Genomic DNA, 115,343 nt, shown 5'->3' with positions numbered 1-115,343 from the left:
GTACCCGGAAACGAATGAAAAAGTCTTTTCAGAACTGATGGCAAATGAGATGGCAGGAGAATGGATCTTAGAAGCAAATTTGAAAAGCAAGAAGGTAAGGATTGATGGAGTGGTTCGAGTCAGCAAAAAATTCTACAAAAGAACGATAACTACAGACTTTGTGGAAGTAGAAGACTCGGAGATACCATTCTAAGAGTTTTGAAAAAGTTTGCTACCGCTACTTTGCTATCGACTTCAAAGGTAGTGTGGTAGTGGTAGCGATAACTTTCAAACTTCTATAAAACAAAAATTAGGCAGAATGAGAGTTATCCGTCTTGGCTACGGATGCCCCTATTCTTCTGTGATAGTCATAAGGGAGTAGAGTTCATTTTAATAAAAAGAGTATGTTCAGAGAGATAGCAAGCATATACTTTTTGACCACAGTCCAAAAAGTAGGCTTGTAAGCTGGGAATTCAGCTTAACCAATTTTAGGGAGAACCCTAAGACCCCGAAGAAGAAAGGAGTAATGAAAAATGTCAAAGGTAGTTAATCGTAAAAACAACTGTACCGTTCACTTTATGGTGAACGAAGAAGAGATGAAGGAACTCAATCGAAGATTTGCATTGACCAATTTCAAGAGTAAAAGAGAGTTTTATAGAGACAGTATTTTCAAGAATAGAATCATCAGCATTGATTTATCCGGTGAGTTTCGAAAAGAACTGAGAGAGCTTTCCACCCTTATCAGTCGTAATTCGGCGAATCTAAATCAGATAGCCAAAGCGGTAAACAGCACAGGAATTATCTGCAAAGATGATATTGAAAGCATCAAGAAAGCCTTGCAAGGTGAACTTCTTTTCTTGTCCGATCTTCGAGAAAAAGTTTCGGATTATATCATCAATGAGGTGATCAGCTGATGGCGGTTACGAAGATACATCCAATCAAGACCACGCTGAAAAAAGCGATAGACTACATCTGTAATGGCGATAAAACCGATGATGAAATCTATGTTACCACACATCTTTGCAGCAGAGAAAATGCTCATAAAGAGTTTGAACTTACAAAGAAACAATTTGGCTCAAGAACCAAGACTTTAGCTCATCATCTGATCCAATCCTTCGTGCCGGAAGAAGTGAGCTCCCACGAAGCTCATCAAGTGGGAATTGAACTTTGCGAAAAGGTTTTAGGCAGGAAATATGAATATGTCTTAGTAACGCATATCGACAAAGACCATATCCACAATCACATCATTTTTAATTCGATCGATGTAGATGAAGGTAAGGTTTATCGTTCCTATTACGGCTCCTATATGAATATACGAAATCAAAGTGACAAGCTGTGTAAAGAGCATAATTTATCTGTTATCGACCAAGAAACACAAAGGGAAATCAACGAAATTAAGCGAAGAAAATTTGTAAGTTGGCATGATTGGAATGAGGATAAAAAAGGCAGTAGCTATAAATCAAGACTTCAGTTTGACATTGATAGAACTATAAAGCAGTCAATCAACTGGCAGGATTTTTTATCTAAAATGGAAGGCTGCGGTTATGAAATTAAGATTGGCAAGCATATAGCTTTCAGGACTAAAAATCAGCAGAGATTTACCAGAGCAAAGACTATTGGAGCTAACTATACTGAGGAAAGAATTAAGGAGCGAATCCTGAATAAAGACAAAGAACTTGGCAATATCATCGACATCAAGAACAATGAAAAAGTGAAGTCAAGCAAAGGATATGAGCGTTTGGCTACGAAACATAATATGACGACCGCAGCAGGTACGATGATAGCAATTCGAGATAAGGGATTTCATTCGATGACGGAGTTGGAGTCTGAGATTAAGAGATTATCATCCCAAGCAAATCAGATCAGAAAAGAGTTTAGAGATAAGGAGTTTGAACAGAAACGAATCAAGGAAATTACAAAGTATCTGCAAACCTGCATCAATAAAAAAGCTCATTACGATGGATACAGAAAAAATCCAAATGACAAAATCTATATGATGATGAATCGAAAAGATGTGGAAGCCTATCAGGAAGCTTTTTCGGAAGTAGAGATTTTTATAAAACAGTTTCCACATCTAAAGAAAGAGATATTGGAAGGCTTAAAACGAGGTGATGGAAAGTAGATCTTTAAAAAACTTAATCAACATTCTAAGAACTTATACGACATACAGAAAGAACTTGCAGAAGAACACGATAAGTTACAGGAGAAGCGTAGCGAACTTGGGAAGCTTAAAGCAAACATCGATCAGTATCTTGGACGAAAGGAGGAGCCTAAAAAAAGTATTCTTCAGCAGATAAAAAGAGAATCGGATAAATCTCAGGAAATAAAATCAAATTCTCGAACAAAGGATATGGAACGATAAGAGTGTTGCACATGGTGAATGAAAATTTGTCATGTGCATTCTTTTTTGAGGAATTTCAGTTCAATATTTTTGATTTTAATAGAGTTATCGCTATGTTTTGGTTTGAAATTATGTTATAATGTAAAAGGTTTTTATATATTCGTGTAAGGTAGGTTCATCATGAAAGCTAATTATAAAAAATTATGGCATATTCTGCTCGACAGGAATATGAAGAAGAAGGAATTGGCAGAACTTGCTGGGGTCAGTACATACACGATTAATAAGCTCAATAAAAATGAGAATGTTACTGTGGAAGTCCTGGGGAAGATTTGCAAGTCATTGGATTGTAGCTTAGATGATATTATGGAATTTGAAGAGGAAGTCAAATAAAGCAAGGAAATAGCTATAGAGAGGATAAGCAAGCGGAAATGAAAGTGATTGATAATCTTAATGAAATAGTACGTGATGATATGATATCTACCATCGGCAAAGGTAGTAAAATGTCGATTGCAGCAGCATGCTTTTCTATGTATGCCTATAAGGAACTGAAGCAACAGTTGGAACAGGTCGATGAGTGCCGTTTTATATTCACATCACCTACTTTCATTACAGAAAAAGCAGAAAAACAGAAAAGAGAATTTTATATACCAAGGCTCAGCCGAGAAAACAGTCTATATGGTACAGAGTTTGAATTAAAGCTTAGGAATGAAATGACACAAAAAGCCATTGCCAAAGAATGTGCGGAATGGATAAGAAGAAAGGCTACTTTCAAATCGAATACTACTGGTGAAAATATGGGAGGCTTTATTACTGTGTCAGATAAAGATAAGCAGGTTGCCTATATGCCAATGAACGGCTTCACAACCGTTGATATTGGATGTGAACGTGGTAACAACAGCTATAACATGGTAAATCGACTGGAAGCTCCTTTTTCTGATTCTTATATCCAGTTATTTGAAATTCTATGGAATGACAAAAGAAAGTTGCAAGACGTAACAGATGTTGTTATTGAAAACATTACAACTGCATACAATGAAAACTCGCCGGAGTTCATTTATTTTATGACACTATATCATGTGTTTAGTGAATTTCTTGAGGACATCTCAGAAGATGAGCTTCCCAATGAGGCAACCGGCTTTAAACAGAGTAAAATCTGGAGTATTCTATACGATTTTCAGCGAGATGCGGTGCTTGCCATCATCAATAAGCTGGAAAGATACAATGGCTGTATTCTAGCAGATAGTGTGGGTCTGGGTAAGACCTTCACAGCCCTTGCTGTTATGAAGTACTACGAAAACAGAAATAAGAGTGTTCTTGTTCTTTGTCCCAAGAAACTAGCTGAAAACTGGAATACGTATAAAGATAATTATGTTAATAATCCTATCGCAGACGATCGTCTCAATTATGATGTTTTATTTCACACCGATTTATCCAGAAACCATGGTTATTTTAATGGATTAGATTTGGATCGATTGAACTGGGGGAACTACGATCTTGTAGTGATAGATGAATCTCATAACTTCCGTAATGGAACAGGCACGCATGCTAATACGAAGGAAAATCGATATATGAAGCTAATGGATAAGATTATTAGAGCCGGGGTTAAAACAAAGGTTCTGATGCTATCAGCTACACCGGTAAATAATCGATTTGTAGATTTGAAAAATCAGCTTGCTATTGCTTATGAAGGGGATTCTGAAACAATCAATAAAAAACTGGATACAAATAAGACCATTGAGGAAATCTTTAGACAGGCGCAGAAAGCATTTAATGCTTGGAGCAAGTTGGAAATAGAAAGCAGAACAACAAATGCACTACTTCGTACACTGGACTTTGATTTCTTTGAATTACTCGACAGCGTTACAATTGCGCGATCCAGAAAGCACATTGAAAAATACTACGACACAGCAGAAATTGGTAAGTTCCCAGAAAGAAGAAAGCCGATTTCTCTTAGACCTCAGCTCACAGATTTGAATTCAGCCATTAACTATAATCAGATTTATGAACAGTTAATGATGCTGTCTCTTTGTATTTACACTCCTTCAAACTATATCTTCCCAAGCAAGTTGCAGAAGTATATGGACCTTACTCATAACAAGGGTGATAACCTTACCCAGACCGGTCGTGAAGAAGGAATCAAGAGACTGATGAGCATTAATCTTTTGAAAAGACTGGAAAGCTCGGTCAATTCATTTCGTCTTACACTCCATCGGATGAAGACTCTTATAGATAGTACAATTGAGGCTATAAATCGTTTTGAAAAGTATGGCAAAGCTGATATTGACATGTATGAGGCATCCGATTCTGAATGGGACATGGATGATAGCAATACGGAGTATTTTACTGTCGGCAAGAAAGTAAAGATTGAGCTTGCTGACATGGACTATAAAACTTGGCGTACCGAACTTATGGCTGATGCTGAGACACTTGAACTATTGACACTTATGGTATCGGATATTACACCGGAGCATGATAGTAAGCTACAGGAACTCTTGAAACTGATATCCGAGAAAATTGAAAATCCTATCAATCCGAGTAATCAAAAAGTGCTTGTTTTCTCAGCTTTCTCTGATACCGCTGAGTACTTGTATGAGCATGTGAGCGACTTTATTAAAAAGAAGTATGGGCTTGATACCGCGGTTATTACCGGTACCATTGATGGAAGAACAACGATTAAGGGTTTTAGAGCAACTCTGAACAATGTACTCACTTGTTTTTCGCCGATTTCAAAGGACAGAGATGTTTTGATGCCGGGGAGTAAAACTGAAATCGATGTTTTGATTGCAACAGATTGTATTTCAGAAGGTCAGAACCTTCAGGATTGCGATTATCTGGTTAATTATGATATTCACTGGAATCCAGTGCGTATCATTCAGCGTTTTGGTCGAATTGATCGTATCGGTAGTAAAAATGAATACATCCAGTTGGTAAACTTTTGGCCGGATCTGGATTTGGATGAGTATATCAATCTCAAGGCTCGCGTCGAGACAAGGATGAAAATTTCCATCATGACCTCTACGGGCGATGATGATCTTATCAATCCGGAGGAGAAGGGAGATCTCGAATATCGTAAACAGCAGTTGAAACGCCTGCAGGAAGAGGTGGTTGATATTGAAGATATGTCCACAGGAATTTCCATCATGGACTTAGGGCTTAACGAATTCAGACTTGACCTACTGGAGTATGTGAAGAACAACGGGGATATGGACAAAAAGCCGAAGGGAATGCATGCTGTGGTACCTGCTACAGAAGAGCTTCCAGAAGGTGTTGTATTCGTGCTCAAAAATATAAATAACAGTGTAAACATAGACAACCAAAACAGAATCCATCCGTTCTACATGGTTTATATCGGAAATGATGGAGATGTGATTTGTGACTATCTGAATCCGAAAGAAATGTTGGATGATATCAGACTTCTTTGTAGGGGAAAGAAAGAACCTATAAAAGAACTTTGCAAATGCTTTAATGAGGAAACGGACGATGGGAAAAATATGATCGGGATGTCAGAACTTCTCGGTGAAGCCATCAACTCCATTATTGATTCCAAAGAAGAAAGCGATATCGACAGCCTGTTCACAGCAGGAGGGACTTCTGCACTAATGTCTGCAGTATCGGGATTAGATGACTTCGAGTTAATTTGTTTCTTAGTTGTAAAATAAGTTGCGGTGGTAAAACGATGATAGGATTGCCAAAAACTACAGAATTTAATAAGAGAATTCCAAAACAGAAATTCTATGAGAATCTGGACATCTCACCGGCATTGAAAAAGATATTTGTCGAGCAGGTAAATACAATATACTGGAAAAATAAGATTGCAATATCCACAACAAATCTTGCCGCCGGAACCGATGTAACGGAACTGGAGGTGTTTGAGGTTCGATTAAGCAGTCCGGTACTCGATGATAGTCTTTTAAGACAGATTGATAAGGAAATTCCATATCATATTCTGTTTTTGCTAGAATATAAAGGTAAGTATCAAGCGTGGATTGGATACAAAGAGGCTGTAGCATCTGGCAATAAGGCTTTTAAAGTAAACGGATATTACCACACAGAATGGTTAGCTGAGGACGAGCTTCCATTAAAGTTGGAAGGCTTGAATGTTGATGCAGTTTATGAAAACTTCGTGCGTCAGATTGCCGGTGATAAGTTAAAAACAGAAACTGCCGGTGAAAGCCTGAAAGCGTCTGTTGCTCGTGATGAGCTGGAGCAGCAATTGCAGAAGCGAATAGAAGCACTTCAAGCGAAAATCCGTAAGGAAAAGCAGCTTAATAAACAGATGCAAATGAATACTGAGCTAAAGAAGCTAAAGAAGGAATTGGAGGTTCTTTAAATGGACAAAATGAGAATGGAATCAGTTGATGTATCAGCTCGAAATATTGAAAAAATTGAAAAGATATTTCCTGAGTGTATAACAGAAACTGTTGATGAAAACGGGAAACTTAAGAAAGCAATTAATTTTGAATTGCTTAGACAGACTTTATTAGGAGAAGCGATTGAGGGCGAAGAGGCTTACGAACTTAGCTGGGTTGGCAAGAAGAGTGCTATTATTGATGCCAATAGTCCTATTAGAAAGACCTTGCGTCCATATCCTAATGAAAGTGTTGATTGGTATACTACAGAAAATCTGTATATTGAAGGTGACAATCTAGAGGTGCTAAAGCTTTTGCAAGAGAGTTACCTTGGTAAAATCAAACTTGTGTACATTGACCCTCCATATAATACTGGAAATAATATTCTTTATAAAAATGATTACAGTGTATCTCAGGATGAATATGACGAAGAAATTGGAATGGATGAAGATGGAAATTATCTGTTTACTAACACAGAAAGCAATGGACGTTTTCATTCAGATTGGCTTAGTATGATGTATTCCCGTATTAAGGTAGCTAAAAATTTAATGGCGGATGACGGATTTTTTGCAATAGCGATTGACCATAATGAACTTTTCAATCTTGGTGAAATATGCGACGAAATATTTGGTTTTTCAAATAGAATAGGCATTATTTCTGTTGTTCATAAGCCTGAAGGAAGAAATCAAGCAAAATATATCGGGCCTAGCAATGAATTTATGCTTCTATACATAAAAGACGACAGAAAGGCCAGAATTCGTAAGGTGGCACTTGATGATGAGCAAGTTGCGCTGTTTGATATGCGCGATGAAAATGGAGCTTATCGTTTGAAAAATTTCATTCGACTTGCGGATGGTAAATATGCAACAAGAGAAGCTAAACCGGATTTTTGGTATCCGATTTGGGCAGCAAAGGATTTAAGTAAGGTCAGTGTTGATGAGTTAGCCGATGCAGTTCCAGTATATCCTATTACAGAAACCGGTGTTGAGAGAACTTGGAAAACAACAAAAGAGACTTGCGCTGACAGAATTGCAGCAGGCGATATCTTAGCACAGAAAGAATCCAGCAAAATATATATCTATGAAAAATTGAGAGAAGACCAAGTAATCAAAACTCATTGGATAAATAAAAAGTACCACGGATTTCACTTTGGAACAAAGATATTGGATGATTTGTTAGGAGTTAAAACATTTGATTTCCCAAAATCTTTATATTTGATGCACGATATTATAAAGTTGTTTACTGAAAAAGATGATATTATTTTAGACTTCTTTTCTGGTTCTGCAACATCGGCCCACGCTATTATGCAGTTGAATTCTGAGGACATGGGAGAAAGAAAGTTTATTCTTGCACAGATTCCTGCTTCTTGCGACTCTAAATCTGCAGCATATAAAGCAGGGTATCATAATATTTGTGAAATTGGTAAGGAGAGAATAAGACGCGCCGGAAGAAAAATTAAAGACGAAAATCCGTTGACAACACAGGATTTGGATACAGGATTCAGAGTGTTTAAAGTAGCTGATAGTAACATGAACGATGTTTACTACAGCCCGGCAGAATACAGTCAGGACTTGCTTTCAATGCTTGAATCCAATGTTAAATCCGACCGTAATGACCTTGACCTGTTGTTTGGCTGCCTTCTTGAGTGGGGACTTCCTTTATCACTGCCTTATAGCTTAGAACTGATAGAGGGATGCACAGTTCATAATTATAACGATGGAGACCTTATTGCATGCTTCGATGAGAACGTTCCTGATAGCGTAATCAAGGAAATCGCCAAGAAACAGCCCCTTCGGGCGGTGTTCCGTGATAGTAGTTTTGCGGACAGTCCTTCGAAAATCAATGTAGGAGAAATGTTTAAACTTTTAGCACCGGATACAAGAGTAAAAGTCATTTAAGGAGGGCGGTTATGAAACTACAATTTAAACATCAGAAATTCCAAGCGGATGCTGCCAAAGCTGTAGTTGATGTTTTTGCTGGACAGCCTTATTTAACACCTTCCTATATGATGGATAAGGGTTCTGGAGTATATCAGCAAACCATTTCAGAAGAAGAGGATTTTACCGGCTGGAGCAATCAGAAAATCATTCCGGAACTGAATGATCATATTATTTTGGATCATATACAAAAATTACAGAGAGTGCATCAAATTGAGCCTTCTCATAAACTGGAAGGTAGATATAATCTGACGATTGAAATGGAGACCGGTGTCGGAAAAACCTATACTTATATCAAGACAATGTATGAGCTGAACAAGCACTACGGATGGAGTAAGTTTATCGTTGTCGTACCAAGCATCGCTATCCGTGAAGGGGTGTATAAATCCTTTCAGATTACGCAGGAGCATTTTGCCGAGGAGTATGGAAAGAAGATACGTTTCTTTATCTATAACTCCTCCCAGCTTACAGAAATCGACAGATTTGCATCCGATAGCTCCATCAATGTAATGATCATCAATTCTCAGGCTTTCAATGCCAAGGGTAAGGATGCGAGACGTATTTATATGAATTTGGATGAGTTTCGTTCCCGTCGTCCAATTGATATTATCGCAAAGACAAATCCAATTTTGATTATTGATGAGCCACAGTCTGTAGAAGGTAAGCAGACAAAGGAAAACTTAAAGCAGTTTAATCCTTTAATGACCCTTCGTTATTCTGCGACCCACAAGAGCGATAGCATATATAATATGATTTATCGCCTAGATGCGATGGAGGCTTACAATAAACGCCTTGTTAAGAAAATCGCTGTGAAGGGGATCACGGAATCCGGCAGCACAGCGACTGAAAGCTATATTTATTTAGAAAGCATCAATCTTTCTAAAGCTGCACCTACAGCGACAATTCAGTTTGATACGAAGGGTTCAACCGGAATCAGAAAGATTACTCGTACTGTTTCAGAAGGGTATAACCTTTATGATAATTCCGGTCAGATGGAAGAGTATAAGCAAGGATTCGTTGTATCCAGAATTGATGGACGTGACGACTCTGTAGAATTTATCAATGGTATTAAACTTTATGCAGGTGATGTAATTGGAAAAGTAAGCGAAGACCAGCTTCGCCGCATCCAGATTAGAGAAACTATTCTTTCTCATATTCAGAGAGAAAGAGAATTGTTCTATAAAGGCATTAAAGTTCTTTCGCTGTTCTTTATTGATGAAGTTGCCAAGTACAAGCAGTACGACGCAGCTGGTCAGCCAATGAATGGTAGTTATGCCGAGATGTTCGAGGAAGAATATAAGGATGTCATTGGTAATCTTCAAATTGGTATGGGCGAAGACGACTACATGAAGTACCTTTCTGCTATCTCTGCAGATAAGACACATGCAGGCTATTTCTCTATCGATAAAAAAGGAAAGATGATTGATAGTAAGGTTGCACGTAAAGAAACAACGACCGATGACGTTGATGCATACGACCTTATTATGAAAAATAAAGAGCTTCTTCTTGATAGAAATCCGAAGAAGTCTCCAGTACGTTTTATCTTCTCACACTCTGCGCTTCGTGAAGGATGGGACAACCCTAACGTATTCCAGATTTGTACTTTAAAGCAGAGTAGCAGTGATGTGCGTAAAAGGCAGGAAGTGGGTAGAGGGCTTCGTCTTTGTGTAAATCAAGATGGTGAGCGTATGGATACTAATGTCCTTGGAGGTGATGTCCACAATGTGAATGTACTGACGGTCATTGCGAGCGAAAGTTATGACAGTTTTGCGAAAGGTCTTCAGAGCGAACTTGCTGAGGCTGTTGCGGATAGACCCAAGGCTGTTACTGCAGAACTTTTTATCGGGAAAGTCATTAAGGACGATAAGGGGAATGAGCAGGTTGTTGATGGAGATACAGGCAGAGCAATTCACTTTGATTTAATCGTGAATGGCTATATCGATAAAAAAGGTGTTCTCACAGATAAATATTATGAAGACAAAGCAAATGGGGATATAAAAATTGCGGATGAAGTAGCTGATTCGGCTCCGTCCGTCATTGCAATTATTGATTCTATCTATGACAGTAGAGCTATGCAGCCGGAAGATGCGCGTAAAAATAATGTTGAGCTTTCTGTAGATGAGGATAAACTCGCTATGCCAGAGTTCAAGGCGCTGTGGTCTCAAATCAATTCCAAGTCTGTCTATGTGGTTGACTTCGACACGGATGAACTCGTTCAGAAGGCGATCGCATCCTTGGATAAGAAGCTGAATGTTTCCAAGATATACTTTAAAGTCGAAACAGGTGCAATGGAGCAAATTCGTTCAAAAGAGGAGCTGATGAGCGGGGCTGCTTTTGTCAAAGAAGAAATCGAGAATTATAAACATACAATATCTGCAAGCTCCAATATCAAATATGATTTGATAGGGAAATTAGTAGATGAGACTGGACTTACGAGAAAAGCAATTATTCAGATACTTCAAGGAATAGACGCTTATGTATTTGATCAGTTTAAGCTTAATCCGGAAGAGTTTATTATAAAAGCAGCAGGGCTTATCAATGATGAAAAGGCGACGGCTATTATTGAGCATATTACCTATGATGTAATGGACGAGAAGTATGATACTACTGTGTTTACAGATCTGACCATTAAAGGACGTCTTGGGCATAATGCGATGAAGGCAAAGAAGCATCTCTATGACCATCTCGTTTATGATTCAACGAATGAGCAGTCCTTTGCGACTGAACTTGACACGAATAAGGATGTTGCAGTCTATGTGAAACTTCCTGATGGTTTTTATATTAGTACTCCAGTTGGAAAGTATAATCCAGACTGGGCAATAGCATTTTACGAGGGCAATATCAAACATATTTACTTCATTGCAGAAACGAAAGGTTCTATGAACTCAATGCAGCTTCGTCTTATTGAAGAATCCAAAATCCACTGCGCAAGAGAACACTTTAAGGCAATCAGCAATGGGAATGTGGTCTATGATGTTGTAGATAGCTATAAATCTTTGCTTGAAAAGGTAATGAAATGATGTGATGAAAGTGGAAGGTATTTTTTGAATTTTTGGTTGGATGATATTTAATGATATCACCTAAGGATTAGAAAATAGGAGGATTTATGGCAAAAATAGGGTTTTTATTTGGTGCAGGAGCAGAGATTTGTTATGGTCTACCCACAGGTGGAAAGTTTGCTTTAGATATTTTTAGACAAGATGTATCTATTAGTAAAAAAGAATTTATTGAAATGAGGGATTCCATAGATAATACAACTAAGTATGCAGGAAATTGGTTGCCAGAGGATTATGAAACAAGAAGCGTAAGTACATATGGAAAATCTGTAATTGAGAATATAGTAAAAGATACTCTTGAACACAAACGTGAATATATCATTAGCAATTTGAACGCTTTTGACTCTTATGCTGAAAAAGGAAAAAACCATATAGGGAACATAGATGAAATAATATATAATATCTTGAAAAGAAAGGTAAGCGATTGTCAATTAAATAATAGTGTATCATTTAATCCAGCCTTGAATGAAGGAAATAAGATCTTTAAGAGTCATTATTTTTCTGCGCTCTTATTAATTTATAAAGGGAAAGAACTGCGCAGCAATCTGCAATCAGAACTTAAAAAAATTATTGTTTCAATTTTACAACTGCAAATTGGTGCATTAGGGTCCAGTTTGGTTAAAAATATTAATGACAATCTTTTTAAGAAAAAAGACGAGGAAATTGATTTATTTGATGATATAGGAGAGGTCCTAAGGTTAAATTATCAATCAGCAGGAGTGATTGGGGTAGAGTATTTATATGATAATTTTAAAAGTGCAAATATGGAGTCTTTAGATGATCAGTCAAAAATAGTATATTTTGCGAAGTATATACTAGAAGATATTTTTTCATCGGTATTAGATTATAAATCTTTAATTGATTCTAATTGGCATTATTTGTATTGTCCTAAAAATGAGTGGGCAAAGTTTTGTAAGATATCTATATTTTTGTTGACTGTCAAAAATTATATAGAGCAGAATCTTCTGTTGAATATAACTAATATAGGATACTATGATGATTTGAAGGATAGCATTGAAAAATCGAGGATAGAAGTCGCTAAGATTGCGACAACAAATTATAATAAGATAATTATAGAAAAACTTAAGGAAGACATTACCTATTTAAACGGTTCTGTGGCTCAGTGGTATGATCCATATTTAAATAAAATAGATACAAAAGAGAATTTGGGTGGCAGATTTATTGTTCCGTTACTGTTTACTCAAAGTGGAACAAAACCTATGACTTCTATTTTCAAATCTTGTGAATATGTAGATTTATATAGAGATTGGAAAGAAGCTGACTATATTGTTATAGTAGGCTTCGGATTTAATAAAGATGATGAGCACATTAACGGCATCATTAGAACATTGGTTAATGATGATGACAAAAAAGTAATAATAGTAGGTAGGAATACCTCAGAAGAAGAAATCGTAGAACGGCTTATAATCGAAAAAACAGATAATATAACAGTTTGCAATGTAGATGGTCAGAGGACTATTGAGAACAAACTATGGATTGAGTATATACTTGATAAGATAAACAGAATAGAATAATCAAAGATATTTCATTTGCAGTATCATGAAGTACTTTTGAAGTATTTTGATAAAAAAACACATATAAAAACTGCAAAATTATAGAATGGGTGCAAATGAAAGTCCCGTAAATGCTTATTTTGTAATTGGTAGCAGGCTTTATATGAAGAGTGGGAATAACAGATACAAAAAAGTTTCTGTTATAGAACCATTGAAAACGCAGGGTTCTATAGACTTGAAAGCGTGAAAACTGCCTTGGTGATACTATTTTGATACTAAAAAGCTGAAATAATAGGTTCAACAGGGAGTTGTTGAATTTAGGTGAATTCTTTAAAGCCTTCCATCGTTTGGATGGAAGGCTTTTGTGGAAGCAGAGAGTGACAAATTAGAATTTATAGAGGTAAATTAAAATGAAAAATGTTGTTATATATGTTCATGGTAAGGATGGTACCGCAGAAGAATAAAATCGCTATAGGGAATTTTTGGATGACAGTTTTGAAATAATTGGATTTGATTATAAATCAGAAAAGCCTTGGGATACAATAATAGAGTTTAGTAATTATTTTAATTCAATCATTCCTAAATATAATAAAGTTTATTTAATTGCTAATAGCATAGGAGCATATTTTTCATTGGTATCTTTATCAGATTCTCTTTAAATTCATGGAATTTCTTGCTCAATTTATTGAGAAGAGCAAATAATTTTATTGAAAAAATGTGGAATTTATTGTAATAAAGGAAATTATGTAGTATTATGTAGTATAATATAATATGTTTTTATTAAAAGTTTAGGTTTCATTTCTATAAAATTTATAATATTTATGCGATATGACAATATGAGTTGTTAAAACTGTGAAATATAGCTGTTATTTCAATTATTAAAACTTTGTTTTATCTTTTAATAATGTTTATAAATGAAAGGAGTGATCTTTATGTTGCGAGGTATTATCGAACAAAAGGAAATTTCTAAAGAAAGATTTGAAGCAAGACAGGATCAAATTCAGGAGCAGGCTTTGAAACGTTTCGTTGAAAACGATTCCAAAAGGAATTCTAATCTTGAAAAAATTGATATTAAAGATAATACTCTGAAATCAAGAAGAAAGTTGCTTAATGATTATGATTCGATTGCTATGGAGCGTATCATGGGGAAAAGTGATCTCTTCCCGATTTCATACTTACAGATGGGAACCAATTCAGGAAATTCTATTTGTCGCATTCAGATTCGTGATGATAAGGGAAGTTTTATTGGCTCCGGAACAGGATTTTTGGTTTCGGAAAATGTACTGATGACAAATAATCATGTTATTGATAGTATGAGGACTGCTCTAAATTCTATTGCCGAGTTTAATTATCAAGATGATGTAAACTTCATGCCTTGTCCTACATATACTTTTCGTCTAAATCCTGAACAGTTTTTTGTTACGGATGAGGAGCTTGATTTTACTCTGGTTGCACTTAAAGATAATCCTTCAAGCGATAAACAGCCTAAAGATTTTGGACATCTTCATCTCGTTGCTGAAGAGGGAAAAATTCTTGAAGGAGAATATGTTTCTATCATTCAACATCCAAACGGAGGACCAAAGGCAGTCACTATTAGGGAAAATAAAGTAAGCTCTATTTTAGATGACTTCATCCACTACCTAACAGATACTGAGCCTGGCTCTTCAGGTTCACCGGTATTCAATGATCAATGGATTGTTGTAGCTCTTCATCACTCAGGAGTGCCTAACCCTAATAAAAAGAACGCATGGATTGCAAATGAGGGAATTCGCATCAGTTCCATTTCAAATTATTTTGCAAAGAAATACAATAATTTCACGGCAGAAGAAAAGATGTTCATTGGGGAAATTTTTCCAAACTTGGATATTTGTGGTGAGCCTAATCCTTCTAATCCCATTCCTTCCAAAATAGATGTGGGATATGACAGTACTTTTCTTGGCTCAGAGTATAAAGTTGACCTTCCGAGGCTTTCTGATGAGATGAAGAAAGATGTCTCTTGCATGGATAATGGTAGCTATGTTTTGGATTATACGCATTTTTCAATTGTGATGTGTCGTTCACGTTGCCTTGCTTATTTTACAGCTGTAAATATAGATGGAAATCAAGCTAAAAATATAAAAAGGAGTGGAGATAGTTGGAACTTTGATCCAAGGATTCCTACAGATGCCCAGTATGGAGATGAGCTATACGCCAAAAATGATTTAGATCGTGGTCACTTGGTAAGGAGATTGGATCCTGTTTGGGGAGATAAGGCTATTCAGGCAAATAATGATACTTTTCATTTTACAAACAGCTCACCTCAGCACAAAAACTTAAATCAAAAGATTTGGCTCGATTTAGAAAATTATATTTTAAAAAATGCACAAAATCACAATCTGAAGGTTTCTGTTTTCACCGGTCCTGTATTTAGAAGTGATGACATGATTTACCGTGGGAAATTCAAGATACCGGCAGAATTTTGGAAAGTTGCAGTCATGATTAAGGACGATGGAAAAATGTCTGCTACTGCTTACCTTCAAACTCAGAAAAATATGATTGAAAACCTCGAATTTGCATATGGAGAATACAAAACATATCAAGTTCCGGTTGCTCGCATAGAAGAAATTACAGGCTTGGACTTTGGTGAACTATCACAATATGATCCGATTGCAAACATTGAATCAGCAGGCATGGTAATTGGAGCACCAGAACATATCAAGTTGTAAAAAGGAGGGTATCATATGATTAAGGTATTTTATAGACAAAGAAGGTTTATGAAGGGAGATAAAGCTGGCGAACCGCTTACAACAGGCTGGTTACCTCCTCTTCCTGATATGAGAGACTATTCAAATGAACATCCTGTTATATCTGAGATTTCTATGAAACTTGGCATCAAAGGATCGGACAAAACAAAAATCGAAAACAAACTTCCAAGTCGTGTAGATCTTAGAAAATGGTGTTCACATGTGGAAGACCAGCTTAGTTTGGGTTCTTGTACAGCAAATGCTGTTGTTGGAATGGTGGAATATTTTCAAAAAAGAGCATATGGAAGACATATTGAAGGTTCAAGATTATTTGTGTATAAAGCAACAAGGAAACTAATGCTTTCAACTGGAGATTCAGGAGCTTGGCTTCGTTCGGCGATGGGCGCTCTCGTATTGTTTGGAGTACCTGATGAAAAATATTTTCCGTACACATTTGATGGAGAAACTGTAAATCCGGATTGGGACAGTGAACCAGATGCTTTCCTGTACTCTCTTGCAAATCACTACTCTGCTATTAACTATTTCTGTCATGATCCGCTTGGTAAAAAAACATCGAAAAAAGATGTTTTAAGAAACGTAAAGACATATTTAGCAGCAGGAATTCCGTCTGCATTTGGTTTCTTCGGATTCCCATCTTTTGAGAGTTCAGATGCTCCTGGTTCGATTCCTTACCCTTGTAAAAATGAACAGGCAGAATGGGGACATGCCGTTATGGCAGTGGGTTATGATGACAATAAAGTTATTATTAATACAAGCAGTAATGAGAAAACAAAAGGAGCCATCATGATACGAAATTCATGGGGAAGCACTTGGGGGCAAGATGGTTATGGATGGATTCCATATGACTATGTATTGGATGGTCTTGCAGAAGATTTTTGGTCTATTCTTTCGATGGAATGGATAGATACAGAACAATTTGGATTATTACGTTAAGTACGAGCAACTATTTATATAGCTTTATTTTAGGTTAAAATATAAGTGCAACACTTAATAAAAAATAATGACTGGTATATTGTCTTAATTAAATATTATAAAATTAAGTATATACTATTAAACGAAATTAAATCTGCTGGCTTATATGTAGTCGGCAGATTTTTTTGTTAAGGAGATTGCTAACTATATTTTATATAAAAGTGCTACTAATAAAACATATTCAATTTAGCATTTTTATTATCTATATATTTAATTAGGTATTAGTATAAATAAAATACAGCTGAATTTTGATGCCGGTGGATACATTAAGATAGACAGTAATATACTTGACAAATGACACGGTGTCACTTATAATATGTCATATGATGACATGGTGTCATAAGGAGGGAAAATGCCAAAAGAAGTTTTTTTTAATCTAAGTGATGAGAAGAGGGAGAAAATAATTTTTGTACTTAAAGAGGAGTTCAAAGCCAAACCATTTCAAAAGGTAAATGTCAAAGAAATAGTTGAGAAAGCAGAGATAGCAAGAGGTAGTTTTTATCAGTATTTTGAAAATTTGGAAGATGCTTATTTTACTATTCTTGAAAAGGAAACCGTTGATATCCATGGCTTATTCATGAAGATATTTTTACTAAAAGATAAAAATCTGACAGAAGCTTTAGTTGAATATGGTAAAGAAATAGCAGATATAATATTTGACGAAAACGCCTATATGATTTATAAGAACAGATATTTATATTGGAATGAGGATTTAAACAGAAGTTGGGAGTCATCTCATAAACATCAGGAAGAATTGTTTCAGGATATGAGTATGGATTTAGAGAAAATACATTTTATAAAATCTATTGTTCATAGTCTTATAGAGAGATTATTTAGAGAAAGTTGGAATAAGGAGCAGTTTATAGAAAAATATATTAAACATTTGAATTGGATTGAGAAAGGAGTAATTTATGGCAATTGTTGAAAGTATATTTGATATTACATATTTAAGCATAGTTTTATCATTGGGTGTGAGACTGTTTTTGGAGAAATCTAAGGAAGCTAAGCTTTTTGGAGTTATGGCTATAATTTTGGGTTTAGGAGATTCGTTTCACTTACTACCAAGAGTTATATCGCATTTGAGCTATGGAGGTTTTGAGGCTAACGTATTCGCACTTTCATGGGGAAAATTCATAACAAGTATAACGATGACAATTTTTTATGTTTTGTTCTACTACTATTATAGAAGTCAGAGTAAGGATTATAGTGCATCTAAAAGAAATATAATATATGCTTTGGCATTGATAAGAATTATTTTAACTCTTCTTCCTCAAAATAACTGGGGCACTGCTAATGAAAATTATATGTTTGGGATATATAGAAACATTCCTTTTGCACTGATTGGAGGTTTGTTGATTTATTGGTCTTACAAGGAAAAGGAAAAATCGGGGCTGAAAAATATGAGCTTATATATTTTGCTGAGCTTTGCATTTTATATTCCTGTTGTACTTTGGGCGGATAAATATCCTATAGTAGGTGCTTTTATGATGCCAAAAACTATGGCATATTTAATGATAGTTGTTTTGGGATATAGACATTTTATTAGTAGATTTGAAAAGGAAAACATATTAGGCTTATCCTATACATTCTTAGTTATGGGATTAATAGGTGGCGTTTTTTACAGAGAATTCACAAAATTCTATGACTATCAAGCAAAAAATCATCTTTTAAAACTTCATGTGCATATTTTAATCCTTGGATTTTTATTAATGATGATTATTTATATAGTATCTAAAGAATATGATGTTAAGAGAATATTATCTCTTAAGAAGCCTATATATGTGTTTATATCTGGATTTACATTTACCATGGTGAATATGACTCTATTTGGAATTTATGATGTAGTTAGTGAAGGAAAAGATATAGTAATTAAAGCTGCTCTTGAAGGACTTTCAGGTATTGGACATATTGTTTTGTCAATAGGGATTGTTTGGATGGCTGTAAAGATTTTTCAAAATGAATCAATTAACAGTTTTAAAAGTGTTGAAGAATAATTTTAATAAATAATTTGATAAGAATTAAAATAAAAATATGAAAAAAGTCTGTAAATACTAAAATGAAAATAACCTTCTATGATTAAATGAATTTGGTCATGGAAGGTTATTTTACTTAATATTAGATGGGTTGAATTTTTTAAGGTGTTGTGTCATAATAATAAAAGTTAAAATACAAAGAACAGTGAGTCGTAAATAATTAATATACATATTAATAATTACAGTGATGATTCTATATTGCTATTAAAATTAAATATTTAGTAAAAAAAAGCTTGATAGCTTGAAATTATGATTGTTAAACCTTGATATTTCTAAGAGAACAATAGTTTTCTATAGTGGACAAATGGAGCAGGTAAAAGTGTAACAATAAAATTACTGTTAGATAAATTTTAAAGTATAGTTATACTTACTATATAGAAAAAAATTGGAGGGAATTTAATGAAAACTGTATTTGATGACCGCAAGATAACATTTGAAGACAAGAAACATACTTTGATAGTGGAGAAAGAGGGATTTGCCTTAATAAGTTCAGATGGAAAAACATCGATAAACTTAAAATTTTCTGATATTGGCTCAATACTGCCGATAGGATATTGCAATTCAAATAAGAGTTATAATTTGATTTTTAGAAATTTTGATGGACAAAACATATGTGAACTAACAACGGATGAAACAGGAGGAAATACAGGACACAATATTGCTGAAACAAAAACAATTCTTGTTGCTTTTGCGGCAAGTAAGCTGACTAAAGATTTTCCAAATAACTTGTATAATCTTGATACACTGATAGCACATAGTCTGAAAGAAAAAGAGATTCGTATTTCACAGGGAAAAATCTTAGGTAAAAAACATACAATTGATATTAATTCAATACGTAGAGTGAAATGCGTGACAAATGGGACAATCAGTAATCTGGCTATTTATATAAAAGATAAGGGTGGTTTTTTTGATATGCCGGATATGACGATACCCGTAAATGAAGTTACTCTGCCACTACTCGAGGCTATTGCAACAAAAAATACCGGAAAAGGAATTGACTTTAGTCGTGGAGATGGATTTCAACAGAAAACATCAGAGTTCATGATAATACGATATATGGATCCTGATTTTTTCATCGATGAAGATGGTCTTATAAAGGAGGAATGGCAGCAAACTGCTTATGAGAGGGTACACAAATATGGATACTTTGTAGATACTTTTACAGAACTTTAAGAATAAGTGTTAACAGGCAGTTTCGTAATTATTCACGCCAATAAAGCTTATTGCCTTTAGCAAATAAGTTGATTACACAATCCTATAAACATGATTGATTTCACATTAATAATGACACTATCAATTATTTTAAAACACTTCAACTAATTGCTTATCGAAAAATAGGTTAATAGCATATATGGTTTTTTTAATTGATTGAACTTATTAAACAACATCCATATTTATTTTGCGAATAGGATTTTTCGCAATTTTATAATACTCTTAATCATATTATCTCAAATTACTATATTTATATAAATTTTGGACAGAATTTTTATACTATTATTCAATTAAATATCAGTAGTTAAAAAACATTTAAAAACTATCTTATTTTAATTGAATAATAGTACTTGGAGTTTTGTTATTAATTCTTACCTGTTGAGCCGAAACCTCCACGATTTTTATTGCCTAAATGTTCAACTATTTCTATTTCTATATCTTTCATTTTTTCCATTATTCTAAACTGGCATATTCTGTCGCCTTTATTTATCTTAGTATCCCTTATTGCGAGAACAGGTAATCTCCAATAATCTTCATCTCCACAGTATGAGTTGTCGATTATACCCATAGAGTTGGTTTGTATTATACCAAAGTTTTTAAATGTAGAGCTTCTTGGAAGTACATATGCTTCATATCCGATTGGAAGTTCCAATGCAAAACCTAAATTTATAAGTTTGTGTTCAAAGGCTTTTAGTTCAACATCTTCTGCCGATTTTAAATCTATCCAATCTGATTTTCCATCTACAAATTCAAAATCTTGACAAATTTCTTTTTCAAATTTAACTTTTAACTTCATGATAACTCCTATTTTTTATACTTTTACTACTATCCTATAGTTTAATGTATTAGATTTGTTTGATAACATTACAAAAATAAATTAAAATTCTTGTGTTATAAAATTTTTATATCTTCCATATTCTTCTTCTTCCAAGCTGACTTTTAATCTCGTTCCGTTTTCTTCGTAGATTTCTTCAAAATTATATTTATCGTGAAGTTTGTTTATTATATCTGAGTTTGAATATGGTATGAGCAGTTCTACTTTTTTCTTAGATTTTGACAGCATCTGCTCTATCATTTCGTAAAGCTTGTCGATATTATATCTTTTTGTTGCCGATATCATAATAAAAGGCTCATTTACGCTGATATTTGCTTCATAATTTACTTTGTCGGCTTTGTTGAATACATATAAAACTTTTTTGTTGTCAACTCCTATTTCTGATAGAACTTTGTTTGTTGTATCCATTTGTAATTTATATTTGTCATTTGACAAATCTACTACGTGTAGGAGCAAATCAGCATACTTTACTTCTTCTAATGTAGCTTTGAACGCTTCTATCAAATCGTGAGGTATTTGTGAGACAAAACCTACAGTATCTGTTATAAGATAGTCTGAATTTGAGGGTAAAGTTGCTTTTCTAAGCTGAACATCAAGTGTGGCAAACAACATATCTTGAACATAGACTTCTTTTTCTTTGTCATAATCTTTATGTGTTTTTATTATTTCATTTAAAATTGTAGATTTTCCTGAATTTGTATAACCTACCAAAGCTACAAGAGGTAAATTTGATTTTGCTCTGCTACTTCTTTGTGTTTGTCTGTTTTTTGATATTTCTTTTAATTCTTTTTGTATATCTATTATTCTTTGTTTTATGTGACGCTTATCTATTTCTAATTTTTTTTCGCCAGGGCCTCTTGTACCTATACCTCCACCGAGTCTTGAAAGTTGTGAGCCTAATCCGATAAGTCTTGCTGAACGATATTTTTGTTGAGCAAGCTCGACTTGTAATTTACCTTCTTTTGATAAGGCTCTTGATGCAAATATATCAAGTATTAATGTCGTTCTGTCTATTACTTTTGCTTTTGTTATTTCCTCAAGATTTTTGATTTGTACTCCTGACAGTTCTTCATTAAATATTATTGTATCGGCTTCCATATTTTCGGCAAGCTCAGCAAGCTCTTCTGCTTTGCCTTTGCCTATATAATATGCAGCATCATAAGTTTCTTTGTTTTGTACGGTAGTTCCCAATATTTTTGTACCGGCTGCTTGAGCGAGTTCTTCCAATTCTTTCATAGAATCATATATATCTATATCAGTTTGTTTTTTTATATTGGTAGTTATATTAAGTCCTACCAATATCACTTTTTCAATATTTTTTGTATCAGACATGGTGATACCTCCAACTATTTATTGCATTTGATTGATATTAGATATTATATCATATTTTCTTAAAGATTAGATAATATTTTTAGAGTATATATGAGAACTATAACGCACTTATTCATATTTTGGGAGTTTTTCAAATACTTATCAGCAAAGTAATTTTTTTGTGGCAAATATTTGATTTTATTTATCTGGGATTAATGTTATTTTTATTTTTTAAATATATATTAAAAATATTATGCTTAACTATAAAAAATTTATGCACTAAAAAATTATTTTATGATATAATACTTAGAGTAAAGTAAAATAAAAGGAGAGAAGATATGTTTGATTTTAACAAGATTACTATTGATCAGCTATCTAAGACAGATTTGTTAGCTATATTACAAGCTCTTGATTACACATATGAACATACTAAAATAGAGCAATTCCTGTCACTTAAGGACTCTATAGTAACAGATATGTGCAAGATTGCAGATATAAAATCACAAGAAGATTTGATTGAAGTGCTTATGAAGTAGACATATAAATGACGATAAAATACTGACATAGATATGACTCTATAAATACTTGCAAAATATTGATCGTAGAATTACCGGATATTGTAATGGATAAAATAAAAGCAACCACTTTAAATGATTGCCTTTAATTTATCCATTATTTATTATATAGAATCAGAAAAATCTCCTATTTCATCTATATCTTCATCTTCTTCATCAAAAAAGCTGTCTTTTTTAGACTTATTTTTATTAACTAAATCTTTTCCTGATGTTACTAACTGTTCTCTTAACTCATTTCCGCTTTTTGGTGCAAACATCAAGCCAAACGCTACGCCTATTATTGCTCCTATTGCAGTGGCACCTACAATGGCAAATAAGTTTGTTTCACAATTTGTTCTTCTCATCTTAAATCCCCCTATAAGTTATCATATTTCGTATTAATTAAAAAATTAATTTTAAAATAATAGATTATATAAATTTCGCTCTAAAATATATAAAAATAAACTTTATATGATGATTTTTTGTATAATGTATTATCTACTTAAATCTATTTAAATAAAATTTAAAAAAGGAAATTATCCATCTTAAAAAAATAAGATTAGTATTAAATATATTATATAGATAATAATTAAATACTCTATAATTAATAAAATAAATTTTAAATATACATTTTTAGAACAAATTTATAAACTGAGATGTGAAAACATTTGTTTTGAATATTATAACATTAATTTTCTATTCAATCAAATCTTTTTTATCAGGACTTCTTTTATCAATAAATTCTTCCCAAAGCAAGAATAAACTTTTGAATAACGGTACTGCAAGCAACATACCAAGAGCACCTGCAAAACCTCCACCAACTAAGATAGAAAATATTATAAAAAGTGGAGATGCACCTACTGTGTTGCCGAGTATTTTCGGTCCTAAATACCAACCATCAAATTGTTGTAAAAATAATATAAATAATGCTACCCATAACGCTTGAATAGGACTGTATATAAGAGTCAATAATATTGCAGGTACAGCTCCCATAAAAGGTCCGAAATACGGAATCATATTAAACATACCTACAATTATACTCAGCAGTAAAGAGTATTTTATTTTAAGCAGTGAAAGTCCTATATAGCAAAGTATACCTATAATTGTAGAGTCTATTAGCTTTCCAATTAAAAAATTATAAAAATAGAAATTCACTTTTGAAAAATAATTTAATATGGAAAAAGCTGTATCTTTAGGAAATAATGCACGTATAACTTTTTTGTTATAATTTATGAGATTTTCCTTGTCATATAGCAGATATATAGAAACAAAAATTCCAAGTACAAAATTGAATAAACCGGATGTTATATTAAAAGCCTGTGTCAATATTGAATTAAATGTCAAGTTTGAAAATTGGAAAAGCCATTGCAAAATGCTTGAGCTGTTATTTTCAATTAAGTTCATTATTCCAAGATTTTTCAGCAAATATTCGCTATTAGGCAACTTTTCTATATATGAATATAAAATGTTTGGATAATATGAGGATTTGCTGTACAATTCTTTTATATTTTCAGCTATGACAGGTATAATAAATATTGAAAAAAGAGCAATTATGCCGAAAAATATAAGATATACAATGGCAAGAGTAAAAACTCTCTTAGGAATTTTAAACTTGCTTTCAAACAAACACATAAGCGGGTTTAATATATAAGCAAAAGCAATTCCCCAGAAAAAAGGCGATAATATAGACAAAAATCTACCTATTTCAGAAAAGAAAAAAACATAATTATCAACGATTTTATATGCAATCAAGCAAAACAAAACAAATAAAACTTTTTTGAACAAATTGTTTTTGAACAAATCATACCCTCCTAATAAAAAACTGAATATTAAGGATTATTTCCCGATATAAACATTTATAAACACCAAGAAATTATTATTTTTTATATTTGATATTACATATGTTGTGAAATAAATTATATAATCCTTATATTAATTTTTTATTAAATTTGAATTTAAAAATCGCAACTTCTTATTTTTTATTTTATTAATGCTTAATTTTTGATATAATTATTAAATATACTACAGAAATTAAATGCAAAATATAATGATATGGAGATTAATTTATGCAAAAAAAAGTAATGATACTTACTGCCTCAACAGGAGGAGGACACAATAAAGCTTCAAATGCAATAAAAAAAGAACTTGACATATTGAATATAGAAAACGAAATTGTAGATTCACTCAAAGACATAGGCAGAATGGGGAAGCTGTTAAACATAATGATATCAGGCGGATATGAAAAATCAGCTCAATATATACCAAAAGTCTATGGTACAGCATATAACGCATCTGACGGTAAATTTATCAGAAAAACATTTGACTGGAATTTTATAATATCTTATATGGAAAAAAATATATTAAAAAAAATAGAAAGCGACAATATAACACATATAATAACTACTCATGCTTTTCCGGGAATAGCTGTATCAAATCTGAAGGAAAAGGAAAAAATAAATATTCCTCTATACTCTCTTATTACCGATTATACAGTTCACGTAGCTCATGTTGCCAAAGATATAGATAAATATATAGTAGCACATGAAGATACAGGAGTACTTTTAAAATCTTTTAAAGTAGAACAGGAAAAGATATATCCTTTGGGAATACCTATAGATATGAAAGATTACGATATTTCAGATACAAGAAGATGGAAAACAGAAAAAGATATAGACGATAAATTTACTGTACTCATTATGGGCGGAAGTTTTGGAGCGGGAGACATAATATCGGTTTATAAACAGATTGAAAATTTGCAAGAAGATATAAATATAATAGTAATATGCGGAAGAAATGAACATCTTAAAGAAAGATTGGAAAGAAGAATATATAGAAAAAAACCTAAAAATAAAACTGTAGTTGTAGGATTTACTGACGAAATAGAAAGATATTATCAAATATCAGATGTGATTATAACAAAACCGGGAGGTCTTACCATTACAGAATGTATTCACGAAGAATTGCCTATGATAATACCTTTTTTCATACCAGGTCAAGAAGAAGGCAACAGAGATTTTTTGGTAAATAATCAAATGGCACTTTATACAAGCAGATATTTTTCATTGGATATGCTTATAAAATGTGTAATAGAAAATCCTGAAAAATTGGAAATAATAAAAAGTTCTATGAGGAGAAATAAAAAAGTAGATACCGCAAAAAAAATAGCGGAGTTGTTTTTGTAATCAATGTAGAGCCTTATAAAATGTAGTTGTTTTATATTAAAGCTCAATATAACTATAGAAAAATAGTATTTTATAAATTTAATAAAAATATAAAGCTATGTATAGACTTTTTAATATAAATTAAAAAAGCCTATTCTAATGATAAAATTATATATAATACCATTATTTAATTAAATATAGAAATGCTCAAATATATTTTGCTTTGGAAACTTTTTTATAAATATATGTGTATATTTATAAAATCATAGGTAAATCAAATAGCAAAACAATTTGAGCATATTTTAATTTAAATAGGGTTTATTATAATTTGTTTTATTTAACAAGGGGGATTAAATCTTTATATCCCTCTTTTTCCATATCTTCAAGAGGTATAAATTTTAAAGAGGCACTGTTTATACAGTATCTTATCCCTCCTAATTCTTTTGGACCGTCATCGAATACATGTCCCAAATGAGCGTCACCTGACTTACTTCTAACCTCTGTTCTGTTCATACCATGGCTTGTGTCGTTTTTGTACTCTATTAAATCTTTGCTGATAGGTTTTGAAAAACTTGGCCAGCCACAGCCTGATTCAAACTTGTCTGTTGAAGAAAATAACGGTTCACCTGTAGTTATATCTACATATATACCTTTTTTTGTATTATCCCAATATTCGTTGGAAAAAGGTCTTTCTGTGGCACTTTCCTGAGTTACCTTATACTGAATATCTGTTAAACTTTTTTTCAATTCATCTTTTGAGGGTTTTTTATATGTTCTTTGATTTTCATACAAGGGTTTTTCGACATCGAAAAGATTTATATGGCAGTATCCTGAAGGATTTTTTTCCAAATAATCTTGATGGTAGTCTTCAGCTTTTATAAAATGTTTTAGAGGTAATACTTCTATAACAATTTTATTTTTATATTTTTTCTGTTCTTCTTTTAATACTTCTTCTATAATTTTTTTATCATCTTCATCCGTGTAATATATTCCCGTTCTATATTGGGTGCCTACATCATTTCCCTGTTTGTTAAGACTTGTAGGGTCAACCACTCGTAGATAATATTGCAATATGTCGTTTAATGATACTCTTGAAGGATCATATGAAACTTCAACTGTTTCAGCGTGTCCTGTAGATTTTAAGTTTTCATAAACGGTATCTTCAGTTTTACCGTTAGCATAACCGCTTATTGTATCCGCTACACCGTAAACTCTTGCCATATAAGCATCCAATCCCCAAAAGCAACCGCCTGCTAAATATATTTTTTTTAGATCGACCTTGGAATAGTCAACATTTACATTTGGATTATTAGGTAAATTTGAACTGCTTGATATAGATTTAGTTTGCATATTATACACCTCGATTTTATTATATGAAAAGAAAAACACACATATTACAGACAAAACTAATGTAATTAAAAAATACTTCATTTTATCATCTCCATACTTAAGAATTTATACTAATAACCAATTTAATAGTAGAGATAATTCATTCTCTATGAATAACACTTTTTACAGTATCTTTTGTTAATAAATTTATGGTGTCATATAATCTATCTACTAAATAATTCAATGTTTTTATTGGTTTTAGTATTAGTTTATTTTACAAAATTATACTATAAAAGTATATTTTTGTAAAGTTTTGATAAAAAAATATCATAAAACAAAAAAATAAATTTTAAATTGTATACTTGGACAAATTTAAAATTTATTTTGTGTTTATAGTTATATTGTATTATTATATTATAAAAATTTATTTGTTATGGTGTTTCACTTACATTGTAAACATAAAATTAAGTTTTTTGAGTTATTTTAAAAAAGTGTTGCATTTAACTTGACAAATTATCATTAATAAAGCTTTTTAAATATCTTCTATTTGTTTTATAAGGTTTTCTGATGATTTTGATTGTAAAAGTTTTATAAGTTTTTCCAAATAATATATATTTGTGTGATTTTCTAAGTTTTTTCTAATATTTGCTGATAGCTGCATCTCTTTTTCCGATTGAAGTAATTCGTCTTTTCTTGTTCCGGATTTTTCTATATCTATAGCGGGGAATATTCTTTTTTGTGAAATTTTTCGATCAAGTGTGAGTTCCATATTTCCTGTGCCTTTAAATTCCTCAAAAATTACATCATCCATTCGTGAACCTGTATCTATAAGCGCTGTTGATAATATTGTCAGTGAACCGCCTTCTTTAAGATTTCTTGCTGCACCGAAAAATTGTTTAGGTCCGTATAGTGAGCTTGGATCCAAACCGCCTGATAGAGTTTTTCCGCTCGATTGTATGGTTATGTTATATGCTCTTGCGAGCCTTGTTATACTGTCTAATAATATTACGACATCTTTTTTAAATTCTACGAGTCCTTTTGCTCTGTTAAGTACCATTTCTGCAACTTTTATATGATGCGCGGGAAGCTCATCAAATGTTGAATATATAACATCGGCATCTTTTACGGACTCTTTTATGTCTGTGACTTCTTCTGGACGTTCATCGATTAATAATATTATCAGCTCAACTTCAGGATTATGAGTTTTTATAGAGTTGGCAAGAGCTTTTATGAGCATAGTTTTTCCGGCTTTTGGAGGTGCAACTATAAGACCTCTTTGTCCTTTTCCAATAGGTGCTATTATATCTACTATTCTTGATGATACGTCATCGCTGTTGTTAAGATTGAACTTTTCTCTTGGGTATATTGGTGTTAAATTGTCAAAAGACATACGTTTTATAGATTTTTCGGGATGTTCGCCATTTATCTTATGTACAAATAATAAAGCGCTGAATTTTTCTCCTGTCTTTGGAGGTCTTACTACACCTTCTATGTAATCACCTGTTTTCATTCTGAAACGTCTTATTTGTGTAGGAGACATATATACGTCATTTTCTGTGGATAAATAATTATCTCCACGCAAAAATCCGTATCCATCAGGCAATATTTCCAAAACACCACTTGCTATAGAATTGTTTTCAGCTATGAAAAGCTCTCCTACTTTTTTTTCTTTGGAATTATGCTCATCATCTATATCTTTTATATAGACATCTTCTTGTATATCTATTTGTTTTGTATCATCGTTGCCAATAGATGACAATGCCTGTATAAGTTCATTTTTTTTCATTTTTGAATAATTTGATATGTTTTTTTCTTTTGCTAATTCTTTTAACTCCGTAATTTTTAGATGGTCATAATCAATCATAAATTGCCTCCGAATACTTGAAATTTAAATATATAACATAAATCAGAAATATCATTCATATAATACATAAAATGGGTAATTAACAGGTTAATTATAAAATAGATTTATATGAAAAAATATAATCATTATTATGGTGAAATTTTTGTATTGATTTGAGAGTATAATACTTTTGAATTTACAAGTTAAGTTTTAATTAAAAATGTCTATTTAATGAAAGATTTTGTAAAATATACATAGTTGAATATTATTTAAATTTATTTAAAAAATATCACTTTTTATTTTATAACATTTTTGGAATAATTTCAATAAGAAATATTATATATATTTATTTGATATATAATTCTAAATAGGTATATAAATTTATAAAAAATAAAATAAAAAATATTCAGTTTATAAATTTGTAAAAAATATGTATTCTATAATAATATTAAGGTAAATTTTTGAGTTTATAAAATGAATATTAAATTATTTTTTTTTGTATTTTTCAGATAAAAAGGATATAATATAAACATAAATAATTTTAATTCATATTATTATATTTAGTATTAAAAGAGTATATAAATAATGTAAGTTTTTATAACAAATTTATAAAAAATAAGGAGTATGTTATGAGCAGAATGATAGGTACTGTTGTTAGAGGGCTTAGAGCTCCAATTATCAAACAAAATGATGATATGGTAAAGATAGTATGTGATACCGTTATTGAAGCATCAAAAGAAGGTGGATATACTATAAATGATAGAGATATTGTAACTATTACAGAATCTGTGGTTGCAAGAGCGCAAGGTAACTATGCGAATGTAAATAATATAGCATCTGATGTAAAAGACAAGCTAAATTCAGATACTGTAGGAATAATTTTTCCAATACTAAGCAGAAACAGATTTTCACTTATACTTAAAGGCATAGCACTCGGTGTAAAAAAAGTTATAATAATGTTGAGCTATCCGTCAGACGAAGTAGGGAATCATTTCATAACTTATGACGAACTTGATAAAAATAACATAAATCCTTGGAAAGATGAATTTGATGAAAAAAGATTTAGAGAGTTGTTCAAAAACCCTGTACATGAGTTTACAGGCGTAGATTACATCAAATTTTACAAAGATATAGTAAAAGAAGCCGGTGCAGATTGCGAGATAGTATTTGCGAATGATCCGAAATCCATATTAAAATACACTAAAAATGTTATAAATTGTGATATACACACAAGAAAAAGAACAAAGAGAATACTTTTAGAAAATGGAGGAGAAAAAATATTTTCTCTTGATGATATATTGACATCATCTGTTGATGGAAGCGGATATAGTGAGTATGGTCTTCTTGGTTCAAATAAAGCTACTGAAGATACATTGAAGTTATTTCCAAGAAATAGTCAGGATTTGGTAGAAAAAATTCAAGCTAAGTTGAAGGAATTAACAGGAAAAAATCTTGAAGTAATGGTTTATGGAGATGGAGCGTTTAAAGATCCTGTAGGTAAGATATGGGAGCTTGCGGATCCGGTCGTATCACCTGGATATACAAGCGGATTAAAAGGTACTCCTTCAGAAATTAAGCTCAAATATATAGCAGACAATGATTTCGCAGATTTAAGAGGAGATGAACTTAAAAATGCGGTGGTGGATTATATAAAAAATAAAGAATCTGATTTGGTAGGTAAAATGGCATCAGAAGGAACTACCCCAAGACAACTTACAGATTTATTGGGTTCATTATCAGATTTGACATCAGGAAGTGGAGATAAAGGAACACCGATAATTTACATTCAAGGATATTTTGATAATTATACGAATTAATAAAAGAAAACAGTATCTATGAATAAAAAACGTAGATACTGTTTTTTTGTAAAAGTTAATGTTATATAGTCAAAAATAGACTTTAATTAATACTATTTTCTAATAAAATTATAGATAATTTGTATAATTATGTAATATTAATATAAATAGTTTACCGAAAAATTAATTATTATGTTTTTCTATTATTCTGTAAGATTTTAGTATAAAAGTATTTTTGATTATACTTTTATACTAAAATTATAATTTTTTTATATGTTCTTAATTATTTGGCTTAATTCTAATAGAGTTTGGTATAATGACTTTTATCCAATTTAAAATTTATATTTTTTAATATAAAATATCAATCAAATTGTTCCAATGTAGTTGTTCTGAACTCTGACGGAGTTAGAGAAATCAACTTAGTGAAATTTCTTGTAAAACTCTTTGTAGAGTTGAAACCAACCATAAAAGCTATATCAGTTATACTGTAATTCGTATTTAGCAGTAGGGAGCATGCCTTGTTTATGCGAACGGTGTTCAAAAAATTGCTGAAATTTTGTTCAACATAATATGTCAGTATCTGATTTAATATTTTGGGCTGTATGTTAAACAGTTTTGAAATATCAGTTATATCAATATCTTCGTCATAGTGTTCATATATATATTCTATGATTTTGGCATTTCTTTTATCTAAACGTATGTCGGCGAGTGCCTCAGCATTTTTATAAGCATCTCTGAATTTTTTTGTACCTATGCCGTAATTTGAAGAAAATATTTTACTGAGCTGAGATGAATCCGAAAACTTGAGCAATGCGGATATATCTTCAAGTGTCAGGTTAGTGTACAATAACAAAAATTGAGCCTTGGAGAGTTTCATCTCATTTATAAGATCATAAAATCCCAACCCTGTCATATTTTTGATATATTTTGATATGGAGCTTTCACTCATGTAAAATATATTTGACAACTGTGTAAGGCTTAAATCATTGGACAGATGTAAATACATATATTTGAAAATTTCTTCGCTTATAATAGGGGAACTGTCTTCGTCTATATCGGTATTTATAAATCTCATATAATATACAAGTAGCTCTGAAAGTCTTGAAATTAAATAAATGCCTGAAAATTTTTGTGGCGACAGATCTATTTGTATGGAGCGTATGCCGATTTCATCCCTTATATCTTCGAAAAGTCTTAATATTTTATCTCTGTGAGATGTCGGTATAATTATAGAATTGTGAGAATACAACATTTCAATCATATTAAAATGCTCATTATTTATGTTCAAATGCTGTTTTATTATATTATTTATAAAATCGAACTTATATATGAGAAGATAATATGATACCGGCTCTGTAACTTCTATTATTTCCGATACTTGCCAAGGCAATAATGTAATTAGAATGCCTTTTTTCATTTCATGTACTTTGCCTTGTATTTTTATTTTTGCCATACCGGAAATTATATATAAAAAACGACTTTCTTTGTGAAGAAGTGCTTTTGTAGGAGCAAAGTCGGTTTGGACATCAAATATGGCTATATCACTATAATTTAGAATATCTTTAGCTGAATGCTGTATAGTAAGTTTGTTGGCACTATTCATCTGAAAATAACCTCATACTTATAATTATATAATGTGAATTTTAAAACACACTTATATTAATATTTGCATATTTATTTACAAAAAATTTATACTTTTATAATATATTATATCATATAAATTGAGTTGTAAATAAAAATCTTTTTATAAAATACTATATTAATTAGAAGGAAATATTAGTATTTACAATACTTATATGAGGTTTATGAATTATTATATGATTTATTAGAATGAAAAAAATTATAAACTAAATACAAAAATATTCTCTAAATTTGTCCTACATAAATTTTTAACATATGATATTATTATAACAGACAAACGTTAATAATTATTAAAAAAACGTTATCTATAATTTTAATGTATTTAAAAAGGAGAGGTAATTATGGCAAAAAATTTCAGAGGTAAAAATTTCTTAAAATTGATTGATTTTTCATCACAGGATATAAGATATTTAATTGAACTTTCAAAGAATTTTAAATCTATGAAAAGAGCGGGAGTTCCTCATAGATATTTGGAAGGAAAAAATATAGTTTTATTATTTGAAAAAACTTCAACAAGAACAAGATGCTCATTTGAAGTTGCAGGTCATGACTTAGGAATGGGAGTTACATATCTTGATCCAGCCGGTTCACAAATGGGACATAAGGAGTCAATAGCAGATACTGCAAGAGTTCTTGGAAGAATGTACGATGGAATAGAATACAGAGGATTTTCACAAGAAATAGTTGAAGAACTTGCTAAATATGCAGGTGTACCTGTATGGAACGGACTTACTGATGAATGGCATCCTACTCAAATGCTTGCAGATATGCTTACAATAGAAGAACATTTCGGGCATCTTAAAGGATTAAAATTTGTTTATATGGGAGATGCAAGAAACAATGTAGCAAACTCTTTAATGATAGCTTGCGCTAAACTTGGACTTGATTATGTTGCTTGCGCACCTAAAGAATTATTCCCTGATCCTAAATTGGTTGAAATGGCAAAAGAAATAGCAAAAGATAATTTCTGCACAGTTACACTTACTGACAATGTAGAAGAAGGAACAAAAAATGCAGATGTTCTATATACAGATATATGGGTATCTATGGGCGAACCTGCTGAAATATGGGAAAAGAGAATATCTTTATTAAAAGATTATCAAATAAATGCAAAGGCTATGGCTAATGCAAATAAAGAAGCCATATTCCTACATTGCTTACCTTCATTCCATGATACAAAGACAAAAGTAGGAAAAGAGATAGCAGAAAAATTCGGCATAACTGAAATGGAAGTAACTGATGAAGTATTTGAATCAAAACAATCTTATGTATTTGATCAAGCTGAAAACAGAATGCATACAATAAAAGCTGTTGTATATGCTACACTTTGCTAATGTTTAAAAGCTGTTAAGTTTAAAGATTAATGCTGAAATTTGTTTTAAAGTTCGTGTAAAAATAACAGTTGTCTATAAAGACAATACATTTCAAAAAATTAATATGTCTTTTCTATTTAGATATATTAATTTTTTGAAAAGGCAGTATGGAAATATGAGCAGTGAATTACACTGCTCTAAAAGCTTATAAATTGTAAAATTAATGAGTGTAGGCATATTTTGTATTATGTTTAGAGATTATTATTTTAAAATAATTTGAAACGGCTTTGCTTTGTAATAATTATAAATTTTAAAATTTGAAATTATGATATAAAATGGAATTATAATCGGAATTAATTTACATATAATAATTTAATACATTATTTTAATTAAAAATAATTGTATAATCTATCTTTGTTAATATTTTAACTTACATATATATGTAAAAAGCTCTTTTTAATTGACAGTATGATAATTTTGAGTTTTGCAGTTTATATATAAAAGTATAGATTTTTAATCATTTTAAATTTTTAAACTTAATATTTGCATCTATTTTGCACAAAATATATTTATATCTCAGTCTAATATACAGATTTTTATAATTTTTAAGTGGATACCTATAATTAAGGAGGAAATAAAATGCAAGCAATATTAGACATAATAGATAAAATAACCGGATTTATGTGGGGTTGGCCTATATTGATAGCATTATTAGGCGGAGGAATCATTATAACAATAAGAACAGGATTTGTTCAAATAAGATATTTACCTTTTATTTTAAAACAAACTTTTGGAAAGATGTTTGCTTCAAATGTAGGCGGGGAAGGTTCTGTAAGTCCGTTCCAGGCAGCATCAGCAGCACTTGCATCTTCAATAGGTGCAGCCAATATAGTTGTTGCACCTGCTATAATATTTACAGCAGGACCGGGAGCTGTTTTTTGGATGTGGATGGCTGGACTTATCGGTCAAGCTACAAAATTTGCTGAAATAATACTTGGTATAAAATACCGTGAAAAAAATGCTGATGGAGAATTTGTCGGCGGACCTTCATATACATTTAAAAAAGGTATAGGAGGAACAGCAGGTAAAATAATGGGATTCTTGGTATCATTCTTCTTTATGATAGAGATACTTCCATCTATAACATTACAAACTATATCAGCAGCAGGTCCTCTTGAAAAACTTGGTCTTTCAAGAATAATATCAGCGGTGATAATAACAGTGCTTGTTGTACTTGTTGCTTATGGTGGAATAAAAAGAATAGGTCAAGTTACTGAAAAGTTAGTTCCTTTTATGGCAGCTTTGTATTTATTGTTCGGTTTAATAATAATAATTATGCATATAGATAAATTACCGGGAGCTTTTGCGATGATATTCCAAAGTGCATTTAATCCACAAGCAGTTGTAGGCGGAGCAGCAGGAACATCTCTTGCCGCTATGATAAAAGCTGGAGCTGCAAGAGGTTGTTATTCAAATGAAGCCGGTATGGGTTCAGCACCTTATGCGCATGCTACAGCTATAACTGACCACCCTGTACGTCAAGGTATGTGGGGAATATTTGAAGTAATTGCAGATACAATACTTGTTTGCAGTATGTCAGCGTTGGTAGTTTTAGTTACAGGTAATTATACTGATCCGGAGCTTAAAGGTGTTGCAGTTGAAAGAGCGTTTAATTCAGCTTTCGGACAATTAGGAACAGCAGTAATAGCTATAAGTTTATTCCTATTTGTGCTTTCTACAATTATAGTTATAGTATTCTATTGTGAAAAACAAGGAGAGTATTTGTTCGGTACAGCAGTTGGTAAAGTTATGAGATTTGCAGCTTGCGGAATGGTATTGCTTGGTGGTTTTGTATCATTTGACAATGCCGGAACATTCTTGGATTTTACATTAGGTCTTGTAGTGTTTACTAATATGATAGGTATGATAATTATGAGTGGAGAACTCAAAGAATTAACAGAAGATTTCTTCAAAAATCCTAAATTCTATCCGGGAAATAAATAAAAATTGAATAATAAATAAAATTATTTTAGTTTTCTAAAAATTAATTTAAAATATATATTAATACTAATCTTAAATTAAATTTGCTTATTGTTGATTATTAAACATATTTACAATGTTCAAATATTTTTATAACCATAATTGCTTGTTTTAAATTGAGGTTAGTATTAATTTTATGACTGATAAATAAAAAACATAATTCGGTGTGAAAATTTAGAACATAATTTTAAATTGGAAAGGGTTAAAGTATTTATGGAAAGGGTTAATGAACAAGTAGAAAGTGAAAGCACTAAAATTGACCTGAAAAAAGAGATAGGAATAGAATCCATAATTTTTATGGTATGTTTTTTCGTCTTTTTTATTTGGGTAGGCAGTATAATGGGCGGAACAAATATGATAAAAACTATGATGGCAACTGCATTTGATCTATTGATAAATGTTTGCTTATATCTTATGGCGGTTGCAGTAATAGCAGGAGGTATTTCAGGAGTTTTTTCAGAATTCGGTGTTGTGGCACTTATAAATAAAGTGCTTTCTTTTATAATGAAACCGCTATATGATTTACCGGGAGCAAGCTCTCTTGGAATGTTAAATTGTTTTATGTCTGACAATCCGGCTATATTAACACTTGCTCATGATGATAATTTCAGACAATATTTCAAAAAATATCAATTGCCTGCACTTACAAATTTGGGAACAGCATTCGGTATGGGACTTATAATTAGTACAACTATGATGAGCTTTCCTGTTGAGGGTGCTATAAAAGCTGCTCTTATTGGAGTTTTAGGAGCAACTGTAGGTAGCGTTATATCTGTAAGACTTATGATAAGAAAGACAAAAAAATATTATGGCACTACTGAAATGGTAAAAACCAATCATGTAGATAAAATACCTAAAGGAATGAGAAGAGTAAGAGAAGGCTCAGCAGGCTCAAGATTTATATTGGCACTTCTGGATGGCGGTAAAATAGGCGTAGATATGGGAATGTCAATAATTCCAGGTGTTTTGCTTATATGTACAATGGTTATAATTCTTACAAACGGAACAGGGGCTTCAGGAGTATATGACGGTACAGCCAATCAAGGAATAGGGGTATTGCCACTATTAGGTGAAAAATTACAATTTATACTGACACCTCTTTTCGGCTTTAAATCTCCTGATGCAATAGCGGTACCTATAACAGCACTTGGCAGTAGCGGTGCGGCAATAGGAATGATAGCAAAAATGGTGCAAAACAATAAAGTTTCCGGAAATGATATAGCTGTATTTACTGCAATTTGTATGTGTTGGAGCGGATATTTATCCACTCATATAGCTATGATGGACGCACTGGAAACCAAAGAAATGACAGGAAATGCAATTTTATCACATACAATTGGCGGTTTAGGTGCAGGAATTGCAGCCCATCTGATATGGATGATAGTGGGATAATATAGAAGATGATATTTTCTCGATAATACATCCGGAAAAAATTTGATATGAATGATAAAAAAATAAGGAGTTTTTAGATATGGATGTATCCAAATATTCTCAAGCAGTTATTGATACTATAAAAGAGGCACATAAAATTGCAATAAAAAATGAAAATTTAGAAGTGACTGAATTACATATCATGTACTGTATTTTGAAAAATTCAGATAATGAAGTGATAAGAGCTATAACAAATATGGGAATAGTAGTAAAATCGCTTACAGATGATATAAAAAACGCCATATCTAAATTAAAATCACCTAAGGGTGTAACAAATCTATATGTGAGTCGTGCATATCAAAAAGTTTTGATAGTATCACAAGAAATAGCAAGAAGTATGTATGACAGTTTGGTAAGTCAAAAACATATATTTCTTGCTATATTAAAAGAAGATTATACACAAGGTGCACAAATTGCACAAAGACATAATTTGAATTATGAGATTTTGGAAAAAGAATTTGACAAAATAAACAGCGAAAATATTGCAAGAGGGATAACGGACGAAACTTTAAAAGAATTGTCAAAATACGGAAGAAATCTTACAAAAGAGGCTATAGACGGAAAGCTTGATCCTATAATAGGTAGAGATGAAGAGACAAAAGGCGTGATAAGAATATTATCTCGTAGAATAAAGAATAATCCTGTGCTTATAGGAGAAGCTGGAGTAGGTAAGACAGCGATAGTTGAGGGACTTGTTCAACGTATAGTAAAACAAGATGTTCCCGACATATTAAAAGATAAGATAGTATTTGCACTTGATATGACATCGCTTATAGCAGGTGCAAAATATAGAGGAGATTTTGAAGACAGGTTGAAAAAACTGTTGGAGATAATAAAAGACTCAAACGGCAAGATAATTATGTTCATAGATGAACTGCATAACATAATAGGTGCAGGAAATACATCAGGTACAATGGATACATCAAACATATTGAAACCTATGCTTGCGAGAGGGGAGATACTTGTAGTCGGAGCTACAACTTTGGATGAATATAAAAAATATATCGAAAAAGATGGAGCACTTGAGAGAAGATTCCAAAAAATTTTGGTAGAAGAGCCAACTCAAGAAGATACTATATCAATACTTAGAGGTATAAAGTCAAAATATGAAAGACACCATAAAGTGCAAATAACAGATCTTGCTATAATAGATGCAGTCAAACTTTCACAAAGATATCTCAGCAGTAGAAAATTGCCTGATATAGCAATAGATATAATAGATGAGGCATCATCGCTTGTCAGAATGTATACAGACGAAAGACCGCTCGAATTGGAAGATTTAAACAGAAAAATCTTGCAGTTGGAGACAGAGAAGGTATTGCTAAAAAGAGAAGTGGATGAAGTATCCAAACATAGACTTGCAGAGCTTGAAAAGACAATAGAAAAAGAAAAAAATATACTTCTTGAAAAAGAAGATGCATATATAAAAGAAAAGCAAAGGCAGGAAGAAATATCCAACCTTCAAACTGATTTAGAGTTGATTAGTTTGCAAATAGAAGATGCAAAAGAAAAACACTCATTTGACAAATTGGGCGACCTGATGAAACTTAAAGAGGAAACTGATAATAATTTAAATAAAGTAAAATCTATAACACCATATTATCCGTTAAGAATACAAGTAACCCAAAAAGAAGTCAAAGAAATTGTTGCAAAATTGGCAGGAATGCCGGAAAAAAATCTCGAAACGGATGAACTTGCGCTTATATCAAACCTCAAAGAAAATTTAAAATATGAATTTATAGGCTCTGAAAATATGATTGACAGAATTGTAGATGCATATATACGTTCAAGAGGCGATTTGGTAGAAAAAAACAGACCTATAGGAGCATATTTACTTGCAGGAAGTAGTGGAGTAGGTAAGAGTTATATAGCTAAATTGCTTGCAAATTATATATATGACGGAGAAAAAAGTCTTGTAGCTTTAGATATGAGTGAATTTACGGATAAATCATCTATAACCAAGTTGATAGGTGCACCTCCTGGATATATAGGTTTTGAAACAGGAGGGGCATTTACAGAAACAATAAGGACAAGACCGTACAGCGTTATACTGTTTGATAATATAGATATGGCACAATTGGAAGTTGCAGCTATAATATCTCAAATAATAAAAAACGGTAAAATAAGCGACAGTAAAGGCAGGAATATAGATTTTAAAAATACAGTAATAATATGCACGGTTAATATAGATTCTGATAAAAACAAATATTTAGATTTATTAAAAACAAAATTACAATTCAGTTTCTTATCATCATTTGATGAAATATTTTTTATAGAAAAATTTGATAAAAAAAGTATTAAAAAAGTTGCAAAATTGAGTTTACAAAAACTTTCGCAAGAGCTGAGTACAAACCAAATAAATCTTGTTTGGGATGAAGAAGTTGAAGATGAACTTATAACTTATTTTGATTATGAAAATATGGGAGCAATAGCAATAAGCAATGCTATAGAGCAGTATATACTTACTCCTATATCTATGAAAAATCTTCAAGGAAAACTGAAAAAATTTTCTACAGTAAGACTTGTATTGGATGAAGAGAATAATATAATTTTGCAGGATTAATATTTTATTTCTATAAAGATTGACTTATGCCTGAGTAAAATTTAGTTTTTTATAAAATTATTTTATCAAAACAGTATTGACAAAATAATAATATATAATATGATATATTTTTCAAGTTAAATAGATTTAATTTCAAAAATACAATAATTAATTTAAAGGAGAAGAGATATGGAATTCAAATTACCGGAATTTAAATTTCCTGATTTTTCTGACGCACAATATGCCAATTTACCTGAAATTAGCATAGGAGAAGTAGAAAAAGACGGAGTTGCACCAGATGAGTTTTACCTTACATCACATATGCCTACATTTTACAAATATAATGGAAAGTGGATACTGCCTGAGCATAATTCACTAAATTGTGTAGCAGTATTAGATGGCGATAAAATTGTAATAACAGAACTTAGAGAATTGAAAAAAGGCAATAAGGTAGTATTAGGAGATAAAATAGACGGCACACAAGGAATACTTGTATATAAAGACGGTTTTCCTCAGTCAATATATTGTCCAAGAGGAAAAGCTGTTGAAACATCTTTTTCACAAGATTATGACAGATTATTCGAGCTTATGCAATATGAAAAAGAAAATGGTGGACATATAGTTTGGGTATTAGGACCAAGCGTTGTATTTGACTATGATACAAGAAATTCATTGAATAAATTGGCTGAAAACGGATATATAAATTGCCTTTTAGGTGGAAATGCAATGTGTACACATGACCTTGAAGGAGGATTTTTGCAAACTGCACTTGGACAAAACATATATACACAAGAAAATGTTCCTATGGGCCACTACAACCATTTGGATTTGTTAAACGAAGTTAGAACAATAGGTTCAATCAAAGAGTTTATAAAAGCGGGTAATGTAAAAGACGGAATAATAAAAACACTTAACGATTTGGATGTTCCTTTCGTATTATCAGGTTCAATAAGAGATGACGGTCCTCTTCCGGAAGTAATAGGAGATACAGATAGAGCACTTACAGAAACAAAAAAACAACTTGATAAAGCAACACTTATAATCGGTATAGCTACAATGCTTCACTCACTTTCTGTTGCCAATATGGCATCAAGCTATAGAATAACACAAGACGGAAAAGTAAGACCTGTCTATATGTATACAGTTGATATAACAGAAAATGTTGTAAATAAAGTTGCTGCTGCGAGAGAATTTATGGCATTTACACCGATGATTACAAATGTTCAGGATTTTGTTGTAAACTGCGAAAGAGCACTTGTAAAACCTGCAGATAAAGCTCTTATGGGTGATATGGAAATAAAACAAACAGAAACGGTAGGAATAAATAAAAAAGAAGATGAAATAAAAGGAGCGAGATTATAATGAAATTTGAAATGCCTAAATATCATCATCCTAATTTTGACCAGGATTTTTTGGTAAATGCACCTAATGTTACACTTGAAGAAGTGCAAGTAGACGGTATAAGTCCAAGAAATTATCATGCATTGTCAGTTTTTCCTGAATACTTTAAAATAAACGGCAAATGGGTATTGGCTACTCAATCAAGGATGGATACGGTTTGTGTTGCTATAGACAAAGAAGGGGAAGAAAGCGTAAATATAGTAGAGTTTAGAAATTTGAAAAAAGGCGATAAAGTTGTAATAGGAAGAACAGAAGACGCATCAGAAGGAATATATGTTTGGACACAAGGATTTTTAGAAGATTCTGCAGATTCAGATACATTCGCATTCAGATCAGGACGTTCAAGAGAAACGGCGTTCTCAGTAGATTATGATACATTATATGATGTGCTTAGATATGAAAAAGCAAACAACGGGTATGTTACTCTTATAGTAGGTTCAGCTATATCATTGGATAGAGATTCAAGAAATGCGCTTGAAAGACTTGTAAGACAAGGTTATGTTCAAGCAATATTCTGCGGAACTGAAACAGCGGCTTTTGATTTGGAAAAAGGTATTTATGATACTACTTGGGGACAAAAAACTTTTGAAAAAGAGCAAAATACAACAAAAAACTTATTTGCAACAATAAATCTTGCAAGAAAATATGGTTCGACAAAAGCATTGGTTGAATCAGGCATGGTAAAAGACGGTTTTATGAAAGCATGCGTAGAAATGAATGTACCGGTAGTAATAGCAGGAACAATTCGTGACAGATTTGCATTACCTGAAACTATAAACAATGTATATGAAGCGCAAAATGCTATGAGAAGCCACGCAAGAAAAACATCTACAATAATAATGATGAGTGCGATATTATACACAATAGCAACAGGTAATATGACACCTTCATACAACGAATTTGACGGAACAGTTAGACCTGTTTATATGTATACTATAGATATACAAGAATTTGCGGTAAACAAATTGGCTGACAGAGGTACTTTAACAGCAGTGTCAATAGTTACAAATGCACAAGATTTCATAAGAAATGTGGATAGAGCGTTAAACGGCTAAAAAAGTATATATTGTGGTTAAAAAAATTTAAATAAAATAATATAAATCTATCTTTTATATAATTCTGTATTAAAATACACTAAAATTACAGTAAATTATAGAAAAAGATAAATATATTATCAATAAAAATTTATTGATAAATAAATTTAGATAGTGGGGGAGAATTATATTGAAAAAAATAGTTTTAGCATTGGGCGGAAATGCACTTGGAAACACACCTGAAGAACAAAAAGAAGCAGTTAAAAACACTGCAAAATCAATAGTAGACCTTGTAGAGCAAGGAAATAAAGTAATAATATCACATGGTAACGGACCACAAGTAGGTATGATAAATTTAGCAATGGACGCTGCATCAAAATCAGATGCAAAAACTCCACAAATGCCATTTCCTGAATGTGGAGCAATGAGCCAAGGATATATAGGATATCACCTTCAAAATTCTATAGAAAATGAACTAAAAAGAAGAAATATGGATGTTATGACAGCAACTATAGTAACACAAGTGTTAGTTGACAAAGAAGATAAAGCATTTGACAATCCTACTAAGCCTGTTGGGGCATTTTATACAAAAGAGCAAGCAGAAGAAATGGAGAAAAAAGGCTTCAAATTCAAAGAAGATGCAGGTAGAGGATATAGAAGAGTAGTACCTTCTCCAAAGCCGATAGATATAGTAGAAAAACAAGCAGTAGAAACATTATATAATGCTAATTGCATAGTTATAGCTGCAGGTGGTGGCGGAATACCTGTAATAAAAGAAAATGATGATCTTGTGGGTGTACCGGCAGTTATAGATAAAGACTTTACAACTGCAAAATTGGCAGAGTTGGTAGATGCAGATACACTTATAATATTAACAGCAGTAGAAAAAGTAGCTATAAGATTTGGAAAACCTGATGAGAAATGGTTGGATAAGTTAACAGTTGAAGAAGCACTTATTCATATAGAAAACAAAGAATTTGCAGAAGGCTCTATGAAACCTAAAGTAGAGGCTGCAATAAACTTTGCAAAATCTAAAGCAGGAAGAACAACTTTAATAACATCGTTGGAAAAAGCTGCAGAAGGCTTGGAAGGAAAAACAGGCACATTAATAAGTTTATAATAAAAGATAATTTTACTATACAAAAAAAATCGACCACATATAAATGGTCGATTTTTTGTAATATCTAATTGATTATGGATTTTAATACTATTTTCTAATAAAATTATAGATAACTTATATAATTATATAACGTAGTGTAAATACTTTTGTGTATAGCCTTTCTTATAGTAAAACTATATCGCCGAGAACCTTTCCTATGCTGTCATTTATTACTATATCGGCATTGCCGTCTTGTGATGTGGATGATTTATTTATTAAAACGAGTTTTGAGCCTCTGAAGTAATTTACAAGACTTGCAGCCGGATATACAATAAGTGATGTACCACCTATTATAAGTACATCTGCATTTGATATATAATGTAGTGATTCTGATAATACATTGCTGTCAAGACTTTCTTCATACAAGACCACATCAGGGCGAACAGTTCCACCACACACATCGCAATGAGGTATATTTTCAGATTTTATTATGTAATCCAAATCAAAATTTTTGTTACATTTCATACAGTAATTTTTGTGTATAGTTCCATGTAATTCCAATACATTTTTTGAGCCTGCCATTTGATGAAGCCCGTCAATATTTTGTGTGATTATGGCTTTTAATTTTCCGATTTGTTCTAATTTTGCAAGTGCCTTGTGTGCATTATTTGGCTTTGCATTTTCATATATCATCTTATCTTTGTAGAATTGATAAAAAAATTCAGGGTTTCTCATAAAAAAGCTGTGACTTACAACAGTTTCAGGAGAATAAGTGATATTTTTTTGTGCATTGAATATACCATTTGATGAACGAAAATCCGGTATATCACTTTCTGTTGATACACCTGCACCTCCGAAAAATACGATATTATCACTGTTATCTATAACTTTTTTTAATTCTTCATACATTTCAATACCTCCTCAACTATAAATTAATACTATTTTCTAATAAAATTATGGATAAGTTGTATAATTATATAAAATTAATATACATAGTCTATCAGAAAAATTAATTGTTATGATTTTCCATTATTATATAAGATTTTAATATTATTTTAAAAATAGGTATAATCGCTTTTCTGATAGATGTTAAAAGATGGATAGATTATTTATAAATATTTGTATTGCTATAAAAAATATATAAAAGTAAAAAATTCAAATCTTATTATATATTTTAACAAAATTATATGATTATTTCCACAGCAAATATATGTGATTAATTTTTTATCAGTGATAATTAATCAAATTTAATGTAGAATTAAGTTGCTTAATATATCATATAAATATATAATTATTATATAATCTAAAAAATATAAGGAGAAGTTTATGGAAAATAATTTAAAATCGAATAAAAAACAACTTCTGTTTAATATAATTACAGGAGCTTTAGCAGGGGTCTTAGTATTTGTATCATTAACTGTATTTTTCACAAAAACATATGGACTTACCTTGCAAGAATATAAAGATATAAGTGCATTTAAAGAATTTACTCAAAAATATTATTATGAGAATACGGATAATGTAGATTTTAAAACAGGCATAAGAAAAGGAATAATAGACTCATTAAATGATCCATATTCCAAATATTTGACCAAAGAAGAATTTGATAAAACCATGGAAGATACTACAGGAGAATTTGTAGGGATAGGTGTGTATATAGCACCTACAGAAAATAACACAATAGCGGTTGTATCTCCTATAAAAGGTTCACCGGCTGAAAAGGTAGGCATAAAATCAGGAGATATAATAGAGAGTATAAACGGCAAAAAATATGATGGAAAGCATATGGAAGATGCTGTAAAACAGATGAGGGGAAAAGCTGGAGAAAAAGTAGTAATAGGTATATTGGATAAAAATGGTAAGCGTAAAGAATATACTGTGATAAAATCTCCTATACATCCTCAAACAGTAGGTTCAAAGGTTATAGATAGCAACATAGGATATATACAAATAATTTCATTTGAAGGAAAGACAGCAGAGGAATTTAGAAAAAATTATGAAGATTTGAAGAAGAAAAATGTAAAAGGATTGATAATAGATTTGCGTTCAAATCCGGGAGGTCTTGTAGACCAAGTTATTGATATAGCAGATCAAATACTGCCAAGAGCCAGTATAGTATATACAAACAATAAAAATGATGAAAAGGAATATTTCAACTCTGATGAAAAAGAAAGTATAACATTGCCTATGGTAGTTCTTGTAAACGAAGGTTCAGCCTCTGCATCTGAAATACTTTCAGGAGCATTGCAAGACAATAAGGCGGCTACAATAGTTGGACAGCAGACATATGGTAAAGGTGTTATTCAATCTGTTTTGCAAATGGGAGATGATGGTGGACTTATTTTAACAACAGCACAATATTTTACGCCTAACGGACATATAGTGCATGGTAAGGGCATAACACCTGATGTAAAGGTGGAATCAAGCCAAAATACAAAAAATAAAGATGTACAGCTTGAAAAGGCAATAGAAGTTATGAAAGGTAAGATAAAATAGAAATATACTAAAAAAATTATTTTATTTTAAATCAAAATTAATACTAAAGAGTATTTTTGCTTATGATTTTAATCACTATGAATTAGGAGAATTAAATTGAAAATCTTAAAAAAAGGTGATATAGTAGTAATAGTTATTATAATTGTTCTATCGCTTATTCCTATGGTATTTTTTAAAAACGAATTTAATAGTGATAATGCTAAGATAATAGTATCTCAAGATTCAAAAATAATAGGAACATATGAATTAAATACGGGAAGTAATTCTCAATATATAGAATTTGATTTTGAAATGGACGGTAAAAAATACAAAGCTACATTGGAGACAAAAAATTCTCAAGTAAGACTACTTAGATTGCCAAAGGAAGTTGTTCCAAAATCAATTCATGCAGATATGTCATGGATTGGAGATGACAGTAAAATAATAGTAGCATTACCTGCAAAATTAGTAATATCTATAGAAAATTCAAAAAACGATAGTGAGATAGATTCTATCGCAACATAAAAAAACAAGGGATATAATCCCTTGTTCTTCACTCTGACCACCAGCTATGCTGGTGGATATTTTTTATATAAAGATTTTAATTTTATTCTTCATTTAAAATACCATATAGTTTAGATTTTATATGATGTTTTTTATGTGACGATTTATTTCATATCATATATGGCTTTTTAAAAGATTTTCAGTGTTATACGGCTATATTTAATTATTCATTGACTTGTTCTATAATTGGGTTTATTTTAAGCTTAACTTTTTGTATTCTGTTATCAGATGCCAATTCTACTTTAAATGTAAGATTATCTATATCAATGCTCGGTTTTTCACCTTTATTCGGAATATATCCCAATTTTTCTATAACCAAGGCCGATATTGTGTCATAGTTTTCATTTTCGAGTTCCAAGTCAAGCTCTTTGTTTATTTCTCTTATTTCTGTTGTACCGCTTATCAAATATTCACTGTCGGATAATTTGACTATTCCTTGTTCTTCATCATCGAATTCATCATTTATATCACCCATAATCTGTTCAATCAGGTCTTCTATTGTAACTATACCTGAAAAACCTCCATATTCGTCTACAAGTATAGCCATATGATTCCTAAGACGTTGCATTTCCTTGAATAGTTCATCTATATTTTTCATCTCCGGTACAAAATACGGTTTTTGAAGTAGAGATTCAATATTGATATTTTCAAATCCGACTTTTCTTGCTTGTACAAGAAGGTCTTTTGTATTTAATATTCCGATTATATCGTCTATATTTTCTTTATATACCGGTATTCTTGAATAATACGTTTCTATAATTTCATCTAAATGCTCTGATATAGGCTCTGTTATATCTATTTTATAGGTGTCTTTTCTTGATACCATTATATCTTTAGCTGTTATATTGTCAAAAGAAAATATAGAGTTAATTATTTCCTTTTCTATATCATTAAATACGCCTTTTTCGCTTGCAGTTTCAACGAGTGCTTTTATTTCTTCAGCAGAAACTTTTTCATCAAAATCTTTTTTGTCTTTGTGAAAGATTTTAAGCATTGTATTAATTAAAAAATCAAGCGGTTTTATTATTATAAATGTCAGCAGATATATAATATTTATAATGCTTAAACTTATTGCTTTTGGAGGTGTATCACTGAATAAAGCAATTTTTTTCGGAATTATATCTCCAAACGCTATCAGCAGGCAAGACATAATAAGCGATATGATTAAAATAACAACAATAATACTATGGTCAGTGAATGAAGTATCTTTGAAAAAAGTATATATATAATTAACAGTAAAATATATATTTGTACAAAGTGTGATAAAAAATTTTAAAAATCTTATGGACATTATATATATTTCAGAATTTGCAGATATTTTTTCTGTTAGATAATTATTTTCGTACTCATTTTCTTGAGATACAGCTGATTTTAATTTCCCGATAGATACTTCAAATGCAGATAAAAAAGCATTTATTAATATGATTAATATTATAAAAAGTATGTTAAAGATTGTGACGGGTACAATCGTGTCAGTTTCCATTTAAAAATCCTTTCATTTATGTATTTTACCGATAGTTTCTATTAAGAAGTATAAAAAAATCATAAATTTTATTTTTGGATATCGTTTAATGTAGATTTAAAAAAAATTCATTGTTTATAAAAATAAATTATTTGATTTTTCAATCAAACAACAGTATTAATAGATATATCGGATAAGTGTAATAGAATAATTTGCTTAATATTAAACGAAAGCCTATGAATATAAAATCATAGGCTGTTTTTATAGTATTTACAGTTTTATAGTGCTGTTTGTGCGTCCATAAAAGAAAGTCTTAAGTGATTTAAGGTCAAATTGTTGTGGAGATATTATTTGCTCTGTAGAACCGACAAATAAAACACCATCAGGCTTTAAAGAATTTGAAAACTTTTGATATATTTCGTTTTTAGCATCATCTGTAAAATATATCATAACATTTCTGCATACTATTAAATCACATTTGTCTATATATGGATCTTTTAAAAGGTTGTGTTTTTTAAATTGAACACGACTTTTTATTTCATTACTTATTTCAAATTTTCCATCATCGTTTTTCTTGAAATATTTGTTTTTCAGTTCTGTAGGTACATTTTTTAAACTTGATGCTATATATACTCCGGCTTTTGCTTTAGCCATAGCACCATCGTCTATATCTGTTGCATATACAGTTATTTTGTTTAGTGGAAGTAGTGTAGATAATATCATAGTTATTGTGTAGGGTTCTTCACCTGTAGAGCAAGCGGCACTCCATACTTTTATATCCTTGCTCTTTGATAAAAAAGCCGGAAATAATTTGGTTTCTACTATTTTCCACTGTTCAGGATTTCTGAAAAATTCCGATACATTTATGGTCATAAAGTTTATAAATTCATTAAACTTCTCTTTGTCATTATCTATGAATTTAAAATATTCTAAAAGGTCATTAAAACCATTCCTTGATGCTAAAGATGAAATTCTTCTTTTCATTTGAGCTTCTTTGTATAAAGTTAAATTTATACCTGTTTTTCTCAAAATTTTCTCTTTAAATTGCTCATAAGAATCAGCCATTAATAACTTCTCTCCTATACTAAAATTTAATAAATTTTATTTTTAAGCTTCTGTTTCGTTTTGTTCTGGTTGTACTTCAGGTTCTTCCTGTTTTTTGTCTTCGAGTAACATGCTGAGTTCTATTTTCTTTTCTTCAGGGTTTATACCAATTATCTTTACTTTTACTTTGTCGCCTGTTTTTAATATTTCTGAAGGATTTTTAACGAAGTCTTCAGATAGATTGGATATGTGAACAAATCCGTCAACTATTGGATATAAGCTGATAAATGCACCATAATCCTTAATATTTTTAACTTCTCCGTCTACTATATCTCCTTCTTTATGAGATTTTACATACTCATCCCATGGATTAGGTTCTAAAGATTTTATAGATAAAGATAATCTCTTTTCTTCAGGAGTATAACTTAAAACTTGAACTTCCACTTCTTGTTCCAATTCAAAAGAATCTTTTATCTTTTTATTGCGAGCCCATGATATTTCGCTTACATGTACTAATCCGACAATTCCTCCGATATCTACGAATATACCGTAGTCTTTTATGTCTTTTACTACACCTTTAAATACTTTTCCTTCTTGAATTGTTTCAGATAATTCTTTTAATTTTTCGTCTTGAACTTTTTGAAGTATAGATTTTCTTGAAAGAATCAATCTTCTCTTTTTAGGATCTATATCCAATATTTCAGCTTCGAATTCTTTGCCTATATAAGATTTAGCGATATCTTCATTTATATATTTAAGCTCTATATGGCTTAAAGGTAAGAATCCTTTTATATTTCCTTTGTATGCCACTATTAATCCTTTTGAATTAACTTCTTGACCTTTAACAGTTATTATATCGCCTTTTTGTATATCTTCCCATGCGCTTATTTCATCAACTCTTTTTTTGGATAAAATGATTTCGCCGTTATTTTTATCTATTTTTATTACTAAAAGTTTTAGCCTGTCGCCGACATGGACTTCTTCATCATCGAACATCTCTGATTTTGGTAGAATTCCGTCTGTTTTATATTGTAAATCCACATAATAAGCATCACTTTTCTCCACCAAAACAGTACCTTCAATTACAGTACCTCTGTATATTTCATGATAGTTATTCTCTTGCTCCAATAATAATTGTTCCATTGTGTCGCTCATAGTTTCCAACTCCTTAAAAAATATTTGTACAATAATTATTTTATAAAATTTAGGAACAGGTTTCATAATTTTTATAAAATAACAATTACATTATCTCAATTTTATACTAATTTGTCCACACTTATTTTAAATAAAATTAAAAAAATTAATATAATTTAATATAAAAAATTGATTTTAATCACAAAAATACATTGAAAAATAGCTATTATATATAAGTGTGAGAAAATTATAAAACAAAAATATTATTTTTTTTGTAAATAGTATATTTGTTCAAAAACTGTTTAAAAACATAAAAACAATACATTATTATATAAACAATGTTTAAGTTTTTATAATTTGAGTAAAACCACAATATAAATGTGTGGTTTTACTTCATTTTATAATTTTATATATTTTACCAATATATTGAAATATTACTTATTTCTTGAATTGTATGCTTTAAGACCTTTATCTAATATATTAAACGCTTTTTTTAATTTTTCGCAGTCGAGTACATATGCTATTCTGACTTCGTCTTTTCCTTCTTCAGGGTTAACATAAAAACCGTTGGCAGGAGCCATCATAAGCGTTTCTCCATCTACATCAAAGTTTTCGAGAAGCCATATACAAAAGTCTTCTGAATTTTCTACAGGAAGCTTTGCAATCATATAAAATGCACCAAGAGGCTTTTTACAAAAAACTCCATCTATCTTTTGCAAACTCTCATAACAAATATCACGTCTTTTTTTATACTCAAGATTTACTTCTTTTAAATATGATATAGGCGTGTTATAGAGTTGTGCAGCACCTATTTGTCCCATAGTAGGAGCAGCAAGTCTTAATTGGCAAAGTTTCATAATCATTTGAGCAATTTCTTTGTTTTTTGTGGCTAATATTCCTATTCTTGCGCCACAAGCACTGAATCTTTTTGATATGGAATCTATTATAATCACATTTTCTCTGACATCTTGCATAGTTCCAAGCGATATGTGTTTTACTTCGTCATCATAAATAAACTCTCTATATACTTCGTCTGCCAATATATAAAGTGAATGTTTTTTTGCAAGTTCACATATTGAACGAAGTGCTTCATGTGAATAAACGGCACCTGTAGGATTATTTGGATTAGTGATTAAGAATGCTTTTGTTTTTGGTGTTATGGATTTTTCTATTTCTTCATATGAAGGCAACAAAAATCCGTCGCTTGAGTGCGTTTTTATAGGGACAATTTGAATTTCCGCCACTTTTGCTATAGAGTTGTAATTTGTATAAAATGGCTCAGGGACTAAAAGTTCATCTCCGCTATTCATAGTTGCGAAAAAAGCGTACATAAGTGCTTCACTACCGCCATTTGTAATGAATACATCATCATATTCCAAAGAGACACCTATGTTTGAGTAATATTTTATAACAGAATCTATTAGAGATTTTTCACCTCTGGAATCAGCATATTCCAAAGTTTCTTCTTTATAATTTTTCATAGCGTCATAGAATATATCAGGAGTTTTTATATCGGGTTGTCCTATATTAAGGTGATATACTTTTTTACCTTCTTTAATTGCGTTTTTTTCATAAGGAACCAATTTTCTTACCGATGAATATGGCATAGAATAGGTTCTTTTTGATATTTCCATATTGTATTTCATTTCCCTTCATTTATTGTTATAATTAATATTCTATTTTAAAACTAATACTCACAAATGTAAAGTAAAATTTTATAGAAATTTAGCTATATCTATGATTACCAATACTATCATCTAAAGTAAATATAGATATTTTTTTATAGTGCTTAAATTATTTTGGAACTGAGATTGCCAACACCTTTATAAATATATGATTTGTAGATGTTTATAGAAAATTGTATATTTGTTATTACGATTTAGTTTATAAAAATTGTATAGGTCAAAATATATTTGAGCATATTCTAATTTATACTAAAACTTAATAGGAATATAAAAAATAGTGTTGTGTAAATTTAATAAAAATATAACACTATTTATAGATTTTTCATATAAATTATCTATTATTCTATGAGGTGTTAGTGTTAAATGATATTTAATATAAAAAATATTGTTTAATAAAAAAGATAGTAGGACAGAACCTACTATCTATATAATTATTCTTGTATATCTTTTCCACAACATTTTTTGTATTTTTTACCGCTTCCACATGGACAAGGATCATTTCTTCCTATTTTTTCAGGTTTTACTATTATTTTACTACGTTTGTAATCTTTTGTGATTTCTTCTCTTCTTTCTTTAGTAAGTATATTATCCCAGCCTTCCAAATTGTACAACCATTCTGCTGTGGCATCAAGCATATTAAAATAAAGTTTTTCAAAATCTATATCAAAGGATACATTTGTATCTTCTTCCATATCTTCCATATTATATTCTGATTTCAAGCTTGAATTTATACCATCTATAAAACCTATCATTGTGAGCGGTTCTACATTAAATTTTTGAGCAAGCTCTTTTACACTGCCACTATACACAGTGTCCTTATTTTTTAAAAGCTCGTCATATATATCTTTTTCTATCGGTAAATACCAATTCCAAAATTCATCATATTCAGCTTGAGTAGTTATTTCATAAGCTTTTTTACACCATTGTTTATACATACTTGCCATATTTTTACAAATCTCCTTTAGCTTTTGTAGTAACTTGTTATTAATTAAGAAAAATTAATATTATTTTATAATTTTTTATTTGAGTTTATTTTATGATAGTTATATTTCAAATAACTTCTTAAAATCATTTTTAGCAATACTAAAATATTGTACAACAATATTGCTTTTTTTTCAAATATTTTTTTATATGAAAAATAATTATAATTTTAAAAAAATTTATTCAATACTTACTAAATATTGATATATAGGCTGTCCGCCGTAATAAAATTCTATTTCAAGATCAGAAAATTCATATTGAAGTTCTTCTTTAAATAAATCCGCTTTATCCTGTTTTATATCTTCTCCATAAAATATTGATATTATTTCAGAGTTTTCGTCTATCATAGATTTTATTAAGTTGATTGTAGCGGTATTGGCATCTTTTTCGCAAGATAGTATCTTTTTTTCACTAAGACCTATGAAATCATCTTTTTTTATGTCAAAGCCGTTTGAAACAGTATCTCTTACAGCGAATGTTACTTGCCCGCTTTTTACATTTGGTATTGCTTCGCTCATAAGAGTTTCATTTTCATCAAATGACATAAATGTATTCATAGATATGAGTGCTTGTATACATTGAGGTATATTTTTTGTAGGTATTACTTTTATATTTTTTTCACTCAGTTCTTTTGCCTGATTAGCAGCCATTATTATATTTGAGTTGTTTGGGAATATAAATATATCATTTTGATGGATTTTTTCTATGGCGTTTAAAAAATCATTTGTACTTGGATTCATTGTTTGACCGCCTTCAATTATATAGTCAACTCCGAAATCCTTCATTATATCGTTTAAGCCTTTTCCGACAGAAACAGATATTATTGAAAATGATTTTTGGCTTTTGCCTATTTCTTCAAAATTGTCTGAATGTTTTCTTGCCTCTTTATTTTGTTCAAGTCTTTCTTTGAATTCCAAGCGCATATTTTCTATTTTTATTCTATCTAATTCTCCGAATTCTCCTGCTATCTCAAGTACTTTTCCGGGATTGTTTGAATGTATATGGACTTTTATTATATTGTCGCTTCCGACTACTATTAAAGAATCTCCCATATGCTCAATTTTCTCTTTTAAATCATTTGGCTCCAACTTTTCAGTGTTGAGCATGAATTCTGTGCAGTAACCGAATTCTGGGTTTTCGTCAAGTATATGAATGTCTTCTTCAAAAAGTTTTTCTGATGATTTGGAATTATCATCGTGTATTTTCAATTCTTCGCCTTTGAAAGTTTTTACCATACCCTCTATAAAAAATATCAAACCTTGTCCACCTGAATCGACAACGCCTGCATTTTTTAATTCTTTTAATAATTCAGGTGTCTTTTGTAAGACTTCATTAGCTTTTTTGAGTAAATCGTCAAAGAAAACTGAAAAATTATCATAGTTGGTATAGACATCTCTTGCATAGTCGGCTGTTTCTCTTATAACTGTGAGTATAGTTCCTTCTACCGGTTTTATTACAGCTTTATATGCCACTTTTTTTGCACTGTCCAAAGATAGTGCAAAATCACGTATATCAAGTTCTTCTTTGTTTTCTATGGCTTTTGAAAAACCTCTCAATATTTGTGACAATATAACGCCGGAATTACCTCTTGCTCCCATAAGAGAGCCTTTTGTAATAGAATCTCCAAGCTCTTTTAGAGTTGAACATGTATTTTTATTTATCTCGTCTACAGCTGATTTTAAAGTCAATGACATGTTTGTACCTGTATCTCCGTCAGGTACGGGAAAGACATTGAGTTTATCAACATATGCTTTATTATTTATAAGGTTATTAGCTCCACCTAAAAACATGTCTTTGAGTAAAGCTGAATTAATTTTTTGCATTATAAAATTGCTCCTTTAAATATATTTATTTTGATACCCTTACTCCTTGAATATTTACAGATATCTTTTTTACTTTAAGTCCTGTCTGCATTTCTACATCATATTTTACCTTTTCTATAAGATTATTAGCTACTACTGATATTTTTGTACCGTATTGTACTATTACAAACAGCTCGATGTATACTAAATCATCCTCTATTTGTACGTTTACACCTCTACTTGAATCAAACAGGCTAAGTAGTTCCACTATGCCGGTAGCTTTGTTTTTAGATGCCATACCGACAAGACCATAGCATTCTTTGGCTCCATAGCCGGCAATTTTTTTGATAACTTCTTTATCTATTATTACTTTACCATCATTGTTATTGTAAGTTACAGACATTTTAGAAATCTCCCTTTTGTAAAATTTTTAAATTTAATATGAGTATACTTTATATATACCAAAAATTCAAGAAAAAAATTCATAAGCTGATTAATTTGTATGATATATTAAGTATAAAGTTATATTTTATATGATTAAATTTATCACTAATAACGATTTTATAAAATATAGTTGAGTAATAATAAATTTAATCTATTATTTATATAAAGTTAGATTTTGTTATTAATATATTATAAAAAGTATATCATTTTTTATATAAATACTCAAGTTATACATCATGGCTATATGATAAGTCTGTAAATAGTATGGGATTAATTGGTATAAAAAAAAGGGGCTATTGCCTATATTTTGCAACAGTCCCTTTGAGATATATTTTATTTTTGATTATATTTTACTACCATTTCAACTATATTTTTTTTATTTCTCATACCCCATATTTATTATACATCCTTTTTTTATACTGAAATCTTATAGAATAATAGAAATTTATAATAATTAATTTTTAAAATAAAGCATTTACGTTAATGTTGTATAATGGATATTATTTATCCATAATTTTATTATATAGTAGTATTAATGTGAATATCCGTTTGATTAATGGATACATTTATATAATTTATTTATTTTAGATATATCTAATTTTACTCAGCTAATAAATTCTTAAAAATAGAAATATAAATTATTCTATTAATTTTTAGTATAAAGGCTTTATTGGTATCAATCAATATCATATGTAAAGCCGTTACCCTCTATCTCAGATACTTTAGATAAAAATAAAAATGCTCTGTCATCAATTTTTTTGACAAAGTTATGCAGTTTTATATATTCTTTTCTATCCATTACTGAATTGAGTATTTTTCTTGGTTCACTTGAATATCCGCCCTGTGCAATATATATAGTAGAACCTCTGCCCAAGTCTTTTATTATAAAATTATTTATAATATCTATTTTTTCAGAAATTATTGTTATGCTGTATTTTGAATTAAAACCTTCTATAAACCAGTCAATCATAAAAGAGTTCATTATTACACCGAGCAGAGCGTACATACCGAGTTTAGGACCATAAATAAAGCAGGCGCCGAGCGTTATAAGTCCGTCACATATAATGAGTCCGTTTCCAAAAGAAAACTTTGTATATTTTTCAATAATTTTTGCAAGAATATCAGTTCCGCCTGTAGAACCTCCACTATTTAAAACAACGGACATACCTATACTTGATATTAATATACCGAACATAAGATTGATAAATAAATCATCAGTTATAGGAATATTCATAGGGGAGATTGTCTCCATAATTCTCAAAAAAACAGACATAATAATATTTACATATATAGTCATTGCACTAAAATGCATTCCCATTGTTATAAATCCGAGTATCAGGAGTATAGAATTCAATACAAACAATATGATAGATATTGGAATATCTATCACGGATGTCAACAATATTGCAAATCCTGATGCACCACCGGCAGCAAGATTGGATGGGACTAAAAAATAATGTATAGAAACAGCTACTATGAGTGTACCTATATTTATTGATAAGAATTTTTTTAGATTAACAGCACTAAATAATTTTTTAAAATCCATAATCTCTCCTTAAATTCTCAGTGTAAATATCAAATAAATACTACTAATATCTAATTAAATTATAGATATTTTTTAATGTAATATTAAAATATATTTTGCAATTAATTATATCATTATTATAAATATTTTGCCATTATAATATTTAATAACACTCAAATTGTAATAGCATATGTTGTTTATACAAAAAATTCTAATTATGATATACAAATCTTTTAAAAAATTATAGAAAAATAAATCATTTTTTGACTAAAAAATATAAAATAAGGTATAAATGGAAAGAGTTTATTTATATTTTTGTCACGTAATACTTTTATTAGGGTAAAATACCTAAAATTAATTTAGTTTAAAGTTGCAAGTTTTAAAACTTTAAATTTACTTCAAAAAAGATGAGACAATAAAAAAATAGATTGCATTTTGAACAAAAAACTACTACAATATAGAGTGGTTTTTATTTATTTTTTATGGGGAGGGTTTATGCAAATCGATAAGGAACAATTCAAAAAAGATTTAGCAGAACAAATTCAAAAAGATTATTCACAGTCTATAGACACAGTTTCAACAGGAGAAATATATCAATCTCTTGCTAAAACCATAAGATATTATATATCTGGGGATTGGATAAAATGTAAAGATAAAGTGAGAGATAATCTTGAAAAACAAGTGTATTATTTTTCAATGGAGTTTATGATAGGTCGTCTTTTGAAAGAAACACTTTTAAAAACTGGAATGCTTGAAGATGTAACAGATGTATTAAAAGATTTTGGATTTAAACTTGAAGATATATTAGAGTCTGAAAGAGAACCTGGACTTGGAAATGGAGGTCTTGGTCGTCTTGCAGCGTGTTTTATGGATTCTTGTGCCTGTCTTGGAATACCTGGTAATGGAAATGGTATAAGATATAATTACGGTATGTTTGAGCAGAGATTTAGCGACGGCAATCAAGTAGAGTGGCCTGATGATTGGCTTAGAAACAAAAATCCGTGGGAAATAAGAAAAGAAAATAGAAAAGAAGTAGTTAAATTTGGCGGAACTGTCAGAATGGATGCCAATTTAAAACCTATACACGAAGGATATGAAATAATTCATGCAGTACCGTATGATATGCCTATAATAGGAAACGATGATAAGACTATAAATACTCTTAGGCTTTGGTCAGCAGAGTTAATCTTGGAAGATAGTGAATTAAATTCAGTAGAATATTCAAAATTGGAAGCGAAAAAAATAGAGATACAAAAGATAACTAATGTTCTTTATCCTGATGATTCTACAGATGAAGGTAAACTGTTGAGATTAAAACAGGAATATTTCTTTGTATCAGCAGGATTACAAAGTATAATGAAAGATTTTAAAAAATTAAAGCTTTCTATATCTGAATTTCCAAACAAAGTTGCAGTTCATATAAATGATACTCATCCTGCACTTTGTATACCTGAGCTTATAAGAATATTGCTTGATGAAGAGCATCTTGAATGGGAAGAAGCAATAGAGATTACAAGAGCTACTATGAGTTATACAAATCATACAATAATGCAAGAAGCGCTTGAAAAATGGCCGGCGCATTTCTTGAAAAATCTGCTTCCAAGAATATATATGATATTGGAAGAACTGGATAGAAGATTTAATGATAAATATTCAAGCAGTTTGACAGAAGAGCAATTAAGAAATACTTCAATAATAAGAGACGGTTATGTAAGAATGGCGAACCTATCAGTAATAATGTCACATTCTACAAATGGGGTTGCAAAGCTTCATACAGACTTGTTAAAAACAGAAGTTATGAAGGATCTAAATTTCTTATTCCCTGACAGGTTTAACAATAAGACTAACGGTATATCATACAGAAGATGGATAGAATCTTGCAATCCTACATTGAGCAGTTTGATAGATGAAACAATAGGCAAAGAATGGAGAAAAAATCCTCTTGAATTAGCAAAACTCAATGATTATAAAGACGATTCTACAATGCTTGACAAAATAGAGAGAGTAAAAAATATAAATAAAGAAAATTTCTCTAATTATATGAAACAAAGATATGATTTTGATATAGATCCTAAATCTATTTATGATGTTCAAATAAAAAGATTTCATGAGTATAAGAGACAGTTTTTAAATGCACTTCACATATTATATCTTTATCATAAAATATTAAGAGAACCTGATTATAAAATGCAACCTGTTACTTTTATATTCGGAGGTAAAGCCGCATCTTCATATTACAGGGCAAAGAAAGTTATTAAATTTATAAATTCTTTGGCATATCATATAAATACGGATCCGAGAGTAAAAGGCAGAATAAAAATATATTTGATACCGAATTATAATGTATCTTTGGCAGAACGTATAATACCTGCTACAAATATAAGTGAACAAATATCTACAGCAACAAAAGAAGCATCAGGTACATCAAATATGAAATTTATGCTTAACGGAGCGATAACATTGGCTACACTTGACGGTGCAAATATTGAGATAAAAGATCAGGTAGGCGATGATAATATTATGATATTCGGTCTTAATAAAGAAGAAGTGCTTGATTATCAATCAAATCATAATTATAATGCGTCTGATATATATCAAAATGATCAAGATATAAAAATGGTAGTAGATTCTCTTGTAAACGGATTTTTACCTAAGCTCGGTTATGACGGCATAGATTTATATGATTCACTGTTGAAAGAAAATGACAGATATTATGTATTGAAAGATTTCCATTCATATAAAGAAGCATCTGCGAAACTTAGATGTATGTACAAAGACAGGAAAAAATGGAATAAAATGTCTATAATAAATACAGCAAATGCAGGAATATTCTCATCAGATGAAACTATTAAGAGATACGCAAAAGAAATATGGAATGTTAACGGAGATTTTTAATAAATTCTATTTTTAAAAAATTCTTAAATTTTTTATTTGGTAAGAAAAAAATTATATTATATTAAATGCAAATAAGTGGCAGATTTTCAAATTAAGCAGGTATAAATTCAAAGCACCCTAAATTATCGGGTGCTTGATTTTTTTATGATTTATGTATAAAATATAACCTGTATAAATTTTTTTAGAATAGGAGAAGTGTATGTATTATAATAGCCTTGATGAACAATACAAATGTCCTGTAGGCGCAGTAAAGTTAGGTGAAAAAATAGAGTTTTTCATAGAATCTCCGGATACTTTGGAGGCGTATTTAGTTATAAAAAGAGATGATATGCCATATGTATCCATTCCTATGCAAAAAGCTGAAAAGAATGGAAAATTCGGTTTTAAAACTGAATTTGTTCCGAATGAAGCTATGCTTTATTTTTACCATTTTCAAATAAATGAACCAAGAGAAACAAGAATTATACAAAAAAATTATGATATAGACTATCAATTAACTGTATATGAAGATTTTACAGTACCAAAGTGGTATAAAAACGCAATAATATATCAGATATTTCCTGACAGATTTTACAATCCTTTCAAGACGCCGATAGCATATAAGCCTAACAGCTTCATATATGCTACTTGGAAAGACAAACCGATGAATATTATAAATGAAAAAAAAGAGCTTGTAAGGCAAGATTTTTATGGTGGAAATTTATATGGAGTTATTGAAAAATTGGATTATTTAAAATTATTGGGGATAGATGTAATATATTTTAATCCGATATTTGAATCAAACTCCAACCATAAATATAATACAAAAGATTATCACAAGATAGATTCTATGCTTGGAGATGAAGAAACCTTTAAAAAACTTATAGCAGAAGCTAAAAAAAGAGATATAGAAATAATATTGGATGGAGTTTTCAACCATACGGGAGATGACAGCGAATATTTTATATCTGCCAAAAAAGATAAGAGTTCACCGTATTATAGCTGGTATTATTTTAAAGAGTATCCGAATGTATATGAAAGTTGGTGGGGTTTTAATACACTACCAAAGGTAAATTGTATGGACGAATCTTATCAAAATTTCATTATGGGCGAGGGAAATTCCGTTTTAAATCATTGGACATCTCTTGGAGTAAAAGGTTGGAGATTAGATGTGGTAGATGAGCTTGACGGTTCATTTGTAGAAAAATTTAAAGCCAATATGAGAAAAGTGGATCAAGAATCCGTACTTATTGGCGAAGTATGGGAGGATGCGTCAAATAAGACTGCATATTCACAGCGTAAGAAATATTTTATGGGACATCAATTAGATTCAGTTATGGGATATCCTTTTAAAGAAAATGTGCAAAATTTCCTAAACGGTAATATAAACGGTTATCAAATAGCTGAGAATTTTAAAACTCTTTGGGAAAATTATCCGAGAGAGGCGTTTTATTCCAATATGAATCTCATATCTACTCATGATACGCCAAGGTGCATAAATGTGCTGAACTTTGATAAAATTAATTTTAAATCAGCAGTAACAGTTCAAATGACATTTGCAGGAGTACCACATATATATTATGCGGATGAAGTTGGTGAAACAGGACAGATGTGTCCTGATAACAGGCGAGGTTTTCCTTGGGGAGAAGAAAACGAAGAAATACTCAATTTTTACAAACAATTAATAAGTTTAAGAAAAAATAATAATATTTTGGTAGACGGAGAGATTGAGTTTTTCTACTTGAATGATGATGTATTTTCATATAAAAGATATTTCAAAGACGATCCTGAAAAAGTAGTATATGTAATGATTATGAGAAAAAACACATTATTGTCATTAGAATTAAAACCGATGACTGTTTTTGAATATTTTTCAGGTGAAACTATCAAATGTGGTTACGGTACATTGAACCACAATTTTGATAAAGGCTGTTATATAGTATCAACATATCCGCTAAATTAAAAGGAACACAGTTTGTTTTCAAATAAATCATTTTTATTATAGCAAAGTTTAATTATGCAGTTTACCGAACTTGTCACCTTGGTAGACTGTATGATTCCATATATGAAATTTATAAACATTATACGAGGTCTATTGTAAAAAATGCCATAATATTACAATACAAAAAGGTATTGTAAGAAATACATAGACAAGGGAGTTAAAAATATGTATGTTATATATGTTTTGATTGCATCAATTACTATGTCTTTTATATATGAGTATTCAGGGCTCAACGGCATAGGAGCAAAAAATATGTTGCTTTCGTTTTTACTGTTTTTATTTATCAATATTCTTGTATCAAATCCAAATAAAAAGTATAAAAGAAATATAGTAATATTTTCATTTATACCTGTATTACTTGCTATATGTAATGTAACTAAAGTCAGATTTCAGCTTGCGGAGATAAGTTTTTTTGATGTTAAGCTCGCTAAAGCCGCAGGAGATATAGCGGGACTGTTTTTAGATAAAATACCTTATACCAAAATAGCTTTAATTTTGGTTGTTTATGTAATATTTGTCATATTAAGCAAGAAATATGTTGATATAATAGATTTTTTTAAGATGAAATACACTTTGGAAGAGCAAAATGATATTGATGATAAATTATTTGACATTGATAGACTATTCCGTTTGAAATATATAAAAATTTTTCCTCTTATTTTTATAATTTCTTTTTTTACATTTACAAGTGAAATTTCTTCAGCATTATCCACTTCAAGTTTCGGTAATTTACTGATATCAGGCAAGATATTGACACAGACGTATTTAAGAAAATATGAAAATGAAGAACAGGCTATAAAAAGAATTATAAAAACGGCAAAAAAAGAAGAGTTGGCTAAAATTGACATAAATGACAGATTATTGAAAGATTATCCGTTTAATAAGCAAAATAATATGGACGTTGTAATAATTCAATCCGAAACTTTTTTTGATTTACCTAAATATCAGGATAAACTTGAAAAAAACGGTATTGTTGTTCATGACGAGCATATAAGTGATAATTTGCATTATTATCAAAATAACGGCATATCCGGAATAATGCACACACCGACAGTCGGTGGCGGTACTGTAAATACAGAATATGAAGTGATGACAGGATATGGGGCAAGATATTTTGCAAGAGGAAGTATAGTGTTCACATCAATATTGGAAAAACAGACTAATTCTTTGGCATATTTTTTAAAAGATTATGTAGGAAATATGAAAACCATAGGTATACACAATCATAATGCCGACTATTGGGACAGAGATAGAGTGTACCCTCTTTTAGGAATAGATAAATTTATAGACATAACTATGTTTACTAAAGAAGAACAAGATGATTTGGTAGGAGCGTGGATGTCAGATAAAACAATATTTGATATGACAAGAAGACAGCTTGAAGAAAATCCTAATACAAATAATTTCATCTTATCTGTAACAGTGCAAAATCACGGACCGTTTTTGGGTAAAAAAGGTGAAGATATTGAAGTAGATAATTTAAGTGAACATGATGGCTGGGAAATAAGAAATTTTGTATCTAATTTAAAATATTCAGATGAACAGTTGAAAATATTTATGGATTATATAGATAGCAGACAAAAGCCTACAATAGTTATTTTTTATGGAGATCACAAACCCGATCCTAACTATGATATATTTAAAAATTCAAAATATTATACTGAAAATGACAGACAAAATATGTTCAACACGGATTATTTTATATATTTCAACAATGCGGTGCAAGATGAAAAACTGACTTCGCTCAAAGGTATACATCAGGATATATCGGCAGCGGCACTCAACAGATATATACAGATATTGCTTGGTGATACATCGCCTGTATCAATGTATATGTACAACTATACAAAAGATCCTGTAAATTACTTCAATAAAGACGTTATTACAGGCATAAAAGACAACACATATAGAGATATAACAACTAATTTTGTTAATGCTTTTATAGATTATAAAGATTTTGATTAATATTGATACTAACACCTAATAGAATAATGAAAAATCATAACAATTATTTTTTTAAATAAACTATGTATATTAATGTTATATAATTATACAATTTATTCATAATTTTATTAGAAAATGTAATAAATGTCCTTACAAAAAAGGGGCTGTTGCAAAATATAGGCAATAGAAAAAGCACGTAAGAAATAGCGTGCTTTTTTATGGTATAATGTAATTATGAGAAAACAAATACCACTTACAGAGTATATCATAGCACCAAATATAATGCAACTAAGATTAAACCTAAATATAGAACAATACATACAAGATGATGGAAAAGTACAGATAGTCCAAAACATAGTAGAAAGGATGAATATACAAGAAATATTGGTTCTTTGTCAATATAGGAGACTGTAAAAAATTTTGTGTATGGATATTCCTAAACATAGAGAAATTTTGTATAAAAATAGAGACTGTTGCTATGATTTTCATCATTATGCAACAGCCCCTTTAAACAGAATTTATTAGAAAAATACAATATATTATATTTTTTATTTCATAGTTTTATTATATAAGATAACATGTTTTTGTTTTGTTAGATTATATATTAAACTCTTGACTGATAAATATTATAATCCCATTGAACATATAGGTATAACTATGAACAACGCAAGTATAGGTATCAGTATTTGAGTTACGAATATATCCAAATAACCTTCTTTATGTGTTAAGTGGCATAGGTTAAGCAATGTTATTTGTGCGCCTTGGTGAGGAAGGGTATCAAGTGTACCGGCTGCTATAACACCAATTCTATGAACATATTCAAGGTTAACGTGCATAACTTTGAAAGTGTCGGAAAGAGCTTGGAAAGCTATAGTAAGACCGCCTGATGCTGAGCCAACAGCTCCTGCACATATTGCAACAGCTATAGCCACGAAAATAAGCGGAGGCATATTCCAGCTAAGAACATTTTCTACAAGGCTTTTAAAACCGGAAGTTTCTTTTACAACTCCACCAAAACCTACAACCAATGCAGTATTCATTATTGCATTTACACCATTTAATCCGCCTTTGTTAAGAGGATTAATTAATCTTTCAAGGCCTACTCCCGGTAAATATTTTCCGAATAATATAAGTGCTAAAATTGTTCCTAAAAGAACGGAAGTTTCTACTTGGAATATATCAGGCCATATATTAAATGTTAAAACTATAACTAATATAGGTAATAATGATAGTATAAAGTTTGGTAACTTATCTGTGCTCATATCAACATCTTCTGATTCAGGAAGAGGTGTTAGAGTCGGATCATTAAAAAATTGACCTTTTTTCTTTGTGTAAGCTGTTCTGTATTCTAACCAGATTATTATTGCTGCCAATTCAAAAATAGTTGCAACGATACCTGGAATTAAAGCTGCAGACATAGGTGTACCCAAAACTCTTGAAGAAATTACGTTTTGTATAGATGGTGAAGCAGGAGCAATCATAGAGAATGTCCAACATCCTGCTGAAATAGCACCTGGAAGTATTTTTCTTGAAATGTTGTTTTCTTGGAACAAGTGTAAAGCTATAGGATATATTACAAAGAATACAACGAATCCGCTTATACCACCAAAAGTTAAAAGACCTGTTATTATTGTAATTATAGAAGCTGTAAACTTACCTCTACTCATTTTTACAATACCTAATGCTACTGATTTGGCAGCGCCTGTACTTTCATATATGGCACCAAATAATGCGCCTAAGAAAAATACAAAGAAAAAGCTCTTAACATAAGCGCTTGATGCTTCCATAAACGGACCGAGCATAGTTTGATAAACAGGTAGACCTGCTAACACAGCGACGATTATACTAACTAAGGGACCCATTATTAGAGCGCTTATACCTTTGAATGCCAAAACAGTAAATAGAACTATAGCTAATACAAGAACAAGTATATCCATAAAGATATCTCCCTTCATTTATTAGAATAAAAACATTACTGAAAATATTTTTTATATAAAATTTTTATTTTGATAAACGGTCTATTTTTAGAGATAAAAAATCCGTATTTAAATCATACCGTGCAATACATAAAAATCTTTAAAATCTATATTATGTAAAATTAATCGAATAGCAAAAATTAAAAAAATATTTTATGTATATAGCAAAATAAAAATTTTCTTTTATAAAAAATAGCTGTCTAATTGTGATATTTTACAAATAGACAGCCGAATACTTGATTATCTGAATATACCACCACTTATAATTAGTTGTTGTATTTCGTTAGTTCCTTCATATATTTGAGTTATTTTTGCATCTCTCATCATACGCTCTACATGATAACCTTTCATATAACCGTTTCCGCCCATAAATTGTACACATTCTGTAGTTACATGCATAGCAGCGTTTGTGCACAAGTATTTAGCCATAGCAGCAGATTCTCCATAAGGAGCGCCTGTATCTTTATCGGTAGCAGCTTTGTATAACATTAATTTTGCAGCTTCTATTTTCATTTTTAATTCAGCCATTTTGAAAGCTAAATATTGGTTTTTAAATATAGGTTTTCCAAATTGTTCTCTTGTTTTCATGTATTCTACTGCAGTATCAAAAGCACCTTCTGCTATACCAAGCCCTTGAGCAGCAACTCCTATACGTCCGCCATCCAATGCTTTCATAGCTAATTTGAAGCCTTGTCCTGTAGGAGCTATCATTGCCGATTCAGGTACACGGCAATTATCGAATATAAGTTCTGATACTTGCGCTTGACGAATACCCATTTTATCTTCTATGCGTCCTACGCTGAAACCTGGGGTTCCTTTTTTTACTACAAAGCAAGCTAAACCTTTTGCTTTCAATTCAGGCTCAGTAAGAGCAAAAACAGCAGAATAATCGGCTAAAGGACCGTTTGTATTGAAACATTTAAGTCCATTTAAAACATATCCGTCGCCATCTTTTGTAGCAGTAGTTACACAACCTCCTGCATCACTTCCTGCATTCGGTTCAGTAAGACCGAATGAACCCCATGCTTTTCCTTGTAATACATCAGGTAAAAATTCTTTCTTTTGAGCATCAGTTGCATTGGAGTTCATAACAGATCCGCCATATAAAGATGTGGAAACGGAATATGATATTCCAAGAGACGCATCAACTTTTGAAATTTCTTCTACAGCTATTGCATATGACAGATAATCTTCTCCTTGACCACCAAATTCTTTAGGATATGGTAGACCTATAAGTCCCATAGCTCCCATTTCTTTGTAAAGTTCAGTAGGATACTCGCCTTTGTTATCTCTTTCAACTACTGTCGGAAGCAGTCTTTCTTGAGCAAATTTTCTTACTTTAGCTTGAAGTTCAAGTTGTTTTTCATTTAAACGAAAATCCATTATAAATCTCCTTTCAAAAATAAAAATTATAGCTTAATAAAAAATAAAATGACATATTTTATACAGATGTACAGTCATTAAAAACTGTATATTAAGTGAAGTGGTATAATAATAATTATAAAAGCATCCGACAAAAATGAAAAATTGTAAATTGTTCACATCATATGTAATGAAAAAAATATGAACCTTATTTACTGTAATAAAATAATAATACTTTTTTTTGTTTATGTCAATCTATTTTTGGTTATATTTTAAAAAACCAAAAATAGATTGAAATATTAATGGATATATCAATTTTCATTAAAAGTTGTATGGATAACTTATGAGTATATTAGTATTAAATTTATAATATATATTCTTTTATATCAAATTTAAATTTAATATTGGTATTATTTTAAAATGAATTTAATTATTTGTGAAATTGCATAACATTAAAATTGATATAAAAAAAGGTTATTTTATAACGTTTCTGTTATAAAATAACCTTTGATAAACTATGGTATTATAAAAACTACGGGATTAATTTTTATCTTCTATAGTATTATTTAAAAATCAGTTAAATTAGCTTTTCTTTTTTCTAAGAATGCAGTCATTCCTTCTTTTTTGTCATTAGTAGCAAATGTTAAACCGAAACCTGTAGCTTCAAGTACAAGTGCTGAATCTAAATCAGTATCTGCGCCTCTTTCTATCAATTGTTTAGCGATAGATACGGCAAGACTTCCGTTTTTGATTATTCTTTGTGCCATTTTTTTGCAGTAGTCTAATAACTCGGCTTGAGGAACAACTTTGTTTGCAAGACCTATTCTATATGCTTCTTGAGCATCTATTTTATCGCAAGTAAATACAAGTTCTTTAGCTCTACCTTTTCCAACAAGTCTTGTTAATCTTTGAGTTCCACCGAAACCGGGGATTATTCCCAAACTTGTTTCCGGTTGTCCGAATATTGCATTTTCAGAAGCAACTCTTATATCGCAAGCCATTGATATTTCGCAACCACCACCTAGAGCATATCCGTTTACAGCTGCTATTACAACTTGAGGGATTTGTTCCAATCTTGAAAATGCTTCTTTAGCCAATAAGCTGAAAGTTCTTCCTTGTGCGGCATCGCCATTTACCATTTCGGATATATCGGCACCGGCTACAAATGATTTTTCTCCGGAACCTGTCAATATAACTACTTTTATATCTTTTCTTTTTCCTATTTCAGCAAATAACTCATTTATTTCACTTAAAGTTTCTGTGTTAAGTGCATTGAGTGCTTTAGGTCTGTTAATTGTAACAACAGCTATTTCATCTTCTACTTGCATTAATAGATTGTTCATAATATATTATCCTCCTAAATAGTAAAGTATTAAAAAAATGTTAATCGATTGCCTATTATTTTTACACCACTTTCACTATATTTAATATTAAAACTAAAATAGGCAAAAGTCAAGAAGTTTTATTATCTATTTTTAAAAATATGCTAAAATACTTATATTTCATATGAATAATAGAGTTGTATAAGTAAAAAATATATGAAAAATATATAATTTTGAGTAAGTTTTTATAAAAAGCATTTTATAATATGATAAAATATTGATAATGATTTTAAAATATGATATATTGATTGATAGTCAATATATTTTGGTATATAATATTTTAATGTAAGATAAAAAACGTATAAATTTATATATAATTTGTGAGAGATAAGTATCTATAATATGTATATATAAATAATTTTATTTAAAATAAAAATGGAGTCGAATAATATAATGAAAAATATCAGATTGGCTAAAATGGAAAAACTGATTTTAGAAAGAAGAATAATGAGCTTGAAGGAATTGCAAGAAGAATTTGGAATATCAATGAATACTATAAGGAGAGATATAAACGAGCTCATTGAAAACGGTAATATAAAAAAGGTTTATGGCGGAGTTGAATATTGTGAATCTGAAGTTGAGTTTTCAGATTTTCTGGAAAGATGCGTAAGAGATAAAGATTTTAAAGAATTAATTGGAAGAAAAGCATCCAGATTTGTAGAAGATAATGACATAATATTTGTAGATTCCGGAACTACAGCTATGAACATAATATACTATCTATGTGACAAGAAAAATGTAACTATAATAACGAATAATCTTAGTGTTGTTATAGAGGCAAGTCGAAAAGAAAATATAAATCTGATAGCTTTAGGAGGAGAAGTAAACAAAAGAACTTTTTCTTTTGCCGGTAAAGATTCTTTAAATTTTTTGAAAGATATAAATATAACGAAAGCCTTTATGGCTGCTACAGGTATAAGTGTAAAAAACGGTGCAACAAACTCAGTATATGAGGAAAGAGATATAAAATCAAAGGTTGTTGATAAGGCTGAAAAAGTGTTTATGCTTGTAGATCATACAAAGTTTGACAAACATTCGCTTTTTACTTATTGTGAATTAGATGATATAGATTGTATAATAACTGATAAGGCACCTGAAAAATACAAAAAATTTGCTAAAGAACATAATATAAAGTTAGTTGAGTGCGTATAATTATGATAAAATTGGGAAATTTGAAGTAGTTATCAATATGTTTGTTGTTTTATAAATTGTCCATTTTGATATAAATTGAAAAATATAGATGAGTCTGATTATATTAAAGAGGTGAGATATGAGCGTATTGGAACTCATGACGGATTATAATACTGATAGAAATTATATATTATTCGAAGAAGATGAAGGAAAAAAGGAAATAATAAGAATATTTAAAGGTTTATTTGAAAAAGCTGAAAGTGTTAAAAATAGTGAAATGCTTGAAAATGCAGATATAATTGTAGCTTTTGGAAGGGGATATCATCCTGAAAAAGGCATAGAAGATATAAAAGATATTGCGGATAAACTTGGAGCTCAATACGCAGGTACAAGACCTGTACAAGATATGAATATAATTAGTTCTGATAGAGTTTTGGGTAAAACGGCTTTATCTGCGAATCCTAAAATATATATAGGTTTCGGTGTATCTGGTGCTGTACAACATTTGGGGAGTGTTAAGGCACAAGAAATAATAGCTATAAATAACAATAAAAATTCTGCGATATTCAGACATGCTAAATATGCTATATTGGGAGATGCAAGAGAAGTGGCAAAGTTTATAAACAACATTTAGATTTTTTTACGTGGTATTTTTTGTGTTATTTATTACAAAACTAACGATTTTTTAGTCTTTTAGAAAAATCTAAACGATATACAGTATACAGTTTTTTATAATAAAAAAATAATATTACAAAAAGATACTTTCTTTAATAGATTATTAACTATTACTTAAATCTTCATGAAACTATTTTAAGTTTTAGTAATTTTAGATAAAATATGTTATAATTATGAACTATGCGATTATAAAAATAGATAAAGGTGATTACAGGTGGCAAAAAAAGTTATCTTAGGAATGAGCGGAGGAGTTGATTCTTCTGTAAGTGCGGTCATATTGAAAGAGCAAGGATATGACGTTACCGGAATATTTATGAAAAATTGGGATGAAAAAGATGATGAGGGAATATGTACTGCCAAGGAAGATTATGATGATGTCAGAAAAGTAGCTGACAGTATAGGAATAGATTATTATACAGTTAATTTTGAAAAACAATATTGGGATCAAGTTTTTACTTATTTTTTGGATGAGTATAAAAAAGGCAGGACCCCTAATCCTGATGTTATGTGTAATCAAGAAATAAAGTTTAAGGCGTTTTTGGACTATGCTCTTAAATTAGATGCGGATTATATAGCTATGGGGCATTATGCAAGAGTTGAGGAAAAAAATAATGATTTTTATTTGAAACGTGGTGTTGATAACTCTAAAGATCAAACATATTTTTTATCAAGAATAGGTCAAAAAGCGTTATCAAAAACTATATTTCCTATTGGAGATATCGAAAAATCAAAAGTTAGAGAAATAGCTAAAGAGCATAATCTTGCTACTGCTCTAAAAAAAGATTCTACTGGTGTTTGTTTTATTGGAGAAAGAAATTTTGATAAGTTTTTAGATAAATATCTGCTTTCAAAAAAAGGAGATATAATAGATATAGATTCAAACAAGAAAATAGGCACACATAACGGTATCATACATTACACACTTGGACAGAGAAAAGGTCTTGGAATAGGTGGAGTTGGAAATGGTAAACCTTGGTTTGTGGCGGGCAAAAATCTAAAAGAAAATATAGTTTATGTAGCTCAGGGAGAAGAGCATGAAGCGTTGTTTACAAAATCCATGATAGGTGAAAATCCGTTTTGGATACTTGAAAAGGAGCCGATATTTCCTCTTAAATGCACTGCTAAATTCAGATATAGACAATCTGATATACCTGTAAGTGTATATAAGCTTGATAATGGGAATTTAAAGGTTGAATATGATTTTAAAGTTAAGGCGGTTACTCCTGGTCAAGTTGCTGTGTTTTATGATGAAGAATACTGTTTAGGTTCTTGTATAATAAAAGATTTAGAGCCGTTAAATGACAAATATAGATATTTAAATATGTAGTAATTTATATTGTTTAAGGAAGTGGATTATTATGAATTCAACATTAAAAAGTCAATTAGAGCATAGAACAATAAGGAAATTTACAGACGAAAAAATAGATAAAGAGATAATGGATAGTTTGTTTGCTGTAGCTGTTAGATCGGCGAGTGGTAACGGGTTATACAGTTATTCTATGATACATGTAAAAGATGATGATAAGAAATCAAAAATAGCTGAAATATGCAATCAACCTTATGTTAAAAATAATAGCGACCTTATAATATTTGTGGTTGATATGTACAGGAATTCTAAAATTGCAAAAGAAAACGGCTTAGATGATGTTGGAAATGACATGGATAGTTTTATTCAAGGTGTAAGCGATGCTCTTATAGCAGCTCAAAGTATGGTTGTTGCGGCAGAATCACTTGGTATAGGAACGGTATATTTTGGGAGTATACTAAAAGATATAAAAGGTGTAAGCGAAATACTTAATTTGCCGAAGCTAACATTTCCTATAATAGGTTTAGGGCTTGGTTATAAAAATCATGAACCTGCATTAAAACCGAGACTTCCAAGACATATGCAGGTATTTGAAGATGAATATAAAAAATTTGATAATTATACAGCGACTATAAAGACTTTTGATGAAGAGATGAATGAGTATATAGATCTTAGGGATACCACAAAAACCGTTGGAAAATTTACTACACAGGTTGTTAATAAATTAAAAAATTCGCTTGGAAGAAATAGAAATATGATAGATGAAATAAAAACAAGGGGATTCGACATGGATATTGTTTAAATTATTAATTTGCTAACATACTTAAAAATTGATAACAAGCTATTAAATGTCATTATCTGTTTGAGGTTGTAAATGATATATTAACGGCTTGCTATTATTTTAAAGAAATTTATAAAGGATGATAAAAATAGAAACATTTACTCAATTTAGTAGAAGATTGTTGAATTTAGCTGCTCAAGAGGCGAGCAAATTAGGTCATAATACAGTTGACAGTGAGCATATTTTGATAGCTATAAGCAGACAAGAAAAATCTCTTGTAGGTAGAATATTATCAGAACATAATTTATATACGGACGATATAGTGCAAAAAGTATTGGAAAAAAATGAAAAAGGTGTTGTTCCGAGTAATGTTTTAATATATGCAAGCGATATAAAAGATATATTTGAAGAATCAATTTCCATTGCAAATTCTCTATCATTTGATTTTGTGGGTTTAGAACATGTACTTATAGCTATACTTGGGAAAAAAAGTATTGCAACAGATATATTGAACAATAATGGTATATATCAAGATGAATTGATAGATGAGATAATAATAGCTAAAAAAGAATTTGATAATATAAAACAAAAAGTAAAAGACATATCTGAGTATAATGAGGTTCAAGAAGATTATGGAAGAAACATATATAAAAAACCTCCTAAAATAGGTAGAGTTTTGAACAGATATGCGACAGATATAACCAATAATGCTGAAAATGGAGAATTGAACATAGTTGTAGAAAGAGAAGAAGATATAGAAAGAATAACTCACATATTGGCAAGAAGAAACAAGAATAATCCTGTTTTGGTAGGCGAAGCGGGAGTTGGAAAGACATCTGTAATATATGCAATAGCACAAAATATAGTTTCAAAAAAGGCTCCAAATATTTTAAGAAATAAGCGTATATTTCAACTAAATATGCCTCTTGTTGTATCAGGAAGTAAGTATAAAGGTGAGTTAGAAGAAAGAATCAGAAATATAATTGAAGAAGTAAGTAGCAGTGAAGATATTATTTTGTTTATAGATAATTTTCACAGTATTGCGATTTTAAGTAATCAAGAGAACACATCAGAAGCAGGCAATATGATTAAAAATGCTCTTGCAGAAGGTAAGTTGCAAATAATAGGGGTTACAAGTACAGCGGAGTATAAAAGATATATAGAAAAAGATGATGTTATAAAAAGAAGAATACAAGTAGTTCAAATAAAAGAGCCGTCAGAAGAAAAAGCTATAAAGATGTTAATGGCTGTGAAACAAAATTATGAGAGCTATCATGATGTGAGGATAGAACAAGATGCTATAGAATTGGCTGTAAAATTGTCTAAAAGATATATTTCTTCTATGTATCTTCCTGATAAGGCTATAGATATAATAGATGAGGCATCTGCGAAATTAAAATTGGCAAGAAATGAAGACTATTATGAAATAGATGAAGTCTTAAAAAATATAAAAGATGCAAAATTCAGGATAGCCAAAGAAGTTAGAGAAAATAACATACAAAATGTTTCTGTTATAAGAGATGAAATATTAGAATTAGATAGTATTATGTCATCTATATCTGATGAAAGACTTAAAGTATATAATGAAAAGAAAAATTTGACCAAAAGAGACATAGAGAGCGTTGTGAGCTCTATAACAGGAATACCTCTTGAAAAACTTACAAAAACGCAAGAAGATAAGCTGCTCGATATGAGAAAAAATATATCAAAATATGTAATAGGTCAAGATGAGGCTGTGTTAAGCGTAACAAGAGCAATACAAAGAGCAAGAACCGGGCTGAAAGATCCTAAAAAACCTATAGGCTCATTCATATTTTTAGGACCTACAGGCGTGGGAAAGACACAGCTTGCAAAAACTTTGGCAAGAGAGCTTTTTGATGATGAAGATGCTATGATAAGAGTTGATATGAGCGAATACATGGAGAAGTTTGATGTAAGTAAAGTCATAGGATCTCCTCCTGGATATATAGGTTACTCTGAAGGTGGACAGCTAACTGAAAAAGTTAAAAAGAAACCGTATTGTGTACTATTATTTGATGAAATAGAAAAGGCACACCCTGATATATTCGATTTGCTTTTGCAGGTTCTGGACGAGGGACATTTAACAGATTCTCAAGGCAGAAAAGTTGATTTTAAAAATTCAATAATAATAATGACATCAAATATAGGAGCGTCAGCTGTAAAAAAACAAAATAATTTCGGATTTTCAAACCAAACTTTTGAAAAAATAAACGATGATTTATATAAAAACTTGGAGAAGTCATTTATATCAGAACTAAAAAAACATTTTAAACCTGAGTTTATAAACAGAGTTGATGAGATAGTGGTATTCAGACAACTTGGTAAAAACGACATATTTAAAATAGCCGGAATAATGATAGAAAAACTTCAAGAAAGGTTGAAAGATAGAGGAATACATTTGATTATACAAGACAGCGCCATAGAGACTATTTCAAAAGATGGATATAATTTGGAATATGGTGCAAGACCTCTATTGCGTACGATACAAAAGCTGTTGGAAAATGAAATTGCTCAAAAAATATTATTGGAAGAAATAAAAGATAATTCGTTTGTAAATGTAATAGGAAATGAAGACAGTCTCAGCTTTGAAATAATAAACGAAGATTGCGAGGAATGATGGCAAAATTAAAGACAAAATACACTTGTGAGAATTGTGGATATGAAACATCAAAATGGTGGGGAGTATGTCCGAGCTGTTCTACAGCGGGCACATTGAAAGAGGAAGTATATACACAAAAAAGTAAAACTATAGAAAAACAAGTAGAATTGATTATGCTTGGAGAAGATGTTTCTCCTATAAAACTCAGTGAGGTTAAAGGACAAGAATATGTCAGGTTTTCTACCGGTATAAAAGAATTTGACAGAGTTTTGGGAGGCGGCATAGTCAGTGGTTCACTTGTGCTCATAGGAGGAGACCCGGGGATAGGGAAATCAACCATACTGTTACAGTTGACGAACAATATAAGTGATAGAAAAAATGTACTTTATGTATCAGCAGAAGAATCGTTGGAGCAAATTAAACTGAGAGCGGACAGGATATTTGAAAAAGAAGCTGATTTGCTCATAATTGCGCAAACAAATTTGGAAATTATTGAAAAACAAATATTGGAAATAAAGCCGGATGTTATAATAATAGATTCAATACAAACCATATCATCAACAACTCTTGATTCTTTACCTGGTTCAGTGTCTCAGGTAAAAGATATAGCTAATAGACTCATGAAGATATGTAAAAAAGAAAACATCTGTTGTTTTATAGTAGGACATGTAACTAAAGACGGTGCTATAGCCGGACCGAGAGTCTTGGAGCATTTAGTAGATACAGTTTTATATTTTGAAGGAGAAAAATATAATTCATATAGAATGATAAGGGCTGTAAAAAACAGATTTGGTTCAACTAACGAATTAGGTGTATTTGAGATGACGGATAGAGGGCTTGTAGAAGTAGATAATCCGTCAAGGATATTGTTGTCTGAAAATGATTCTAATGAAGCTGGTACGGCTATTGTCAGTTGTGTAGAAGGGACAAGACCGATGTTGGTTGAAATACAGTCTCTTGTTATATCTACCAACTTTCCTTCACCACGGAGAACAGGGACAGGAATAGATTATAACAGATTAAATATGCTGCTTGCAGTTTTGGAAAAACATGCAGGTATTTTGATACAAAACTATGATGTATATGTCAATTTGACAGGCGGTATAAAACTGAATGAACCTTTTATAGATTTGGGCGTGATAATCGCTATTGCATCAAGTTATTATAATGTTCCTGTAAAAAAATTGCTTGCTATATGTGGAGAGGTAGGACTTACAGGTGAAATAAGAAATGTAAGTTTTGTTCAAAACAGGATAAATGAAGCTGAAAAATTAGGGTTTGAAGAAATACTTGTACCATACTCAAATTTAAAAGATATAAAATTAAAAGGAAATAAAATAAAGGTTACAGGAGTAAAAAATATAAAGCAAGCGCTTGATTATTCTATATCAAATATAAAAAAAGTAAAAAAAGGAGGTGAAAATAAATGGTAAAAAAAGCGATAAGATGGTTTATAGGAGTAGGTGGAGGTTCAGTAGGACTTTTAATATATTTTTTAATGTACAATATACTTGAGACTCTAAAACCTGATTATATGTCAAAATCTATATTTGACGTAGCTATGCTGACAACATTATTTATTTTATTTGGAATTATATTTTATTTTATAGCACCTTTTTTGATTAAAAAAAGTCAGCAAATAGCAAACTATATACAAAACGAAGTATCTAAAATACCGCTTCCGGAAATGGTAACTATAATATTGGGTTTTATAGTCAGTATAGTAATAGCTTATTTTGTTACAAGCCCTATAAAAGCAATACCTTTTGTGGGGATTCCGCTCACAATAGCGATATATATTTTTCTTGGATATATAGGAAGTAACATAGGTAGAATAAAAAAAGATGAAATAGCTAAATATATTCATAGTAAGAGAATAATCTCAAGAGAAAAAACTAATAAAAAAACTGTTAATGCCATGCCTAAGATATTGGACACAAGTGTTATAATAGACGGTAGAATAGCTGACATAATAGACACCGGATTTATTGAAGGTAAGGTTATAATACCTACTTTTGTATTGGAGGAATTAAGACATATAGCTGATTCAGCAGACGATTTAAAAAGAGTAAAAGGAAGACGAGGCTTAGACATAATAAATGAAATTCAAAATAAATCTAATGTTACAGTAGAAGTTAATGAAACTAAATTTGACGTTGAATATGAAGTAGATATTAAATTGTTGAAATTGGCAGAAAAATTAGGAGGCTCAGTAGTTACTAACGATTATAATTTGAATAAAGTTGCTCAAATACAAAATGTAAAAGTATTAAATATAAACGAATTATCTAATGCAGTTAAACCGCAACTTATATCAGGTGAGCAGATAAATGTGCAAATAGTAAAAGAAGGAAAAGAGAATTCTCAAGGAGTAGCATATTTAGATGATGGGACTATGATAGTTGTAGAAAATGGTAAAAAGTTTATAGGTTCTTACATAGAAGTTGAAGTTACGTCAGTATTACAAACTCCTGCGGGAAGAATGATATTTGCGAAAACTAAATAGATTATAAAATAAGAGGTGTTTTTTATAAACACCTTATTTTATATATAAGTTTTTTCAAAAAAACTTTAAATATTATATAATTATACTACTATATAATCAATGCTAAAAGCTGTTTGATTAATAGATATAGATAAAATAATAATTAATTTTTTAATTATTGTAATATTGAAGATATCTATTATTTCGCAAGATATCAGTATAAAATTAAATAGACAAATTTTTTTGATTTACAGAAAATATGAAAGTTGAGGGTTATTATGAGAGTAGGAATAGGGTATGATGTACATAGATTTGAAAAAAATAGGAAGCTCATAATTGGTGGTGTAAATATACCGTATGATAAAGGGCTTGCTGGACATTCGGATGCAGATGTTCTCATACATGCTATAATAGATGCGTTAATAGGAGCTATGAATAAAGGAGATATAGGAACTTTGTTTCCGGATACAGATGATAAATATAAAGATATAGATTCTATGCTGTTATTAGGAGAAGTAAAAAAAATAATTGCAGAAAATAATTTTAAAATATCTAATATAGATAGTATAATAATAGCTCAATCACCTAAGATGTTACCTTATATATCAAAGATGAAAGAAAATATAGCTAAAATATTAGATTTAAATTTTGAACAAGTATCTGTAAAAGCCACTACTACTGAAAATTTAGGTTTTGAGGGAAGAAAAGAGGGTATAAGTTCTCAAGCGGTAGTATTATTAGAAGAAATATTATAAAAATAAAAAAGAAAATGTTTGTTTATTAATTATTTAATATAAAATATTATATAAAATTTGTTAAAAGATATAATTTTTTTATAAATTATTGCAAAAACTGTAAAAAAAACAAAAAAATAATTGAAAGATTGTTTAAATAATAGTATAATATCAGAAGAGTAAGTTGAATAGTCGCATACTCTATGTATGAGGAAAGTCCGAGCTTCATAGAGCGAAATGCCGGATAACGTCCGGTGGAGGCGACTCCAAGGCAAGTGCAACAGAAATAAACCGCCTATTTTTAGTAGGTAAGGGTGGAAAGGCGAGGTAAGAGCTCACCAAAAGGCAGGCGACTGTCTTGTTGTGTAAACCCCATTTGAAGCAAGACCAAGTAGGATATAATAAGAAATTGCTCGTTTCTATCCGTAGGTAGGTCGCTAGATATCATAGGCGACTGTGATAGTAGATAGATGACTATTTTAAACAGAACTCGGCTTATAGATTTGCTCTACTACATCCAAGGTGTGTAATTTCCAATTATACACCTTTATTTACATATATATTATATAATTTAGATGTAACAGTTTTTGTCTTTTGTTAACATCTTGATTTTTTATAATAAATATGGAAAGCTAAATTATGAAATTAGGATTTATGTTTCAATATGATTTTTAACTATATGAACTTCTCTGATAGTATATATCAGAATTTAAAAATAAATAATTTTACATTTTATTAAGACATTAATTATATAGCTGTTTGAGTCATTATATATTTAATGTCTATTTGAAAGCAAACAATTTTTTGTGTTGATCATAGAGAGGAAAATATTTTATGGATTCAACTTATATAGGAATATTATCCAAAGCACTGAATGCTTATAGCATGAGAAGTGAAGCGATAAGCAATAACATAGCCAATGTAAACACTCCTAATTATAAAAGGAGTTATGTAAGGTTTGAAGAATATCTTGCGAAAGCAAATGATGAGTATAAATTAAGAGGTGCAAAGACCAATTCAAGACATATAGATATACCGTCTTTAAAAGGTAATAATTTTCCGATTGTTGCCAAAGATAATTCTGTGAGCACAAGAGAAGATGGCAATAACGTCAATATTGATACGGAAGAAGTTGACAGTGTGAAAAACTATATAAATTATTCTATGATTGCAGATTCTATGACAGGATATTTCAGCTCACTTATATCAGGTATAACAGGAGGTAGAAAATAATGTCAATATTTTCAAGCATGAATATAAATGCTACAGCACTTACGGCTGAACGAGCAAGAATGGATATAATATCAAAAAATATAGCCAATGCACAGACAACAAGAACTAAAAACGGACTTCCATATAGAAGACAAGTTGCTGTATTTGCTGAAGCTGACGGTAATGTATCAAGTTTTAATGCTATTTTAAACAATAAAAGACAGAAAAAAGATAAGGGTGGAGTAGAGCTTGTAGGCGTAGTAGAAGATAAGAGTGATTTTAAGATGAAATATGAACCAGGACACCCTGATGCGGATGAAAATGGATATGTTAAAATGAGCAATGTTGATTTGATAACAGAAATGGTTGATATGATATCTTCACAAAGAGCATATGAAGCGAGTGCAACGGCTGTAAATACATCTAAAGCTCTATTGCAAAAAGCCATTGAAATTGGGAAATAATTTAAGGAGAAGAAATGATAAACAGGGTTAGTGATATTATTCCTTTGAATGATATAAAAATCATAAAAAAAGAAGACACAAATAAAGATATAAATTTTTCTGATTTTCTTAAAAAAGCTATATATGAAGCTAATGATGCAAAAAAATATCAAGAAGAATTGACACAGAAATTAATATCAGGAGAATTGGAGAATCTTCATGAATTGTCAATAGCAAGAGGTATTGCCAATGTTCAGTTCAATGCACTTTCAGAGGGGATATCTAAAATTGTAGATGCATACAAAGAAATATCAAGAATTCAAATTTAAAACAATTTCTAAATCATCAGTCGGGTACTTACATAATATCAGCTGATGATATATTTTTTAATTTAGATATAATTTTGTAAGAATATTTGTGGATACATACTTTTTAATATTATTATATAAAAAATATTATAATAAATTTATTTGTTTTTATATGTTTAGGTAAAGAAGCGTCTTATTTTATAATAGACACAGGAGTGTTCGTTTTGGAAAATATTAATAATGTAAGAAATTCAATAAATCAATATTTGGAAAAATATTCAAGGAAACAGATAATAACTGTAGCTGTCTCAACCTTGGCGATAATTATAATAATTACATCGCTTATATTATATTTGACAAGAACCAAATATGTGCCGTTATACAGTAATCTTGATTTGAATACAATGAGTACTGTTACTCAAAACTTAGACGGTTTAGGTGTAAAATATAAGATAGAAGGTCAAAATTCTATACTTGTTCCGGAAAAATCAAGAAATAAAATAATGGTTGACTTGGCAGGAAGAAATTTGCCTAATGCCAAGTTTGATTATTCGGATTTAATCAAGATGAATTCGATGTTTATGAGTGATGATGAAAAAGAAACAGCAAGGCAATATGCTTTAACAAATCAGATATCAACAGTTATAGAGTCTATTGATGCGGTGGATAAAGCATATGTTAGTCTATCTATACCAAAAAATTCTGAATTTATATTGAATGAGAATAAACAGATTTCAAAAGCAAGTGTAATGCTATCTTTGAAAGCTGGTAAAGAGCTTGACCAAGATTCTATAAACGGGATAGCATCAATAGTTTCAAATTCTGTGGAAGGATTGCTTCCTGAAAATGTTACTATACATGGACCGAATGGTCAAGTGCTTAATGTAAACTCTGAAAATAAAAATGATTCTATTCAAGCTAAAAGTAATTTGGAAATGCAAGATAAGGTGAAAAGTGATATAGAAAAATCATTGCAAAACTTTTTAAGTCCTATGTTCGGATATAACAACATATCTGTTATGGCATCGGTCAAACTTAATTTTGATAATGAGCAGACTCAAACAAAAAGTTTTTCGCCTCCAGTTGAAGGAGAAACTTCGGGACTTGCAAGAAGTGAACAGAATTTAAAAGAACAAGTTGAAAATAAAAAAGATGCTTTAGGAACACCTGGAGTTACTGCAAACAATAATGAAGCGGGAGGAACAACGAATTACGTTACGGTAGATGAAAATGGAAATTCAACTTATAATAGAAGCGAGAGCACTATAAATTATGAATTAAATGAGATTGTAAAAAATGTAGAAAAGGCGAAAGGGACTATAGACAGTATAACAGTTTCTGTAATTTTGAACAAAGATTCTTTAGAAGGTGGAGAACTTACAGACGAGAAAAAGGCTCAGATAGTAAAATTGATAACCACAGCCACAGGACTTAATACAAAATCTGTAGAAGTGTTTGCTGAAAGCTTCAATAAAGATATGCAAAACCAAATGGCGGCATCTAATAATTCAGGTATACCGTTGTGGCAATGGATTGCAATAGGAGTTATAGCGCTTATACCTATAGTAGCATTGTTGATTGTTATGTTATTGAGAAGAAAAAATAGAAAATCGCAAGAATTGGCAAAGCAAAAAGACAATTTGAGTCCGGAAGAAAGAGCAAGAAAGCAACAGGAGATAGAAACAATAGAATTAGATATAAAAGAATCCGGAAAGAAGAAAAGTATAGAGGAATTGATAAACAGAAATCCGGAAGTAGTAACACAATTATTAAAAACATGGATAGAAGAAGAATAATAAAGAGGTGGATAGCTTGGCAAAACAAGGTGCTCAAAAAGAGCCTATCAAATTATACGGAAAACAGAAGGCTGCAATACTTATGATAAGTTTAGGACCGGAATATTCTTCAAAGATATATGGGCATCTTAGTGATGAAGATATAGAAGAAATGACATTGGAAATAGCAAATGTTAAAAAAGTGGATCCTGAATTAAAAGAAGAAGTATTAGATGAATTTTATGAAATGTGTATTGCGCAGGACTATATATCTGAAGGCGGTATAAATTATGCAAAAGAGGTTTTGGAAAAATCTCTTGGAAAAGAAAAGGCATATGAGGTTATAAATAAACTCACTGCATCTCTACAAGTAAAACCGTTTGATTTTGCCAAAAAAGCTGATGCTGCACAACTTGCCAATTTTATTCAAAATGAGCATCCACAAACTATAGCGCTTATACTGTCATATCTCGATTTTGAAAAGTCAGGTCAGATATTGTCATCGCTTTCACAAGAAAAACAAATAGAAGTTGCAAGAAGAATAGCTACAATGGACAGGACATATCCTGAAATAATAAAGGAAGTGGAAATTGTACTTGAAAAGAAACTATCCAATATAGTAACTCAAGACTATACAAAAGCCGGTGGTATAGATGCGATTGTAGAAATCTTGAACTCTGTGGATAGAGGAACTGAAAGATATATTATTGAAAATCTTGAAGAATCAGATACAGAACTTGCGGATGAAATCAAGAAGAAGATGTTTGTATTTGAAGATGTCGTTAATCTTGATTCAAGTGCTGTACAAAGATTTATCAGAGAAGTTGAAAACAGTGAGCTTACTGTTGCACTTAAAGGAGCAACGCCTGAGGTTGCAGAGCTTATATTTGCAAACATGTCTAAACGTATGGCAGAGATGATAAGAGAAGATATGGATTTTATGGGACCTGTGAGATTGAGAGATGTAGAAGAAGCGCAACAAAATATAGTAAATGTAATAAGAAGATTGGAAGATGCTGGAGAGATAGTAATTTCAAGAGGTGGAGGAGACGAGCTAATTGGATAAACTTATCAAGTCCGATTTTATTAAGATAGATGAAGTGTTTGTTATTGGAAATAAAGAGCTTAGAGAAGAAAATATAAGTTCTTCGGAAACTTTGCATAAGATAACATCTAATCAGGAAAAACTTGAAGATGGTGAAGAAAGAGAAGCCAAAATTAAGATAGAGAAATTAGAACAACTAAAAATAAGACTTCAAAATGAAACTCAGGAAATGAATAGAAATGCAACTGAGCTATCTAACGAAATAATATCAAGAGCAAATTCGGATGCTAAAAAGATAATAGATGATGCAAAGGTAGAAGCGGGAAATATATTTATAGAAAGTAAGCAAGATGGATTTAAACAAGGATATGAAGAATCTTTAGAGCAATATGAAGTGTTGCTTAAAGATGCAAGAAATATAATAGAGGAAGCTGAGCAATATAGAAAAAATACGTTCGCTAATCAAGAAAAAGAAATAATAGGTTTAGTATTACAATGTGTAAATAAAATATTAAGACAAAAATTAGATGATAGTGATGAAACTGTTACGAAGTTAATTATATCTTCTATTGAAGATATAACATCAAGAAAAAAATTGACTATTAAAGTAAGTAGAGAAGATTTTGAAAACACGTCTAAATTAAAAACTAAAATATTAGCTATGTTTCCTGCTGTAGAAGATATAGAAATAAAAACGGTTGAAACATATCTAAGAGGTGATATGGAAATACAGAGTGAAGACGGAACAGTAAATCCTTCCATAAAAGCTCAATTTATAAAACTTAGGGAAGAATTTTCCAAACTTCTTGAAGGGGAATAGTGATGGAAGTATCATTGAAAAAATACAGTGATAAATTAACAGATACAACCCTTGTGCAATATAAAGGAAGGGTTTCTAAAATAGTAGGACTTACAATAGAATCTACAGGACCACAGGTAAAAATTGGAGAGATGTGTAAAATATATCCTGTGAAATCTGACGCTCCTGTTATGGCTGAGGCAGTAGGTTTTACACAAAATGCAGTTTTGCTTATGCCGCTTGGAGATATGCAAGGTATAGGACCTGGAGCTACTGTAGTTGCATCAGGAAACAGTCTTGAAGTTCAAGTTGGAGAGAGTCTTCTCGGGCGTGTGCTTGACGGCCTTGGAAGTCCTATAGATGGTAAAGAAGAATTGAAATTGAGTAGAGCATATCCGGTAAACAATACTCCTCCAAATCCTTTGTCAAGAAGCAGAATAAGAGAACCTTTACCCCTTGGAGTAAAAGCTATAGATGGTATGCTTACTTGCGGAAGAGGACAAAGAATCGGTATATTTGCAGGCTCAGGAGTAGGGAAGTCTACTTTGCTTGGAATGATTGCGAGAAATACGGTTGCAGATATAAATGTTATAGGTCTTATAGGCGAAAGAGGTAGGGAAGTAAAAGAATTTATAGAAAATGATTTACAAGAAGAAGGTCTTGCGAGGTCAATAGTTATAGTAGCGACATCTGATCAACCCGCGCTTGTCAGAAAAAAAGGTGCGTTATTGGCAACATCAGTAGCTGAGTATTTTAGAGATCAAGGTAAAAACGTAATATTGATGATGGACTCTCTTACAAGATTTTCTATGGCACAAAGAGAAGTTGGGCTTGCAATAGGAGAACCACCTGTTACCAAAGGATATCCTCCTTCAGTATTTGCGGAATTGCCGAAATTATTGGAAAGAGCGGGGAATTCTGATAAAGGCTCAATAACTGGTCTTTATACTGTGCTTGTAGATGGAGATGATATGAACGAACCTATTGCGGATACCGTTAGAGGTATATTGGATGGGCATATAGTCTTGTCAAGAACTTTGGCAAACAAAAATCATTATCCTGCAATAGATGTTTTAGCATCTGTATCAAGGGTAATGCCTGCTATAATGGATAAAGAACATATGTTAAAAGTAGGCAATATCAGAGATTTGATGGCGACATATAAAGACTCTGAAGACTTGATAAGCATAGGTGCATATGTAAGAGGAACAAGTAAAAAAGTAGATATGGCTATTGAAAAAAATGACGAAATCAATAATTTTTTAAAACAAGATGTTCATGATAAATTTTCTTTTGATGAAATAGAGAATATGGTTGGTAAGATAATCCAATTATAAAAAAGGTGACTTAATTGAGTTATAAATTTAGATTGCAAAAAGTGTTGGATGTAAAAGAAAAAGCTGAAGATAATAAAAAAAATGAAGTTTATATAGTGAACAAAGAATTGTTAAAGGCAAATGAACAATTACAAGAGTTAAAACTCGAACTTACTCAAAAAGGTATAGAAAGAGAAGAAAAAAATAAAGAGGGAACATCTATAATAGAGATAGTTCAACTTAATAAATATATTGATTATTTATGTTCTTTGATAAAAAATAAAGAGATAGAAATATGTGAATTGAACAAAAAGTTGGAAATAAAGAAAGAGGAATATATAGAGTCAAGAAAAGAAAGAAAGTCTTATGAGAATTTAAAAGATAAAGACTATGCGAGATATATGATAAAAGAAGCAAAGGAAGAAGAAAAGATTATAGATGAAATAGTTAGTTTTTCAAGTAGAAAGTTATAATTAAGGAGTTATAAAAGTGAGTATTGAAAATGATGTGTTGCCTGTAGAGAAAAAAACGTCTATATTTACAACTATAAAAATAATATTAGCTGTCTTACTTGTTTTTCTTACTATAATAGCGGGAACGGTAGGAGTTTTGTATTTAACGAATAATAAAGTGAAAAAATTTATAAATACACAGATAAAACAATATCAAACAAGACAGGAGCTTAAAGCCAAGGCTGAAGCAAAAGGTATAAGTGATCCAAGAATATCTGAACTTGCCAAATATTATTTACAGATGGACGAAGAACAAATAGCGGATAAGCTTATTAATATAAAGAAAAGCGATAAAAAATCATATGAAAAATTGTTGTCATCAATGATGATAATAAATTCTGAAAAAACCAATAGTGTAAATGAGCTTATAAAAAAAATGGAAAGCAAAAAAGATGTAATAAAAGATGAATATGAGAAAATGGAGCTTGCAAAAGCGGATGAAAATAAAACAACATCATCTTACTATACTTCTTTAGGAATAAAAGGCGCTATAGATGCAATTCAAAGTGAATTACAAACTACTATGAATTATGATAAGGTATCATCAGCATTGGGGAATATGCAGGCAAAAACGGTAGCGAGAATATTGCACTATATGAATCCTATATATATTGACGGTATAAAAAATAGATTCAGCAGTGATTTTTTAAAGTCTGTAGAAAGAGAAATGCAAATATATTCAGAGTTTTTGAGGAAAAATTTGTCATTAGGTCAATTATACTCAAAGACAGAAGAAAAAATTGCAGCTCAAAAATTACAAGATGCTGAAAGTTTCAGTGATGATCAGCTTGCAGTTATATTTTCAAATATGGATTATTTAAATGCGGCAAGAATATTAAATGAATTTTCTGACGAAAATAAAGTTCAGGACATATTAACAGAAATTAAGAATATAGAAGATTATCAAATGAATTTTGATGGAAGTTATTCAACAGTTGTAGCAAATTCTATAAAAGTCCTAAAAAAATATGAAGAAGATGTCGATATACTTAAGAAGGCATATGATAAAATGCAAGCGACTGATTTGGCAGATGTTGTAGATAGACTTGCAGTGGATAATCCTGTTTATAAAACTTATAGAATAGATAATGTGAGAAATTTTTCTATAAGCGAAAAACAAATGGTAATAGACACGCTAAAAAAAATGAAACCTGCGTTAGTCGGAGAAGTTATTGCGCAACTTAAAAACAATGATAAGCTTGATAAAGCGGCATTTTTGAGTAGAGAATTGGGAATACCTGAGCCTTAAAATATTATTGATGGGAGGTATAAATTGGAAAAGATAACACAAACAAGTGTTTCATCAAGTGCTTCATCAGCTATAATGGATTTATCGAAAAATCTTGTAAACAATAATAAAGCGGACATAACAAAAAATAGTTTTAAAGACTATATAAAGCCGGTCAATTCAAATCAAAAATATGAATACAAGAAAAAAGAAGATTATAGGCAAAATGAAGTTAAAAAAGATGATAAAAATCAAAGAGTTCAAGATGGAGATAATAATACAGACAAGATGTCTGATAAAAAAAATATACAAAATAAAAATGAGAAACAAGAAGATGCAAAAACAAATTTAAAAGATGAGGTAAAAAAGACTGATAATACTAACTCTGATAAAAAAGATGTATCTTCAAAAAAAGAAGAGTTAAAAAAAGATGTTCAAGAGGAAGATCAAAAAGCGGTAAAAGATATAGATACTGAAAGTATCCAAAATGTTCTCAACATAATTATAAATTTTTCTAATGATTTAAATGAGATAAAAGAACAGCTTGAAAATATACCTAAAGAACAATTGGAAGAAATAAAAACAAGTTTGGATAATTTTAAAGAAATACCTACAGAATTAAAAGATAAATTATCTAAGCTTATTGAAAAATTTGAAAGCAATGAAAAATTAGAAGATGATTTGATATCGGATATAAATTCACCTGATATTTCAAAACAGATAGTTGATTTTAAAAAAATATTTGATCAAACAAAACTTGTTAAAGAAGATACAGTTGTAAATAAAGAAGATTTTCAAGTGAGCATAAATCAGGAGTTAAGTGATTTGAAAAATGAATTTAACATGTCAAAAAACTTAAAGAATATTATGCAATCTAATGTTTCGCAAAGTGAAGATATAGAAAATACTTCTTTTAAACAAGATGAAGTTTACGATTCCAATATCAACATTACAGATGTTAAAATTATAGGTAATACAAATAGAATATTTAATTCATCAAAAGTATCGGTTGCGAATCCACAGCAGATACAGAACTTTTCTAAAATAATAGATGAGATGAGAATAGCGTTTAGAGATGACAAAACTACACTAAATATAAAATTGGAACCTGAAACTTTAGGAAAGCTAAGCATAAAAATACATTCTGAAAATGGAGTGTTGAGTGCATCGTTCTTTGTGGAATCAGATAAAGCAAAACAAGCCATAGAAAATCAGATGCAGTTACTTGTAAAATCTCTTACAGATCGCAATATAAATGTTCAAGATATAAATGTTCAAGTTGGACAAAATAATGAAGATTTGAACTATCACAAGAATATAATGGAAGCTATAAATTTCTCTAAAAGAGACAGTATAGATAAAGTTGATATGGAAGAATTCGATTCAATTATAAATCCTTATTTACAAGAAGATTTATTTAATGATTTGATTTAATCGGGAGGATTATATGTCAGTAGGAAAGTTAGCGTCTAATTCACCTATATCTGGCGCTCAATATACATCATCACAAGATAGTACTACAAAAAAGACAAACGAAAATAAAGCGCCGGATGTAAATACAAATACAGAGAATGATAAAACTCAGGAAACAAGAAAAAAAGACGAACTTAGTTTTTATGATATATCTGCAAATGCAAGAAAATTAAGAGCAGAACAAAAAGAGCAGGAAGAAGCTGAGATAAGAAAAGAGAAAAGAAAAGGTACAGATAAAGATGCCTTTATGAAATTATTTATTGCTCAAATGAAAAATCAAGATCCATTAGAACCTTTAAAGAACGAACAATTTATAACACAAATGTCACAGTTGTCGTCAGTTGAACAGTTGACAAAACTAAATACATCATTTGAAAAATTTTCTCAAAAATTTGATGCAACAAATATGGTGAAAGCAATGGAAAATTTATCAAAAAAATTTGACTCTGCAGATTTAACAAAAGCGATAGATAATTTATCAAAAAGATTCGATTCAGAGAATCCTAAATCTGAGTTTGCTCAGTTTTTGAATTTATATGAAAAAAATAATGTCGGTCTCTTAAAAAAGATATCTGAGTTACAAGAAGAGATAAAAAATCTCAAAAAAGCATAATTGTACAATTTGTTTGGTATAAAATGACGTGTGATAAATATTTTTGTATATATAGGCAAATCAAACTTTTTGATTGTGCATACTATAAATAACGTTATAAGTTTTTTAGCTTTATAAGTTTAAAATAATTTCAAGAAATTGTGAATTTGTTTTTTAGTTAACTATATTGTACAAAAATAATTTGGAATTATTTTTATATATGTATGAAATTATTTTTTATATATTGCGTATCAGCATTATATAAGTAGGAGGATTTTTAATTATGATGCGTTCGATGAACTCTGCTGTTTCTTCACTTAAGAATCATCAGACAAGAATGGATGTTATAGGTAATAATATAGCGAATGTAAATACGGTAGCATTTAAAACAGGAAGAGTTACATTTAAAGACACATATAGCCAGATGGTAAGAACTTCATCAGGTCATAGCGAAAACAGAGGGGGTATAAATCCTTCTCAAGTAGGTTTAGGTATGAATATAAGCAGTATAGACAATGTAATGGAAAAAGGTACTGTAGATGTTACTAATGTAGGAACGGATGTATATATAGATGGTGATGGATTTTTCATAGTTGAATCATCAGATGGAAGATATTATACAAGAGACGGAAATTTCAGTGTAGACGAAGAAGGATATTTGACAACTCAGGATGGTCGTTATGTGATGGGATATCAAGCTGATCAAGACGGTAATGTTATAGAAAAATTGGATAAAATAAAAGTGCCTATAAAAGATATATTAAAGCCTAAGGTTACTTCAAAAATGGCAATGGAAGGAAATTTATCATCTAAAACTGCAAAAGGAATACCTGCTACAGGTTTTCCGGGTGATTTGAACAGTATATATAACGCTGTTCCCGTAGATTCAAGTGATCCTTCAAAAGGTAATAAATATGAAATAAAACCTGAGTTTGCAAAAAATGATGCAGCAGGTCGTGAAAGTATATTGGGAAAAACTACGACTACAGAAGTTATTGACTCATTGGGTGGAAAACATACGATTAGAATGGACTTTGTGAGAACTGCTGATGTTAATAAATGGGATGTTTATGCTTTTTATGTAGATTCAAACGGGGCTATGATACCGGCAAGCGGTACTACTGTAAATACAAATCCTGCAGCAGCAGCAGACGGAAAAGCTTTAAGTGGATTGACTTTTAAAAACACAGGAGGAGTAGAAGAAACATCACCAAAAGAATGGACTTTTTCATTAACTCCGGCTAACGGTGCCGCTCCTATGACAGGTGTAAAAGTAGATCTTAGTAAGCTTACACAATTTGAGGCTGAAAGTACAGCGTTTGTAAAAGAAAATGACGGGTATACGTTAGGAGAGCTAAACGGTATGAGCATAGGTTCTGACGGTAAAGTCATAGGTAAATTCAGCAATGGGGATGTTAAGACACTTGCTCAGATAGTTACGGCTACATTTGCAAATGTCAACGGTCTTCAGAAAGAAGGAGATAATTTATGGTCTCCTACACAAAATTCAGGAGACCCTAATGTAAATGTACCGGGGGCAGGTGGAAGCGGTATGCTACAATCAAATGCACTTGAAGCATCCAATGTTGACCTTGCTAAAGAATTTACAAACATGATAACTACTCAAAGAGGATTTCAAGCAAACTCAAGAGTAATAACAACAACAGATCAAATGCTTGAAGAACTTGTTAATCTAAAAAGGTAATAGATATTAATAAGTAAAAATATTAAGAATAAGGATTAATGTACACATGGCGTAGTTATTATAATATTTAGATATGAAATATCATAATAAAAAGTGATATTTAATTGTTTTTATGTTATAATAATTATGCCATTATTTTTTTAATTAATTATTTAAAAACTAAAAATATATGGTATAATATATAAAGTTATTACATTTTTGATTATAATAATTTAATTAGTGGTATAGTTTTGTTATGGCGTTAGTATGAAAAAAATTATTAAATTATAAAGATATATACCTATTTTGAAATAAAAATGTTATAATATTGAAATAAAATTTAATTTATTTATAATTTACATAAGTTATTTTTCTTTTTGTATTATTTAGTATTATTGATAATTAATATATTTAATTTTTGTAATAGCAAAGGTAGAGTTTTATGATTGAGTTGACAAGATTGAATGGTGAAAAATTTTTGATTAACAGTGACCTAATCGAGATAGTAGATGCTAATCCAGATACAGTTATAACGCTTATAAATGAGCATAAGTTTGTAGTAAAAGAAGATATGGCTCAAGTTGTTCAAAAAATTATAGAATACAAGAGACAAGCAGGTCTACAAATAAATGTAAGGAAAAGAGAGGTATAAAGTAAATGGATATAAGTACTTTAGTTGGTCTTATCGGCGGGGTCGGTATTTTAATATTTGCAATAGTTGTCGGTGGAACACCGCCTATGAAATATGTGGATGCACCGTCTTTTCTTATTACTGTTCTTGGAACAATAGCTGCGACTATGATTGCATATCCGATGTCAACAATTAAAGATATACCTAAGCTTATGGCTAAAACATTTAAACAAAGCAGTTCGGATCCATCAAAAACTATAGGACAGATAATAGAACTTGCCAATAAAGCCAGAAAGGACGGATTGCTTTCGTTAGAAGAGGCATCAAGAGAAATGAATGACGAGTTTTTGAAAAAAGGTCTTATGCTTATAGTTGACGGAACAGATCCTGAACTTGTTAGAAATCTGTTGGAAACTGAACTTGACTTTATAGAACAAAGGCATAAGGTGGGTCAAAGTGCGATGGGTACTCTTGCGAGTTTGGCTCCGGGTTTCGGTATGGTAGGTACGCTTATAGGACTTATAGCGATGCTTCAAAACATGAATGATCCTTCATCTATAGGTCCGAGTATGGCGGTTGCGCTTATAACTACGCTTTATGGTTCATTGATGGCGAATTTGATATTTACTCCTATGGAAAAAAAATTGGGAGCAAGCTCAGCAGGCGAAATGCTTGAGAGAGGTATTATTCTTGAAGGTCTTTTATCCATACAAGCAGGAGAAAATCCGAGAATAATTGAAGAAAAATTAAAAGCTTTCTTACCTCCTTCTATGAGAAAATCTGCTGCCGATAGTGAAGGAGAATAGTTATGGCAAAAAAACAAGTTATAGAAGAAATAAAAATGGGTGCGCCGGAGTACATGAATACTTATGGTGATATGATGACTCTTCTCTTGTGTTTTTTCGTTATACTTTTTTCCATGTCTAATATAGATGCAAAAAAATTCGAAGCAATTGTTGTATCTTTTTCGGGATCATTGGGAGTTTTAAGCGGTGGCAACACTCTTACTCATGAAGATGTAATAGATCAAGGAAGTATAAGCGATAAATCCAATTCTGAAATAACAGAATTAGATAATTTTAAACAGCTTGAAGAAAAGATAAAAGAATATCTTGAAGAAAATAATCTGGCAGACAAGGTTAAAGTTCTAAATGAAGATCAAGGATTATTACTAAGATTTCAAGACAGCATATTATTTGATCAAGGAAGTGCTTCTTTAAAGAGTCAATCAAATGTAATTTTAAAGTATATTTCTGATATATTAAAAAGCCCTAATTTTAAAGATAAATTCATAACAGTTGAAGGACATACCGATAATGTTCCTATAAAAAATTCTACTTACAGTTCGAACTGGGAGTTATCAGTAGCCAGGGCATGTAATGTTGTAAGATATTTGATAGAAGTTCAAGGATTGGATCCGACACGCTTCTCTGCGGCTGGCTATAGCGAATATCATCCGGTAGGGAAAAATGATACAGTTGAAAATATGGGTAAAAATAGAAGAGTGGATATAATGATTATGAAGAGTAAGAATTTTACACCAACAAAATAGTATAATAATAAAGAGGGATAAAGAATGGATTCTAAGAAGTTTACTATTATATCAATAATAATTTTTGTTTTGTCGCTGCTTGTATTTATTGCAACAGTAGTGCTTGTTTTTTTAAAACCTGTAGGTGGAGGCGGAGATACAAAAGAATCTAAAAAAAAGATTGTGACACAAAATGTTGAAATCGGTGATATATCTACACAAATAGGTTCTTCCGGAAGATACTATAAAGGTCATATATATCTTGTAGTAACAGGTAAAAAAACACCTGCTTCTATAGAACAAATGATGCCACAGATAAAAGACAGTATAATATCATCTATATCATATTCTGAAGTGTCATCTATAACAAGTAAAAAAGGCTTGGATGAATTGAAAGAAAAGATAAAAAATAATGTCAATGAAATTATCGGTACGGAAGATGTAGTAGGTGTATTATTTACGGAGAGCATTCTTCAATAGATAAGGTGGTGGTTAAGTTTGGCTGAAGTATTGTCCCAAAAAGAAATAGATGCTTTGTTGTCAGCTATTGGCGATGGCGATGTTTCTGTAGAGGATATGAAAGATGAACAGAAAGAAACTAAAATAAAAAGTTATGATTTTAAAAGTCCGAAAAAATTAGCAAAAGATCAGTTAAAGACACTATCGATAATACATGATAATTATTCGAGAGTGCTTAATACATATCTATCCGGATATTTGAGAGTTATAACGGAAATAGAAGTTTCATCTGTAGAAGAATTATCTTATTATGAATTTAACAACTCCATATCTAATCCGGCTATGATAGCGGTTATAAATTTTGAACCTTTGCCCGGACAGATAATAATAGAGACTTCAAATAGACTTGCTTTTACTATGGTTGACAGAATACTCGGAGGAGATGGTCTTTATGAAGGAGAAAACAGAGATTTCACTGAAATAGAACTCACAATATTATCTAGACTTGTTAAAAATATAATAGCTTATATTCCGGAGGCATGGGAAAATGTCATAGAATTATCACCTTATCTTGAAAAAATAGAGCCTAATTCTCAATTTGCCCAAATTGTTTCCCCTAACGAAACTGTTGCATTAATAACTCTTTCTGTAAAAATAGGAGAAATTGAAGGACTTATGAATATATGCTTACCTCATATAGTTTTAGAACCTATAATACAAAATCTATCTACTAATTTCTTGTTCTCAGGCATTAAAAAAGAGTTTGGAGATGAAGGTAAAGAAGAACTTGAGAGATATGTAAGAAAAGCTGAACTTGAATCAAGTGCTGTAGTAGGAGAAGCTTACATAACAGTAGAAGATTTTATATTTATGCAAGTTGGAGATGTCATAAAGTTGAACACCAAGGTTGATAGCGAACTTGAATTAAAAGTGGGTGGAAAGACGAAATTTTTAGGTTATCCGGGAACTTATAAGAAGAATATGGCATTTAAAATAAGTAAGGTAATAGAAAAGGATGAGGATGAATATGATGAATGATATGTTATCGCAAGAAGAAATAAATGCTCTTCTTAATGGAGGTGCATTTAATAATGACGCACCACAAGAAGAACCTAATACGGTCGTTCAGGAAGATGCGTTTGATGATATAGAAAAAGATGCACTCGGAGAAATAGGTAATATAAGTATGGGGAGTGCTGCAACTACTCTTTTTACTTTGCTGGGACATAAGGTAGAAATAACTACTCCTGTTGTAACACAAACCACAATAAATGAGATAGCAAAAAGTCATCAAATACCTTTTGTATCTGTTTATATAAAATATTCTGTTGGTATAGATGGAATGAATCTCTTAATATTGAGAGAAGACGATGTAAAAGTAATAACTTCACTTATGTTGGGAGGAGACGGAAGAACTGATCTACCTGAAGAATTGACAGAACTTCATTTAAGTGCAATAAGTGAAGCTATGAACCAGATGATGGGAGCAACTGCAACATCTTTGTCTGAAATGGTAGGGGGGAAAATAGATATAACTCCGCCGAAAGTTTCAAGAGTTACCATACAAGGTGACAGATTAGATCCTGATATATTAGATCTTAATCAGATTATAATGTGTACATCGTTTAGAATGAAAGTAGGGGACTTGATAGATTCTGAGATTATGCAGATATTACCTGTAGATTTTGCTAAGGAGTTAGTAGGAAAGATGATGGGAGTACCTGTTGAAACTAATGCTTCTGTAAAAGAAGAAGCTGTGCCTATGCAATCTGAACCGGTGCAAGCGCCACCGCCACAACAAACTGTTGTGCAAGCGCCACCACCGCCACCGCCACAACCACAAGAGGTGAATAGTTATGTTCAAGAACCTATTATGCAACCTCAAATGCCGTATCCGTACCCGCCTCAAATGGATTATGGATATCAACAACCGGCTCCGGTTCAAAATCATGTAAAAGTTCAACCGGCGCAGTTTTCAAGTTTTGATTCATCTGCCGCAAGACAGATGCAAGTGCCTGAAAATATAGATATAATAAAAGATGTAATGTTGCAAATAACAGTTGAACTTGGAAAAACTGTTAAGCCTATAGATGAGATACTTGACTTTAAACCTGGAAGTGTATTGGAATTGGATAAAGTTGTCGGAGAGTCACTGGATATTTTAGCCAATGGAAAGAAAATCGCTATGGGTGAAGTTGTAGTAATAGATGAAAATTATGGTATAAGAATTACTGATATTGTAAAGCCTGACAAAAGATTACAAAGTTTATAAAATTTAGGAGGAATATGAAATGGCTAAAGGTATATTATTAGTTGATGATGCTGCTTTTATGAGAATGATGTTAAAAGACATTCTTGTTAAAAACGGATATGAGGTTTTGGGAGAGGCTGAAAACGGATTGAAAGCTGTTGAGAAATACAAAGAACTTAATCCGGAATTAGTTATAATGGATATAACTATGCCTGAAATGGATGGGATAGACGCAGTTAAAGAAATTAAAAAGATAAATGCCGGAGCGTCTGTAATAATGTGTTCAGCGATGGGTCAACAAGCGATGGTTATAGAAGCTATACAATCAGGCGCAAAAGATTTTATTGTTAAACCATTTCAAGCTGACAGAATTTTAGAAGCTGTTAAGAAAGTAATAGGTTAGAACTTTGCCTAAGCTGATTGTTCAATTGGTAGTATACACTATATTAATGATAGCTATGATAATAGGTTTACAAAAGGCATCTGTTTATATTCAAAATAAAAATTATAAGATGAACAGTGATAAAGAAATGAAAATCTTAGAGAGGTTAATCCTCTCTAAGGATAAAGAATTATTTCTTGTTCAAGTATTGGATAAAAAATATTTTATAGGTGCCACAACGAACAATATTTCTATATTAAGGGAATTAGGTTCTGACTATGATAAGTAAAAATTTTTTAAGAAAAATCATTTTAATTTTTATTTCTTTAATTAGTGTAGTTTATTTTTTTAATGGGGTATCTTATGCACAAAGTGTGACTGCTCCAACTATTCCGAGTATATCAGTAAATTTTAATGCAGGGGATAGCTCACAGAGTATGAGTGAATCTGTGGAGTTACTTTTGATATTTACTGTATTATCATTATTACCAAGTATATTAATAATGATGACAAGTTTCACAAGGATAATAGTAATATTATCTTTTTTGAAACAGGCAATAGGAGCTCAACAGTCAATTCCTACACAAAGTATGATAGGTTTGGCATTATTTCTAACTTTTTTTATAATGGCACCTGTTGGTAATGAAGCATACCAGAATGGTCTCAAGCCATATTTTGACAAATCTATAACACAAGAACAAGCTGTTGTGAACATTATGTCTCCTGTTAGAGAGTTTATGTTTAAACAAACAAGAGAATCTGATGTAAAGTTATTTTTAGAGTTATCTAAAGATGAAAATTTAAAAAATGATAATGTTACATTGGAGAAGATACCTAATTCAGTATTAATACCGTCGTTTATAATCAGTGAATTAAAAACAGGTTTCCAGATAGGATTTATATTATTTATACCGTTTATAATAATTGATATGGTAGTTTCGTCTACTCTTATGTCGATGGGTATGATGATGTTACCGCCTATGATGATTTCAATGCCGTTTAAAATTTTGCTTTTTGTACTGGTTGACGGTTGGGATTTAGTAATACGTTCTATAGTTATGGGATTTAAGTAGGGGGAGTTATGGACATAGATGTTGTTGTAAATATAATACAACAAGCAGCATTGATGATATTGCTCTTATCAGCACCGATGTTACTGATAGGATTGGCAGTAGGACTTATAGTGTCTGTATTCCAAGCCACTACTCAAATACAAGAGGCTACACTGTCTTTTGTTCCTAAAATAGTTGCAGTGTTACTGTCTTTGGTAATTTTTGGTCCTTGGATAATATCTACAATAGTAAATTTTACCAAAAATCTGTTTTTGGGAATAAATGGTTTTATAAGTTAAAAATATTAATATGATTAAGGAATATTATGTTTGCTGATTTATTGACTTTTATTGCGAAGTCTATGGATTTATTTATTCTGATTTTTTCAAGAATGATGGGTATGTTTTTTATAGCACCTATGTTCTCAAGGAATAATATTCCTGCCACTGTTAAGGTAGGGTTAAGTATGATAATGTCATATGTAATTCTACCTTTTATAATATCAGAAACTACGTTGCAAGTAGAAACTTTAGAATTTGTATTTCTAATTATAAAAGAAATATTTACAGGTTTTTGTATTGGTCTTTGTGCTAATGTGATTTTTAATATATTTTCAGCTGCGGGAGCAAATGCGGATATACAGATAGGCTTATCTATGGCTCAAATGATGGATTCATCAACAGGAGAACAACGTACAGTAACAGGGCAGCTTTTTAACGCTTTTGCATTTTTGCTTTTTTTTTCAATAGATGCTCATCATCTTCTTATAAAAGCGGTTGTAAATTCATTTAAATTATTACCCATAAACACAATTAACTTATATACGGACAATTTTATATCATTTGTAATAAAATTGTATGGATATATAATGGTTGCATCTATACAATTAGTTATACCTATAATTATAGTGTTATTCTTAGGTAACGTATTGTTGGCATTTATGTCAAAAGTTATGCCACAGATGAATGTTTTTATAGTGGGTATGCCATTTAAAATAATAGTTGGATTTATGATATTTTCCTTTACCCTATCTTCTGTAAAAGGGATTATATTGGAAGTATTTAAAAAAATGATGGAATATTTATACTTATTTATAAATTTGTCATAAATTCATAAAGATATTATGTTTTTTATTTATAACTATAATTTATCATTTTAGGTTGCAAAAATGTATGAATATATAATATTGGATTTGCAGTTATTTTCTGAAAAAACTGAAGAAGCAACATCCAAGAAAAAACAAGATACAAGAAAAAAAGGTAATGTATTACAAAGTAAAGAGCTTACAGGAGCGATAACGCTTTTTGTTGCAGTCTTTACTATAAATATGTACTCAGCGAATATACTTGAAGTCATAGTCAGTTCTGTAAAATATTATAATGGACTTTTTTATGAACTGAACTTTAATGATGCTATGGAAATATATAATATTTTAATAAAAGCGTTGATATTTACTTTAAGGGCAGTTGTATACATAATTATACCTACATTTATAACAGCGTTTGTAATTCAAAGATTACAAGTCGGTTCTCTATATACAACAGAACCGTTAAAACCTAAACTAAGTAGATTAAATCCTATAGAAGGTTTTAAGAGAATGTTTTCTATGCAGGCAGTTATGAACCTTATAAAATCGCTGCTTAAGATAATTTTAGTGGGTTATGTAGGATATGTATACATAAGAGACAATATCGGTCTTATTATGAAAGCTTATGAGCTCGATAAGATGAGATTCTCATATATGGTATTTTTCTTCAGTATAAACATGGCTCTTAGAATGGCTTTTGTGATAATAATATTGGGTTTTGTAGATTATTTTTATCAAAACTACAGCTATAAAAAAAATATAAGAATGTCCAAGCAAGAAGTAAAGGAAGAGTTTAAACAAACAGAAGGTGATCCGCAAATAAAAGCCAAGATAAAAGAAAGACAAAGGCAAGCGGCGATGAGAAGAATGATGCAAGAACTTCCAAAAGCTGATGTAATAATTACTAACCCTACACATTTTGCTGTGGCACTTAAATATGATGAAGATAAATATGATGCACCTTATGTAATAGCTAAAGGTCAGGATTATATAGCTAAGAAAATAAAGGAAAAAGCTAAAGAGTATGAGATACCTATAATTGAAAATAAACCTTTGGCAAGAACTTTGTATAAAGAGATAGAAATAGGAAGAGTGATAACACCTGATCTTTATGAAGCTGTTGCAGAAGTGTTAGCATACATCTATTCTATAAAAGAAAATAATAGGAGATAAATTATTAATGAAAGTCGGAGATATTTTTGTATCAGTAGGAATAATATTAATAATTTTGATGATAATCATACCTATGCCTGCATTTTTGGTAGACATAATGCTAAGTATGAACATATCATTGTCATTATTAATATTATTAATATCAATGTTTAATAAAGAAGCGCTTGATTTTTCAGTATTTCCGTCTATCCTACTTATAACTACAATCTTTAGAATAGCTCTGAACATAACTACAACAAGATATATACTGTTAAAAGGAGATGCCGGAGAAGTTATAACTGCATTTGGAAACTTCGTTATGGGTGGAAATGCGATTGTGGGATTTATAGTATTTATAATAATAGTACTTGTAAATTTCATGGTAATAACAAAAGGTTCAGAGAGGGTAGCAGAGGTTGCAGCAAGATTTACCTTGGATGCAATGCCTGGAAAGCAAATGGCAATAGACGCTGATTTGAATTCCGGAATGATAGATGAAGTAGAGGCAAGAAAAAGAAGAACTAAAATTCAAAGAGAAGCAGATTTTTATGGTTCTATGGACGGTGCTACCAAGTTTGTAAAGGGAGATTCTATTGCTGGGATAATTATAACATTTATAAACTTGATAGGTGGAATATTGATGGGTATATTATACCTTGATATTTCAGCAGGAGAAGCACTTCAAAAATATGCATTGTTGGCAGTTGGCGATGGATTGGTATCATCAATACCATCACTTTTGATATCTACTGCAACAGGTATAATTGTAACGAGATCAGCATCTGAAGAAAATTTAGGAAATGATTTAAGACAACAATTATTCAGTAACTCAACGATAATGTTTATATTATCCGGAGTTCTTTTTTCACTTGCATTGACACCACTTCCTACAATACCGTATTTGATACTCTCTATAGTGTTTTTATTTGTAGGCAATGCTCTTAGAGCTAAAGATTTGGAGCCTGAAATGACACTTGGAAAAGAAGATACCGCACAAGATGATATAGAAGAAATAAGAAGACCTGAAAATGTATTGCCTTTACTTAATGTAGAGTCAATAGAGTTAGAGTTTGGGTATGGTATAATACCTCTTGCAGATAAAACTCAAGGTGGAGATTTATTTGACAGATTGGTTATGATAAGAAGACAATGTGCATTGGAATTAGGTATGATAGTACCTATGATAAGATTAAGAGATAATATACAGTTACAACCCAATGAATATGTTATCAAAATAAGAGGAGTGGAAGTTGCAGGTGGTTCAGTGTTGTTTGATCATTATTTGGCAATGAATCCTGGAAATGCGGAAGAAGAATTAAATGGTATAGATACAATAGAACCTTCATTTGGATTGCCTGCAAAATGGATAGACTCTAAAGAAAGAGAAAAAGCAGAAATCTATGGATATACTGTTGTAGATCCGCCGTCAATAATATCAACACATTTGACAGAAATCATAAAAAGACACGCATATGAACTTATAGGAAGACAAGATGTAAAAATGCTCATAGATAACTTAAAAGAAACACAACCTTCATTGGTAGAAGAAGTAGTTCCTTCATTATTATCTTTAGGTGAAGTGCAAAAAGTATTATCAAATCTATTAAGAGAATTGGTTTCTATAAGAAACTTTTCTACTATAATGGAAGCACTCGCCGACTATGCGCAAGTGACAAAAGACACTGATATGCTTACAGAATATGTAAGACAAGCTATGTATAGGAATATAACCAATCAATTTATACCTAGAAAAGAAGCAAAAGTGATAACTATGGATCCGGATATAGAAAAAACTATAATGGAATCCTTACAAACTACTGAAACAGGAACATATATGGCACTTGATCCTGTAAGATCACGTAAATTGGCAAACAATATAAGCGATGAGGTAGAAAAAATGGTTGCAGTAGGAGAACAACCTATAATAGTAACTGCACCTGTTGTCAGATTTTATCTCAAAAAATTTGTTGAGCAGATAAGTAATGATATAATAGTTCTTTCATATAATGAAATAGATCCTTTAGCAAAAATACAATCTGTAGGGATGGTGAGTGCATAAAATGCAAGTAAAAAAATTTACCGGAGAAAATACAGCTCAAGTGATGGCATTGATAAGAAAGGAATTCGGTGACGATGCTATAATTTTACAGACAAATAGAGTAAAGAGTGGTGGATTTTTGGGATTTTTTCAAAAAGAAGCCATAGAAATATTGGCTGCACTTGATAATGAAGCTAAGGTTAATAAAAAAAGTGCCTATCCTAAAACTGTGAGTAGTAGAAATAACATTGTTTCAAATGATAGAGGATTGGAAAATATAAATGCTTTTAGAGATGTTAATAAGTTAGACTTTAAATCACATATAGAAAATATGAACGATATAAAGGAAAAAAGACAAGAAGATTTTATAGAAAAAAATTTTGTTAGTTCAAGAATTAAACCTCAAATTGAAACAAAACCGGATATATCAAAAGAAACTATGGAAGTAAAAGAAGATATTGACGAGATAAAAAACACAGTACTGCAGTTAAGCAAGAAGATAAATGATACATTTAAAACTCCGGAAGAAGAAGAGGAATATAAAAAAGAAAAAGAAGCTATTGATAAATTAATAAATGTGGGACTTTCTTATCAATTTTCAAAAGAAATAGTTACAAACCTTAGAAAAGGTGGTAAAATAATATCATACGATAATTTAAAATCTGAAATTATTGATATGTTATCAGACAATAAGAAACCCTCCTATGATGATATCAAGCATATAGTGTTTGTCGGCCCTACAGGGGTCGGAAAAACTACTACACTTGCCAAAATAGCTTCAAAAAAGGCAATAGAAGAAAGAAAAAAAATTGGATTTTTGACTTTAGATACTTATAGAATATCAGCAGTTGAACAGTTAAAAACTTATGCTGAGATACTTTCATCTCCTATAGAAGTAGCCTATGAAATACAAGACTTGAAAACAGCTATTGAAAGATTGTCAAATAGAGATGTTGTATTTATAGACACTGCAGGAAGATCTCATAATAACAAAGGGCAAGTGGAAGATTTAAAAAATGTATTGGATAATATATATAATAAAAAGATTTATATTGTTATAAGTGCAAATATAAATTTATCAGACATATATGATATAATAGATATATATAATTTTATTGAAGATTATGATATAATAGTTACTAAGATGGATGAAACAAAAAGATATGGAAACTTGCTTGATATAATGAATAAAACTAAAAAAAATATTGCATATACAGCGTTTGGTCAAAATGTTCCTGATGACATAGAGGTATTTAATTTAGAAACCTATGTTAGTGAATTGATTGGAGAGATATATAAATGATTAATGACCAAGCTCAAGGTTTGAGAGATTTTGTAAACAATTCACAAATAGAAGATATAAATATAGAAGGACCTAAGGTCTTATGTGTTTCAAGTGGAAAGGGTGGAGTAGGTAAATCAAATTTCACTACTAATATAGCACTTGAACTTAGCAAAAGAGGTAAAAGAGTAATAATAATAGATGCTGATTTTGGATTGGCAAATATAGAAATATTATTCGGAATAGTATCAAAAAACAGCTTTTTGGATCTTATAAATAATGAACTTGATATAAAAGATATAATAATTGAAATGGATAACGGAATCAAGCTCATATCAGGAGGATCCGGAATATTGGAATTGGCAAATGTCAATGATAATAAATTGAATAAAGTTGTAAATTCTATAGCACAGCTTAAAGATATGGCTGATTATATAATAATAGATACAGGTGCCGGAATATCTAATGTGGTAACGGCATTTACACATATATCTGAAGAGGTTGTGGTGATTACAACTTGTGAGCCTACCTCAGTAGCAGATGCGTATGCACTTATAAAAATGATTATAAAGAAAAACCCTAAAAAAACCATAAATATTGTAGTTAATAGAGCTGATACGATAAAAGAAGCGGATGCTGTATTTGAAAATATAAATTCTGTCTCAAAAAAGTTTATAAATAAGGAACTTAAATATTTAGGATATATATATAATGACTCTGCGGTATCAAAAGCAGTTAAAAGCCAAAAAGCTTTTGTAGATTTTTTGCCGTCAAGCAATGCTGCTAAATGTATACATTCTATATGTGACAAGATGCTTGATACACAAGTTACAACAGGAGGCTTTTTAAAATTTATGGATAAATTCAAGGGATTATTTAGGTAGAGGTGAATTATATTGACATCAAATTATCCGAAAATATGGCAAAATGTAAAATTGACAAAGATAAAAATAACAGGAGAAATGGAAGAGTATGCAAGTAAAATAGTAGGGATTGAAGACGATGGTATGTTTTTGCTTGAAACTCCGTTAAAGAAGACACAATTGGTATTGTTGATAAACGGCTCTATAGTGAACATGGTATATATGCACGAAAATTTGGGTATGTATAGTGTTGATTTGGAAGTTATTGAAAAAATAAGAGATGATAATAACATTCCGCTTATAAGAGCAAAAAAAGTATCTGATATAAGAAAAATACAAAGAAGAAACTTCTTTAGATTATTGACATCTATGGATATTGTGATAAGAAAAGTAGATGATGTTGTAGTTGAAAAAACAAAGACTGTTGATATAAGCGGTGGAGGAATAAAACTGCTTTCAAAACAGAATTTTGAGGTCAATGATATAGTAAAATTAGATTTTAAACTTGAAAGCAAAGAATTCAGTTTTGATGCAAAAGTAGTAAAAATAGACAATACTGATATTAGAGATATGAAGGAAATAAGCTTACAATTTATCGATATTTTGGAAAAAGACAGAAATGAAATTATAAGGTTTATATTTGATAAGCAAAGAGAAGGAATAAAAAAAGGAATGTTTTCTAATGACTAAAAATATTCGTGTTTTAAATGTGGATGATTCAGCTTTTATAAGAAAGTTATTGAAAGATATACTTGGAAGCGATGATGATTTTGCAGTTGTTGATCAAGCAAAAAATGGTAAAGAAGCAATAGAGAAAATCAAACAAAATAAATATGATGTTATCACATTAGATATAGAAATGCCGATTATGGACGGCTTGACGACATTGAAGGAAATAATGAAAGTTTGTCCTACACCTGTTGTTATGATGAGTTCCCTTACAAAAGAAGGAGAACAGATAACATTGGATGCTCTTAATTTAGGAGCGGTTGATTTTATAACAAAACCTAAAAATGTGTTTTCTGTAAGTTCAGATGAGATGAAAGCGGGTATAATAGATAAGATAAAAAATGCTCGAAAAGCCAATATGAAAATGGTTAGATATTCAAGTCTGTCTCTTTCTCGAAATAACAATCATATTAAGACACCGAATGAATACAATACAATAAAAAATGCAGACACAATAAAGACCATTATAGCAATAGGAACTTCTACAGGAGGTCCAAGAGCTTTGCATGAAGTTATACCTAATATATCCGGTAAAGTGAATGCACCTATTTTGATAGTTCAACATATGCCGAAAGGATTTACGAAGTCTTTAGCAGATAGATTGGATTTAATTTCAAATGTTAAGGTCAAAGAAGCTGAAGATGGAGAGGTATTAAAAAATGGTTGGGCATATATTGCACCCGGAGGGATTCATATGAAAATTAAATCTTTTGGGGTGGATAAATTTAAAATATTTTTAGATGATTCTGAAAATGTTAATGGACATAAACCGTCAGTAGATGCAATGATGTTTTCGGTTTCTCAAAGTAATGTTAGAGAAGTGGTTTCTGTTGTTATGACAGGTATGGGAAATGACGGAGCCAAAGGCTTAGAAACTTTAAAAATTGATAAAAAAGCGAAAACTATTGCAGAAGATGAGAAGACTTGCATTGTTTTTGGTATGCCGAAGGCTGCTATCGAAACAGGAAAGGTGGATTTTATAGTTCCGTTGAATAAAATAGCAGATGAAATCAATAAAATTATGGGGGTATAAATTATGATGGATTTTGATCAATATATTGATATTTTTTTGGATGAGTCAAAAGATCATCTACAAAATCTTAATGAAGCTTTGTTAAGATTAGAAGAGGATCCGGAAAATTTGGATACAGTGAATGAGATATTCAGAATGGCTCATACACTAAAGGGAATGTCTGCAACCATGGGATTTGAGATAATAGCTAAACTTACTCATAAGATGGAAAATATATTAGACGGAATAAGATCTCATAAATTTACCCTAAACAGAGATATGATAGATATTTTATTTGAAGGACTTGATATATTAGAAGGACAGGTAAAAACAATAGAAAGCGATGGAAAAGAACAACAGATAGATATATCTGATATAATAAACAGACTTGATGTATTGGAAAAAGGAGGTTCACTTGGAGGAGGAGCTGCATCTGAACCAAATAAAAATACGGTAAAAGAAACTGAAGACAGTACACAATCATCAGATTTGTCATTTGAAATTTCAAAAGAAGACAAAGAAGCACTTTATGCTTCTGCAAAAGAGATGTTAAAAGACGGATATAATTTATATAAGATAGAGGTTGATTTAGAAGAAAACTCTATGTTAAAATCAGCGAGAGCATTCATAGTTTTCAAAAATCTTGAAGATGCAGGAGAGGTAATATATTCTCATCCGTCATCAGATGATATAGAAAAAGACAGCTTTGAAGGACATTTTACTATACTTCTTTTGACTCATGAAACAATTGATGAAATCAAATCAAGTATAGAAGGGGTTTCAGAAGTAGAGAAGGTTTTAGTTGATAATTTTGATATTGAACTTCTAAATTCTGAAAAAGAAGAAGAAAAGCAGGAACAACCGAAAGAAACCGTTCAAGCACCTCAAGCTCAGCAACCTAAGAAGGAAGAACCTAAAAAACCGGCTCAGGCGGCAAAAGCTCCTGCGGATAAAAAAGCGAAATCAGGTAAAACTATAAGGGTAGATATAGATAGATTAGATAATCTTATGAATTTGGTAAGTGAGCTTATTATAGTTAAAACAAGACTTGAAGATAATGAGATTTTTTCAAAACGTCAAAATATGACAGAAGCTATAGAATATCTTGAAAGAATAACTACAAGCTTGCATGACGCAGTTACAAAAGTTAGAATGGTGCCTATAGAGAGGGTATTTAACAGATTTCCACGTATGGTAAGAGATTTATCGAAAGATCTTAATAAAGAAATAAATCTTATAATGGCAGGTGAGGAAACAGAAGTAGACAGAACCGTTATAGATGAAATAGGAGATCCATTGGTGCACTTGCTTAGAAATTCAGCTGACCACGGTATAGAATCTCCTGAAGATAGAATAGCAAAAGGTAAACCTGAGGTAGGAACTGTAAGACTTGTTGCATATCAAGACGGAAATACGGTTGTTATCGAAGTTACAGATGACGGAGCAGGTATAAATACAGAAAAAGTAAAACAAAAAGCAATAGAAAGAGGAATTTTAACTCAAGCACAAGCTGATGAACTTGAAATAAATAAGGCGGCAGAATTGATATTTGCAGCAGGATTTTCTACAGCTGATAAAATAAGTGATGTGTCAGGTAGAGGAGTCGGTCTTGACGTTGTTAAAACTAAAATTGAATCACTAAGCGGAACGGTTGAAGTAAGAACAGAAAAAGATAAAGGTTCAGCGTTCATAATAAGACTACCGCTCACACTTGCTATAATACAGGCATTGCTTGTTATAGTAGGAAATGAAAAATATGCTATACCTCTTAACAATATAAAAGAGATAACTAATATTGATACAATAGATATAAGAAATATAGAAGATAAAGAAATAATATTATATAGAGGAGTACCTCTTGAACTTAAAAGAATGTCCGAAGTATTGGATTGTGAAAATCAGGAGAGAAAAGAGGGCAATGTAACTGTTGTAATTGTAAGAAAAGGCGAAAAAGACATTGGACTTATTATAGACTCTCTAATAGGTCAGCAAGAGATAGTAATAAAATCATTAGGACCTTACCTAAGTTTTGTAAAACTTATTGCCGGAGCTACTATACTGGGTAATGGTGGAGTAGCACTTATAATAGATACAAATGAGATATTTTAAGGTAGGAGGTAGAGTTTATAATGAATGAAAATCAATATGTTATATTTAAACTTGCAGATGAGTTTTATGCGATAAAGATAGATAACGTTGAAACTATAGAAAGAGATATGGAAATAACAAGAGTTCCAAAAACTGATGGTCATATAAGAGGCGTTATAAATTTAAGAGGAGAGATAGTTCCTGTTATAGATTTGAGAATCAGATTAGGACTTCAAGAAAAAAGTGCGGATGCTGAAACAAGAATAATAGTTAACAAATTGAATGATATGATGATTGGCTATGTGGTAGATTCTACTTATGAAGTAAAAGATATAGATCCGTCAGCCATAGAGCATTCATCATTTGACAACAATATATCAGAAACTTATGTTAAAGGTATTGCAAAAGATCATGATAGAATGATAATATTGTTGGACGTAGATAAAGTTTTAGGAATATAGAAATTTGAGATAATTAACTGTCTTGATTTTTGTGTTTTCTTAAATTGTGGATTAAAATAGGAGTAAGGAATATGAATTTTACTATAGACAATATTAATAGTATGTGCTTAGACCTACTGAAAGAAATAGGGAATATAGGTTCGGGCAATGCAGCTACATCCTTGTCTAATATGATAAGTAAAAAAGTAGATATGCAAGTACCGAACGTTGAAGTTATTGATACTCAAAAGGTCGTGGAAATGTTCAGTGACCAAGAAGAAATAACTGTAGGAGTTTATATAAATTTCACAGGAGATATTCAAGGAACGATACTTACATTGCTTGACAAAGAATCGGCAGGTAAATTGATTAAGGCACTTATTGGACAAGAACCTGAAAATTTCATGTATAATGATATGGAAAGATCAGTTGTTCAAGAGCTTGGAAATATTATGACAAGTGGATATGTAAATGCAATATCAATGTTTTCAAGTCTATTTATAAATATATCTATACCGTCAGTTTGTATAGATATGGTATCGTCAATATTAAGCGTACCTGCAGTAGAATATGGTATAGACTCAGATAAACTGATTTTAATAGAAAACAAGTTGGATATAGAAGGAGAAAATGTTAATTGCTATTTCTTTTTCATGCCGGATTTAGATTCGTTTGAAAAATTGTTTGTACAATTAGGAGTGCTATAATATGAGTAATGTTATAAAGGTTGGAATGGCTGATTATAAGATTGCTAAATCCCCGGATTCTCTTATAACATTGGGTTTAGGTTCTTGTATAGGCATAGTTATATATGATAAAACAAAGCAAATAGCAGGTATGGCACATATTATGCTACCTTCCAGTCAGGAAATAAAAAATAACACTAATAAGATGAAATTTGCAGATACATGTTTGGATTTGATGATGGCTGATTTATTAAAAGCAAATGTGAATAAATCAGCACTAAAAGCAAAGATTGCAGGGGGCGCACAAATGTTCAGTATATCTTTAAAATCAGATACATTGAACATAGGTAAGAGAAATGCAATGGCAGTAAAAGAAAAACTGAAAGCTTTGAATATACCTATAGTGGCAGAGGATATACTCGGTAACAGCGGTAGAACAATTACATTTGATGTATCAACAACTAATCTCCATATTAAGAGTATAGGAAAAGGAGAAAGTATAATATAATGGAGGATTTATATGAAATTTAATCCTATCATATATATTTTTTTGAATTATATATTTGCAATGTTAACGCTTATATATGCTATATTGAATAAAATATCACTTATAGAATATATAAGCGATACAATATTCATATTAATATGTGTGAATATTATATATACATTGGTGCATTTTATATTGAGTTCACTAAGAATTGAAAATGACAATATAAATGGTGATGGTAATACCTTTAAACTTGATATAGATGCGAGTGAAGATGAAATAAAAGATTTATTAAAAGAAAATCCGGAAAGCAAAAATATAGAAAATACATCAAATTATATTGATAATAATTCATCAAGTCAAGAAAAAGAAAATTATGAATTTGACGAAATAGATTTTAATAGATCAAATGGTCAAGATTTTTAGATATATGAATATTTGACGAGGTTTATTATTTTGGACTCTTTCTGTTTTTTTGATGCTGAAGTTTATATTTTGAAACAGGAGGTTGGCATAATTGAATGAAAATGCTAGTATTTGGTTTCTATATGAAAAAGAAACGGATGAATTAAAAAAGAAACAATTGAAAGAAGAGATAATAACAAATTATATAGGACTTGTTAAAATAGTTTCCGGAAAGCTTTTTAATTATTATGCCCAAAAAATAGAATATGATGATCTTATGGGATATGGCGTAATAGGGCTTATAGATGCTATAGATAAATATGATTATACAAAAAATATAAAATTTGAAACATATGCTTCTATAAGGATAAGAGGGGAAATTATAGATCAGATAAGAAACTTGGATTGGATTCCAAGAAGCATAAGAAAAAAAATGAAGACTTTGAATACAACAATAGAAAAATTAGAGTCACAATTAGGTAGAGAAGCAACAAGACAAGAGATATCTGAGTATATGCAAATAAGTTTAAAAGAAGTGGATGAGTTATTTGAAGAAACTACCACATATAATATAGTTTCTATAGAAGATGAGATAACAGAAAATTATAAATTACAAATAATGGATGATAAAAAAGAAAACTCTCCTGAAGAAAATTTAATATATAAAGATACTATAAAAGAGCTTGCAAAAGCCATAGACACATTAAAAGAAAAAGAAAAATTGGTAATAAATTTATATTATTATGAAAATTTAACGTATAAAGAAATATCAGAGATAGTAGGTGTATCTGAATCAAGAATATCTCAAATAATAAGCTCATGTTTGATAAAGATAAAAAAAATTCTAAATCAATAAAGAAGGTGAGAATTTGGCACTGAAGCTTAGTAGTGTGGAAAAAACTATTGGAGACTATATTGTACACCTGAGGATAAATGCGGATAAAACAAAAGGATATATTGAAATTTCAAAAAATAATAATGACGGATTTAATTTTCCAAGCGAAGAAGATGTCATATCTTTTTTGCAAGAAAATGGGATAAAATTTGGAATAGAATATTATAGTATAAAAAATATAATAAGTAATAAAATTATGAAGGCAACTCTTGTTGCAGTAGGTGAACCTCCTATAAAAGGTGAAGATGCTAAAATAATTTATAAATATGATTTTTCAAAAAAGATAAACCTTGTTCAAGATGAAAGCGGTAATATAGATTTTAAATCATTAAATTGGTTTCATCAAGTAAAACGAGGGGATATAATTGCAACTAAAATACCTGCACAAAGAGGTATAGACGGCAAAGATATAAAAGGAGAGCCTATTGTAGCACCTTTGGGAAAAGATATAAAGTTTTTACTTGGCAAAAATGTGGGTATAGATGATAGTGAACAAAATGCAGTTGCAAAAACTGATGGAATAGTGGAAATTATAGATTCTAAAATCTCTGTAAGTGAGGTTCTTACTATAAACGGAGATGTAGATACATCTATTGGAAATATAGAATTTAGTGGAGATATATTTATTTCCGGTGATATAAAAGGCGGATTTAAAGTCAAGGCGGAAGGTTCCTTAGATGTAAATGGAGTGATAGAATCAAGTGATATAGAAGTTGGTAAAGACCTTGTAGTAAAAGGTGGAATAAAAGGTAGTGAAACAACTAAGGTAGTAGTAAATGGCTCCGTAATATGTAAATTTATTGAAAATGCAAATGTGTTTGTAAATTCTAATATAAATACGGATTTTATAATACATTCCAATGTAATATCCGGCGGGAAAATAACTCTTAATCAGAAAAAAGGGGTAATAGCAGGCGGAGAAGTAGTAGCAAAAGATTCAATAATAACGTCTACCTTAGGTTCACATATGGGAACAAAAACTGACATAACATTAGGTGTTGATATTGCAAAAGAAGCTATGATGATTGAGAAAAAAAATACTCTTGTTAAACTGGAAAAAGAACTGAAAAGAATGGTTCCGGCTATAGAAGCAGGGAAGCAAATCATGGAAAGAGGTTCTATGGATGATACAAAAAAAATGCAATTTGCAAAATCAGTACAAGAATATAACTCAATATTGGAAAATATAGCTAAAATACAAGAAGATATAAACAACCTGGAAGAAGAAATGTCACACCATAAATTCAGTTATATAATGGCAAAGGATACTATTTATCCTGGAGTAAGCATAACAATTTTAAAATTTTCAAAACACATAAATGACTTCTTGGGACCAAGTAAGCTCTATTTAAAAGGAAACGAAGTAGTCATAGAAGGATAATAATATGAATAATATTCAAATGATTCTTATTTGTGTATTCTTGGCAGTTTCAATACTCATAAACATATTTACATATCTTAGATTTAAAAATTCTGATTTTTCAGGAATTTCAGATACTTCTAAGATAGAAGCACAACTTATACTTATAGATAGAAAGTTATCAGATATAAAATCAGACATTAAAGATATAACAGCGAGAATTGAAGGATTAGAGAATTTACCTGTTATGGAATTTGATGAGACTGCAAGTTATATAAAAAGTGGAATGAATATACAAGAGATAGCTAAAAAGACCAATAAGAGTATAAAAGAAGTAGAACTTATGTTAAAAATGAGAGGTTTGATTTAATATGAAGAAAAATATTTTTAAACAATCTTATTTTTTGGGTATGTCTATGGGAATTTGCATATCCATATTAATAGGGATTATATTTTTTTCTTTTAATAAAAATACCTCTAAAGAAAGATTAGGACTGGTTAATGAAAATGTGAGTTTAAAATCGCAGCTTATTGAGAAGGACACTAAAATAGAAGAGCTGAATAGAAGTATAAATGATTTGAAAACCAAGAATACAGCAAAAAATGAAATAGAAAAAACAGATAATGAGAAGGTAGTGTTGGATATAAGGCAAGATATGTCCAATTCTCAAATAGCTGATTTGCTTGTAGAAAATGGGATTTATGCACATAAAAATGATATACTTTTCATTATGGAAATATTAAATTTTGACAGATATAGATATTCGGAAGTTTTGGAAAAATATGGCTATATATCCAGTTCTTATGAATTAAACAAAGCATTAAAACAAATAGAAAACAGTCAGTATGGTGTTACAGATGCTTTATATTCCAATAATTTAGTAAAAGATAAAAATTCCTTTATGAAATTATTGTATTTATTTGATATAAATAATAAAATCAAATATGGACAGAAAAAATTCAACAAGAATTCTTCTCTTAGAGAAGTATGTGATATTTTAATTAGTTGATTATAACTGATACGTAAGAAATATCAAAAGGAGATTAAAATAGATGGATGCACTTTTTGCAAGACAACCTATATTTACAGTAGATAACAAGGTTGTAGCTTACGAACTTTTATATAGAAATACAAAACAAGATGACCAGAGTACAAATTTTGAAAAGACGATAGATGTACTTATAAATGCAAATACTCTATTTTCAAAGTTTGATGTTGAAATGGCGTCGAAAAGAATATTTCTTAACTTTGACAGAAAGCTTTTATTGGATAATATAATAGATATATTATCTCCAAGAGAGCATGTTATAGAGATATTGGAAAGTGTCGAGCCGGATAAAATAATAATAAACAGAATACAGCAATTAAAGAGGTTAGGATTTAGGATAGCTTTAGATGATTATACTATAAATTATCCATATGAAGAATTTGTAGATATAGCGGATTATATAAAAGTGGATTTTATAGAAAACAATGTGAAAGAAATAATAGAACTTTCAAGAAGAGAAAAATTTAAGAAAAAAATCTTATTGGCTGAAAAAGTGGAAAATGAAAATATGCACAATTTGGCAGTAAGACTTAATTACAAATTATTTCAAGGCTATCATTATGCTAAACCTATAGTTCATAAAGGAAATCATATATCTATAAATGTAAAAACTTGTTTAGATATATTGTTGATGTTGAACAAACCTGATGTTTCTGCAAATGGAGAAAAGTTTGTAGATTTATATAAAATAGCTAAACATATCGAAAGAGATCCTATACTTTCATTTAAGATAATACAGATAACTAATGGAGTTCGAGCAAATTTATATGTTAAAATAGACTCTGTTTTAAGAGCTGTAACTTTGCTTGGATATGCCAGCTTGCATAAGTGGTTAAAAATATTACTGTTTCAAGAAGCGAGTACAAGAAGTAAAGGCAATAATAAAGAAAATGTAAACAAAGAAGTAATAAAGAGTATAATAGTAAGAACAGCTTTTGTAGAAAATGCATTGGCAAAAAATCCGAGATTCAAAGATATTATAGGAGAAGCAGTACTTGTTGCAATGGTTGATTTATTCGATATACTTTTTGAGATGCCTATGGAAGATATAGTGAGCTCATTAGACTTATCTAAGGAAATAATAGAAGCATTGATACATGATAAGGGTGATTTGGCTAAAATACTTCATCTTGTTAAATCGTATGAAGCAGGCTATTGGGATGAATTAAAAAATCTATGTGATGAATTAAATTTAAATTACAGTGATATAAGCGACTTGTATGTGAAATCCTTGGATGACAGTAAAGAAGTTTTGGAAGAATTATCAAAAGAAGAATATGTTTAAAAATATATATGCTTATCAGATAATAGTAAAAGCTTTAAGTCAAAGTATTTTGTTTGGCTTAAAGCTTTTTTTGTAATCTATTCGCTTACTTTTATACCGTTTAATTTTACTACTTTTGCTGGTATACCTACAGCTGTGGCATTATCAGGGATATCCTTTAACACTACTGCATTAGCACCTATTTTTGAATTTTCACCGATTGTAACAGGTCCGAGTATTTTTGCACCTGAGGAAAGCATAACATTGTTTTTAACAGTAGGATGTCTTTTTCCGGTATGATTGCCGGTTCCTCCGAGTGTAACACCATGGAACATAAGCACATCATCTCCTACTTCGGCTGTTTCTCCTATTACTACACCCATTCCATGATCTATAAAGAGTCTTTTTCCTATTTTTGCTCCCGGATGAATTTCTATACCGGTAAAAAATCTTGCTATTTGTGATATAAACCTTGCTATAAATTTAAACTTATTTATGTGTAAGAAATGGGCAACTCTGTGCCAAAATACGGCATGAACAGATGGGGTATTAACAAAAATGCTAAAATAATCCGTAGATGCCGGATCTTTTTCTTTTACAGTCTTTATATTTTCAATCATATCTTCAAATATATTATAATTTTTATTATTAAGCATTACGAAATCCTCAATTTGTACATTATTTTTTATATGTTCGCCCATAGTATATCTTCCTTTTTTAATTTATATCAAACAATCCTTCTACACTTAAATATCTATTACCGCCGTCCGGTGCAATAAACAAGACTTTTTTTCCTTTGCCCAATTTTTTTGCTATTTCAATAGCCCCTTGCAAAGCTGCACCTGATGATATTCCAAATAATATCCCTTCATTGTCAGAGACTAATTTAACATTTTTAAATGCGTCTTCATCACTTACTTGTATGATTTCATCTATAAGAGAAGTGTCAGTTATATCGGCTATGAATCCTGCACCTATTCCTTGAATCTTGTGTGGGGAATGTTGCCCTCCGGATAATATAGGAGAATTTTTAGGCTCTACTGCAACTATTTTTGTAGGATAGCTGTTATTTTTAAGTGCTTTTGCTACGCCTGTTATAGTTCCGCCTGTTCCAACACCTGCTACAAATGCGTCAAGAGTATCAAAATCTGCCAATATTTCTTTTGCAGTTGTATTTATATGAGCTTTTACATTATTATTATTTTCAAATTGCTTTGCCATTATATAACCGTCTTGAGTTGAAAGCTCTTCAGCTTTTTGGATTGCACCTTTCATACCTTCTTTTGCAGGAGTTAAAACGAGTTTTGCTCCATGCGCAATTAACAATTTTCTTCTTTCCATGCTCATGGATTCAGGCATAGTAAACAGAGCATTGTATCCAAGAGCTTTTGCAACAAGTGCAAGACCTATTCCGGTATTTCCGCTTGTAGCCTCTACAACTGTATCTCCTTTTTTTAGCAGTCCTTCTTCTTCCAAACCTTTTATCATATAATAAGCAGCTCTGTCTTTGATAGAACCGGCAGGATTGAAATATTCCAATTTTACATATATATCAGCTGTATCATCTCCAAGATTAAGCTTGTTAAGTTTTATTACGGGTGTATTTCCAATAGTTTGTGTTATGTTGTTGTAAATCATTGCTTTTTCTCCTTTTAATAAAAATTTTAAAATAATCATATGAATTTTTAAAGTATATTTACATTTATTAAACAGTAATTTAAAAAATTAAAGTGAAAATATATTTTGATGAATTTTGCAATAAAAAAATCTCTATCACACATAAGTATGATAGAGACGAATAAACTCCGCGGTTCCACTCCAATTGATTATACAATAACCCACCTTTTCAGATACTGACATATCCAATCTCTATAACGTGAGAAACACGTTGCAGCCTCAAAAAACTTCGGTGCAAAACTCCAAAGGGCACTTCGTATAAACTGTAACGAGAATTCTCA

General features: G+C 30.6%; 98 protein-coding genes, 1 other RNA gene, 1 pseudogene and 1 other annotated feature (2 of these 101 running past the window's edge). Of the genes and pseudogenes, 79 read left to right on the top strand and 21 right to left on the bottom strand.

Translation table 11 applies throughout. The features are described 5' to 3' along the window. The 15 genes and pseudogenes from HMPREF9630_RS10620 to HMPREF9630_RS03445 form a co-directional block, all read left to right on the top strand. A pseudogene (locus HMPREF9630_RS10620) lies at positions 1–38 on the top strand (VapE domain-containing protein) (it extends 1,348 nt beyond the left edge of the window). Positions 39–49: 11 nt separating this feature from the next. Beyond that, a complete protein-coding gene (locus HMPREF9630_RS10505) occupies positions 50–193 on the top strand; it encodes a hypothetical protein (protein ID WP_242824675.1) in 144 nt (47 codons plus the stop codon). Positions 194–512: 319 nt separating this feature from the next. Beyond that, positions 513–893, top strand: a complete 381-nt coding sequence (locus HMPREF9630_RS03510) for a plasmid mobilization protein (protein WP_009527151.1) — start codon at positions 513–515, stop codon at positions 891–893. Then, on the top strand, positions 893–2,101 hold the full coding sequence (locus tag HMPREF9630_RS03505; protein ID WP_009527150.1) for a relaxase/mobilization nuclease domain-containing protein: 1,209 nt from the start codon (positions 893–895) through the stop codon (positions 2,099–2,101). Before HMPREF9630_RS03510 ends, HMPREF9630_RS03505 begins: the two co-directional genes overlap by 1 nt. Before the next feature lie 399 nt (positions 2,102–2,500). Then, entirely contained in the window at positions 2,501–2,710 is a 210-nt protein-coding gene (locus HMPREF9630_RS03500) for a helix-turn-helix domain-containing protein (protein ID WP_009527149.1), read from the top strand. A gap of 38 nt (positions 2,711–2,748) precedes the next feature. Further along, a complete protein-coding gene (locus HMPREF9630_RS03495) occupies positions 2,749–5,979 on the top strand; it encodes a helicase-related protein (RefSeq protein WP_009527148.1) in 3,231 nt (1,076 codons plus the stop codon). Between the two features lie 17 nt (positions 5,980–5,996). After that, on the top strand, positions 5,997–6,650 hold the full coding sequence (locus HMPREF9630_RS03490) for a DUF4391 domain-containing protein (protein WP_009527147.1): 654 nt from the start codon (positions 5,997–5,999) through the stop codon (positions 6,648–6,650). Next, positions 6,651–8,567 (top strand): site-specific DNA-methyltransferase, encoded by a 1,917-nt coding sequence (locus tag HMPREF9630_RS03485; protein WP_009527146.1) that lies wholly within the window; start codon positions 6,651–6,653, stop codon positions 8,565–8,567. It begins immediately after the preceding gene. An 11-nt stretch (positions 8,568–8,578) separates the two neighbouring features. Then, a complete protein-coding gene (locus HMPREF9630_RS03480; RefSeq protein WP_009527145.1) occupies positions 8,579–11,626 on the top strand; it encodes a type III restriction-modification system endonuclease in 3,048 nt (1,015 codons plus the stop codon). An 86-nt stretch (positions 11,627–11,712) separates the two neighbouring features. Further along, positions 11,713–13,197 carry a hypothetical protein gene (locus tag HMPREF9630_RS03475; RefSeq protein WP_009527144.1) on the top strand — a complete coding sequence of 495 codons (1,485 nt, stop codon included), beginning with the start codon at positions 11,713–11,715 and terminating at the stop codon, positions 13,195–13,197. Between the two features lie 911 nt (positions 13,198–14,108). Beyond that, on the top strand, positions 14,109–15,881 hold the full coding sequence (locus tag HMPREF9630_RS03465) for a DNA/RNA non-specific endonuclease (protein WP_009527143.1): 1,773 nt from the start codon (positions 14,109–14,111) through the stop codon (positions 15,879–15,881). Between the two features lie 15 nt (positions 15,882–15,896). Continuing rightward, a complete protein-coding gene (locus tag HMPREF9630_RS03460) occupies positions 15,897–16,853 on the top strand; it encodes a C1 family peptidase (RefSeq protein ID WP_009527142.1) in 957 nt (318 codons plus the stop codon). A gap of 391 nt (positions 16,854–17,244) precedes the next feature. Beyond that, positions 17,245–17,817, top strand: coding sequence for a TetR/AcrR family transcriptional regulator (locus tag HMPREF9630_RS03455; RefSeq protein WP_009527141.1), 573 nt, complete (start codon positions 17,245–17,247; stop codon positions 17,815–17,817). Next, the gene (locus tag HMPREF9630_RS03450; protein WP_009527140.1) at positions 17,804–18,886 is read left to right on the top strand and encodes a DUF2871 family protein; all 1,083 of its coding nucleotides are present in this window, start codon (positions 17,804–17,806) and stop codon (positions 18,884–18,886) included. The genes HMPREF9630_RS03455 and HMPREF9630_RS03450 overlap by 14 nt, the downstream gene beginning before the upstream one ends. Positions 18,887–19,324: 438 nt before the next feature. Continuing rightward, positions 19,325–20,098: a hypothetical protein gene (locus HMPREF9630_RS03445; RefSeq protein ID WP_009527139.1), complete on the top strand. Its 774-nt coding sequence runs from the start codon at positions 19,325–19,327 to the stop codon at positions 20,096–20,098. A 403-nt stretch (positions 20,099–20,501) separates the two neighbouring features. On the opposite strand, the gene HMPREF9630_RS03440 is transcribed toward HMPREF9630_RS03445, so the two are convergent. Both HMPREF9630_RS03440 and hflX read right to left on the bottom strand, forming a co-directional pair. After that, positions 20,502–20,933 (bottom strand): dUTP diphosphatase, encoded by a 432-nt coding sequence (locus HMPREF9630_RS03440; RefSeq protein ID WP_009525709.1) that lies wholly within the window; start codon positions 20,931–20,933, stop codon positions 20,502–20,504. An 81-nt stretch (positions 20,934–21,014) separates the two neighbouring features. After that, the gene (gene hflX / locus HMPREF9630_RS03435; protein ID WP_009527138.1) at positions 21,015–22,304 is read right to left on the bottom strand and encodes a GTPase HflX; all 1,290 of its coding nucleotides are present in this window, start codon (positions 22,302–22,304) and stop codon (positions 21,015–21,017) included. Positions 22,305–22,621: 317 nt separating this feature from the next. On the opposite strand from hflX, the gene HMPREF9630_RS03430 reads away from it, so the two are divergent. Continuing rightward, the gene (locus tag HMPREF9630_RS03430) at positions 22,622–22,819 is read left to right on the top strand and encodes a hypothetical protein (RefSeq protein WP_009525707.1); all 198 of its coding nucleotides are present in this window, start codon (positions 22,622–22,624) and stop codon (positions 22,817–22,819) included. A gap of 143 nt (positions 22,820–22,962) precedes the next feature. Here the strand turns inward: HMPREF9630_RS03430 and HMPREF9630_RS03425 are convergent, their stop codons facing one another. Together HMPREF9630_RS03425 and HMPREF9630_RS03420 are read right to left on the bottom strand one after the other, a co-directional pair. After that, positions 22,963–23,202, bottom strand: coding sequence for a YtxH domain-containing protein (locus HMPREF9630_RS03425; protein ID WP_009527137.1), 240 nt, complete (start codon positions 23,200–23,202; stop codon positions 22,963–22,965). 331 nt (positions 23,203–23,533) lie between these two features. After that, on the bottom strand, positions 23,534–24,637 hold the full coding sequence (locus HMPREF9630_RS03420) for an AI-2E family transporter (protein ID WP_009527136.1): 1,104 nt from the start codon (positions 24,635–24,637) through the stop codon (positions 23,534–23,536). 266 nt (positions 24,638–24,903) lie between these two features. On the opposite strand from HMPREF9630_RS03420, the gene HMPREF9630_RS03415 reads away from it, so the two are divergent. Further along, positions 24,904–26,019 (top strand): MGDG synthase family glycosyltransferase, encoded by a 1,116-nt coding sequence (locus HMPREF9630_RS03415; RefSeq protein WP_009527135.1) that lies wholly within the window; start codon positions 24,904–24,906, stop codon positions 26,017–26,019. Positions 26,020–26,331: 312 nt separating this feature from the next. On the opposite strand, the gene msrB is transcribed toward HMPREF9630_RS03415, so the two are convergent. Continuing rightward, the gene (gene msrB / locus HMPREF9630_RS03410; RefSeq protein ID WP_009527134.1) at positions 26,332–27,429 is read right to left on the bottom strand and encodes a peptide-methionine (R)-S-oxide reductase MsrB; all 1,098 of its coding nucleotides are present in this window, start codon (positions 27,427–27,429) and stop codon (positions 26,332–26,334) included. Between the two features lie 430 nt (positions 27,430–27,859). Continuing rightward, a complete protein-coding gene (rho, locus tag HMPREF9630_RS03405; RefSeq protein ID WP_009527133.1) occupies positions 27,860–29,191 on the bottom strand; it encodes a transcription termination factor Rho in 1,332 nt (443 codons plus the stop codon). Positions 29,192–29,799: 608 nt separating this feature from the next. Between rho and HMPREF9630_RS03400 the strand changes: the two genes are divergently transcribed. After that, on the top strand, positions 29,800–30,987 hold the full coding sequence (locus tag HMPREF9630_RS03400; RefSeq protein ID WP_009527132.1) for a coenzyme F420-0:L-glutamate ligase: 1,188 nt from the start codon (positions 29,800–29,802) through the stop codon (positions 30,985–30,987). 340 nt (positions 30,988–31,327) lie between these two features. Here the strand turns inward: HMPREF9630_RS03400 and HMPREF9630_RS03395 are convergent, their stop codons facing one another. Further along, positions 31,328–32,569 carry a helix-turn-helix transcriptional regulator gene (locus HMPREF9630_RS03395; protein ID WP_009527131.1) on the bottom strand — a complete coding sequence of 414 codons (1,242 nt, stop codon included), beginning with the start codon at positions 32,567–32,569 and terminating at the stop codon, positions 31,328–31,330. Between the two features lie 379 nt (positions 32,570–32,948). Here HMPREF9630_RS03395 and argF point away from each other — a divergent pair, with 379 nt between their 5' ends. The 7 genes from argF to arcC all read left to right on the top strand — a co-directional run bounded on the left by argF (position 32,949) and on the right by arcC (position 43,488). Beyond that, a complete protein-coding gene (gene argF, locus HMPREF9630_RS03390; RefSeq protein ID WP_009525699.1) occupies positions 32,949–33,941 on the top strand; it encodes an ornithine carbamoyltransferase in 993 nt (330 codons plus the stop codon). Positions 33,942–34,559: 618 nt separating this feature from the next. After that, entirely contained in the window at positions 34,560–35,924 is a 1,365-nt protein-coding gene (locus HMPREF9630_RS03385) for an alanine/glycine:cation symporter family protein (RefSeq protein WP_009527130.1), read from the top strand. 249 nt (positions 35,925–36,173) lie between these two features. Further along, positions 36,174–37,352, top strand: coding sequence for a CD0519/CD1768 family membrane protein (locus HMPREF9630_RS03380; RefSeq protein WP_009527129.1), 1,179 nt, complete (start codon positions 36,174–36,176; stop codon positions 37,350–37,352). A gap of 79 nt (positions 37,353–37,431) precedes the next feature. Beyond that, positions 37,432–39,954 carry an ATP-dependent Clp protease ATP-binding subunit gene (locus HMPREF9630_RS03375; protein WP_009527128.1) on the top strand — a complete coding sequence of 841 codons (2,523 nt, stop codon included), beginning with the start codon at positions 37,432–37,434 and terminating at the stop codon, positions 39,952–39,954. A 168-nt stretch (positions 39,955–40,122) separates the two neighbouring features. Beyond that, positions 40,123–41,295: an ornithine cyclodeaminase family domain gene (locus tag HMPREF9630_RS03370; RefSeq protein ID WP_009527127.1), complete on the top strand. Its 1,173-nt coding sequence runs from the start codon at positions 40,123–40,125 to the stop codon at positions 41,293–41,295. After that, complete coding sequence (locus HMPREF9630_RS03365) at positions 41,295–42,389, top strand: putative NPN-dependent ornithine cyclodeaminase (protein WP_009527126.1); 1,095 nt, start codon at positions 41,295–41,297, stop codon at positions 42,387–42,389. The genes HMPREF9630_RS03370 and HMPREF9630_RS03365 overlap by 1 nt, the downstream gene beginning before the upstream one ends. Positions 42,390–42,558: 169 nt before the next feature. Next, entirely contained in the window at positions 42,559–43,488 is a 930-nt protein-coding gene (gene arcC, locus HMPREF9630_RS03360) for a carbamate kinase (protein WP_009527125.1), read from the top strand. Between the two features lie 162 nt (positions 43,489–43,650). On the opposite strand, the gene HMPREF9630_RS03355 is transcribed toward arcC, so the two are convergent. Then, positions 43,651–44,376, bottom strand: a complete 726-nt coding sequence (locus tag HMPREF9630_RS03355; protein ID WP_009527124.1) for an NAD-dependent protein deacylase — start codon at positions 44,374–44,376, stop codon at positions 43,651–43,653. A gap of 417 nt (positions 44,377–44,793) precedes the next feature. On the opposite strand from HMPREF9630_RS03355, the gene HMPREF9630_RS03350 reads away from it, so the two are divergent. Both HMPREF9630_RS03350 and HMPREF9630_RS03345 read left to right on the top strand, forming a co-directional pair. Beyond that, complete coding sequence (locus HMPREF9630_RS03350; protein WP_009527123.1) at positions 44,794–45,963, top strand: S41 family peptidase; 1,170 nt, start codon at positions 44,794–44,796, stop codon at positions 45,961–45,963. 96 nt (positions 45,964–46,059) lie between these two features. Next, positions 46,060–46,467, top strand: a complete 408-nt coding sequence (locus HMPREF9630_RS03345; RefSeq protein WP_009527122.1) for a NusG domain II-containing protein — start codon at positions 46,060–46,062, stop codon at positions 46,465–46,467. A gap of 202 nt (positions 46,468–46,669) precedes the next feature. Here the strand turns inward: HMPREF9630_RS03345 and HMPREF9630_RS03340 are convergent, their stop codons facing one another. The 8 genes from HMPREF9630_RS03340 to HMPREF9630_RS03305 form a co-directional block, all read right to left on the bottom strand. Beyond that, positions 46,670–47,989, bottom strand: coding sequence for a hemolysin family protein (locus HMPREF9630_RS03340; protein ID WP_009527121.1), 1,320 nt, complete (start codon positions 47,987–47,989; stop codon positions 46,670–46,672). A gap of 249 nt (positions 47,990–48,238) precedes the next feature. Further along, positions 48,239–49,033: a CheR family methyltransferase gene (locus tag HMPREF9630_RS03335; RefSeq protein ID WP_009527120.1), complete on the bottom strand. Its 795-nt coding sequence runs from the start codon at positions 49,031–49,033 to the stop codon at positions 48,239–48,241. Between the two features lie 42 nt (positions 49,034–49,075). Beyond that, a complete protein-coding gene (locus HMPREF9630_RS03330; RefSeq protein WP_009527119.1) occupies positions 49,076–50,167 on the bottom strand; it encodes a 30S ribosomal protein S1 in 1,092 nt (363 codons plus the stop codon). A gap of 413 nt (positions 50,168–50,580) precedes the next feature. After that, positions 50,581–51,780 (bottom strand): pyridoxal phosphate-dependent aminotransferase, encoded by a 1,200-nt coding sequence (locus HMPREF9630_RS03325; protein ID WP_009527118.1) that lies wholly within the window; start codon positions 51,778–51,780, stop codon positions 50,581–50,583. Between the two features lie 482 nt (positions 51,781–52,262). Continuing rightward, entirely contained in the window at positions 52,263–52,775 is a 513-nt protein-coding gene (locus HMPREF9630_RS03320; protein ID WP_009527117.1) for an SEC-C metal-binding domain-containing protein, read from the bottom strand. A gap of 216 nt (positions 52,776–52,991) precedes the next feature. Then, a complete protein-coding gene (locus tag HMPREF9630_RS03315; protein ID WP_009527116.1) occupies positions 52,992–54,635 on the bottom strand; it encodes a DAK2 domain-containing protein in 1,644 nt (547 codons plus the stop codon). Between the two features lie 25 nt (positions 54,636–54,660). Continuing rightward, a complete protein-coding gene (locus HMPREF9630_RS03310; protein ID WP_009527115.1) occupies positions 54,661–55,017 on the bottom strand; it encodes an Asp23/Gls24 family envelope stress response protein in 357 nt (118 codons plus the stop codon). Positions 55,018–55,734: 717 nt separating this feature from the next. After that, positions 55,735–56,604 carry a YitT family protein gene (locus HMPREF9630_RS03305; RefSeq protein ID WP_009527114.1) on the bottom strand — a complete coding sequence of 290 codons (870 nt, stop codon included), beginning with the start codon at positions 56,602–56,604 and terminating at the stop codon, positions 55,735–55,737. 474 nt (positions 56,605–57,078) lie between these two features. On the opposite strand from HMPREF9630_RS03305, the gene HMPREF9630_RS03300 reads away from it, so the two are divergent. From HMPREF9630_RS03300 to HMPREF9630_RS03285, 4 genes are all read left to right on the top strand, one after another. After that, the gene (locus tag HMPREF9630_RS03300; protein WP_009527113.1) at positions 57,079–59,478 is read left to right on the top strand and encodes a glycogen/starch/alpha-glucan phosphorylase; all 2,400 of its coding nucleotides are present in this window, start codon (positions 57,079–57,081) and stop codon (positions 59,476–59,478) included. Between the two features lie 199 nt (positions 59,479–59,677). Then, entirely contained in the window at positions 59,678–61,420 is a 1,743-nt protein-coding gene (locus HMPREF9630_RS03295; protein ID WP_009527112.1) for a glycoside hydrolase family 13 protein, read from the top strand. A 204-nt stretch (positions 61,421–61,624) separates the two neighbouring features. Further along, positions 61,625–63,424: an LTA synthase family protein gene (locus HMPREF9630_RS03290; RefSeq protein WP_009527111.1), complete on the top strand. Its 1,800-nt coding sequence runs from the start codon at positions 61,625–61,627 to the stop codon at positions 63,422–63,424. Positions 63,425–63,637: 213 nt separating this feature from the next. Next, positions 63,638–63,817 carry a hypothetical protein gene (locus HMPREF9630_RS03285; protein WP_009531367.1) on the top strand — a complete coding sequence of 60 codons (180 nt, stop codon included), beginning with the start codon at positions 63,638–63,640 and terminating at the stop codon, positions 63,815–63,817. Between the two features lie 212 nt (positions 63,818–64,029). Here the strand turns inward: HMPREF9630_RS03285 and HMPREF9630_RS03280 are convergent, their stop codons facing one another. From HMPREF9630_RS03280 to HMPREF9630_RS03270, 3 genes are all read right to left on the bottom strand, one after another. Then, positions 64,030–65,340, bottom strand: a complete 1,311-nt coding sequence (locus HMPREF9630_RS03280; protein WP_009527110.1) for a GntP family permease — start codon at positions 65,338–65,340, stop codon at positions 64,030–64,032. A 279-nt stretch (positions 65,341–65,619) separates the two neighbouring features. Next, complete coding sequence (locus HMPREF9630_RS03275) at positions 65,620–66,762, bottom strand: acyl-CoA dehydrogenase family protein (RefSeq protein WP_009527109.1); 1,143 nt, start codon at positions 66,760–66,762, stop codon at positions 65,620–65,622. 545 nt (positions 66,763–67,307) lie between these two features. Further along, positions 67,308–68,084 carry an enoyl-CoA hydratase-related protein gene (locus tag HMPREF9630_RS03270; protein WP_009527108.1) on the bottom strand — a complete coding sequence of 259 codons (777 nt, stop codon included), beginning with the start codon at positions 68,082–68,084 and terminating at the stop codon, positions 67,308–67,310. Positions 68,085–68,516: 432 nt separating this feature from the next. Here HMPREF9630_RS03270 and HMPREF9630_RS03265 point away from each other — a divergent pair, with 432 nt between their 5' ends. From HMPREF9630_RS03265 to HMPREF9630_RS03035, 48 genes are all read left to right on the top strand, one after another. Then, positions 68,517–69,275, top strand: coding sequence for a DeoR/GlpR family DNA-binding transcription regulator (locus tag HMPREF9630_RS03265; RefSeq protein WP_009527107.1), 759 nt, complete (start codon positions 68,517–68,519; stop codon positions 69,273–69,275). A gap of 118 nt (positions 69,276–69,393) precedes the next feature. Then, positions 69,394–69,888 (top strand): FAD-binding protein, encoded by a 495-nt coding sequence (locus HMPREF9630_RS03260; protein WP_009527106.1) that lies wholly within the window; start codon positions 69,394–69,396, stop codon positions 69,886–69,888. A 255-nt stretch (positions 69,889–70,143) separates the two neighbouring features. Further along, positions 70,144–71,256, top strand: coding sequence for a tRNA 2-thiouridine(34) synthase MnmA (gene mnmA, locus HMPREF9630_RS03255; RefSeq protein WP_009527105.1), 1,113 nt, complete (start codon positions 70,144–70,146; stop codon positions 71,254–71,256). Between the two features lie 31 nt (positions 71,257–71,287). Beyond that, positions 71,288–72,037, top strand: coding sequence for an NADPH-dependent oxidoreductase (locus tag HMPREF9630_RS03250; RefSeq protein WP_009527104.1), 750 nt, complete (start codon positions 71,288–71,290; stop codon positions 72,035–72,037). Between the two features lie 118 nt (positions 72,038–72,155). Further along, a complete protein-coding gene (locus tag HMPREF9630_RS03245) occupies positions 72,156–74,654 on the top strand; it encodes an ATP-dependent Clp protease ATP-binding subunit (protein WP_009527103.1) in 2,499 nt (832 codons plus the stop codon). Continuing rightward, on the top strand, positions 74,654–76,069 hold the full coding sequence (radA, locus tag HMPREF9630_RS03240) for a DNA repair protein RadA (RefSeq protein WP_009527102.1): 1,416 nt from the start codon (positions 74,654–74,656) through the stop codon (positions 76,067–76,069). The genes HMPREF9630_RS03245 and radA overlap by 1 nt, the downstream gene beginning before the upstream one ends. Continuing rightward, the gene (locus HMPREF9630_RS03235; protein ID WP_009527101.1) at positions 76,063–77,142 is read left to right on the top strand and encodes a PIN/TRAM domain-containing protein; all 1,080 of its coding nucleotides are present in this window, start codon (positions 76,063–76,065) and stop codon (positions 77,140–77,142) included. The genes radA and HMPREF9630_RS03235 overlap by 7 nt, the downstream gene beginning before the upstream one ends. A gap of 257 nt (positions 77,143–77,399) precedes the next feature. Then, positions 77,400–77,876: a 2-C-methyl-D-erythritol 2,4-cyclodiphosphate synthase gene (ispF, locus tag HMPREF9630_RS03230; RefSeq protein WP_009527100.1), complete on the top strand. Its 477-nt coding sequence runs from the start codon at positions 77,400–77,402 to the stop codon at positions 77,874–77,876. Between the two features lie 155 nt (positions 77,877–78,031). After that, positions 78,032–78,369: RNase P RNA component class A (rnpB, locus tag HMPREF9630_RS10095), an RNA gene on the top strand. 320 nt (positions 78,370–78,689) lie between these two features. After that, on the top strand, positions 78,690–79,088 hold the full coding sequence (flgB, locus tag HMPREF9630_RS03225; RefSeq protein WP_009527099.1) for a flagellar basal body rod protein FlgB: 399 nt from the start codon (positions 78,690–78,692) through the stop codon (positions 79,086–79,088). After that, the gene (flgC, locus tag HMPREF9630_RS03220) at positions 79,088–79,531 is read left to right on the top strand and encodes a flagellar basal body rod protein FlgC (protein ID WP_009527098.1); all 444 of its coding nucleotides are present in this window, start codon (positions 79,088–79,090) and stop codon (positions 79,529–79,531) included. Before flgB ends, flgC begins: the two co-directional genes overlap by 1 nt. Before the next feature lie 14 nt (positions 79,532–79,545). Beyond that, positions 79,546–79,839: a flagellar hook-basal body complex protein FliE gene (locus tag HMPREF9630_RS03215; RefSeq protein ID WP_009527097.1), complete on the top strand. Its 294-nt coding sequence runs from the start codon at positions 79,546–79,548 to the stop codon at positions 79,837–79,839. 203 nt (positions 79,840–80,042) lie between these two features. Further along, positions 80,043–81,614 (top strand): flagellar basal-body MS-ring/collar protein FliF, encoded by a 1,572-nt coding sequence (fliF, locus tag HMPREF9630_RS03210; RefSeq protein ID WP_009527096.1) that lies wholly within the window; start codon positions 80,043–80,045, stop codon positions 81,612–81,614. Positions 81,615–81,630: 16 nt separating this feature from the next. Further along, positions 81,631–82,659 (top strand): flagellar motor switch protein FliG, encoded by a 1,029-nt coding sequence (gene fliG / locus HMPREF9630_RS03205; RefSeq protein ID WP_009527095.1) that lies wholly within the window; start codon positions 81,631–81,633, stop codon positions 82,657–82,659. Next, on the top strand, positions 82,652–83,458 hold the full coding sequence (locus tag HMPREF9630_RS03200) for a FliH/SctL family protein (protein ID WP_009527094.1): 807 nt from the start codon (positions 82,652–82,654) through the stop codon (positions 83,456–83,458). Before fliG ends, HMPREF9630_RS03200 begins: the two co-directional genes overlap by 8 nt. Positions 83,459–83,460: 2 nt before the next feature. Next, positions 83,461–84,774, top strand: coding sequence for a flagellar protein export ATPase FliI (gene fliI / locus HMPREF9630_RS03195; RefSeq protein WP_009527093.1), 1,314 nt, complete (start codon positions 83,461–83,463; stop codon positions 84,772–84,774). 14 nt (positions 84,775–84,788) lie between these two features. Then, entirely contained in the window at positions 84,789–85,226 is a 438-nt protein-coding gene (gene fliJ / locus HMPREF9630_RS03190; RefSeq protein WP_009527092.1) for a flagellar export protein FliJ, read from the top strand. 16 nt (positions 85,227–85,242) lie between these two features. Beyond that, positions 85,243–86,514: a hypothetical protein gene (locus HMPREF9630_RS03185; protein WP_009527091.1), complete on the top strand. Its 1,272-nt coding sequence runs from the start codon at positions 85,243–85,245 to the stop codon at positions 86,512–86,514. A 24-nt stretch (positions 86,515–86,538) separates the two neighbouring features. After that, on the top strand, positions 86,539–87,927 hold the full coding sequence (locus HMPREF9630_RS03180) for a flagellar hook-length control protein FliK (protein WP_009527090.1): 1,389 nt from the start codon (positions 86,539–86,541) through the stop codon (positions 87,925–87,927). A gap of 13 nt (positions 87,928–87,940) precedes the next feature. Further along, a complete protein-coding gene (locus tag HMPREF9630_RS03175; RefSeq protein WP_009527089.1) occupies positions 87,941–88,579 on the top strand; it encodes a flagellar hook assembly protein FlgD in 639 nt (212 codons plus the stop codon). Between the two features lie 262 nt (positions 88,580–88,841). Continuing rightward, positions 88,842–90,263: a flagellar hook protein FlgE gene (locus HMPREF9630_RS03170; RefSeq protein WP_009527088.1), complete on the top strand. Its 1,422-nt coding sequence runs from the start codon at positions 88,842–88,844 to the stop codon at positions 90,261–90,263. A 421-nt stretch (positions 90,264–90,684) separates the two neighbouring features. Further along, the gene (locus HMPREF9630_RS03165; RefSeq protein WP_009527087.1) at positions 90,685–90,894 is read left to right on the top strand and encodes a flagellar FlbD family protein; all 210 of its coding nucleotides are present in this window, start codon (positions 90,685–90,687) and stop codon (positions 90,892–90,894) included. A gap of 5 nt (positions 90,895–90,899) precedes the next feature. Further along, positions 90,900–91,679 (top strand): motility protein A, encoded by a 780-nt coding sequence (locus HMPREF9630_RS03160; protein ID WP_009527086.1) that lies wholly within the window; start codon positions 90,900–90,902, stop codon positions 91,677–91,679. 2 nt (positions 91,680–91,681) lie between these two features. Further along, entirely contained in the window at positions 91,682–92,425 is a 744-nt protein-coding gene (locus tag HMPREF9630_RS03155) for an OmpA/MotB family protein (protein ID WP_009527085.1), read from the top strand. Between the two features lie 24 nt (positions 92,426–92,449). After that, positions 92,450–92,884 carry a flagellar basal body-associated FliL family protein gene (locus HMPREF9630_RS03150; protein ID WP_009527084.1) on the top strand — a complete coding sequence of 145 codons (435 nt, stop codon included), beginning with the start codon at positions 92,450–92,452 and terminating at the stop codon, positions 92,882–92,884. Between the two features lie 18 nt (positions 92,885–92,902). After that, on the top strand, positions 92,903–93,901 hold the full coding sequence (gene fliM, locus HMPREF9630_RS03145; protein WP_009527083.1) for a flagellar motor switch protein FliM: 999 nt from the start codon (positions 92,903–92,905) through the stop codon (positions 93,899–93,901). Further along, on the top strand, positions 93,891–95,135 hold the full coding sequence (gene fliY / locus HMPREF9630_RS03140; RefSeq protein WP_009527082.1) for a flagellar motor switch phosphatase FliY: 1,245 nt from the start codon (positions 93,891–93,893) through the stop codon (positions 95,133–95,135). Before fliM ends, fliY begins: the two co-directional genes overlap by 11 nt. A gap of 19 nt (positions 95,136–95,154) precedes the next feature. Further along, complete coding sequence (locus tag HMPREF9630_RS03135; RefSeq protein WP_009527081.1) at positions 95,155–95,517, top strand: response regulator; 363 nt, start codon at positions 95,155–95,157, stop codon at positions 95,515–95,517. Between the two features lie 4 nt (positions 95,518–95,521). Next, positions 95,522–95,785, top strand: coding sequence for a flagellar biosynthetic protein FliO (locus tag HMPREF9630_RS03130; protein WP_009527080.1), 264 nt, complete (start codon positions 95,522–95,524; stop codon positions 95,783–95,785). After that, complete coding sequence (gene fliP / locus HMPREF9630_RS03125; protein ID WP_009527079.1) at positions 95,775–96,569, top strand: flagellar type III secretion system pore protein FliP; 795 nt, start codon at positions 95,775–95,777, stop codon at positions 96,567–96,569. Before HMPREF9630_RS03130 ends, fliP begins: the two co-directional genes overlap by 11 nt. Before the next feature lie 8 nt (positions 96,570–96,577). After that, positions 96,578–96,847, top strand: coding sequence for a flagellar biosynthesis protein FliQ (gene fliQ / locus HMPREF9630_RS03120; protein ID WP_009527078.1), 270 nt, complete (start codon positions 96,578–96,580; stop codon positions 96,845–96,847). 26 nt (positions 96,848–96,873) lie between these two features. Next, positions 96,874–97,656 (top strand): flagellar biosynthetic protein FliR, encoded by a 783-nt coding sequence (fliR, locus tag HMPREF9630_RS03115; RefSeq protein WP_009527077.1) that lies wholly within the window; start codon positions 96,874–96,876, stop codon positions 97,654–97,656. Positions 97,657–97,716: 60 nt separating this feature from the next. After that, entirely contained in the window at positions 97,717–98,808 is a 1,092-nt protein-coding gene (gene flhB / locus HMPREF9630_RS03110) for a flagellar biosynthesis protein FlhB (RefSeq protein ID WP_009527076.1), read from the top strand. Positions 98,809–98,815: 7 nt separating this feature from the next. Next, positions 98,816–100,846: a flagellar biosynthesis protein FlhA gene (flhA, locus tag HMPREF9630_RS03105; RefSeq protein ID WP_009527075.1), complete on the top strand. Its 2,031-nt coding sequence runs from the start codon at positions 98,816–98,818 to the stop codon at positions 100,844–100,846. A gap of 1 nt (position 100,847) precedes the next feature. Continuing rightward, on the top strand, positions 100,848–102,128 hold the full coding sequence (gene flhF, locus HMPREF9630_RS03100; protein ID WP_009527074.1) for a flagellar biosynthesis protein FlhF: 1,281 nt from the start codon (positions 100,848–100,850) through the stop codon (positions 102,126–102,128). Continuing rightward, the gene (locus tag HMPREF9630_RS03095; RefSeq protein WP_009527073.1) at positions 102,125–102,991 is read left to right on the top strand and encodes a MinD/ParA family protein; all 867 of its coding nucleotides are present in this window, start codon (positions 102,125–102,127) and stop codon (positions 102,989–102,991) included. Before flhF ends, HMPREF9630_RS03095 begins: the two co-directional genes overlap by 4 nt. Positions 102,992–103,003: 12 nt before the next feature. Beyond that, a complete protein-coding gene (locus HMPREF9630_RS03090) occupies positions 103,004–103,660 on the top strand; it encodes a flagellar brake protein (RefSeq protein ID WP_009527072.1) in 657 nt (218 codons plus the stop codon). Beyond that, positions 103,653–104,732: a protein-glutamate methylesterase/protein-glutamine glutaminase gene (locus HMPREF9630_RS03085; RefSeq protein WP_009527071.1), complete on the top strand. Its 1,080-nt coding sequence runs from the start codon at positions 103,653–103,655 to the stop codon at positions 104,730–104,732. Before HMPREF9630_RS03090 ends, HMPREF9630_RS03085 begins: the two co-directional genes overlap by 8 nt. Before the next feature lie 3 nt (positions 104,733–104,735). Then, the gene (locus HMPREF9630_RS03080; RefSeq protein WP_009527070.1) at positions 104,736–106,820 is read left to right on the top strand and encodes a chemotaxis protein CheA; all 2,085 of its coding nucleotides are present in this window, start codon (positions 104,736–104,738) and stop codon (positions 106,818–106,820) included. Between the two features lie 20 nt (positions 106,821–106,840). Then, complete coding sequence (locus HMPREF9630_RS03075; RefSeq protein WP_009527069.1) at positions 106,841–107,260, top strand: chemotaxis protein CheW; 420 nt, start codon at positions 106,841–106,843, stop codon at positions 107,258–107,260. A gap of 71 nt (positions 107,261–107,331) precedes the next feature. Beyond that, a complete protein-coding gene (locus HMPREF9630_RS03070) occupies positions 107,332–107,946 on the top strand; it encodes a chemotaxis protein CheC (protein ID WP_009527068.1) in 615 nt (204 codons plus the stop codon). Between the two features lies 1 nt (position 107,947). Further along, on the top strand, positions 107,948–108,433 hold the full coding sequence (locus HMPREF9630_RS03065; protein WP_009527067.1) for a chemotaxis protein CheD: 486 nt from the start codon (positions 107,948–107,950) through the stop codon (positions 108,431–108,433). A 12-nt stretch (positions 108,434–108,445) separates the two neighbouring features. Further along, entirely contained in the window at positions 108,446–108,838 is a 393-nt protein-coding gene (locus HMPREF9630_RS03060; protein WP_009527066.1) for a hypothetical protein, read from the top strand. A 91-nt stretch (positions 108,839–108,929) separates the two neighbouring features. Further along, a complete protein-coding gene (locus HMPREF9630_RS03055) occupies positions 108,930–109,673 on the top strand; it encodes a sigma-70 family RNA polymerase sigma factor (protein ID WP_009527065.1) in 744 nt (247 codons plus the stop codon). Between the two features lie 13 nt (positions 109,674–109,686). After that, the gene (locus HMPREF9630_RS03050; RefSeq protein WP_009527064.1) at positions 109,687–111,093 is read left to right on the top strand and encodes a DUF342 domain-containing protein; all 1,407 of its coding nucleotides are present in this window, start codon (positions 109,687–109,689) and stop codon (positions 111,091–111,093) included. A gap of 4 nt (positions 111,094–111,097) precedes the next feature. Continuing rightward, on the top strand, positions 111,098–111,442 hold the full coding sequence (locus HMPREF9630_RS03045; RefSeq protein ID WP_009527063.1) for a hypothetical protein: 345 nt from the start codon (positions 111,098–111,100) through the stop codon (positions 111,440–111,442). 1 nt (position 111,443) lies between these two features. Further along, on the top strand, positions 111,444–112,082 hold the full coding sequence (locus tag HMPREF9630_RS03040; RefSeq protein WP_009527062.1) for a hypothetical protein: 639 nt from the start codon (positions 111,444–111,446) through the stop codon (positions 112,080–112,082). Between the two features lie 43 nt (positions 112,083–112,125). Next, a complete protein-coding gene (locus HMPREF9630_RS03035; protein ID WP_009527061.1) occupies positions 112,126–113,406 on the top strand; it encodes an EAL and HDOD domain-containing protein in 1,281 nt (426 codons plus the stop codon). 77 nt (positions 113,407–113,483) lie between these two features. Here HMPREF9630_RS03035 and epsC read toward each other — a convergent pair whose 3' ends face one another. Further along, positions 113,484–114,086, bottom strand: coding sequence for a serine O-acetyltransferase EpsC (gene epsC / locus HMPREF9630_RS03030; protein ID WP_009527060.1), 603 nt, complete (start codon positions 114,084–114,086; stop codon positions 113,484–113,486). Between the two features lie 16 nt (positions 114,087–114,102). After that, complete coding sequence (cysK, locus tag HMPREF9630_RS03025) at positions 114,103–115,023, bottom strand: cysteine synthase A (protein WP_009527059.1); 921 nt, start codon at positions 115,021–115,023, stop codon at positions 114,103–114,105. Between the two features lie 149 nt (positions 115,024–115,172). Beyond that, positions 115,173–115,343, bottom strand: a binding site (T-box leader); it runs 60 nt beyond the window's last position.

This window comes from Peptoanaerobacter stomatis, from assembly GCF_000238095.2.
GTDB lineage: Bacteria > Bacillota > Clostridia > Peptostreptococcales > Filifactoraceae > Peptoanaerobacter > Peptoanaerobacter stomatis_A.
This window is presented reverse-complemented; position numbering and strand designations above follow the sequence as displayed.

Coding starts and splice junctions, on each gene's coding strand:
- HMPREF9630_RS10505 (WP_242824675.1), top strand. CDS start 50: ATGGCAGGAGAATGGATCTTAGAAGCAAATTTGAAAAGCAAGAAGGTA.
- HMPREF9630_RS03510 (WP_009527151.1), top strand. CDS start 513: ATGTCAAAGGTAGTTAATCGTAAAAACAACTGTACCGTTCACTTTATG.
- HMPREF9630_RS03505 (WP_009527150.1), top strand. CDS start 893: ATGGCGGTTACGAAGATACATCCAATCAAGACCACGCTGAAAAAAGCG.
- HMPREF9630_RS03500 (WP_009527149.1), top strand. CDS start 2,501: ATGAAAGCTAATTATAAAAAATTATGGCATATTCTGCTCGACAGGAAT.
- HMPREF9630_RS03495 (WP_009527148.1), top strand. CDS start 2,749: ATGAAAGTGATTGATAATCTTAATGAAATAGTACGTGATGATATGATA.
- HMPREF9630_RS03490 (WP_009527147.1), top strand. CDS start 5,997: ATGATAGGATTGCCAAAAACTACAGAATTTAATAAGAGAATTCCAAAA.
- HMPREF9630_RS03485 (WP_009527146.1), top strand. CDS start 6,651: ATGGACAAAATGAGAATGGAATCAGTTGATGTATCAGCTCGAAATATT.
- HMPREF9630_RS03480 (WP_009527145.1), top strand. CDS start 8,579: ATGAAACTACAATTTAAACATCAGAAATTCCAAGCGGATGCTGCCAAA.
- HMPREF9630_RS03475 (WP_009527144.1), top strand. CDS start 11,713: ATGGCAAAAATAGGGTTTTTATTTGGTGCAGGAGCAGAGATTTGTTAT.
- HMPREF9630_RS03465 (WP_009527143.1), top strand. CDS start 14,109: ATGTTGCGAGGTATTATCGAACAAAAGGAAATTTCTAAAGAAAGATTT.
- HMPREF9630_RS03460 (WP_009527142.1), top strand. CDS start 15,897: ATGATTAAGGTATTTTATAGACAAAGAAGGTTTATGAAGGGAGATAAA.
- HMPREF9630_RS03455 (WP_009527141.1), top strand. CDS start 17,245: ATGCCAAAAGAAGTTTTTTTTAATCTAAGTGATGAGAAGAGGGAGAAA.
- HMPREF9630_RS03450 (WP_009527140.1), top strand. CDS start 17,804: ATGGCAATTGTTGAAAGTATATTTGATATTACATATTTAAGCATAGTT.
- HMPREF9630_RS03445 (WP_009527139.1), top strand. CDS start 19,325: ATGAAAACTGTATTTGATGACCGCAAGATAACATTTGAAGACAAGAAA.
- HMPREF9630_RS03440 (WP_009525709.1), bottom strand. CDS start 20,933: ATGAAGTTAAAAGTTAAATTTGAAAAAGAAATTTGTCAAGATTTTGAA.
- hflX (WP_009527138.1), bottom strand. CDS start 22,304: ATGTCTGATACAAAAAATATTGAAAAAGTGATATTGGTAGGACTTAAT.
- HMPREF9630_RS03430 (WP_009525707.1), top strand. CDS start 22,622: ATGTTTGATTTTAACAAGATTACTATTGATCAGCTATCTAAGACAGAT.
- HMPREF9630_RS03425 (WP_009527137.1), bottom strand. CDS start 23,202: ATGAGAAGAACAAATTGTGAAACAAACTTATTTGCCATTGTAGGTGCC.
- HMPREF9630_RS03415 (WP_009527135.1), top strand. CDS start 24,904: ATGCAAAAAAAAGTAATGATACTTACTGCCTCAACAGGAGGAGGACAC.
- msrB (WP_009527134.1), bottom strand. CDS start 27,429: ATGAAGTATTTTTTAATTACATTAGTTTTGTCTGTAATATGTGTGTTT.
- rho (WP_009527133.1), bottom strand. CDS start 29,191: ATGATTGATTATGACCATCTAAAAATTACGGAGTTAAAAGAATTAGCA.
- HMPREF9630_RS03400 (WP_009527132.1), top strand. CDS start 29,800: ATGAGCAGAATGATAGGTACTGTTGTTAGAGGGCTTAGAGCTCCAATT.
- HMPREF9630_RS03395 (WP_009527131.1), bottom strand. CDS start 32,569: ATGAATAGTGCCAACAAACTTACTATACAGCATTCAGCTAAAGATATT.
- argF (WP_009525699.1), top strand. CDS start 32,949: ATGGCAAAAAATTTCAGAGGTAAAAATTTCTTAAAATTGATTGATTTT.
- HMPREF9630_RS03385 (WP_009527130.1), top strand. CDS start 34,560: ATGCAAGCAATATTAGACATAATAGATAAAATAACCGGATTTATGTGG.
- HMPREF9630_RS03380 (WP_009527129.1), top strand. CDS start 36,174: ATGGAAAGGGTTAATGAACAAGTAGAAAGTGAAAGCACTAAAATTGAC.
- HMPREF9630_RS03375 (WP_009527128.1), top strand. CDS start 37,432: ATGGATGTATCCAAATATTCTCAAGCAGTTATTGATACTATAAAAGAG.
- HMPREF9630_RS03370 (WP_009527127.1), top strand. CDS start 40,123: ATGGAATTCAAATTACCGGAATTTAAATTTCCTGATTTTTCTGACGCA.
- HMPREF9630_RS03365 (WP_009527126.1), top strand. CDS start 41,295: ATGAAATTTGAAATGCCTAAATATCATCATCCTAATTTTGACCAGGAT.
- HMPREF9630_RS03355 (WP_009527124.1), bottom strand. CDS start 44,376: ATGTATGAAGAATTAAAAAAAGTTATAGATAACAGTGATAATATCGTA.
- HMPREF9630_RS03350 (WP_009527123.1), top strand. CDS start 44,794: ATGGAAAATAATTTAAAATCGAATAAAAAACAACTTCTGTTTAATATA.
- HMPREF9630_RS03340 (WP_009527121.1), bottom strand. CDS start 47,989: ATGGAAACTGACACGATTGTACCCGTCACAATCTTTAACATACTTTTT.
- HMPREF9630_RS03335 (WP_009527120.1), bottom strand. CDS start 49,033: ATGGCTGATTCTTATGAGCAATTTAAAGAGAAAATTTTGAGAAAAACA.
- HMPREF9630_RS03330 (WP_009527119.1), bottom strand. CDS start 50,167: ATGAGCGACACAATGGAACAATTATTATTGGAGCAAGAGAATAACTAT.
- HMPREF9630_RS03325 (WP_009527118.1), bottom strand. CDS start 51,780: ATGGAAATATCAAAAAGAACCTATTCTATGCCATATTCATCGGTAAGA.
- HMPREF9630_RS03320 (WP_009527117.1), bottom strand. CDS start 52,775: ATGGCAAGTATGTATAAACAATGGTGTAAAAAAGCTTATGAAATAACT.
- HMPREF9630_RS03315 (WP_009527116.1), bottom strand. CDS start 54,635: ATGCAAAAAATTAATTCAGCTTTACTCAAAGACATGTTTTTAGGTGGA.
- HMPREF9630_RS03310 (WP_009527115.1), bottom strand. CDS start 55,017: ATGTCTGTAACTTACAATAACAATGATGGTAAAGTAATAATAGATAAA.
- HMPREF9630_RS03305 (WP_009527114.1), bottom strand. CDS start 56,604: ATGGATTTTAAAAAATTATTTAGTGCTGTTAATCTAAAAAAATTCTTA.
- HMPREF9630_RS03300 (WP_009527113.1), top strand. CDS start 57,079: ATGCAAATCGATAAGGAACAATTCAAAAAAGATTTAGCAGAACAAATT.
- HMPREF9630_RS03295 (WP_009527112.1), top strand. CDS start 59,678: ATGTATTATAATAGCCTTGATGAACAATACAAATGTCCTGTAGGCGCA.
- HMPREF9630_RS03290 (WP_009527111.1), top strand. CDS start 61,625: ATGTATGTTATATATGTTTTGATTGCATCAATTACTATGTCTTTTATA.
- HMPREF9630_RS03285 (WP_009531367.1), top strand. CDS start 63,638: ATGAGAAAACAAATACCACTTACAGAGTATATCATAGCACCAAATATA.
- HMPREF9630_RS03280 (WP_009527110.1), bottom strand. CDS start 65,340: ATGGATATACTTGTTCTTGTATTAGCTATAGTTCTATTTACTGTTTTG.
- HMPREF9630_RS03275 (WP_009527109.1), bottom strand. CDS start 66,762: ATGGATTTTCGTTTAAATGAAAAACAACTTGAACTTCAAGCTAAAGTA.
- HMPREF9630_RS03270 (WP_009527108.1), bottom strand. CDS start 68,084: ATGAACAATCTATTAATGCAAGTAGAAGATGAAATAGCTGTTGTTACA.
- HMPREF9630_RS03265 (WP_009527107.1), top strand. CDS start 68,517: ATGAAAAATATCAGATTGGCTAAAATGGAAAAACTGATTTTAGAAAGA.
- HMPREF9630_RS03260 (WP_009527106.1), top strand. CDS start 69,394: ATGAGCGTATTGGAACTCATGACGGATTATAATACTGATAGAAATTAT.
- HMPREF9630_RS03250 (WP_009527104.1), top strand. CDS start 71,288: ATGAATTCAACATTAAAAAGTCAATTAGAGCATAGAACAATAAGGAAA.
- HMPREF9630_RS03245 (WP_009527103.1), top strand. CDS start 72,156: ATGATAAAAATAGAAACATTTACTCAATTTAGTAGAAGATTGTTGAAT.
- radA (WP_009527102.1), top strand. CDS start 74,654: ATGGCAAAATTAAAGACAAAATACACTTGTGAGAATTGTGGATATGAA.
- HMPREF9630_RS03235 (WP_009527101.1), top strand. CDS start 76,063: ATGGTAAAAAAAGCGATAAGATGGTTTATAGGAGTAGGTGGAGGTTCA.
- ispF (WP_009527100.1), top strand. CDS start 77,400: ATGAGAGTAGGAATAGGGTATGATGTACATAGATTTGAAAAAAATAGG.
- flgB (WP_009527099.1), top strand. CDS start 78,690: ATGGATTCAACTTATATAGGAATATTATCCAAAGCACTGAATGCTTAT.
- flgC (WP_009527098.1), top strand. CDS start 79,088: ATGTCAATATTTTCAAGCATGAATATAAATGCTACAGCACTTACGGCT.
- HMPREF9630_RS03215 (WP_009527097.1), top strand. CDS start 79,546: ATGATAAACAGGGTTAGTGATATTATTCCTTTGAATGATATAAAAATC.
- fliI (WP_009527093.1), top strand. CDS start 83,461: ATGGAAGTATCATTGAAAAAATACAGTGATAAATTAACAGATACAACC.
- HMPREF9630_RS03175 (WP_009527089.1), top strand. CDS start 87,941: ATGTCAGTAGGAAAGTTAGCGTCTAATTCACCTATATCTGGCGCTCAA.
- HMPREF9630_RS03170 (WP_009527088.1), top strand. CDS start 88,842: ATGATGCGTTCGATGAACTCTGCTGTTTCTTCACTTAAGAATCATCAG.
- HMPREF9630_RS03165 (WP_009527087.1), top strand. CDS start 90,685: ATGATTGAGTTGACAAGATTGAATGGTGAAAAATTTTTGATTAACAGT.
- HMPREF9630_RS03160 (WP_009527086.1), top strand. CDS start 90,900: ATGGATATAAGTACTTTAGTTGGTCTTATCGGCGGGGTCGGTATTTTA.
- HMPREF9630_RS03155 (WP_009527085.1), top strand. CDS start 91,682: ATGGCAAAAAAACAAGTTATAGAAGAAATAAAAATGGGTGCGCCGGAG.
- HMPREF9630_RS03150 (WP_009527084.1), top strand. CDS start 92,450: ATGGATTCTAAGAAGTTTACTATTATATCAATAATAATTTTTGTTTTG.
- fliY (WP_009527082.1), top strand. CDS start 93,891: ATGATGAATGATATGTTATCGCAAGAAGAAATAAATGCTCTTCTTAAT.
- HMPREF9630_RS03135 (WP_009527081.1), top strand. CDS start 95,155: ATGGCTAAAGGTATATTATTAGTTGATGATGCTGCTTTTATGAGAATG.
- fliP (WP_009527079.1), top strand. CDS start 95,775: ATGATAAGTAAAAATTTTTTAAGAAAAATCATTTTAATTTTTATTTCT.
- fliQ (WP_009527078.1), top strand. CDS start 96,578: ATGGACATAGATGTTGTTGTAAATATAATACAACAAGCAGCATTGATG.
- fliR (WP_009527077.1), top strand. CDS start 96,874: ATGTTTGCTGATTTATTGACTTTTATTGCGAAGTCTATGGATTTATTT.
- flhB (WP_009527076.1), top strand. CDS start 97,717: ATGTATGAATATATAATATTGGATTTGCAGTTATTTTCTGAAAAAACT.
- flhA (WP_009527075.1), top strand. CDS start 98,816: ATGAAAGTCGGAGATATTTTTGTATCAGTAGGAATAATATTAATAATT.
- flhF (WP_009527074.1), top strand. CDS start 100,848: ATGCAAGTAAAAAAATTTACCGGAGAAAATACAGCTCAAGTGATGGCA.
- HMPREF9630_RS03095 (WP_009527073.1), top strand. CDS start 102,125: ATGATTAATGACCAAGCTCAAGGTTTGAGAGATTTTGTAAACAATTCA.
- HMPREF9630_RS03085 (WP_009527071.1), top strand. CDS start 103,653: ATGACTAAAAATATTCGTGTTTTAAATGTGGATGATTCAGCTTTTATA.
- HMPREF9630_RS03080 (WP_009527070.1), top strand. CDS start 104,736: ATGATGGATTTTGATCAATATATTGATATTTTTTTGGATGAGTCAAAA.
- HMPREF9630_RS03075 (WP_009527069.1), top strand. CDS start 106,841: ATGAATGAAAATCAATATGTTATATTTAAACTTGCAGATGAGTTTTAT.
- HMPREF9630_RS03070 (WP_009527068.1), top strand. CDS start 107,332: ATGAATTTTACTATAGACAATATTAATAGTATGTGCTTAGACCTACTG.
- HMPREF9630_RS03065 (WP_009527067.1), top strand. CDS start 107,948: ATGAGTAATGTTATAAAGGTTGGAATGGCTGATTATAAGATTGCTAAA.
- HMPREF9630_RS03060 (WP_009527066.1), top strand. CDS start 108,446: ATGAAATTTAATCCTATCATATATATTTTTTTGAATTATATATTTGCA.
- HMPREF9630_RS03045 (WP_009527063.1), top strand. CDS start 111,098: ATGAATAATATTCAAATGATTCTTATTTGTGTATTCTTGGCAGTTTCA.
- HMPREF9630_RS03040 (WP_009527062.1), top strand. CDS start 111,444: ATGAAGAAAAATATTTTTAAACAATCTTATTTTTTGGGTATGTCTATG.
- HMPREF9630_RS03035 (WP_009527061.1), top strand. CDS start 112,126: ATGGATGCACTTTTTGCAAGACAACCTATATTTACAGTAGATAACAAG.
- epsC (WP_009527060.1), bottom strand. CDS start 114,086: ATGGGCGAACATATAAAAAATAATGTACAAATTGAGGATTTCGTAATG.
- cysK (WP_009527059.1), bottom strand. CDS start 115,023: ATGATTTACAACAACATAACACAAACTATTGGAAATACACCCGTAATA.